Annotated in this window: 79 protein-coding genes and 1 pseudogene; 56 read left to right on the top strand and 24 right to left on the bottom strand. The window is 66.9% G+C overall.

What is annotated here, in order from left to right:
* Positions 1 to 169 precede the first annotated feature (169 nt).
* The 5 genes from V0R62_RS14830 to V0R62_RS14850 all read left to right on the top strand — a co-directional run bounded on the left by V0R62_RS14830 (position 170) and on the right by V0R62_RS14850 (position 8,450).
* Positions 170 to 1,318, top strand: coding sequence for an LLM class flavin-dependent oxidoreductase (locus tag V0R62_RS14830; protein WP_330104266.1), 1,149 nt, complete (start codon positions 170 to 172; stop codon positions 1,316 to 1,318).
* An 11-nt stretch (positions 1,319 to 1,329) separates the two neighbouring features.
* The gene (locus V0R62_RS14835; protein ID WP_330104267.1) at positions 1,330 to 2,397 is read left to right on the top strand and encodes an ABC transporter substrate-binding protein; all 1,068 of its coding nucleotides are present in this window, start codon (positions 1,330 to 1,332) and stop codon (positions 2,395 to 2,397) included.
* Positions 2,394 to 3,452, top strand: a complete 1,059-nt coding sequence (locus V0R62_RS14840) for an ABC transporter substrate-binding protein (RefSeq protein WP_186713457.1) — start codon at positions 2,394 to 2,396, stop codon at positions 3,450 to 3,452. Before V0R62_RS14835 ends, V0R62_RS14840 begins: the two co-directional genes overlap by 4 nt.
* Positions 3,453 to 3,634: 182 nt before the next feature.
* Positions 3,635 to 5,875, top strand: coding sequence for a TonB-dependent receptor (locus tag V0R62_RS14845; protein ID WP_330104268.1), 2,241 nt, complete (start codon positions 3,635 to 3,637; stop codon positions 5,873 to 5,875).
* A 133-nt stretch (positions 5,876 to 6,008) separates the two neighbouring features.
* On the top strand, positions 6,009 to 8,450 hold the full coding sequence (locus V0R62_RS14850) for a TonB-dependent receptor plug domain-containing protein (RefSeq protein WP_330104269.1): 2,442 nt from the start codon (positions 6,009 to 6,011) through the stop codon (positions 8,448 to 8,450).
* A gap of 66 nt (positions 8,451 to 8,516) precedes the next feature.
* On the opposite strand, the gene V0R62_RS14855 is transcribed toward V0R62_RS14850, so the two are convergent.
* Positions 8,517 to 19,343 (bottom strand): peroxidase family protein, encoded by a 10,827-nt coding sequence (locus V0R62_RS14855; RefSeq protein WP_330104270.1) that lies wholly within the window; start codon positions 19,341 to 19,343, stop codon positions 8,517 to 8,519.
* A 656-nt stretch (positions 19,344 to 19,999) separates the two neighbouring features.
* On the opposite strand from V0R62_RS14855, the gene V0R62_RS14860 reads away from it, so the two are divergent.
* From V0R62_RS14860 to V0R62_RS14870, 3 genes are read left to right on the top strand one after another with little or no spacing between them, the layout of a single operon-like run.
* On the top strand, positions 20,000 to 21,736 hold the full coding sequence (locus tag V0R62_RS14860; RefSeq protein ID WP_330104271.1) for a type I secretion system permease/ATPase: 1,737 nt from the start codon (positions 20,000 to 20,002) through the stop codon (positions 21,734 to 21,736).
* 6 nt (positions 21,737 to 21,742) lie between these two features.
* Positions 21,743 to 23,080, top strand: a complete 1,338-nt coding sequence (locus tag V0R62_RS14865; RefSeq protein WP_330104272.1) for an HlyD family type I secretion periplasmic adaptor subunit — start codon at positions 21,743 to 21,745, stop codon at positions 23,078 to 23,080.
* Between the two features lies 1 nt (position 23,081).
* Positions 23,082 to 24,410 (top strand): TolC family outer membrane protein, encoded by a 1,329-nt coding sequence (locus V0R62_RS14870; RefSeq protein WP_330104273.1) that lies wholly within the window; start codon positions 23,082 to 23,084, stop codon positions 24,408 to 24,410.
* Positions 24,411 to 24,437: 27 nt separating this feature from the next.
* Here V0R62_RS14870 and V0R62_RS14875 read toward each other — a convergent pair whose 3' ends face one another.
* Positions 24,438 to 25,229: a FecR domain-containing protein gene (locus V0R62_RS14875; protein WP_330104274.1), complete on the bottom strand. Its 792-nt coding sequence runs from the start codon at positions 25,227 to 25,229 to the stop codon at positions 24,438 to 24,440.
* A gap of 250 nt (positions 25,230 to 25,479) precedes the next feature.
* On the opposite strand from V0R62_RS14875, the gene V0R62_RS14880 reads away from it, so the two are divergent.
* From V0R62_RS14880 to V0R62_RS14915, 8 genes are all read left to right on the top strand, one after another.
* On the top strand, positions 25,480 to 25,860 hold the full coding sequence (locus V0R62_RS14880) for a hypothetical protein (RefSeq protein ID WP_330104275.1): 381 nt from the start codon (positions 25,480 to 25,482) through the stop codon (positions 25,858 to 25,860).
* A 143-nt stretch (positions 25,861 to 26,003) separates the two neighbouring features.
* A complete protein-coding gene (locus tag V0R62_RS14885) occupies positions 26,004 to 26,348 on the top strand; it encodes a metalloregulator ArsR/SmtB family transcription factor (RefSeq protein WP_050705179.1) in 345 nt (114 codons plus the stop codon).
* Between the two features lie 21 nt (positions 26,349 to 26,369).
* A complete protein-coding gene (locus tag V0R62_RS14890; protein ID WP_330104276.1) occupies positions 26,370 to 27,653 on the top strand; it encodes an arsenic transporter in 1,284 nt (427 codons plus the stop codon).
* A 15-nt stretch (positions 27,654 to 27,668) separates the two neighbouring features.
* The gene (locus V0R62_RS14895; RefSeq protein ID WP_330104277.1) at positions 27,669 to 28,139 is read left to right on the top strand and encodes an arsenate reductase ArsC; all 471 of its coding nucleotides are present in this window, start codon (positions 27,669 to 27,671) and stop codon (positions 28,137 to 28,139) included.
* A 176-nt stretch (positions 28,140 to 28,315) separates the two neighbouring features.
* A complete protein-coding gene (locus V0R62_RS14900; RefSeq protein WP_330104278.1) occupies positions 28,316 to 29,131 on the top strand; it encodes an isocitrate lyase/phosphoenolpyruvate mutase family protein in 816 nt (271 codons plus the stop codon).
* 141 nt (positions 29,132 to 29,272) lie between these two features.
* Positions 29,273 to 30,313: a hypothetical protein gene (locus tag V0R62_RS14905; RefSeq protein ID WP_330104279.1), complete on the top strand. Its 1,041-nt coding sequence runs from the start codon at positions 29,273 to 29,275 to the stop codon at positions 30,311 to 30,313.
* Between the two features lie 27 nt (positions 30,314 to 30,340).
* Positions 30,341 to 31,258 (top strand): arginase family protein, encoded by a 918-nt coding sequence (locus V0R62_RS14910; RefSeq protein WP_330104280.1) that lies wholly within the window; start codon positions 30,341 to 30,343, stop codon positions 31,256 to 31,258.
* 163 nt (positions 31,259 to 31,421) lie between these two features.
* Entirely contained in the window at positions 31,422 to 32,285 is an 864-nt protein-coding gene (locus V0R62_RS14915; RefSeq protein WP_330104281.1) for a sensor domain-containing diguanylate cyclase, read from the top strand.
* 87 nt (positions 32,286 to 32,372) lie between these two features.
* Here the strand turns inward: V0R62_RS14915 and bla are convergent, their stop codons facing one another.
* Positions 32,373 to 33,248, bottom strand: coding sequence for a class A beta-lactamase (bla, locus tag V0R62_RS14920; protein WP_330104282.1), 876 nt, complete (start codon positions 33,246 to 33,248; stop codon positions 32,373 to 32,375).
* 205 nt (positions 33,249 to 33,453) lie between these two features.
* Here bla and V0R62_RS14925 point away from each other — a divergent pair, with 205 nt between their 5' ends.
* The 10 genes and pseudogenes from V0R62_RS14925 (at position 33,454) to V0R62_RS14970 (ending at position 41,736) form a co-directional block, all read left to right on the top strand.
* Positions 33,454 to 33,771, top strand: a complete 318-nt coding sequence (locus V0R62_RS14925; protein WP_050705170.1) for a hypothetical protein — start codon at positions 33,454 to 33,456, stop codon at positions 33,769 to 33,771.
* A 99-nt stretch (positions 33,772 to 33,870) separates the two neighbouring features.
* Positions 33,871 to 34,254, top strand: coding sequence for a tautomerase family protein (locus V0R62_RS14930; RefSeq protein WP_330104283.1), 384 nt, complete (start codon positions 33,871 to 33,873; stop codon positions 34,252 to 34,254).
* A gap of 50 nt (positions 34,255 to 34,304) precedes the next feature.
* Positions 34,305 to 34,523, top strand: a complete 219-nt coding sequence (locus V0R62_RS14935) for a hypothetical protein (protein ID WP_330104284.1) — start codon at positions 34,305 to 34,307, stop codon at positions 34,521 to 34,523.
* Positions 34,524 to 34,540: 17 nt separating this feature from the next.
* A complete protein-coding gene (locus tag V0R62_RS14940; protein ID WP_330104285.1) occupies positions 34,541 to 35,200 on the top strand; it encodes an HD domain-containing protein in 660 nt (219 codons plus the stop codon).
* Between the two features lie 111 nt (positions 35,201 to 35,311).
* The gene (locus V0R62_RS14945; RefSeq protein ID WP_330104286.1) at positions 35,312 to 36,481 is read left to right on the top strand and encodes a MerR family transcriptional regulator; all 1,170 of its coding nucleotides are present in this window, start codon (positions 35,312 to 35,314) and stop codon (positions 36,479 to 36,481) included.
* Positions 36,482 to 36,506: 25 nt separating this feature from the next.
* Positions 36,507 to 37,064: pseudogene (locus tag V0R62_RS14950) on the top strand (HD domain-containing protein); the annotation flags it as partial.
* Positions 37,065 to 37,073: 9 nt separating this feature from the next.
* Complete coding sequence (locus V0R62_RS14955; RefSeq protein ID WP_330104329.1) at positions 37,074 to 37,574, top strand: GNAT family N-acetyltransferase; 501 nt, start codon at positions 37,074 to 37,076, stop codon at positions 37,572 to 37,574.
* A 113-nt stretch (positions 37,575 to 37,687) separates the two neighbouring features.
* Complete coding sequence (locus tag V0R62_RS14960; RefSeq protein ID WP_186732588.1) at positions 37,688 to 38,206, top strand: sigma-70 family RNA polymerase sigma factor; 519 nt, start codon at positions 37,688 to 37,690, stop codon at positions 38,204 to 38,206.
* Positions 38,203 to 39,150, top strand: coding sequence for a FecR domain-containing protein (locus V0R62_RS14965; RefSeq protein WP_330104287.1), 948 nt, complete (start codon positions 38,203 to 38,205; stop codon positions 39,148 to 39,150). Before V0R62_RS14960 ends, V0R62_RS14965 begins: the two co-directional genes overlap by 4 nt.
* 87 nt (positions 39,151 to 39,237) lie before the next feature.
* Positions 39,238 to 41,736, top strand: coding sequence for a TonB-dependent siderophore receptor (locus V0R62_RS14970; protein ID WP_330104288.1), 2,499 nt, complete (start codon positions 39,238 to 39,240; stop codon positions 41,734 to 41,736).
* A gap of 28 nt (positions 41,737 to 41,764) precedes the next feature.
* Here V0R62_RS14970 and V0R62_RS14975 read toward each other — a convergent pair whose 3' ends face one another.
* On the bottom strand, positions 41,765 to 42,994 hold the full coding sequence (locus tag V0R62_RS14975) for a DUF1835 domain-containing protein (protein ID WP_330104289.1): 1,230 nt from the start codon (positions 42,992 to 42,994) through the stop codon (positions 41,765 to 41,767).
* Positions 42,995 to 43,218: 224 nt separating this feature from the next.
* Here V0R62_RS14975 and glsB point away from each other — a divergent pair, with 224 nt between their 5' ends.
* The gene (gene glsB / locus V0R62_RS14980) at positions 43,219 to 44,136 is read left to right on the top strand and encodes a glutaminase B (protein ID WP_050705163.1); all 918 of its coding nucleotides are present in this window, start codon (positions 43,219 to 43,221) and stop codon (positions 44,134 to 44,136) included.
* Positions 44,137 to 44,145: 9 nt separating this feature from the next.
* On the opposite strand, the gene V0R62_RS14985 is transcribed toward glsB, so the two are convergent.
* The gene (locus tag V0R62_RS14985) at positions 44,146 to 45,180 is read right to left on the bottom strand and encodes an AraC family transcriptional regulator (protein ID WP_330104290.1); all 1,035 of its coding nucleotides are present in this window, start codon (positions 45,178 to 45,180) and stop codon (positions 44,146 to 44,148) included.
* Positions 45,181 to 45,463: 283 nt separating this feature from the next.
* Between V0R62_RS14985 and V0R62_RS14990 the strand changes: the two genes are divergently transcribed.
* A complete protein-coding gene (locus V0R62_RS14990) occupies positions 45,464 to 46,366 on the top strand; it encodes a SphA family protein (RefSeq protein WP_330104330.1) in 903 nt (300 codons plus the stop codon).
* A gap of 230 nt (positions 46,367 to 46,596) precedes the next feature.
* Here the strand turns inward: V0R62_RS14990 and V0R62_RS14995 are convergent, their stop codons facing one another.
* The 8 genes from V0R62_RS14995 to V0R62_RS15030 form a co-directional block, all read right to left on the bottom strand.
* Entirely contained in the window at positions 46,597 to 47,874 is a 1,278-nt protein-coding gene (locus tag V0R62_RS14995) for a DSD1 family PLP-dependent enzyme (RefSeq protein WP_408005689.1), read from the bottom strand.
* Positions 47,875 to 47,889: 15 nt separating this feature from the next.
* Positions 47,890 to 49,284: a D-arabinono-1,4-lactone oxidase gene (locus V0R62_RS15000; RefSeq protein WP_330104291.1), complete on the bottom strand. Its 1,395-nt coding sequence runs from the start codon at positions 49,282 to 49,284 to the stop codon at positions 47,890 to 47,892.
* Positions 49,285 to 49,299: 15 nt separating this feature from the next.
* Positions 49,300 to 49,656 carry a c-type cytochrome gene (locus tag V0R62_RS15005; RefSeq protein WP_330104292.1) on the bottom strand — a complete coding sequence of 119 codons (357 nt, stop codon included), beginning with the start codon at positions 49,654 to 49,656 and terminating at the stop codon, positions 49,300 to 49,302.
* A 302-nt stretch (positions 49,657 to 49,958) separates the two neighbouring features.
* Positions 49,959 to 54,194 (bottom strand): hemagglutinin repeat-containing protein, encoded by a 4,236-nt coding sequence (locus V0R62_RS15010; protein WP_330104293.1) that lies wholly within the window; start codon positions 54,192 to 54,194, stop codon positions 49,959 to 49,961.
* A gap of 38 nt (positions 54,195 to 54,232) precedes the next feature.
* Positions 54,233 to 55,942 carry a ShlB/FhaC/HecB family hemolysin secretion/activation protein gene (locus tag V0R62_RS15015; RefSeq protein ID WP_330104294.1) on the bottom strand — a complete coding sequence of 570 codons (1,710 nt, stop codon included), beginning with the start codon at positions 55,940 to 55,942 and terminating at the stop codon, positions 54,233 to 54,235.
* Positions 55,943 to 56,471: 529 nt separating this feature from the next.
* On the bottom strand, positions 56,472 to 57,797 hold the full coding sequence (locus tag V0R62_RS15020) for an MFS transporter (RefSeq protein WP_330104295.1): 1,326 nt from the start codon (positions 57,795 to 57,797) through the stop codon (positions 56,472 to 56,474).
* Positions 57,798 to 57,825: 28 nt separating this feature from the next.
* Positions 57,826 to 58,896 carry a C45 family peptidase gene (locus V0R62_RS15025; protein ID WP_330104296.1) on the bottom strand — a complete coding sequence of 357 codons (1,071 nt, stop codon included), beginning with the start codon at positions 58,894 to 58,896 and terminating at the stop codon, positions 57,826 to 57,828.
* 100 nt (positions 58,897 to 58,996) lie between these two features.
* Positions 58,997 to 59,914 (bottom strand): LysR family transcriptional regulator, encoded by a 918-nt coding sequence (locus V0R62_RS15030; protein ID WP_330104297.1) that lies wholly within the window; start codon positions 59,912 to 59,914, stop codon positions 58,997 to 58,999.
* 185 nt (positions 59,915 to 60,099) lie between these two features.
* On the opposite strand from V0R62_RS15030, the gene V0R62_RS15035 reads away from it, so the two are divergent.
* The 11 genes from V0R62_RS15035 (at position 60,100) to glpT (ending at position 72,647) form a co-directional block, all read left to right on the top strand.
* The gene (locus V0R62_RS15035; RefSeq protein ID WP_330104298.1) at positions 60,100 to 61,821 is read left to right on the top strand and encodes an amidohydrolase; all 1,722 of its coding nucleotides are present in this window, start codon (positions 60,100 to 60,102) and stop codon (positions 61,819 to 61,821) included.
* A 146-nt stretch (positions 61,822 to 61,967) separates the two neighbouring features.
* Positions 61,968 to 62,426, top strand: a complete 459-nt coding sequence (locus tag V0R62_RS15040; protein WP_330104299.1) for a GNAT family N-acetyltransferase — start codon at positions 61,968 to 61,970, stop codon at positions 62,424 to 62,426.
* A 280-nt stretch (positions 62,427 to 62,706) separates the two neighbouring features.
* Complete coding sequence (proP, locus tag V0R62_RS15045) at positions 62,707 to 64,209, top strand: glycine betaine/L-proline transporter ProP (protein WP_330104300.1); 1,503 nt, start codon at positions 62,707 to 62,709, stop codon at positions 64,207 to 64,209.
* A gap of 149 nt (positions 64,210 to 64,358) precedes the next feature.
* Positions 64,359 to 64,814, top strand: coding sequence for a (2Fe-2S)-binding protein (locus V0R62_RS15050; protein ID WP_330104301.1), 456 nt, complete (start codon positions 64,359 to 64,361; stop codon positions 64,812 to 64,814).
* The gene (locus V0R62_RS15055) at positions 64,814 to 67,060 is read left to right on the top strand and encodes a xanthine dehydrogenase family protein molybdopterin-binding subunit (protein ID WP_330104302.1); all 2,247 of its coding nucleotides are present in this window, start codon (positions 64,814 to 64,816) and stop codon (positions 67,058 to 67,060) included. The genes V0R62_RS15050 and V0R62_RS15055 overlap by 1 nt, the downstream gene beginning before the upstream one ends.
* Before the next feature lie 17 nt (positions 67,061 to 67,077).
* Positions 67,078 to 68,412, top strand: coding sequence for a c-type cytochrome (locus V0R62_RS15060; RefSeq protein ID WP_330104303.1), 1,335 nt, complete (start codon positions 67,078 to 67,080; stop codon positions 68,410 to 68,412).
* Positions 68,413 to 68,459: 47 nt separating this feature from the next.
* The gene (locus V0R62_RS15065) at positions 68,460 to 69,476 is read left to right on the top strand and encodes an XdhC family protein (RefSeq protein ID WP_330104304.1); all 1,017 of its coding nucleotides are present in this window, start codon (positions 68,460 to 68,462) and stop codon (positions 69,474 to 69,476) included.
* A gap of 147 nt (positions 69,477 to 69,623) precedes the next feature.
* Positions 69,624 to 70,199 carry a hypothetical protein gene (locus tag V0R62_RS15070; RefSeq protein WP_330104305.1) on the top strand — a complete coding sequence of 192 codons (576 nt, stop codon included), beginning with the start codon at positions 69,624 to 69,626 and terminating at the stop codon, positions 70,197 to 70,199.
* A 161-nt stretch (positions 70,200 to 70,360) separates the two neighbouring features.
* The gene (locus V0R62_RS15075; protein ID WP_330104306.1) at positions 70,361 to 70,666 is read left to right on the top strand and encodes an NIPSNAP family protein; all 306 of its coding nucleotides are present in this window, start codon (positions 70,361 to 70,363) and stop codon (positions 70,664 to 70,666) included.
* Between the two features lie 76 nt (positions 70,667 to 70,742).
* Positions 70,743 to 71,120 (top strand): cytochrome c, encoded by a 378-nt coding sequence (locus V0R62_RS15080; protein WP_330104307.1) that lies wholly within the window; start codon positions 70,743 to 70,745, stop codon positions 71,118 to 71,120.
* 174 nt (positions 71,121 to 71,294) lie between these two features.
* A complete protein-coding gene (glpT, locus tag V0R62_RS15085; RefSeq protein WP_330104308.1) occupies positions 71,295 to 72,647 on the top strand; it encodes a glycerol-3-phosphate transporter in 1,353 nt (450 codons plus the stop codon).
* A 48-nt stretch (positions 72,648 to 72,695) separates the two neighbouring features.
* Here the strand turns inward: glpT and V0R62_RS15090 are convergent, their stop codons facing one another.
* From V0R62_RS15090 to V0R62_RS15100, 3 genes are all read right to left on the bottom strand, one after another.
* Positions 72,696 to 74,300, bottom strand: coding sequence for a mechanosensitive ion channel family protein (locus V0R62_RS15090; protein WP_408005690.1), 1,605 nt, complete (start codon positions 74,298 to 74,300; stop codon positions 72,696 to 72,698).
* A 63-nt stretch (positions 74,301 to 74,363) separates the two neighbouring features.
* Positions 74,364 to 74,651 (bottom strand): HigA family addiction module antitoxin, encoded by a 288-nt coding sequence (locus V0R62_RS15095; protein ID WP_186732615.1) that lies wholly within the window; start codon positions 74,649 to 74,651, stop codon positions 74,364 to 74,366.
* A 15-nt stretch (positions 74,652 to 74,666) separates the two neighbouring features.
* Positions 74,667 to 74,945 carry a type II toxin-antitoxin system RelE/ParE family toxin gene (locus V0R62_RS15100; RefSeq protein WP_330104309.1) on the bottom strand — a complete coding sequence of 93 codons (279 nt, stop codon included), beginning with the start codon at positions 74,943 to 74,945 and terminating at the stop codon, positions 74,667 to 74,669.
* A 257-nt stretch (positions 74,946 to 75,202) separates the two neighbouring features.
* Between V0R62_RS15100 and V0R62_RS15105 the strand changes: the two genes are divergently transcribed.
* Positions 75,203 to 75,604 (top strand): hypothetical protein, encoded by a 402-nt coding sequence (locus V0R62_RS15105; protein WP_330104310.1) that lies wholly within the window; start codon positions 75,203 to 75,205, stop codon positions 75,602 to 75,604.
* Here V0R62_RS15105 and V0R62_RS15110 read toward each other — a convergent pair.
* Complete coding sequence (locus V0R62_RS15110; protein WP_330104311.1) at positions 75,543 to 76,040, bottom strand: GNAT family N-acetyltransferase; 498 nt, start codon at positions 76,038 to 76,040, stop codon at positions 75,543 to 75,545. The genes V0R62_RS15105 and V0R62_RS15110 overlap by 62 nt on opposite strands.
* 4 nt (positions 76,041 to 76,044) lie before the next feature.
* Positions 76,045 to 76,254 (bottom strand): DUF1737 domain-containing protein, encoded by a 210-nt coding sequence (locus V0R62_RS15115; RefSeq protein ID WP_088852456.1) that lies wholly within the window; start codon positions 76,252 to 76,254, stop codon positions 76,045 to 76,047.
* Positions 76,255 to 76,744: 490 nt separating this feature from the next.
* On the opposite strand from V0R62_RS15115, the gene V0R62_RS15120 reads away from it, so the two are divergent.
* The gene (locus tag V0R62_RS15120; RefSeq protein WP_330104312.1) at positions 76,745 to 77,794 is read left to right on the top strand and encodes a 3-oxoacyl-[acyl-carrier-protein] synthase III C-terminal domain-containing protein; all 1,050 of its coding nucleotides are present in this window, start codon (positions 76,745 to 76,747) and stop codon (positions 77,792 to 77,794) included.
* Between the two features lie 60 nt (positions 77,795 to 77,854).
* Here V0R62_RS15120 and zwf read toward each other — a convergent pair whose 3' ends face one another.
* Together zwf and gnd are read right to left on the bottom strand one after the other, a co-directional pair.
* On the bottom strand, positions 77,855 to 79,348 hold the full coding sequence (zwf, locus tag V0R62_RS15125) for a glucose-6-phosphate dehydrogenase (protein ID WP_186732623.1): 1,494 nt from the start codon (positions 79,346 to 79,348) through the stop codon (positions 77,855 to 77,857).
* Positions 79,349 to 80,368 (bottom strand): phosphogluconate dehydrogenase (NAD(+)-dependent, decarboxylating), encoded by a 1,020-nt coding sequence (gnd, locus tag V0R62_RS15130; RefSeq protein ID WP_330104333.1) that lies wholly within the window; start codon positions 80,366 to 80,368, stop codon positions 79,349 to 79,351.
* A 160-nt stretch (positions 80,369 to 80,528) separates the two neighbouring features.
* Between gnd and V0R62_RS15135 the strand changes: the two genes are divergently transcribed.
* The 9 genes from V0R62_RS15135 (at position 80,529) to V0R62_RS15175 (ending at position 94,296) form a co-directional block, all read left to right on the top strand.
* Positions 80,529 to 80,696 carry a DUF6026 family protein gene (locus tag V0R62_RS15135; protein WP_220037411.1) on the top strand — a complete coding sequence of 56 codons (168 nt, stop codon included), beginning with the start codon at positions 80,529 to 80,531 and terminating at the stop codon, positions 80,694 to 80,696.
* 492 nt (positions 80,697 to 81,188) lie between these two features.
* Positions 81,189 to 82,748, top strand: a complete 1,560-nt coding sequence (gene glgA, locus V0R62_RS15140) for a glycogen synthase GlgA (RefSeq protein ID WP_330104313.1) — start codon at positions 81,189 to 81,191, stop codon at positions 82,746 to 82,748.
* A gap of 14 nt (positions 82,749 to 82,762) precedes the next feature.
* Positions 82,763 to 84,505, top strand: coding sequence for a malto-oligosyltrehalose trehalohydrolase (treZ, locus tag V0R62_RS15145; RefSeq protein ID WP_330104314.1), 1,743 nt, complete (start codon positions 82,763 to 82,765; stop codon positions 84,503 to 84,505).
* Complete coding sequence (malQ, locus tag V0R62_RS15150; RefSeq protein WP_330104315.1) at positions 84,502 to 86,571, top strand: 4-alpha-glucanotransferase; 2,070 nt, start codon at positions 84,502 to 84,504, stop codon at positions 86,569 to 86,571. Before treZ ends, malQ begins: the two co-directional genes overlap by 4 nt.
* The gene (locus V0R62_RS15155) at positions 86,568 to 89,342 is read left to right on the top strand and encodes a malto-oligosyltrehalose synthase (RefSeq protein WP_330104316.1); all 2,775 of its coding nucleotides are present in this window, start codon (positions 86,568 to 86,570) and stop codon (positions 89,340 to 89,342) included. The genes malQ and V0R62_RS15155 overlap by 4 nt, the downstream gene beginning before the upstream one ends.
* 20 nt (positions 89,343 to 89,362) lie before the next feature.
* Positions 89,363 to 89,605, top strand: coding sequence for a DUF2934 domain-containing protein (locus tag V0R62_RS15160; RefSeq protein WP_330104317.1), 243 nt, complete (start codon positions 89,363 to 89,365; stop codon positions 89,603 to 89,605).
* A gap of 129 nt (positions 89,606 to 89,734) precedes the next feature.
* Positions 89,735 to 91,888: a glycogen debranching protein GlgX gene (gene glgX / locus V0R62_RS15165; protein WP_330104318.1), complete on the top strand. Its 2,154-nt coding sequence runs from the start codon at positions 89,735 to 89,737 to the stop codon at positions 91,886 to 91,888.
* A 227-nt stretch (positions 91,889 to 92,115) separates the two neighbouring features.
* Entirely contained in the window at positions 92,116 to 92,898 is a 783-nt protein-coding gene (locus V0R62_RS15170; protein ID WP_330104319.1) for an endonuclease/exonuclease/phosphatase family protein, read from the top strand.
* A 321-nt stretch (positions 92,899 to 93,219) separates the two neighbouring features.
* Complete coding sequence (locus tag V0R62_RS15175) at positions 93,220 to 94,296, top strand: autotransporter outer membrane beta-barrel domain-containing protein (protein WP_330104320.1); 1,077 nt, start codon at positions 93,220 to 93,222, stop codon at positions 94,294 to 94,296.
* Between the two features lie 72 nt (positions 94,297 to 94,368).
* Here V0R62_RS15175 and glgB read toward each other — a convergent pair whose 3' ends face one another.
* The 3 genes from glgB to V0R62_RS15190 form a co-directional block, all read right to left on the bottom strand.
* A complete protein-coding gene (gene glgB / locus V0R62_RS15180) occupies positions 94,369 to 96,579 on the bottom strand; it encodes a 1,4-alpha-glucan branching protein GlgB (RefSeq protein WP_330104321.1) in 2,211 nt (736 codons plus the stop codon).
* Positions 96,580 to 99,897, bottom strand: a complete 3,318-nt coding sequence (gene treS, locus V0R62_RS15185; RefSeq protein ID WP_330104322.1) for a maltose alpha-D-glucosyltransferase — start codon at positions 99,895 to 99,897, stop codon at positions 96,580 to 96,582.
* Between the two features lie 158 nt (positions 99,898 to 100,055).
* Positions 100,056 to 102,074: an alpha-1,4-glucan--maltose-1-phosphate maltosyltransferase gene (locus V0R62_RS15190; protein WP_330104323.1), complete on the bottom strand. Its 2,019-nt coding sequence runs from the start codon at positions 102,072 to 102,074 to the stop codon at positions 100,056 to 100,058.
* Between the two features lie 138 nt (positions 102,075 to 102,212).
* Here V0R62_RS15190 and V0R62_RS15195 point away from each other — a divergent pair, with 138 nt between their 5' ends.
* Both V0R62_RS15195 and V0R62_RS15200 read left to right on the top strand, forming a co-directional pair.
* Positions 102,213 to 102,368, top strand: a complete 156-nt coding sequence (locus tag V0R62_RS15195; protein ID WP_330104324.1) for a hypothetical protein — start codon at positions 102,213 to 102,215, stop codon at positions 102,366 to 102,368.
* 218 nt (positions 102,369 to 102,586) lie between these two features.
* Positions 102,587 to 102,847, top strand: a complete 261-nt coding sequence (locus V0R62_RS15200) for an acyl carrier protein (protein ID WP_330104325.1) — start codon at positions 102,587 to 102,589, stop codon at positions 102,845 to 102,847.
* Here V0R62_RS15200 and V0R62_RS15205 read toward each other — a convergent pair.
* Complete coding sequence (locus tag V0R62_RS15205; RefSeq protein WP_330104326.1) at positions 102,822 to 104,492, bottom strand: AMP-binding protein; 1,671 nt, start codon at positions 104,490 to 104,492, stop codon at positions 102,822 to 102,824. The genes V0R62_RS15200 and V0R62_RS15205 overlap by 26 nt on opposite strands.
* A 283-nt stretch (positions 104,493 to 104,775) precedes the next feature.
* Between V0R62_RS15205 and V0R62_RS15210 the strand changes: the two genes are divergently transcribed.
* The 4 genes from V0R62_RS15210 to V0R62_RS15225 are packed head-to-tail and all read left to right on the top strand — an operon-like array spanning position 104,776 to position 110,328.
* A complete protein-coding gene (locus V0R62_RS15210) occupies positions 104,776 to 105,939 on the top strand; it encodes an isovaleryl-CoA dehydrogenase (RefSeq protein WP_050706477.1) in 1,164 nt (387 codons plus the stop codon).
* 19 nt (positions 105,940 to 105,958) lie between these two features.
* Positions 105,959 to 107,566, top strand: a complete 1,608-nt coding sequence (locus V0R62_RS15215; protein WP_186713535.1) for a carboxyl transferase domain-containing protein — start codon at positions 105,959 to 105,961, stop codon at positions 107,564 to 107,566.
* Between the two features lie 3 nt (positions 107,567 to 107,569).
* On the top strand, positions 107,570 to 108,379 hold the full coding sequence (locus tag V0R62_RS15220) for a gamma-carboxygeranoyl-CoA hydratase (protein ID WP_330104327.1): 810 nt from the start codon (positions 107,570 to 107,572) through the stop codon (positions 108,377 to 108,379).
* A complete protein-coding gene (locus tag V0R62_RS15225; protein WP_330104328.1) occupies positions 108,376 to 110,328 on the top strand; it encodes an acetyl/propionyl/methylcrotonyl-CoA carboxylase subunit alpha in 1,953 nt (650 codons plus the stop codon). Before V0R62_RS15220 ends, V0R62_RS15225 begins: the two co-directional genes overlap by 4 nt.
* Positions 110,329 to 110,428: the final 100 nt, after the last annotated feature.

Consider the following 110,428-nt stretch of genomic DNA (forward strand, 5'->3'; position numbering starts at 1 on the left):
CCTACAGGGGGATTGCGTTCCCTTGCTGCTCACCGGGCAATGGCTGCTGCCCGACTGCTGCCACAGCAGCACCCCAGCCTCGCCAGCCCACGCGGATCCGGCCCTGCAGCGCCATGGCACAGCCGTTGCACCACCCTGCCCATCGACAACCTCCCCTTCAGGAGCCTCCATGACCACCGAATTCTTCTGGCGCCTGCCCCTGGGCACCGACGGGCCGCAGCTGTCCACCGACCGCCACACCCGTGGCAACCCGCAGCACCGCCCAGGCCACATCGCCCCCGGCCGTCTGCCCAACGGCGAGGCCGACGGCTTCACCTACATCGACTATATCGCCCAGGTGGCCAAGGCCGCCGAGCTGGCCGGTTTCGAAGGCGCCCTGCTGCCCACCGGCCCCGAGCCGTGGATCGCCGCCGCGGCGCTGGCCCGCGAGACCCGGCGCATCCGCTTCCTGATCGCCTTCCAGGCCACCTGGACCCTGCCCGCCTACGCCGCGCAACAGGCGGCGATCCTGCAGAACCTCAGCGGCGGGCGGCTGGACTGGAACATCATCACCGGCGGCAACCCGGCCAGCCAGCGCGCCAACGGCGACTTCCTCGAACACGACCTGCGCTACAAGCGCACCGGCGAATTCCTCGACGTGATCCAGGGCCTGTGGGCCAACGACAGCTTCTCCTACGAAGGCGACATCTACCGCCTGGAGCACGGTAGCCTGCCGCCGGGCCTGGCCCACGAGCGCAAGCCCGGGGTGTACTTCTCCGGCTTCTCCGACGCCGCGCTGGAGGTCGCCGCCCGCCACGCCGACGTCTACCTGAACTGGGCCGAGCCGATCGACAAGCTCAAGCCGCATCTCGAACGGGTGCGCGAACTGGCCGACAAGCAGGGCCGCACGGTGCGCTTCGGCCTGCGCGTCGACCTGTTCGCCCGCGAAACCGAAGAGCAGGCCTGGCGCGAGCTGCGCCAGCAGTTCGAACGCCTCGAAGGCAAGAGCAGCGCCATCGCCAAGGGCTTCGTCACAGGCTCCGACTCGGTCGGCGGCGCCCGCCAGGCGGCCTATCACCAGCACCTGCAGGACTTCGACGAACTGAAGCTGGCGCGCAATCTCTGGGCCGGCTTCGCCAAGGCCAAGCCCGGCCCGACCGTGGGCCTGGTGGGCAGCCACCAGAACATCGCCGAGCGCCTGGCCGAATACCGCGACGCCGGCTTCTCGACCTTCATCCTGGCGGCCAACCCGCACCTGGAAGAAGCCCTGCGCATCGGCCAGGAAGTCCTGCCGCTGGTGCAGCAAGCCGCCGCCGCTCCGCTGAAGGCCAGCGCCTGAGGAGAACGACCATGAGCCAACCCCTCGACACCCTCTGGTACACCCGCTGTCCGGTGCCCACCGGCCTGGGCATCGCCGTGCAGCAAGGCTGGCTGCAGCAGGACCTGGCGGCCCTGGGCACCCGCGTGCAGTCGCTGCGCGAAGCCGACGAGCAGGCCGTGCGCGAATCGCACTTCGACCACACGCTGCGCAACTCGGTGCGCCACGGTGGCAGCATCCCGGCGATCTGGGCCCGCGCCCAGGGCCGCGAGACCCGCGTGATCGGCCTGTCCTGGGCCGACGAGGCGCAGCTGATCCTGACCCGCCCGGACAGCGCCATCCACAGCGTGCAGGATCTCAAGGGCCGGCGCTTCGGCCTGCCCGACTGGAGCGCGGCGCAGATCGACTTCACCCGCGCCCAGGCCCTGCGCGGCCTGGAAAACGCCCTGAAGCTGCATGGCCTGCAAGTGGGCGACCTGCAACTGGTCAACTACCGCTACCAAGGCACCTTCAGCGACCGCCCGGTGCGCAACGTCGCCGGCACGCCGGTGTCCACCGGCCAGGACGAAGGCCGCAACCTGGAGCTGGCCGGCCTGCTGCGTGGCGAGGTGGATGCGATCTTCCTCAAGGGCGCCAGCGCCGTGCAACTGGCCCACGCCTTCGGCCTGCGCACCGTGATCGACACCGGCAGCCACCCCGACCCGCTGATCCGCAGCAACAACGGCACGCCGCGCACGCTGGCCGTGGACAGCCATCTGCTCGAACGGCACCCGCAGGTGACCCGCACGCTGCTGGCCAGCGTGCTGCGCGCCGAGCACTGGGCGCAGCAGCACCCGGACGAGACCCGCCGCTACCTGGCCCGCGAAACCAACAGCAGCGAATACTGGGTCGGCGTGGCCTATGGCAACGACGCTCACCTGCGCCTGCGCACCGCCCTGGACGAACAGGCCATCGACGCGCTGCAGGATTTCGTGCAGTTCCTCGCGCGCTGGCGCTTCATCCCGACCAGCTTCGCGGTGCGCGACTGGATCGACCGGCAGCCGCTGGACGCGCTGCTTGCCGCCCCTTCTGCCATGGACAGGAAACCCATCGCCTTATGAGCAAGCCTCTGGAAACCCTCTGGTACACCCACAGCCCGGTACCCACCGGCCTTGGCATCGCCGTGCAGTCCGGGCGCCTGGCCCAGGCCTTCGCGCCGTTCGGCACGCGCATCCAGTCGCTGCGCGAGTCCAGCGAGCGCGAGGTGCGCGAGGCCCACTACGACCACCACCTGCAGAACTCGGTGCGCCATGGCGGCAGCATCCCGGCGATCTGGGCCTACGCCAGCGGCGTCGAGACCCGGGTGCTGGGGCTGAGCTGGATCGACGAGGTACAGCTGATCCTCACCACCGAAGAGAGCGGCGTGCGCGGCATCCGCGACCTGAAGAACCGCCGCTTCGGCCTGCCCAAGTGGGCCAACGTGCAGATCGATTTCACCCGCGCCCAGGCCCTGCGCGGCCTGGAAAACGCGCTCAAGCTCGAAGGCCTGAACGTGGCCGACGTCGAGCTGGTCGACTACCCCTACGGCGGCACCTACAGCGATGAGCCCAAGCAGCATTTGTACGGCTCGGAGGTGGCACTGGACACACGCCGTGTGAGCCGGCGCAACAACGAGCTGATCGGCCTGCTGCGCGGCGACATCGACGCGATCTTCCTCAAGGGCGCCCACGCGGTGCAGCTGGCCCACGAGTTCGGCCTGCGGGTGGTGGTCGACACCGGCAGCCACCCCGACCCGCTGATTCGCAGCAACAACGGCACGCCGCGCACGCTGACGGTGGACACCCACCTGCTGCACGAGCATTTCGAGGCCAGCCGCACCCTGGTCGATACCGTGCTGCGCACCGAGCAATGGGCCTGGGCCAACCCCGAGGACACCCGGCGCTTTCTCGCCCGCGAGCTGAATACCAGCGAGTACTGGGTGGCGGCGGCCTATGGCGAGGATGCCCACCGGCGCCTGCGCACGGCGCTGGATGGACGCTCCATCGCGGCGTTGCAGGATTTCAGCGAGTTCCTTCATCGCTGGGGGTTCATCCCACGGCGTATCGATGTACGCGAGTGGATCGATTCGAGCGTGCTGGAGCAGGTGATCGGTTCGACATCGCGATTGGCTGTCTGAACCTGCAAGGGCATTGGGGCAGCCCTGCTGCCCCAGCAACACCCGCCAAACACCCCACTGCTGCACCATCCACACCGGCCCCTTATAAATCGAATAAATACCAATAAAAACAATATCTTATGAGCTTGGCACAGTCCCTGCTCTGTCCTCCCCAACAACGCTTTCACTCGGGGAGACTCCACATGCACCAGCGCCATCCACTAGCCCGCCAGATCAGCCTTGCGCTGCTGCTGGGCAGCACCGCCAGCCACACCTTCGCCGCCGACGACAACAAGACCGAGCCGGCCCTGGAGACCGTCACCGTCACCGCCCAGCACCGCGAACAGACCCTGCAGGAAGTGCCGGTGGCCGTCTCGGCGATCAAGGGCACGCAACTGGTCGCCGACGGCGTGCGCTCGATGGGCGACATCACCACCTTCGTGCCCAACGCCTCGGCCAAGAACCCCGACGGCGACGGCCGCCCGCGCTGGTACATCCGTGGCCTGGGCACCGGCGACACCGGCGCGGCGACGGTCTACCCGGTGGGCATCTACGCCGACGACGTCTACCTCAACGCGCCCATCGCCGGCGGCGGGCCGCTGTTCGACCTGGAACGCATCGAGATCCTGCGCGGCCCGCAAGGCACCCTGTACGGCAAGAACACCACCGCCGGCGCGGTCAACGTGATCTCAAAGAAACCGACCTTCGACACCGACGGCTATGGCACGGTCGGCTTCGGCAGCAAGAACGAGCGCATCCTCAACGGCGCCCTCGGCGGTACCCTGGTGGACGAGAAACTGGCTGGCCGAGTGTCGCTGTATTCCGAGGAACGCGACGGCTTCCAGCACAACGACTTCGATGGCAACAGCTACGGCGACGTCAACAAGAAGGCCGTGCGCCTGCAGTTCCTCGCCCAGCTCAACCCGGACCTGGACGCCCTGCTGAAGATCCACAGCCGCCAGTTCAAGGGCGACGGCAGCAACGGCTCGCTGCCGGTGGGCCGTTACTACAACGTCGGCTACCAGCGCCCCAATGGCCGCGACATCTCCCTCAACGTCAACGAGGACTACCGCCTCGACCACGACGGTGCCTCGCTGACCTTCAACTGGTACCTGGGCGACTACACCCTGACCTCGATCAGCGCCTACGACTACATCCGCAACCGCTCCACCACCGACGCCGACTACACACCCTACGAGGTCAACGGCGCCGCGATCACCGACAACAGCTACCGCCAGTGGTCCCAGGAACTGCGCCTGGCCTCGCCGGAAGACCGTCCGCTGCACTGGCTGCTCGGCGCCCACTACTTCCACGAAGACCTCGACAGCGCCTCGCAGCGCATCGTCACCCCGGGCCCGACACCCAACGGCAGCGGCTCCAACCAGGTCGGCGCCACGGCGTTTCGCGACCTGGGCTTCGACCACCGCACCGACAGCTATGCGCTGTTCGGCAACGTCACCTATGACTTCACCGACGACTTCAGCGTAACCGGCGGCCTGCGCTGGACCCAGGAGAAGAAGGACATTGACCTGGACCTGGTGCAGCTGACCCGCGCCAGCGCCAACGGCCCGCTGATCCCCATCGCCGGCGCCGGCAGCAACGGCAACCGCCAGCAAGACAAGACCTGGGAAGCCTGGACTTACGACCTGACCCCGGAATACCGCATCAACGACAACTTGCGGGTGTTCTTCCGTTATGCCCATGGCTTCCGTTCCGGCGGTTTCAACACGGGGCTTTCCACCAGCCTGGCACAGCTGACCACGGTCGATCCGGAAGAGCTGGACGCCTACGAACTGGGGCTGAAGTCCGAGTGGTTCGACCGGCGCCTGACGGTCAACGCCAACGTCTTCTACTACGACTACTCGGACATCCAGGTAAACCTGCTGACGGTCAACAACGGCGTGCTCACCACTGCCTTGACCAACGGCGCCAAGGGCAAGGTCAAGGGCGCCGAGCTTGAGATCGAGGGCCAGCCCACCGAGCGCCTGCACCTGCGCGCGGCCGTGTCGTTCCTCGACACCGAGTACACCGACTTCAAGAACACCAACCCCACCACCGGCGCGGTGACCGGCGACTACAGCGGCAACAGCTTCGTGCGTTCGCCGCGCAACGTGGTGTCGCTGGGCGCCGACTACACCCTGCCGCTGGACGTGCCCGGACGCGTGGTGGCCGGGGGCGACGTGAGCTTCCGCGACAAGGAGTACTTCCTCGCCGACCGCCAGAGCAGCGCCGACCAAACCCTCAGCCAGCCGCACTACACCCTGGCCAATGCGCGCCTGAGCTGGTTCAGCGCCGACGACAAGCTCAGCGTCAGCGGCTTCGTCAACAACCTCACCGACCGCCGCTACCAGGTGCATGGCCGGCCCAACGGTGGTGCCGGGCAGTACGTGATCACCTATGGCGACCCGCGCACCGTGGGGATGAGCGTTACCAGCCGGTTCTGATTTTTCTGCCCCCTGGGGCCCTTTCGCGGCACAAGGCCGCTCCTACAGGGTTTGCGCGGCCCCTGTAGGAGCGCGTCGGACCGGCTGGAAAGGGCCTCGCAGAGGCCCTATTGCCCTTCAAAAGGACACCCCCATGCCCCACCACACCCCCTTGGCCCTGAGCCTGGCCATCGGCAGCCTCGCCGTGCCCGCGCTGGCCGCCGAATCCACCGACCGCCTCGACACCGTGGTCGTGGTCGGCACCCACCGCAGCGACCTCACCGCCCTGCAAAGCGCCGCCCCGGTGGACGTGCTCAGCGGCGAAAAACTCCAGGAAACCGGCGCCCGCGACCTGTCCGGCGCCCTCACCGCCCTGTCGCCCTCGTTCAACTACCCGCAATCACCACAAGGCGCCTTCGCCGGCTCCATCGCCCAGGGCGCCTCGCTGCGCGGCCTGGCCTCCGACCAGGTGCTGGTGCTGGTCAACGGCAAGCGCCGCCACACCAGCGCCAACGTCACCCGCCAGGGCCTGGCCAACGGCCGTGGCGCGGCGGCGGTGGACCTGAGCCTGATCCCGCTGGCGGCGGTCGAGCGGGTGGAGATCCTGCGCGACGGCGCTGCCGCCCAATACGGCTCTGACGCCATCGCCGGGGTGATCAACATCGTGCTCAAGGAGCGCGACCAAGGCGGCAACCTCGGCTACCGCTTCGGCGGCTACGACAAGGGCGACGGCCTGCAGCGCAAGCTCAGCGGCTGGAAAGGCTTCGCCCTGCCCAATGACGGCTTCCTCACCCTGGCCTTCGATGCCGGCAGCCAGGACCCGGCCAGCGACACCCGCGACGACAACCGGATCTTCTACCCCGGCTCCACCAGCACCGCGACCCCGCGCGAGCAGAACAACCGCTACCGCAACTGGCGCTGGGGCTCGGGCAATGTCTCGGACCAGTACAACTTCACCGCCAACGCCGAAATGGGCCTGGGCGATGGCCTGAGCGCCTACGGCCTGGCCACCTACGCGCACAAGAACACCGACGCCGAGAACTTCTTCGACCCGCCCACCACCCTGCGCAGCAATTACGGCAGCGTGGCCCTGGCCCGCTACCCGGACGGGCGCCTGCCGATCACCCGCTACGGCCTGGAGGACTACGCCGTCACCGGCGGCCTGCGCTACGAGGACGAGACCCTCGGGCACTTCGACCTGGCCCTGAACCATGGCAACAACCGCGTCGACTCCACCGACCGCGACGCCATCAACCCCAGCTGGGGCACGGCCAGCGCCTCGACCATCTACACCGGTCGACGCGAGGCCGACCAGACCAACCTGACCCTGGACTGGACCCGCGACTTCGCCACCGACCTGCTGTTCAAGCCACTGACGGTGTCCGCCGGCCTGGCCTGGCGCGAGGAAAACTACCAACTCAGCGCCGGCGACGCCCAGGGCTGGCAGAACGGGCCGCTGTTCAACACCGTCGACCCGCTGACCGGGCGGCGCATCCCCGGCTACTACTCAGGCATCACCCAAGTCGACGCCGCCTCCCTCGACCGCCGGGTGATCGGCGCCTACTTCGACCTCGAAGGGCAGATCACCGAGCAATTCCAGGCCGGCTTCGCCCTGCGCAGCGAGCATTACTCCGACTTCGGCGACACCACCAACGGCAAGCTGTCGCTGCGCTACGACTTCACCCCCGAGATCGCCGCGCGGGCCAGCGCCAGCACCGGCTACCGCGCGCCGTCGCTGGTGCAGTCGGGGCTGTCGTCGTTCAGCGTGCAGGTGGTCGAGCAGCCGCCGGGCAGCGGCAACTGGGTCGAGGTGCAACAGCGCACCCTGCGCGCCGACAGCCCCGAGGCGCGGCTGCTGGGCGGCAAGGCGCTCAAGCCCGAGGAGTCGACCAACTTCTCCGTCGGCCTGGTATGGCGTCCGCTGGCCAACGCGTCGCTGACCGTCGATGCCTACCGTATCGATATCGACAACCGCATCACCCTGTCCGACCAGCTGCCGGCCTCGGTGGTCGGGCCGATCTTCGCCGGCACGCCGTACGCCAATATCCAGAGCGCGGCGTTCTACAGCAATATCGCCGACACCCGCACCGACGGCATCGAACTGGCCGGGCACTACCAGCTCGACCTCGGCGCCTGGGGCCGGCTGGACCTCAACGGCGGCTATGCGCGCACCAACACCCGCATCACCGGGCTGGACGATGTCGGCGGCATTGCCGGCAACCAGATCATCGGCCGCAACACCCAGGGGCTGATCGAGGACGGCACGCCCAAGGACAAGCTGACCCTGAGCGCCAACTGGCAGTACCAGGGCTGGAACGTGACCGTGGCCCAGCGCCGCTACGGCGAATGGCAGAACCGCAACGCCGCCAACCCGGCGCTGGACCAGACCTTCGGCGCACAGTGGGTGACCGACCTGGACGTGGCCTACCGTTTCGGGCTGGGGCTGACCTTGTCGGTGGGGGCGATCAACCTGTTCGACAGCCACCCCGACAAGCTCGAAGGCGCGCAGCTGTACGGCGTGCCGAAGTATTCGATCACCAGCCCCGAAGGAGCGCAGGGGGCGTTCTACTACACCAGCCTGAGCTACGATTTCTGATGGCCCATCGCGGGCAAGCCCGCTCCCGCAGGAGCGGGCTTGCCCGCGACATCGGCACACTTGCCCTCAAGACGCTAGGATGAAGTCCGCCACCGTCACGCTGGTCGCATCCCCCACCCCGACCAGGCGGATGGAGTCAGGCCCACCGAAACTGACCAGCGTATCGGCGCCCACATCGGCAATGCTGACACTGACGGCAAAGCTCGCCGCGGTAATGCTCAGCGCCGTGATATCCAGCCGGTCCTGGCCGCCTGCCGGGGCGGCATCGAAGCCGAACACCTGGTCGGTGCCGAAGCCTGCGGCGAACTGGAAGATATCGTTGCCGTCGCTGGCCACCAGCGAGTCATTGCCGGCACCACCGCTGACGATGTCGTCACCGGCCCCGCCATCGACGAAGTCGTTGCCGTTACCGCCCTGCACGACATCGTTGCCGCCACCGCCCAGCACCGTGTCGTTGCCGTCGCCACCGACCACCACATCGATGCCGACGCCACCGTCGAGGTTGTCGTTGCCCGCCCCGGCCTGCAGCGTGTCGTTGCCGACACCGCCATTGAGCGCGTCATCGCCCTCCCCGCCGTCGAGGCTGTCGTCGCCGCCCCCCCCGTTCAGGCTGTCGGCGCCGAGGCCACCGATCAGCTGGTCGTTGCCGGCATCGCCGTTGAGCGTGTCGTTGCCGGCGTTGCCGACCAGGGTGTCGTTGCCGCCGTCGCCACTGAGGGTGTCGTTGCCGGCACCGCCGGTGATGACGTTGTTCAGCCCGTTGCCAGTGCCGACGAAGTTGCCGACGCCGGTGTAGGTCAGGTTCTCGACGTTGGCGCTCAGGCTGTAGCTGGCCAGCGCGGTCAGCACGGTGTCGATGCCGCCGCCACCCGCCTCGACCACCACATCCGACGTGGAGTCGACGATATAGGTGTCGTTGCCGGCACCACCCACCATCCGGTCACCGCCTGCACCGCCATTGAGCTGGTCGTTGCCGGCCCCGCCGGTGAGGGTGTTGGCCAGCGCGTTGCCGGTGCCGGTGAAGTTGCCGCTGCCGGTGAAGGTGAGGTTCTCGACGTTGGCGCCGAGCTGATAGCTGAGCAAGCTGGTCTGCACCAGGTCGGTACCGCCACCGACTGCCTCGACGACACTGTCGCCGGCATTGTCGACCACAAAGGTGTCGTTGCCCAGGCCGCCGTCCATGGCATCCGCGCCAACGCCACCGTTGAGAGTGTCGTTGCCGTCCTCGCCGAACAGGAAGTCACCGTCGTCACCGCCGTTGAGGAGGTCGTTGCCCGCTCCACCAAACAGCTGGTCCACCGCGCCCAGGCCATTGAGCGTGTCGTTGCCGCCCAGGCCGCGCAGCACGTCGTTGCCAGCGCCGCCGGTGAGGGTGTTCGCCGCGTTGGTGCCCACCAGGGTGACGCCGGTCAGCAGGCGCACCGCCGTGGTCGCGGCGGAGGTGACGGTTTCCTGGGCGCCGAAACCGTCGGTGTAGCGCACGATCACCCGCAGTTGCTGGTTGCCCTGGGCGAAGCCCGGGGTGTAGCTCGCCGTGGTGGCGCCGGCGATGTCGACGAAGTTGCCGCCCACGCCCTGCTGCCACTGGAAGCTGAAGGCGCCCAGCCCGTCGAGGTCGGCGATACCGGCGGTCGAGGCGGTCAGCAGCTGCCCCTGGTCCGGCGTGGTGTCGCTGATCAGCACCGTGCCGGTCGGCGCGTCGTTGACGTTGGCCACCGGTCCGAGGATGTCGGAGGCGGCGCGCTCGGCCACGCCGAAGGTGTCCACGTAGCCCACCTGCACCCGGACATGCTGGCCGACCTGGGGCTGGCCAAGGGTGAAGGTACTGGCGGTGGCACCGGCGATATCGACCCAGCCCGCGCCGTTGTTCATCTGCCATTGGAAGGTGAACGGCGCGCTGCCGATGCCGTCGGCGTCGACGATGGTCGCCGGGTTGGCGCTCAGCACCTGGTTCTGCACCAGCAGCCCGGCCACGGCGGGCCCGCTGCTGGGCGCGCTGTTGGCCGAGGAGTCGACGATCTCCAGGGTGCCCTTGGCATCCTGGTACACCGCCCGCACGCGGATGTTCAGGCCGGCGACATCGTCCGCCACCCGGTAGGTGCTGCCGATCGCCCGCGAGACCTCGCCGGCGGCGACGAAGGTGATGTCCTCGTAGACGCCCGTGCCGGGGATGTTCTCCACCTGCCAGTAGTAGGCCACCGGCCCGCTCAGCGCGCCGCTGGGGTTGCTCGCGCTCTGGTTGTCGGCATCGTGCACCGCCAGGTCGCTGACCCGCAGCAACTGCCCGGCCACGGGCGTATCGTCGCGCAGGCCGGTGGCATCGTCGACGATCGCCAGGTGGCCGCTGGGGCCATTGTTCACCGCGCTGCCCACGCCGGAAGCCTGGGCGCCGTCGGCGAACTGCAGACGCTCGATGCCGGTCAGGCGATCGACACCGTCGCGTCCGACCACCGTGTCGGTGACGATCACCGTGTTGCCTTCGACGACGATGCGGTAGTCAGTGGCGATACCGGAGAACAGCGCGGTGTCGTATTGGTCGGTACCGCTGAGGATCTCCCGCACGATCACCAGCTGGCCGGGGTTGTAGGTGCCCTTGAGCATCAGCGGCACCATCGGCTCCATGCTGTCGAACGAGGCGATTTCCGGCCCGCTGCCGTCGCTGTTGGCACGCACGCTGATGCGCACGTTCAGCCACTTGTCACCGTCGAGGATATCGTCGCCACCACGCCCTTCGATCAGGTCGCTGCCACTGCCGCCAAGGATGATGTTGCCACCGTCGTAGAAGGTCGCACCGACGGGCAGCAGCCCGGCCAGGCCGTTGATCAGGCTGATGTTGGTGAGCACGCTGCCGGTGGCCCCGGCGGTCGGCAGCGAGGTGGCGTCCTCGTTGTCGCCGCGCAGGAAGTCACCGTGCGCCGAGCCCGACAGCCCTTCCATGATGTCGAAGCGCACCAGCGCCGAAGCCCCCGAACCCGGTACCGGCGGCACATCGAAGAAGCGGTCGCTGTAGTCGACGGTCACGCCCTGGGCCAGGCCCTTGAAGGTCGCCCAGTCATAGCCGGAACCGCCAATGTAGCGATCACCGAAGCCGAGGCTGCCGACCATGATGTCGTCGCCGCCTTCACCGTTGAACTTGTCGTTCTCGTTGCCGCCGACGAACACGTCGTTGCCGATCACCGGGTCGTTGCCGAGGGGGTCGAAGTTGTCGCCGGGAGCGCCGTCCGAGGTGCCCTTCTCGATCCAGTCGTCGCCTTCATTGCCCATGTCCTGCTCGTTGGCCTTGCTGCCGAGGATGAAATCGTTGCCCTGGCCGCCGATGGCCTCGGAAGCATCCTCGCCGGTGACGATGAAGTCGTTGCCGAAGCCGCCGATGATCAGGTTGACGCCATTGCCGCCATGCAGCACATCGTTGCCGTCACCGCCCTGGATGTTGTCGTCCCCCCCCATGTCGCTGATGATGTCGTCGCCGGCACCGCCGCGCAGCTGGTCGTTACCGTCGCCGCCTTCGATGCGGTCGTTGCCGCCGTCGCCCCAGACCGTGTCGTCGCCTTCGCTGGAAACGAGGATGTCGTCGCCCTGGGTGCCGCCCAGCACGATGTGCTGGTCACCGGCATAACGGATGTAGTTGCTGTCGGGCCCGGCGGTCAGCGGGCTGTCGCGGAACACCACCTGCTGGCCGTTGTCGCCGAGCGGGTCGGCGTTGCCCAGGCCGTCGTTGTACTGCTTGCTGCGGTCCAGCTCCAGGTAGAACCCGGGGTCGGAGAACACCAGGCCCGGCAGGTGCGTGGCCGAAGTGTTGGCCATGATCAGCTTGGCGAACGAGTTGCTTTCCAGCTCGGCGTTCATCGACAGGCCGGCGGTGCGCTCCAGGTAATAGAAGCGGTCGCCGTCCTGCAGTTTCTCCAGCTGGTTCTCGAACACGAAGTTGAAGGTGCTGCCGAGCATGCCGCCGAACGGGGTCTTGGCCTCGGCCAGGCCGCCAATCCACAGGTCGATGGCATCGACGCCGGTCACGGTCACGCCCTTGAGGTCATCGACGCTGCCCAGCACCCCGTCCTTGCCCGCCAGCGTCACGTTGGCCCAGCTGCCGCTGCCGTTGAGGAAGTCCAGGCGGTCGGACGGCGCGTCCGCGCCACCGAACACCAGGGCCAGGGCGGCGGCGCGCTTGCCGTCGAGGGTGGTGGCCGAGGTGATGGAGCCGTGGGTGCCGTAGGCGGCGATGAAGTTGATCAGCGATTCCGGGTGCTTGAGGTGCTGCACCAGGTCGACCCAGCTGGTGTAGGGCTTGAGCTGGGTATCGCCGGTCTGCCCGAAGATGTCGCGGCGCACGGCGTTGAGCGAGGGGATGCCGACATCGCGACCACGGGCGATATTGATCGCCGGCAGGTCCAGCGGCAGGCCGAGCAGGTTGTTGCGCAGCGCCTCGGTGACGAACTCGTCGATCTCGTTGCCGGCCTGGCGGGTCACCCCGCGCACGATGGCGCTGGTCGCCTCCTCGGGGGTCACGCCGCTGGCGGCGTAGGCCAGCGGGTTGAGGAACGCCGCGATCAGGCCCATCTGCTGCTCGGGGTTGGCGCTGGCCGGGTCGCCGATCACCTTGAAGTCGATGTCAAAGCGGTCGACGGTTTCGGTCAGCATCGAGTGGCCGAAACGGTACACGGTGTGCGCGAACTCGGCGACGATCGAGGCATCGAGGTCGACGTCGTAGACCTGGGTCGGGGCGAAGAACAGGTCGACGCGCGGCTGGATGGTCCGGGCGAACTCCTCGAACACCAGGTGCTGGTACTGCATCTCGGTGCCGAACTTGGCCGCCTGGAACAACCGCTCGCCGTTCCACACCAGGGCGTCGATCTCGGCCTGGCTGGCGGGCAAGGCGCTGACCGGGGTCAGCAGCCACTCGTTGAGGAAGGCCAGGTCGCCCGAGTCGAGCACGGTGTCCTGGGTCTGCGCCACCAGCCGGTTGTGCTCGGAATGGAAGATCGCATGCACCGCGGTCAGGCCGATGTTCTCGTTGACCCGGCCATCGCCGGCGATGTAGTGGGCGTCCAGCAGCTCGTTGTCGTAGGCCAGATTGGCGCCGGTGTGCGGGTTGACCGGCACTGCGTTGCCGGTGGCGCTGTCGGCATCTGGCGCCAGCACGCCGCCGATGGACACCGGCACGGCATTGTGGGCGATGTCGGCGAGGAACTGGTGGCCGGTGCGCACGGCGTTGGCCAGGTCGATCGGCGCCAGCGGGTTGCCTTCGACCAGCACATCGTCGGCGGTGCCGCCCAGGCCGTCGGCGCCCTTCATCACCACCATCGGATAGCCATGCGGCCCCTTGATGAAGTTGCCGTAGGCATCGGTGGCCAGCAGCGGCACGTTGTCGACGTCGGCGTCGGTCAAGTGGATGCCGAGGATGTCGTTGGCCTGGGCCTTGACCACCTTCCAGGTGGCCATGCCACCGATCTCGCTGTCGTCACCGGTGCCGAACTTGCCGTCGGCGCCCAGGTCGCGGTTGGTGATCAGCCGGCCGGTGGCGATGGGGCCACTGGCGGTGAGCTGGTAGCCGCGCAGGAAGACCTGGTGCGAGGGGTGCGAGCTGTAGGTCTGGTTCTGGTCGACGAACGGCGTGGTGGTGTTGGTGTGCTCGTGGATGTCGTCGGCGTTGCCGAGGATGCCGTCCGGCCCCGGCAGGTTGGTGGCCCGGGTCAGCACCATGAAGTTGGCGGCGCCGCCCGGCACGTACAGCGGGTCGTCCGGCTGCAGGGGTATGAAGATGGTTCCTGAACCGCCCTTGGTGACCAGGTCCAGGCCGTGGTCGAAGAACTGGCCGAAGAAGGTCATCCAGGCGTTGAACGGCGCCGACAGCCCGGCATCCGCCGAGGTGTTCTCGAACAGGAAGACATCATGGTCGTCGCCGGTGCCGAACTGGCCATCCATGCCTGGGCTTGCGACCACCCGCACACCGTCCTTGAGCTGGTCGTCGTTGCCCGGCGTGCCAAAGTCCAGCACACCGTTGGCCCCGGGGTCGTAGGCGCTGGCGTAGGCCGCCGGGTTGTTCGAGGTCTGGTCGACGATCAGGTTGCTGATGGTGCGCGGCTCCGAGTCGAACACGTAGCCGCTGGTCTGCTGGTACGACGAGCCGGGGATGGCCGGCGAGCCGGGGCCGAAGAACCCGGCAGGCGCGCCCTCGGCGGCGTTGAACACCGGGTCGGTCAGGCGCGGGAAGACATTGTCGGCGGCGCCATACTCGGTGTGGTCATGGCCATTGAGGTTCATCAGGTTGTTGTTCGAACCATCGACCGCGCGCAGGCCCAAGGGCGCGCGAATGTTGGGGATCAGCGAGAGGATGTCCTGCCCGGCGGCATCCGCTTCGGCAATCTTGATCTGGGCGAGGATGAAGTTGAGGTCGGAGCGGACCATGTGCAGGCCCTCGCCTCCCGCACTGGCATCGACCACCGGCGTGGGCGCGGTAGGCACCACCGGCGCACCGGCCTCGACCACGCTGGTGGGCGCGGAGAATAGCACCTCGGTGGTGCCGTGGGCGTCCTGGTAGATCGCCTTGACCCGCAGCGACAGGCCGACCAGGTCCGGCGACACCTTGAACGCGGTGCCATCGGCGCTCTGGAACGCCAGGTCGCCGGCCGGCAGCAGGATGATGTCCTCGAACACGCCGCTGCCGGGGTCGGCCTCGAACTGCCAGTAGTAGGACACCGAGGCATTGGCCAGGGTGCCCAGCGGGTTGCCCGCCGTGACGTTGTCGCCGTCGCGCACCCCGGCCATGCTCACGCTGAGGATATCGCCCACGGTGATCGCGCCACCGTTGCCGTCACTGAGGCTCGGGCTGCCAGTCGGCTGCGCGTTCAGGCCCGGCACCAGCACGCGCTGGGCATCGGCGAACTGCAGGCGCTCGATGTGCAGCAGGGTATCGGTGCCGTCACGCCCGGCCACGGTATCGGCCACGGTCCACACATCGTCCGCCAGGTCGGCGGTGCCGCGGGTGTCCTGGGTCACCACATACTCGGCCTGCACCCCGGAGAACACCGCGGTGTCGAAGGCCGCGCCGCCAGTCGAGGTGCCGGGCAGGATTTCCCGGATGGCCTTGAGCTGGCCGGGGTTGTAGGTGCGGTCGAGCATGAACGGAATCATCTCGACCATGCTGTCGAAACTGGCGATTTCTGGCCCTGTGTGGTCGACGTCATCGGCGGCGTAGACCGCGATGCGCACGTTGAGCCACTTGTCGCCGTCGATCAGGTCGTCGCCGCCACGGCCCTCGATCAGGTCGCTGCCATTGCCGCCCAGCAGAATGTTGCCGGTGGCAAAGCCCGTGGTCGGCAGCCCCGCGTCGGCGAGGAACTGCGCCAAGCCGCGGATCAGCGCGACATTGCTCAGGGCGCTGCCGGTGGTGCCACCATGGTTGAGGATGGTGACCGCATCGACGTCGTCGCCCTTGAGCACGTCGGCGAAGCGCGAACCGGACAGTCCCTCGACCTCGGCGAAGCGATCGAGGATCGAGGCCGGCGAGGCACCGACCGGGTTGAACACCCCGGCGTTCTGGTTCGGCGCGTTGCCATGGGGCTGCGCCAGCGCGGCCAGGCTCAGGTCGGCGGTGACGCCGACCTGGTCGTTCTTGTAGGTGATCCAGTCGAAGCCGGACATGCCGTCCATCTTGTCCTGGGCATCGCTGCCGACAAAGATGTCGTCGCCGCCCTCGCCGATCATTTCGTCGAAGCCGCCGCCGCCGACGAAGATGTCGTTGCCCACCACTTCATCGGTGAGCAGCGGCGCGAAGTTGTCGCCCGGCGCGCCGTCCTGGGTGCCTTTCTCGATCCAGTCGTCACCTTCGTTGCCGGTGGGCGGCAGGTTGGTCTTGGCGCCGAGGATGAAGTCGTCGCCCTGACCGCCGAAGGTGGTGCTGATGTCCTCGGTGGTGATGATGAAGTCCTGGCCGTCGCCGCCGAGGATCAGGTTGCCGGCGGCGAGCATGCTGCCGGCGACGATCACGTCGTTGCCGGCGTTGCCTTCCAGGCGGTTGTCGCCGAACGAATCGGTGATGATGTCGTCGCCTGCGCCACCGAGCACGGCATCGTTGCCGGCGCCGCCCTCGAGGTAGTCGTTGCCGCCATCGCCATAGAGCGTGTCGTCGCCTTCGCCGGAAAGGATGATGTCATCGCCCGAGGTACCGCCGAGCACCACATGGTCCTCGCCGGTGTAGTGCAGGTAGTTGCCGTCCGGCCCCACGGTGTCGGGGTTGTCGCGAATGACCAGCGGCACGATCTCCACGCCGTTGATCTCGATCCCTCCGGTGGGGTCGGCGCGACCGTCGCCGCCAAGGCCGGTGAACTGGTTGGCCTGGTTGACCTCGAGGGTGAAGGTCGGGGTGAGGAACACGGTGTTGGACAGGTGGGTGACATCGGAGTTGGCCATGATCAGCTTGGCGAACGAGTTGTTCTCCAGCTCCGCGCCGAAGTTAAGGCCGGCGGTACGCGACAGGTAATAGAAGCGGTCGCCGTTCTGCAGGGCCTCCAGCTGGGTCTCGAAGACGAAGTTGAAGGATGAGCCGAGCATGCCGCCGAAGGGCATCTTCTGCTCGGCCAGGCCGCCGACCCAGAAGTCGATGGCGTCGACCCCGGTCACCGTCACCCCGGTCAGGTCGTCCGTGGTGCCCAGCACGCCATCCTTGCCGGCCTTGGTCACGTTGGCCCAGGCGCCGCTGCCGTTGAGGAAGTCCAGGCGGTCGGACGGCGCGCCGCTGCCGCCCAGCACCAGGGCCAGGGCGGCGGCGCGCTTGTCGGCCAGGGTGGTCGCCGAGGTGATCGAGGCGTGAGTGCCGTAGGCGGCGATGAAGTTGACCAGCGACGCGGGGTGCTTGAGGTGGTCGGCAAAGTCGACCCAGCTGATGTAGGGCTTGAGCTGGCTGTCGCCGGTCATGGCGTAGAACTCGCGCCGCGCCTCGTTGAGCGAGGGAATGCCGGTGTCGCGGCCACGGGCCAGGTTCAACGCCGGCAGGTCCAGGGGCAGGCCGAGCAGGTTGTTGCGCAGCGCCTCGGTGACGAATTCGTCGATCTCGTTGCCGAGCTGGCGGGTCACGCCACGGATGATCGCCCCGGCCGCTTCATCGGCGGTGGCGCCGCTGCCGGCGAAGGCCAGCGGGTTGAGGAAGGCGGCGATCAGGCCCAGTTGCTGGTCCGGGTTGTCCGGATCGCTGAGGATCGGGTTGAACGCTGGGTCGAAGCGGTCGACGGTCTCGGTCAGCATCGAGTGGCCGAAGCGGTACACCACATGGGCGAATTCGGCGAGGATCGCCGGGTTGATCGAGGTGTCGTAGCCACTGGGGGCGAGGAACTCGTCGATCTGAGGCTGGATGGTGCGGGCGAACTCCTCGAACACCAGGTGCTGGTACTGCATCTCGGTGCCGAACTTGGCCGCCTGGAACAGGCGTTCGCCATTCCACACCAGCGCCGCTACCTCGGCGGGCGTGGCGGGCAAGGCAGCCACATCGTCGATCAGCCACTCGTTGAGGAACGCCAGGTCGCCCGAGGCGAGGATGGTGTCCTTGGTCTGCTGGACCAGGCGGTTGTGCTCGGAGTGGAACACGTGATGCACGGCGGTCAGGCCGATGTTCTCGTTGACCCGGCCGTCACCTGCGATGTAGTGGGCGTCGAGCAGTTCGTTGTCGTAGGTCAGGTTGTTGCCGCCCGGGCCCATGGGCTGGGCATTGCCCACGGCACTGTCGGCATCGGCCTGCAGCACCCCGCCGACCAGCACCGGCTCGGCGTTGTGGGCGATGTCGTCAAGAAAACCATGGCCGGTGCTCACGGCATTGGCCAGGCTGATGGGCGCGGCGCGGTTGCCTTCGACCAGCTGGGTGACGTCGTCGGCGGTGCCGGCAATGCCGTCGGCGCCATTGCCCACGCGGATCACCACCTGCGGCATGCCGTTGGGTCCGCGCAGGAAGTTGCCATAGGCGTCGGTGGCCAGCAGTGGCACCCGGTGCACGTCGGCGTCGGTCAGGTTGATGCCGAGGATGTCGCGGGCCTGGGCCTTGACCACGGCCCAGGTGGCCATGCCGCCGTTCTCGCCGTTGCCATCGTCGCTGGTGCCGAACTTGCCATCGGCGCCCAGGTCACGGTTGGTGATCAACCGCCCGGTGGCCACCGGGTGACCGGCCGCGTCGAGGGCGTACTCGCGCAGGAATACCTGGTGCGAGGGGTGCGAGCTGTAGGTCTGACTCTGGTCGACGAAGGGCGAGGTGGTGTTGGTCTGGCCATCGTCGGCGGTACCGACCACGCCATCGGCACCGGCACTGCGTACCGCGCGCGGCAGCACCATGAAGTTGGTCGGGCTGTTGGCCACGTACAGCGGGTCGTCCGGTTGCAGCGGGATGAACACCATCTGGCTGCTGCTCTTGGTGACCAGGTCCAGGCCGTGGTCGAAGAACTGGCCGAAGAAGGTCATCCAGGCGTTGAAGCCGGCGGTCAGGCCGGCGTCCGGCGACTGGTTGGGGATGAAGAACACCTCTTTGTCATCGGCGGTGCCGAACACCCCGTCGATGCCGGGGCTGAGCACCGGAGCGGCGCCGCCGTTGGCGTCGACCGCGGCCGGGTTGTTGGCGGTCTGGTCAACGATCAGGTTGCTGATGGTGCGCGGCTGGCTGTCGCTCACCGTGCCGGTGCCGGCATACGCCGCCCGGTACTGGGCATCCATCAGGCGCAGGAAGGCGTTGTCCGAGGCGCCGAACTCGCTCTGCCCGGTCACCAGGTTGTTGTAGCTGCCGTCGACGGTGCGCAGGCCGAACGGCACCTGGCTGTTGGGCAGCAGGTCGATGAGGCTGGCGCCCTGGGCGTGGGCCTCGGCGATGAAGATCTGCTGGAGGATGAATTGCAGGTCGGACTTGCTGAAATTGGCCATGATGGCTGACCTCTGTCTGTCGGGAGCGAGGCGCAGGCGCCCGTCGCGCCCGGTCGGTGGCGTGCACGGTCATGCGGTTGGTTTTTTATGGCGAATACAGGCGCGCGACAGCGTTACCCGTCATGCGGGCTACGTGCCTCGGATTCGCGAAGGTTCAGGGCTCGCCGTCGCTCAGGCGCGGCGCTCCCCGGCCCGGGGCGGGCCATGGTTTCTCGAATGGCAGGGGAACGTCCTGTAGAGCCCATTCACTCGGTACAAGAACAGGAGACGAGTCATGTTCTGCTCCCACAGGAATGTCACAAGGATTCGCGAGGGGTCGGGGCGACAGCAGGCCTGCGGCGAAAGTTCCCACGAACTGATTAAGACTAAAGTTGCGCGGTAAAATCTTGTCAATATTTCGTCAGCAAAAAATATCTCGCATCGATAATGCTTCTCAAGCCACTGTTTTTAATAGGAACTTGAAGGAACATATAGAGCAAAAAGATATTACAATATATTTCTACACAACCTACTCTGCTGCTTGTGGGCTCCCTGCAACGTATTCGGAATAACCCGCCAAAAGAGCGACATAACCTTCTGCAGGCCAGCAACCACAAGGCTTTTAGCCCGACCACCGCAACGGCGGCCGGCATTTTGCGCAGAGGGAGGCTCCCCCGATGACCAGGCAGACAGGCACCCGCTCCGAGCTGGCCGAGGCACTGTTTCAACTGCGACGCAGTTTCTATGCACTGGCGGTGTTCAGCGGGGTGATAAACGTCATGATGTTGACGCCCGCCGTGTACATGCTGCAGGTGTACGACCGCGCACTGGTCAGCCGCAACCTCACGACCCTGGGCATGCTGACGGTGCTGGTGGTAGGGCTGTTCCTGCTGATGACCACCCTGGAGATGCTGCGCAGCCGGGTGCTGGTGCGGGTCGGCAACCGTCTGGACATGACGCTCAACCGGCGCCTGTTCAACGCTGCCTTCGAGCGCAACCTCAGCCGTGCCGGCGGCAGCCCCGGCCAGGCGCTGCAGGACCTGGCGCAGGTGCGTCAGTTCCTCACCGGCAACGGCCTGTTCGCCTTCTTCGACGCGCCCTGGACACCGATCTACCTGCTCGTCGCCTACCTGATCCACCCGCTGCTCGGCCTGGTCACGCTGGGCGGCTCGCTGATCCTCGCGGCCCTGGCCTGGCTCACCGAAAAGGCCACCAAGCAGCCCCTGGGCGAGGCCAACCACGCCGCCCTCGCCTGCGCCCATTACGCCAACAACAACCTGCGCAACGCCGAGGTGATCGAGGCCATGGGCATGCTGCCGTCGATCAGCCAGCGCTGGTTCCAGAGCCACCTGCGCATCCTGCAGATGCAGACCCTGGCCTCCGACCGCGCCGCCGTCATCGGCAGCATCGGGCGCTTCGTGCGCATCACCCTGCAGTCGCTGATCCTCGGCACCGGGGCCCTGCTGGCGATCGAGGGCAAGATCACCCCGGGCATGATGATCGCCTGCTCGATTCTTACCGGCCGAGCCTTGGGCCCGGTGGAACAGGTGATCTCCGCGTGGAAGCCTCTGCTCGGCTGCCGCCTGGCCTGGGGCCGGCTCAACGGCTTGCTGCAGGACTACCCGCAGCGCCCGCCGAGCATGTCGCTGCAACGGCCGCTGGGCATGCTGGCGGTAGAGAACGTCTATGCCGGCGCGCCCGGCACCAGCAGCACCATCCTGCGCGGCGTCAGCCTGAGCCTGACGCCGGGTGAAAGCCTCGGGGTGATCGGCCCGTCCGCCTCTGGCAAGTCGACCCTGGCGCGGTTGCTGGTCGGGGTGTGGCCAGCCCAGGCCGGCAAGGTGCGCCTGGACGGCGCCGACATCTTCACCTGGAACAAACGTGAACTGGGCCCCTGGCTCGGCTACCTGCCCCAGGATGTCGAGCTGTTCGAAGGCAGCATCGCCGACAACATCGCCCGCTTCGCCGAGGTGGACAGCGAGGCGGTGATCCGCGCCGCCCGGAGCGCAGGCGTGCACGACATGATCCTGCGCTTTGCCCAGGGCTACGACACCCGCCTGGACAGCGACGGCGGCCCACTGTCCGGCGGCCAGAAGCAACGCATCGCCCTGGCCCGCGCGCTGTACGGCGAACCCAACCTGATCGTGCTGGACGAACCGAACGCCAACCTCGACGACCTCGGCGAGAAGGCCCTGGTCGACGCCCTCGCCGAGCTCAAGGGCCGCGGCGCCACGGTGGTGCTGATCTCGCACCGCCCCAACGTGCTCTGCGCCGTCGACAAGGTGCTGATGCTGCGCGACGGCGCCGTGCAGATGCTCGGCAGCCGTGAAGAAGTGTTCGCCGCCCTGCGCACGGCCAGCGTGATCCCCGCTGGTGCCGCGACCCCGCTGGCCGCCGTCAAGGTACGGGAGTGACCGATCATGATCCATTCCACGCAAACCGAACTGCTGCCCAGCGACGGTACCCCGATCGACCTCGACGTCGGCAAACCCGTGCGCTGGGGCCTGTGGCTGGTGCTCGCCGGCTTCGGCGGTTTCCTCCTGTGGTCATGGCTGGCGCCCCTGGACGCCGGCGTGGTCGCCACCGGCACGGTCAAGGTCACCAGCAACCGCAAGGCCGTGCAGCACCTGACCGGCGGCACCGTCGAAGCGATCCTGGTGCACGAGGGTGAGCGGGTGAACAAAGGCCAGGCGCTGGTACGCCTCGACGCCCTGCATGCGGTGGCCGAGCAAGGCGCGGTCAGCGCCCAGTACATTGTCAGCAAGACCGTGGAGAACCGCCTGGAGGCCGAGCGCGACGGCCACGACACGGTGACCTTCGCCCCAGCCCTGCTACGCCAGTTCGAAGACGATCCGCGCCTGTTGGCGGCCATGGACCTGCAACAGCACCTGCTGGCGACCCGCCGCGCGGGCCTGGCCGGCGAGATCGGCATCCTCGAGGAGAACCTCGCCGCCTCGGCGGTGCAGCTCAAGGGCCTGCAGCAGGTATATGGCGCCCGCGCCTCGCAGATCGGCTTCCTCGGCCAGGAGCTGCAAGGCACGCGCATGCTCGCGGCCGAAGGCTACGTGCCGCGCAACCGCCTGCTGGAGCTTGAGCGCAGCAACGCCGACCTCTCCGCCGGCCAGGCCGAGAACCTCAACAACATCGCCCGGGTGCGCAGCCAGATCAACGAGCTCAGGCTGCGCGTCCTGCAGCGCCGCCACGACTACCTCAAGGAGGTGCAGTCGCAGCTGACCGACACCGCCAAGGAAAGCACCACCCTGGCTGACCGCCTGCGCGCCCTGGACTACGAAGTGACCCATACGATCATCCGCGCGCCCATCGACGGCATGGTCCAGGCCTTGAGCATCGCCACCGTCGGCGGGGTGGTCCAGCCCGGCAGCCGGATCATGGAGGTCGTCCCGCTCGACGAGCCGCTGCAGGTCGACGCGATGATCCCGGTGCAGGCCATCGACCGTATGACCCCGGGCCTGGCCGTGGACATCGCCTTCCCCGCCTTCAACCACGCCAGCACGCCGAACATTCCCGGGCGCGTGCTGACCGTCTCCGCTGATCGCCTGCTCGACGAGGAGAGCAAGCAGCCGTTCTACCTGGCCCAGGTGGAGGTCACGGCCGACGGCATGGCCTTGCTCGGCAGCAACCATATCCGCCCCGGCATGCCCGCCACCGTCACCATCAAGACCGGCGAGCGCAACCTGCTGAGCTACCTGCTCAAACCCCTGCTCGAACGCGTCGACGCCGCGTTCAAGGAGCAATGAGATGAATCGCCACTGCCTTGGCCTGTGCCTGCTGGCACTGGCATCGCCAGCAGGCGCCATGGACCTCAAGCAAGCCTGGGACCTGCTGCAGTACCAGGGACCGATCTACCGCGCCGCGGTGCATGAACAGCAGGCCGGCCTGGAAAACCGCGCCATCGGCCAGGCCGGCCTGCTGCCGCAGGTCAACGCCTCGGCCTACGCCAACCGCATCGACGGCAGCCAGCGCCAGCACGGCATCGACAACGACCTCGACTATGACGCCACCGGCGCCAACCTGCGCCTGCGTCAGCCGCTGTTCAACAAGCAGAAGATGGCCGAATACCGCCAGGGCCAGCAACGCGCCGACTACAGCGTGGCGGTGTTCGATGCCAAGAGCCAGGACGCCGCCGTGCGCCTGGCCGACAGCTACTTCGACGTGCTCCTGGCCAGCGAGACCATCAGCCTGGCCCGGGCCAAGCTCGGCGCCTTCGAGGAGCAGCTCAGCTCGGCCAGGCGACGCATGCAGCTGGGGGCCGGCACCATCACCGACATCGACGAGTCCCTGGCCCGCCGTGACCTCGCCGAGGCCGAACTGATCGAGGCCCGGGACAACCTGGCCAACGCCAGCCGCAAGCTGGCCGAGTACATCGGCGAGACACCCGTGTCGCTGACCACCCTGCAGGCGGACTTCGCCACCCCGCCGCTGCTGCCGGACAACCTGCGCGACTGGCTGGCCAGGGCCCAGGCCGACAGCCCGGTGATTCAGGCGCGCCGGCACAGCTACGCGCTGGCCGAGGAAGAGGTCAAGCGCGCCAAGGCCGGCCACTGGCCGACCCTGGACTTCGTCGCCGGCTACACCGCCGGCAAGAGCCAGTCGATCTCCGAGCTGAACCAGCGCAACCACTACAGTTCGATCGGCCTGGAGCTGAACATTCCGCTGTACAGCGGCGGTGGCGTCAGCGCGTTGAGCCGCCAGGCCAGCGCCAACAGCGCCAAGGCGCTGGACGAGCTCGACGCCACACGCGAGGAAGTCATCACCGGCACCACCCGCGAATTTCGTGGCGTGCAAAGCGGCGCCCTGCGCGTGCACGCGCTGGAAAAGGCGGTGGCCTCCAACGAACGCTCGCTGCTGTCGGCACGCAAGGGCTTCAGTGCCGGCGGCACCAGCACCAACGCCGATGTGCTCGACGCCGAGGAGCTGCTGTTCGTGGCACGGCATGACCTGTTCGAGGCCAAGCTGCGCTACCTGATGTCGCGCCTGCGCCTGGCCTCGGCGGTGGGCAGCCTGGGGGATGACGACATCGACCAGATCAACCGGTACCTGGGGCCGGAGTTGTTGGTGAACAACTAGGTCTGTCTGCGAATGAGAGCAGCCGGCTCAGGCTGGCACCACGTTGACCCAGAACCCCAGCACCCGCTGGACCCGGACCGGCAGCACTTCGCTGAGCAGCACCAGGCTATCGTCCGGCTGGTCGAGGGACAACGATCTGCTGACCTGCAGCCCCGCAACCCGCGGGTCGCACCGGAGCACGCCAGGGCGATAGTTGTCGAGTTCCTCGAGCACCTCGGCCAGGGGCATGCGCTCGGCCACCAGGTGTCCGTGGGTCCAGGCTCCGGCCCCGGCTGGCAATGCGGCCCTCGGGGTGCTTTGCGTATCACTGAACAGTTGCTGCCAACCGGTGTCCAGTGCCACCGGGGCTGCTGAGCCATACTCGATCGACGCCACGCCCTCGAGCATCTGCACCAGGGTGAAGGAGGCCTGTTGCTGGACGATCAAGCGCGCCGTCTGCCCCGGCAGAATGCGTGCCTGTGCAGTTCGCAAGCTGACTCCGGCGCCCTGCGTCACTTCCAGCAACACCCGGCCACGTTGCAAGGTCACGGCGCGGCCGACGCTGTCCAGCGCGCTGCGGCTATCGAGTAGCACCGAAAGGCCCGGTGCCAGTCGCCAGCCGCGTCGTTGTCCGGTGCCGGTGGCGCAATCGCTGAACAGGGTTGGCAGCACGTCACATTGGCTTATGCCATAGCCACTGGCGAGGAGCGCACCGGTCGCGGCCAGACCACCGAGCAGTGTTCGCCGCGACACCTTCGCCCGGCAACCCCGGGTGGCCAGCGGCTCGGCTTCACTGTTCTGGATCAGGTCCAGTGCCGGCTCGCGGTTGGTTGAAGACATGCGGCGACTCTCTGGGGAGGGCGAAAAGGTGCTTATGATAATTCTTATCATTTACTTTCTGCCAGATGCTTCGTCTCGCTCTGAGAGGTGTTCGCCACAGCTCTTGCAGCGCCTATGAGGACAAGACTCGGGACAAACACCCCTCCAGAACTTTTTCCGTTTTCCCGGTCTATTGGGTGAGTGCGTTCCACGGTTGTTCCAACAGCCACCGAACACACGCTCAACTGCCAATCAGAGGTTGTCTTCACTCATGAAATTCCCTGCCCCATGCATGCTGCTCGTTGGCCTGTTCGCACTCGCGGCCGCAGGCTCGGCATCCGCCGCACCGATGAAGACTTCAACACCTCCCGCCCACACCCTCGACCTGGCGGACCGCCAGGCCAGCGAAAACCCTTGGCCAAGCCTGACCAGCACGTCCTCGTCAACCCTGCTGGCCCATGACGACCGCTACCGGCACGACGAGCGCTGGCACGATCACCGCGACGACTGGCGTCGAGAGCAGTGGCGCCGCGAACAATGGCGCCGGGAACAGCACCGCCGGGAAATGGAACGGCAGCGCTACTGGGAGCGCCATCACGAACGCGCCCTGCGTCATCGCTACGACGACGACCACCGCTACTATCGCCGCTGAACAGTCCATGCGCTGCCTGCTTCCCTCTGGAACAAACATGACTTGAGCTGACACAGCGTGGGAGCGGGCATGCCCCGCGATGGGGTTGCGCTTTACATATGGAAATCCGTATATTCGATTTTCCATATGTATAGGCCATCCCCATGCTCACGCCCCCCGAGGTATTCAAATGCCTCGCCGACGAGACCCGCGCCCGTGCCACCTTGCTGATCGCCCAGTCGGGCGAGTTGTGCGTCTGCGAGTTGATGTGCGCCCTCGGCGACAGCCAGCCGAAGATCAGCCGCCACCTGGCCCAGCTGCGCAACTGCGGCCTGTTGCAGGACCGCCGCCAGGGCCAGTGGGTGTACTACCGCCTCGCCCCGCAGCTCCCCGCCTGGGTGCATGACCTGCTGCAACTGACCCTGCGGGCCAACGAAACCTGGCTGCACGACAACACCACCCGCCTGCAGCTCATGGACGGCCGCCCGCAACGCGCCGCCTGCTGCTGAACCTGCCCCCGGAAAACACCCATGCTGATCGCGATCGCGGTTTTCGTCTTCACCTTGGTGCTGGTGATCTGGCAACCCCGTGGCCTGGGCGTGGGCTGGAGCGCGGCACTCGGCGCGCTGATCGCCCTGGCCGTCGGCGCAGTCTCGCTGCAGGACATCCCGGCGGTCTGGGCCATCGTCTGGAACGCCACGGCCACCTTCATCGCCATCATTATCATCAGCCTGCTGCTCGACGAAGCCGGCTTCTTCGAATGGGCCGCCCTGCATGTGGCGCGCTGGGCCAATGGCAGCGGCTACCGCCTGTTCGCCTTCTGCGTGCTGCTGGGCGCGGCGGTGTCGGCAGTGTTCGCCAACGACGGCGCCGCGCTGATCCTCACCCCCATCGTCATGTCGATGCTGCTGGCCTTGCGCTTCTCGGCCGCCACGACCCTGGCGTTCGTCATGGCTGCCGGCTTCATCGCCGACACCGCGAGCCTGCCGCTGGTGGTATCGAACCTGGTCAATATCGTTTCGGCGGACTATTTCGGCCTGGGCTTCGGCGAGTACGCCGCGGTGATGGTCCCGGTGAACCTGGTCAGCGTCGTCGCCACCCTCGGCGTGCTGTGGCTGTTCTTCCGTCGTGATCTGCCCCGTCACTATGCCCTCGATGCGCTCAAGGCCCCCGAAGCGGCGATCCATGACCGCGCCACCTTCGTGGTCGGCGGCTGGATGCTGGTGGTGCTGCTGGTCGGGTTGTTCGCCCTGGAACCGTTGGGCGTGCCGGTCAGCGCGGTGGCGGCCGTGTGCGCGGCGATGCTGTTCGCCGTTGCCGCCCGTGGCCATCGCATCTCCACCCGCCGCGTGCTGCGCGAGGCGCCCTGGCAGGTGGTGATCTTCTCGCTGGGCATGTACCTGGTGGTGTACGGACTGAAGAACGCCGGCCTCACCGATCTGCTCACGCAACTGCTCGACCGCCTGGCCGCGCACGGTCTGTGGAGCGCCACCCTCGGCACCGGCCTGCTCGCCGCCTTGCTGTCGTCGGTGATGAACAACATGCCCAGCGTGCTCATCGGCGCCCTGTCGATCCAGGCCAGCGATGCCCAGGGCCTGGTGCGCGAAGCGATGATCTACGCCAACGTCATCGGCTGCGACCTGGGCCCCAAGATCACCCCCATCGGCAGCCTCGCCACCCTGCTCTGGCTGCACGTGCTGGAGCGCAAGGGCATGCGCATCACCTGGGGCTACTACTTCAAGGTCGGCATCCTGCTGACCCTGCCGGTCCTGTTGATCACCCTCTCGGCCCTGGCCTTGCGCCTGAGCCTTTGATACCCGGAGCGCCCCATGCAAGTCCTGTTCATGTGCACGGCCAACAGCTGCCGCAGCATCCTCAGCGAAGCCCTGTTCAACCACCTGGCGCCGCCGGGCTGGCAAGCCGTGAGCGCGGGCAGCTTTCCCCGGGGCCAGGTGCTGCCGCGCAGCCTGGGCACCCTGCAGCAGGCCGGCATCGCCATCGAGGGGCTGAGCAGCAAAGGCAACGACGCCTTCGCGCACAACCCGCCGGACATCGTCATCACCGTGTGCGACAAGGCCGCCGGAGAAACCTGCCCGGTGTACTTCGGCCCGGCCCTGAAATGCCACTGGGGGCTGGCGGACCCGTCCGAGGTGGTGGGCGACGAGCAGGCCATCGACGCCGCCTTCCGCGCCACCCTGGCGCATATCGAACGGCGCTGCCGGGCGTTCCTGGCCCTGCCCCTGGACCGCCTCGGGCGCGATCAGCTTGGGGTTGAGCTGGAGAAGATCGGCAGGCTTTGAGGGCTGGTCCTTTCGAGGTGTTCGACATTAGAGTTGCAGCGCCTACAAGATCGAGCGCCGCGCGGGCGGCGCTCGATCTCACAGGCGCTGCAACACGCTCGTCGAACCCCACGGAAAATGGCAATCTAGGCCCCGCAATGAACCATCAACAGGATGTTCAAGGGAGTCATGTCGTCATGGCAGCACTGGATCGCGTTTTTCATGGGCTTCACCAGCAAGGGTTGTTACTCCTGGCCAACGTGGCGGACGCTGGCGGCGCGCGCCTGGTCGAGCGCCAGGGCAGCCAGGCGGTCGCCACCAGCAGCGCCGCCGTGGCCTGGTCGCATGGTTACCAGGACGGCGACAAGCTGCCCCTGGCATTGCTGGCCGGCACCGTCGAGTCGATGGCAAGGGTGCTCAGCGTGCCGCTGACGGTGGATATCGAAGGCGGCTATTCGGACGCCCCCGAACAGGTTGCCAAGGTCGTCGACACGGTCATCGCCGCAGGCGCGGTGGGGATCAACATCGAGGACGGCACGCAGTCTCCCGAACAGCTCCTGCGCAAGCTCGACGCCGCCAGAAACGCCGCGAGCCGGCGTGGGGTCGACCTGTTCATCAACGTGCGCAGCGATGTCTACCTGAAGAACCTGCTGCCCGCCGAGCAGCGCCTCGAGGAGCTCCTGCGGCGCGCCGCGCGCTATGCCGCTGGTGGCGCGAACGGGCTGTTCGCCGCCGGCGTGGTCGAGCCCGGCGAGATCGCCACGCTGTGCCGGGAGGTAACGCTGCCGGTCAACCTGCTCTGGCGCGCAGGCTTGCTCACCCCCACCGAACTGCAACGGCTTGGCGTTCGCCGCCTGAGTGCCGGCTCGAGCATCGCCGAGTTTCTCTGCGGCGCCATGAGCGGCCTGGCCCAGCGTTTCCTGGAAAGCGGCCAGCTCGACACCCACGGATTGAAGGCCCACAGCTATGCAGAGCTCAACGCTCTGATGGCCAGCCAGGCCGATGCCTCCTGATCGCTAGCCTGTAGGAACTGAAAAGCACCTGGCCCTCATCGGTTCGTTCCACTACCGTGGGCCGATCATCTTCGGCCCACTGGACGAATAGCCGGAATCGCCCTAGCATCGGCGCCCCCACGGCCTCACTCACGGACGATCATGCCCCCCGCCGCCCGCCTGCTTGCCCTGTTCGCCCTGTCCACCCTGGTCAGCGCCTGCAGTATCAATGGCACCTACATCGACAGCACCCGCCCTGATGCCGCCAAGCTGCGCTACATCTCGGGCAATGGCAGCGCCACCCTCGACCTGTTCGACAGCGCGCGCTGTGAAGGCCGGACCACCGGCATCCTCAACAACCTCTTCGTGCCCGACTCTCGCCGACGGGCCGACATGAGCGTACCGCCGCCGGCAAACAGCAACAGCTACTACGAGATCCGCCTCGAGCCCGGCCAGCCGGTACATGTTCGTGCCAACACCCAGGGCGCCAACACGGTCTGCTCGGCCTCGTTCACCCTGACACCGCAGGCAGGCTCCGAATATGAACTGCGCTTCGACCAGTCGCCTGGCTACTGCCAGGCGACACTGGTGCGTTTGCAACGGGTCGAGGGCAAGGACCAGCGCCAGCCCTATCCGATGATCGACACCATTCCAAGCGCCTGCTGGGGTACGTCAGCGCTGTTCCCGAAAAAACCCACGCCGCTACCCGATACCGCCCGGCGCACCGCGTTGATCGACAGCATCATCCGCGACAGCGTCACCCCGGAGATGGAGCAACTGACCACGTTGCGTAAAGCCGTCGCCCTCACTCGGCAAGCCTCCCCCGAAGTCCAGGTAGCGGAGCGCAAGCGGGAACTGGGCCTCGATCTGCCAGAGGCCTACTGGCAGCAGTACCAGCAGAACCTGCAAACGCTCGCCGAGGCGCTCGCCAACCTCAAGGCACGTACGCTGGTACGCTACGACGCCGACAGCCGCGCCTACCTGCGCAGCGTGCGCGACGAGCAGTTGCAGGTCTGGGCCGGTGGCAACAACGACGCGGGCCTGCCGAGCAAGGCCCAGCGCATGCGCGACATGGCCTACTACTACAACTACGTCCTGCAGGAGACGATTGCGCAGATCAACCTCGAACACCTGCGCAGCATGGCTGAACTGGATCAACGCGAAGGGGTTTGCAAGCGCTTCGCCGGATGCTGGAAACTCTAGGTCTTCAACCGAGCGAAGGTCTGCCCCATGCAAGTCATCGCCGCCCCCTCGAACCTCGGCCTCAGTCCCCTGAGGCCAGGCCACCAACCCGGCACCTGGCGCGCCCCGTCAGCCCTGCTGGCAGCGGGTCTGCTGCAGGCGATCAATGCCAGCAGCGTGAGGCATCTGCCACGTCCGCTCTACTCAGCCGAGGCACAACCTGGCACCCGCCTGCGCAACGGCCACGCCCTGCGCGCGTTCAATCTCGCCCTGGCGGACCTGGTGCGTGCCGCCATGCAGGAGGATGACTTTGCACTGGTCATCGGCGGAGACTGCTCCATCCTGCTTGGCGCACTGGCCGGTGCGCACCACGCAGGCCCGCTGTCGCTCCTGCACATTGACGGGCACAGCGACTTCCGCCACCCCGGCAACTACGACCCGGCACAGAGCCTGGGCGCCGTCGCCGGCATGGACCTGGCCCTGGCCACTGGCCGTGGCGAGGCGCTGGCAACCGACTGGCCCGGCATAGCGGGTCCGCTGGTGGCCGATGCCCAGGTTGTCCAATTGGGCGAGCGCGAGAACCGTGATCACGACTTCGCCTGGCCCGACGTCAACCATACGGCCATCAACCGAATCGACGTCTTCGAGGCGCTGGCCATCGGCCCGGACGCGGTCATCGCACGGATCAGGGACACGCTCGACCAGGAGCCTGGCCAGGGGTTCTGGATACACCTGGACATCGATGTGCTGGACCAGGCGATCATGCCCGCGGTCGACAGCCCTGGGTCACCGGGGATCGCCCCCGACGACCTGGTGAGGATCCTCACCCCGTTCGTGGCGGACCGACGCTGCCGGGGCATGACGGTCACGGTCTTCGATCCGGACCTGGACCCCGACGGACGCTGCGCGACGACAATCGTCGAGTTGCTGGGGCGGTTGCCGTTTCCGCCAGACAAGGGCACTTGAAGTAGCCGACGGTCTGCTTGCCCACAGGTAGTGTGCCGCGCCCCCGACCCTGTGTATGCTGCACGGGCGCGGCGAGCGGCCCCCGGCGGCTTGCAGGACCTCGCGCGGCCGCCCTGCGTGATCGGACCATGACCGGGCTACCCGTATCGGACACCCCTGCCCTATGCCCGTCGACCTGCAAGCGCTCTACCCCAGGCTGATCCACCTGATGCTGGACACCGTGTTCGTGGTCGACCGGGACGACACCATCGTGTTCGTGAGCAATGCCTGCGAGGCCTTGCTCGGCTACCGCGCCGACGAACTGACCGGCACCCCGATCACCCGCTACATGCACCCGAACGACCTGGAGGCCACCCGCGCGTCGATCGTCCGGGTCATGGACGGCACCCCGCACTTCGACTTTCGCAACCGCTATGTGCGCAAGGATGGCGAGATCGTGCATATCCTCTGGGCGGCTTTCTGGTCCGACGAGGTAGGGGCGCGGATCGGCGTCGCGCGCAACATCACCGCCCTCACCCAGGCCGAGCAGGAACTGCGCTTTCTCGCCCATCACGACCCGCTGACCAAGCTGACCAACCGCTCGCTATTCAACGATCGCCTGGCCACGGCCCTGCGCGCCGCCCGCCATCAGCAGCGCCGGCTGGCCCTGCTGTTCCTCGACGTCAACGACTTCAAGGGCATCAACGATGTGCACGGCCATGCGGCCGGCGACCGCGTGCTGTGCACCATCGCCCAACGCCTGCAGGACAGCGTACAGGAAGCGGACACCGTGGCGCGGATCGGCGGCGACGAGTTCATCGTGCTGCTGACCGACGTGCCGTCGGAGGACGCCGTGTACGAGGTGGTCGAGCAGATCGCCATGGTCATGGAGGAGCCGCTCGGGGCCGAATTCGGCGATGTCAGGATGCCGTCCTGCAGCATCGGCGTGGCCTGCTATCCCACCGATGGCGAGGATGCCGACACCTTGCTCAGCCATGCCGATGGCGAGATGTACCGCAAGAAGCGGCGGCGGGTGCGGGTGGGGTGATGGTCTGTTGTGGCCTCATCGCGGGTGAGCGCGCGCCCCACCACTTGTGGGAGCGGGCTTGCCCCGCGATGAGGCCCGTGCGATTGCTCAGCCCTTCCAGGCCTCCACCACGATCCGCGTGGCCGCCGCGATCGTTTCGCTGTTCCACGGCGCATCCTGTTGCGTGCCGCGGCTGAACACCACCAGGATCCACGGCGCCCGGCCCTTGGGCCAGATGACCGCGACATCGTTGGCCACGCCATAGTCGCCCGAGCCGGTCTTGTCGCCCACCACCCAGTCCTTCGGCAGTCCGGCGCGAATGCGCGTGTCGCCGGTGGTGTTGCCCTTGAGCCAGGCCTGCAGCTGTTGTTGCGCGGCGGCGGGCAGGCCATCGGTGAGCAGCAGGCGCTGCAGGGTCATGCCCATGGCCAAGGGCGTCGTGGTGTCACGCGGATCACCCGGCAAGGCGGTGTTCAGCGTCGGCTCGTTGCGATCGAGGCGGAAGGTCGGATCGCCCAGGCCGCGGACGAACGCCGTCAGCCCGGGTGGACCGCCGACCAGCTCGAGCAGCAGGTTGCCGGCGGTGTTGTCGCTGTACTGCACGGCGGCGGCGCACAGCTCGGCGACGGTCATGCCCGGCCCGACATGCTTTTCGGTGACCGGCGAATAGACCACCAACTGCTCGGCGCCATAGGCGATGCGCCGCGCCAGCAAACCCGGCTCGGATACGCTGCGGTTTAGGACGGCGCCGGCAAGGACAGCCTTGAAGGTGCTGCAGAAGGCGAAGCGCTCTTCGCCACGCCAGGCCAGTTGCCGACCGCTGCCGGTGTCCAAGGCCCACAGGCCGATGGTACTGCCGCTGGCCGCCTCGAGCTGTTGCATCGCCTGGCGCAGCGAATTGTCCGCCCAGGTGGGCAGGGTCAGCAGGGCCGAGCAGCCGAGCGCGCCCTGGAGCACGCGGCGGCGGCTGAGGGTGGGGATCATGCAGGCATTCCTTAAGAAAATGAGCAAAACGCGAAGGCTAGAACGTTTTAGCACCTGAGCCAAGCACCGCCTTGTCCCTCCAGCAGGACCACCCATGCCGTGGGAAAGCGGATTCTTTTCGCGCCACTGCCCTGGCCACCCTTGCGTTGACCGGCAAAAGGCAGGACAGTAACCGGGTGTTCCCGCAATGAAACGGAGATTCGCCTTGACTACCGATCGCCTGAGCCTGCTCCAGTTCGAGCAACTCAGCCTGAAGCCCGCCGCCGCCAGCCAGTTCGCCCTCTCGCTGAAGGACCTCGAACAGCTGACACTCCCCGAGCGCTACGCCTATCGTGCAGCCCACTACCTGGGCGACATGGCCGAGGCAGAGAATAGCCAGCAGCTGGCTGTCGCCAAGGACCAGGGCATCGGTTTCACCCAGGGCCTGCTCACCGCCGCGGCCATCGAAGACGCCCTGGCGAAAAGGCTGATCGAGGTCTTCAATAACGCGAGCGAGCGTGCCCTCAAGCTACTGCCGCAGTAACGGTAGTTGCCTTCCCGAGCCCGGCACCTGTCCGGGCTCATGCCTGATCCTGCCCTACCAGCTTCTGCGTCTCGCCTGGCCATCGTCCAAGGAGTCCACATGCCACTGGTACGCATCGATATCAAGCGCCACCCCGACCCGGCTCATCTGCGCACACTCGGCAAGATCGTCTACGCCTGCATGCGGCGAACGATCAATGTGCCCGAGCACGACAATTTCCAGATCCTGACCGAACACGACGGCGACCGCCTGGTGAGCGACCCGCAGTACCTGGGCATCCAACGTTCCGACGGCCAGGTGTTCATCCAGATCACCCTCAACGAAGGCCGCACCCTGGAGCAGAAGAAGGCGCTATACCAGGCCATCGCCGAAGGTTTCGAGCGCGAGGCCGGCGTGCGACCGGAGGATGTGTTCATCAACCTGGTCGAGGTGCGCAAGGAGAACTGGTCGTTCGGCAACGGTATCGCCCAGTACGCCAGTTGACGGCTGTGGGCAGCCTGGCACCATCCTTACCATGGCCACAGGAGCCTCCGGTGATCAGCGAACTATCCGTTCATGTCCTGTTCCGCAGCCTGTGCTATCCGCTCGGTTGGCCACTGGTGAAGCTGGCCACGCTGGGCAGATATCCGTCCAGGGGCGCCTGGCACACCGAGCGCGCCGAGGCCGAGTGGACAGCGGCCATCGGCCTTGTCGTACTCTTGCTGCTACTGATGCTGTTGCTGGGGCAATTCGACGTTGCGCCTTTCCCCTGATCCGCTGGAGCCCTTCATTGACCAACACGCCCTTCTTCCCCTTGCAGACCCTAGCGGCCGAGTTGCTGCCCCACCTGCCCGCCGACAGTAACGACGGCTCCCACGACCTTGCCCATCTGCAACGGGTCTGGAGCAATGTCCGGCGTATCCAGGCCAGGGAAGGCGGCGACCTCGAAGTGCTGCTCGCCGCCACCGTGCTGCACGATTGCGTGGCAGTGGAAAAGAACTCGCCCCTGCGTGCGCAGGCCTCGACGCTTTCGGCCGAACGCGCCGCCGCGATCCTCGCCGACATGGGCTGGCCACTTCCGCGCATCGAGCAGGTGACCCATGCGGTGATGACCCACAGCTACTCGGCGGGCCTTTCACCGCAGAGCCTGGAAGCGAAGATCCTCCAGGACAGTGATCGCCTGGACTCCATGGGCGCCGTCGGCATCGCCCGCTGCTTCTATGTGTCCGGGCGCACGGGGTCGGCGCTCTACGACGTCGAGAACCCCACCGCCGCAGGCCGGGACTATCGCGACAACCGCTTCACCATCGAGCATTTCCACACCAAGCTGCTCAAGCTCGCCTCGGGCTTGCAGACCGGCGAAGGCGCACGCCTGGCCGCGCTCAGGCATCAGCGGCTGGCGTCATTCCTGGCCGAGTTCATGGAGGAAATCGGGGTGGATCCGGCCTGAACCTTGTCGACCCAGGCTTGAAGGGCACCCGTGCGCCCTTCTGCGAAAATCCGCTTTACCTGTCTATAACTTCATAGTTCATCATCGCCCCACTGCATGAGGGGAAGACTGGTGTATCGCATTTCCGAACTGGCGGCGAAGGTGGGCCTGAGCCGCTCCACGCTGCTCTACTACGAAAAACTCGGGCTGGTGAGCTCACGGCGCCAGGCCAACGGTTATCGCACCTACGGCGAGCAGGACCTGCAGCAGCTGCGGTTGTTGCAGCAACTGCAGGCCGGCGGCCTGAGCCTGAAGGAATGCCAGGCCTGCCTGGAGGCGCGCCTGGACCGCGCGGCCCTGCTCGAACGCCTGCACACCCTGGACGAGGAGATCGCCGCCCGACAACGCTCGCGTGACCTGCTGGCGGCGATGCTCGGGTTGTCGTCCATGCGCCCCTGGCACCAGGCCCTCGAGCAGCAGGCACCCGGCGCCCACCTGGCGTGGTTGCGCCGGCAGGGATTCAATGAGAAACAGGCCCTGCGCCTGAAATGGCTGTCCCGCGACATGAACGAACACGACCGCTACATGGCCGACTTCGAACGCATCTTCGATGGCCTCGAGCACCTTGGCCCGGGCTCGCCAGAGGATTCGCTCAACGCACTGCGCGCCCTGCCCCACGCCCCCGCAACACTGCTGGACATCGGCTGCGGCCGTGGTGCCTCCAGCGTGCTGCTGGCCGAACACAGCCAGGCGCACATCACTGCGCTGGACAACGACGAGCACAGCCTGGGTTGCCTGCGCGCGACCCTGGTCGCCAAGGGCCTGCAGGCGCGGGTCTCGCCGATTTGCGCGAGCATGACCCATCTGCCGTTCGCGCCTCGGCACTTCGACGCGATCTGGGCCGAGGGTTGCGCCTACATCATGGGCTTCGACAACGCCCTGGCGTACTGGCGCGCCTTCCTCAAACCCCAGGGTTACCTGGTGGTCAGCGACCTGGTGCGGGTGGTCGACAGGCTAGCCCCCTCGGCCGAGGCGTTCTGGCAGGCCGCCTACCCCGACCTGCACAGCGTCGACACGCGCCTGGCCGCCATCGCCCGCCTGGGCTATCGCACCCTGTCGCACTTCCCCTTGAGCGCGCAGGCCTGGGCCAACTATCTGGAGCCGCTGAGCGCACGCGTGGCCAGCCTGGCGAGCGAGACCTTCGCCTCCCAGGCCCTGGCCGACATCCGCCGCGAACTCGAGATCCACGAAAACCACCTGGGCGAGTACGGGTATCATCTGTTCGTCATGCAGACACGCTGAACCCGCCCCAGGACATGGAGTCACCATGAACATCGAAAAACTGCAGAACCGCCTCGCCTTCCTGCGCCAGGCCGAACAACTCAAGAGCGTCATCCGCAGCGCCCACACCTCCAGCGGCCGCGCCGAAAGCACCGCCGAGCACACCTGGCGGCTGTGCCTGATGGCCATCACCTTCGCCGACGAACTGGGCGACCTCGACCTGCTCAAGGTGCTGAAGATGTGCCTGGTCCACGACCTGGGCGAGGCCATCAGCGGCGACGTCCCGGCCGTCAGCAAACAGGGCTTCCCCGACAAGAGCCGGCAGGAGCGCGAAGACCTGCTGCACCTGATGTCGAGTCTGGACGCCGCCCTGCGTGACGAGATCATGGCGTTGTGGGAGGAATACGAGGCCGCCACCTCAGTCGAGGCCCAGGCGGTCAAGGCCCTCGACAAGCTGGAGACCCTGCTGCAGCACAACCAGGGCCGCAACCCGCCGGGCTTCGACTATGCCTTCAACCTCGACTACGGTAAGCGCTACACCGCCGCCACACCGCTGTTCGAGGCCCTGCGCGGCCTGATCGACGCCGACACGCGCCGGCATCTCGACAATGGCATCACCCTGCGCGACGAACGCCCGGAGGACGCCACCACCATCGGCCACCTGACCGAAGCCGCCTTTGCCAACGCCGATCACAGCAGCCACACCGAGCAGTTCATCGTCACCGCCCTGCGCCGAGCCGGAGCGCTGACGGTATCGCTGGTGGCCGTGGAGGCTGGTGTCATCGTCGGCCATGTGGCGATCTCCCCGGTGACCCTGTCGTCGGGCGTCACTGGCTGGTACGGACTGGGACCGGTCTCGGTGTTGCCGCAACGTCAGGGCCAGGGCATCGGCTCGGCGCTGATCAACGCCGCGCTGGCCCGCCTGCACGGGCTGGGTGGCCAAGGCTGCGTAGTGCTGGGCGACCCAGGGTACTATGGCCGCTTCGGTTTCAAGGCCCAACCGGGCCTGAGCCTGCCGGGCGTGCCGGCCGAGTACTTCCAGGCCCTGGCCTTCAGCGGTGATATGCCGCAGGGCAGCGTGCAATACCACGTGGCTTTCGAGGCGACGGCGTAAACCATCCGCCGCTCCATGGCAGCCCCTGTGGAGCGGCCCTTCTCTCGTATCCCGTTGCCAGCCCACTGGGAAATACACAATAATGCGATAAATTCCCATTTAAGAATTTATCCATGTCGGCCGAGTCCTCTGCCCTACCCTCCGCGGTCAGTACCCTCTATGCCCAGCACAGTGTCTGGCTGCGTGGCTGGCTGCGCAAGCGTCTGGGCAATCATTGCGATGCCGCCGACCTGGCACAGGACACCTTCGTCAAGCTGATCAAAGCCCGTACCGCACTGGAAATCCGCGAGCCACGCCAATACCTGAGCACCGTGGCCAAAGGTCTGATGATCGACCTGCTGCGGCGACGCTCACTGGAGCAGGCCTACCTCGACACCCTGGCCAACCTGCCCGAGGCTCAGGTCCCCAGTGCTGAAACCCAAGCCATCCTGCTCGAAACCCTGGTAGAACTGGACCGCCTGCTGGCGGGATTGGGCACACGCATTCGCCAGGTCTTCATCCTGTCCCAGCTCGACGGTCTCACCTACGCCCAGATCGCCACGCAGCTGGGTATCTCCCTGCGCACGGTGAACAGCCACATGGCCAAGGCCATGGAGCACATCTGCCTGCTGCAATGGGACACCCACGCGTGACGCCGACACCCGCCCAGCGCGAGGCAATCCGCGCAGCGGCGCACTGGTATGCGCGGCTGGCTTCAGGGACGGCCGACGCCCAGGAGCAGGCGTGCTGGCAACGATGGCATGACAGCGATCCCTTGCACCAACAGGCCTGGCAACGCATGCAGGCGATCAGCGACAACCTCGGACGCATGCCGGGCCAGCTGGCGGCCTCGACCTTGCTGGCGGCCGGACAATCACGACGCCAGGTACTCTACGGCCTGGCCTGCCTGCTCGGTGGCGGAACACTGGCAACCCTGGGCTGGCGCAGCGACCTGAGCCTGGCCCTGCGGGCCAGCCACCATACCACCGTGGGTGAGCGTCGCACCTTCACCCTGGCCGACGGCAGCCAGTTGACCCTCGACACCGACAGCGCGGTCGACGTGCGCTTCGATGATCGCCAACGCCTGCTGGTGCTTCATCGCGGCCAGCTGGCCATCAGTACCGGCACGGACCCGACCGCTCGCCCCTTCCTGGTCGAGACCCGTTTCGGACAGGTGCAGGCATTGGGCACCCGCTTCCTTGTCAGCACCGGCGAGCAGGGCTGCGAAGTGGCGGTCATGGAGAAGGCCGTGCGGGTCTCGGCCGAAGGCAGTCAGCCGCTACGCCTGGAAGCCGGACAGCGGGTCGGCTTCGGCCCGTCGGGCATCGGTCGCATACGCGTCAATGACGCCTCGGTCGGCGCCTGGCAGGATGGCAGCCTGATCGCCATCGAACAGCCCCTGGCCGAACTGCTCGCGCAACTGTCGCGCTACCGTCCCGGTGTGCTGCGCTGCGACCCGGCCGTGGCCGCCCTGCGGATTTCCGGCGCCTTCCCCATCACCGATACCGACCTGGCCCTGGAGGCGCTGCAAAGCGCCTTCGCCCTGGACGTGCAGCGACGCACCCGTTACTGGGTGACAGTGACCGCGCGCGGCTGATTTTCTTTGCCCGAGATTGCACTTTCATGCGCGCTCGTTCGGCCCTTCCTTCCATCTGACACCACTCAACCACTTGGGAAGGGAAGCATGAGCACGCGGCACTCGGTACATTCGGCATTGGCGTTGGCCATCCACCTTTCACTGGGCACGACGTTCGCGTTGCCCGGCATCGCCCTGGCCGCATCGGCCAGCAGCACCCAGACCCGGGTCTACGACATTGCGCCCGGCAACCTGACCGAGACCCTGAGCCGCTTCGCCAGCCAGGCCGGGGTGGCGCTGTCGTTTGACGGCGCGGCCACCCGGGCCCTGCGCTCCTCCGGCCTGCAAGGCCGCTACAGTATCGACCAGGGGTTTGCCGTGCTGCTGGCGGGCAGCGGCCTGCAGGCGGTCCGTCAGGCCAATGGCGTCTACCTGCTGGTCGCCCTGGCGCACGACGACGCCGTTCAGTTGGGTGCCACGCAGATCGACAGCCAGAGCCTGCAGGACGATGCCGACAGCTATACCGCCGCCAGCGCAACAGTGGGCAGCAAGGTGGCGACTTCGCTGCGCGAAGTGCCTCACTCGGTTTCGCTGATCACCCGCAAGCGCATCGAGGAGCAGAACCTCAACAGCCTGACCGACGTGATGGGCAAGATGACCGGTGTCTCGGTGCAGAAGGGCGGGATCTCCCAGGCGGCCATGGGCAACGAGAGCAACTTCTTCTCCCGCGGCTTCGCGGTGTCCAACACCACCCTCGACGGTGGCGCGCCGTTGACCAGCTCCATCGCCGGCTACGGTTCGCTCAGCCAGCTGGACATGGCCCAGTACGAGCGCGTCGAGTTCCTGCGCGGCGTCGATGGACTGTACTCCAGCACCGGCGATCCCGGCGGCACCGTCAACCTTGTGCGCAAGCGCGCCCTGCGCGAGCAGCACCTGAGTTTCGCCGCCTCGGCCGGCAGCTGGGACAACTACCGCAGCGAGCTGGACGTCACCGGACCGTTGGTGGACAGCGCGGCCCTGCGTGGCCGTCTCGGTCTGGCGTACCAGGACAGCAAGTCGTTTCTGGACTACGTCGATACCCGCAACTCGCTGACCTATGGCTCGCTTGAACTCGACCTGACGCCAGACACCGTGCTCACCGTCGGCGGCAGCGTCCAGGACAACGATGGCGTACCCTACTTCGCCGGGCTGCCGCGCTACAGCGACGGTGCCGACCTGAAGCTGCCACGTCACACCGCGTTTACCTCCAACTGGAACACCGTGCGGGAAAAGACCACGCAGTTGTACACCCGGCTGGAGCACAATCTCACCAGTGAATGGTCGCTGACCACCGACCTGACCTACGTCGACATCGACCGCGACTCCACCGGTCTGTACTACTTCGGTGGCGTGGACCCACAAACCGGCACCGGGCCGAGCTGGCACCAGTACCCGAACAAGGGCGGCAGCGTGCGCAAGACGGTCAACAGCTACCTCAAGGGCGGGTTCGATGCCTTCGACCGCCATCATGACGTGCTGCTGGGCGTGGACTACACCAACACCGTCGGCTCGGTGATCCAGCGCACCGGCCTGATCTCTGGCATTCCCGTGGACCTCGGCGGACGCACCCCGCCGCAGGACCTGGGCAGCACGCCGAACAAGAAACAACAGCTACCTGAGATCCGCCGCTCCGCCTACGGCATGACGCGCCTGGCGCTCAGCGATGACCTCAAGTTCATTCTCGGCGGGCGCCTGACCGACTACAGCTTTCAGAACAAACAGGACTTCTACGACGGAACCACCCCGCCCTCACGTCCGCAAACGCAGCACAAAAACGGCGTGTTCACCCCCTACGCCGGCCTCACCTACGACCTGAATGATCGCTGGACCGCCTACACCAGCTATGCCGAAACCTTCACTCCCCAGGCCGGCAACACCGACACCAGTGGCGCCCAGATCGCGCCCGCCACCTCGAAGAACTACGAGGTCGGCCTCAAGGGCCAGTGGCTCGACGGTCGCCTCAACAGCTCGTTCGCGGTGTACCGGATCGAGCAACAGGACACCGCCGTCTACGATGAAAACGGCAGCGGTCCAGTTGGCAGCGAGGCCACCTGCTGCTACTTCAACGCCGGCCAGGTCACCAGCAAGGGCTTCGACGCCGAGATCAGCGGCGAAGTCGCCCGCGGCCTGCAACTGACGGCCGGCTACACCTACAACCGCCTCGAGGCCAAGGACGCCAGCGACGGTCGTGGTAGCTTCGAAGGCGTCACGCCCAAGCACCTGCTCAAGGTCTGGGGCACCTGGCAGTTGCCCGGCGGGCTGCAGGACTGGAAGGTCGGCCTGGGCGCGACCAGCCAGAGCGGCACCTCCAAGCAAGGCACGGTCAGCCCGTTCAACCCGTCCACTGGCCGCTTCGATGGCAACCCGGTCGACTACAAGTTCCTGCAGTCGGGCTACACGATCTGGAGCGCCAGCCTGGATTACCGGATTGACGAGCACTGGTCGGCAACCCTCAACGCCAACAACCTGTTCGACAAGAAGTACTACGCGACGGTGGGCAATTCGGCCTACAACAACTTCTACGGCGACCCACGCAACCTCATGCTGACCGTGCGCAGCAGGTTCTGATTCCAGCCTCGAGGGGCACGTCGGCCACTCAGCGCCGCCACACCTGCCCTTGTGCGTTTACCACCCATGGCGCCTGCCCGGCGCCAATGCACACGCCCCCCACCCAACGCTCGGCAGGCTCCAGGTCCAGCCAGTTCACCTGGCCAGCCAGCACCCGCTCGCCCAGCGCGCTCAGGCGCAACGGCCGCTGCTGCCAGTGCTCGCCGGGCCCCTCGTGCAGCAGCGGACGTGATGTGTCGATCAGTGGCCGCAGCAGCACCTGGAACATCAGGTCGCCCAGGTACGGCAACGGTTCTTCACGTGCCATCAACTCGCCGAACACACGCCCGGCCGGCAGCTCGCCGTGGCGGGCCAATATCCTCAGTGTCAGGCGCTCGGTCAGGCTCAGACCATCATCGGCCCCCGGCAACTCGAGCAGCTGCCGAGCCAGCGCCGCGCCCAGCAGGGGCAACGCCTCGTGCCGGCGGCCAGCAAGCCCGGCCCAGTCCTGGGGATCGGGCGCGGTATAGGCGCTCCAGGCCTGGCGTGCCAGAGCCAGAGCCTCCTCGCCCAGGGCCCGTCGTTGCGGCCACAGCCAGGCCAGCACGTCGGGGGCCAGTTGGCCGATGCCGATGAAGCGCTCGATACCCGGCACCCGCTCGACCTCGATCAGTTCCAGGCGCCTGGGCAACGTGGCCAGGCTGGCCAGCACGCGGATCAGAAACAGCTGGTCGTAGGCATCCGCCTCGCACCAGAGCACCAGTTCGCTGTTGCCGTCCAACTGCGCCAGTGCCGCGCGCTGCCGGGCCTGACGTTGCGCCAGGTCGGCGGTGTCGAGTCTGAACACCCGTTGCACATAGGCCGTGCGCGTGCGCCAGTAATCCTCCTCGGGCAGGGCCGGCACCGGCCCCATCACCATGGGATCATCGAACATGTGGAACACCCCGGAAAAACCGGCGATCCGCAGGCTGTGCTCGATGTCGCTGCCACAGCGCCAGTGCTGCACCCGCGCCTGGTCATCGGCGGCAAACCCGGGGTGGCGGGCGGCGAAAGCCACCGCGTCGGCATGGGCCTTGAGCTTCGGCCAGCTGGCGAAGCCGGCCTGGCGAGCCACCAGCCACTGGGTGTCGGCCAAGCGATAGTCGGGGCCGGGCAGGCCCAGGGCGTTCAGTTGAGTGCGGGTATCGGTGTCCAGTGCCTTGAGCAGGCGCTTGGCGCGCTTGCGTAGCGCAGACAGGTCGAGAAGGCCGTGGTGACGGGATGCATCGATGGCAGGCATGCCAACTCCTTGTGAGGCTCGGTCCGCCGACAAGCCGGGAGCTGGTATGGAATGTACTGTTCAGTGCCTGGGTAACCCCTTCGCGCGGACCGCGGGCGCAGCGAACGCCTGGAGCGTGACTTTAGCCGCTGCGCGACGATCACGCAATCGATGTGCTCCGCAGCCAGCAGCCATCGTCTACCTGAACGTTTCGAACGCGCCTTTCCTTCGTACCAGGTTTCCCGATGCAAGCACTCCTGCAAGAGATCCTCGACCACGTCCGCCCCCTGCTCGCCCAGGGCCAGGTGGCGCAATACATCCCCGCCCTCGCCCAGGTCGACCCGAACCAGCTGGGCATCGCCGTGCAGAGCCTGGACGGCCAGCTGCACTGCGCAGGCGATGCGCATACGCCGTTCTCGATCCAGAGCATCTCCAAGGTGTTCAGCCTGGTGCAGGCGATCAACCACAGTGGCGAGGACATCTGGTCGCGGCTGGGCTACGAGCCTTCGGGCCAGGCATTCAACTCGCTGGTGCAACTGGAGGTGGAGAAAGGCCGGCCACGCAACCCGTTCATCAATGCCGGGGCACTGGTGATCTGCGACATCAACCAGTCGCGCTATGCCACCCCCACCCTGTCGATGCGTGATTTCGTCCGTCGCCTGGCGGCCAACCCGCGCATCGTCAGCGACACCGTGGTAGCCGAGTCGGAATACCAGCACCGCGCGCGCAACGCAGCCATGGCCTACCTGATGCAGGCCTTCGGCAACTTCCACAACGATGTCGATGCGGTGCTGCGCAGCTACTTCCACCATTGCGCGCTGTCGATGAGCTGCGCCGACGTGGCCCGCGGCTTTGCCTTCCTGGCCAACAGCGGCTACTGCCCGCACAGCGGCGAGCAGGTGCTCAGCCCGCGTCAGGCGCAGCAGGTGAACGCGATCATGGCCACCAGCGGGCTGTATGACGAGGCCGGCAACTTCGCCTACCGGGTCGGCCTGCCAGGCAAGAGCGGCGTGGGCGGCGGCATTGTCGCGGTGGTGCCGGGGCGCTACAGCATCTGCGTGTGGTCGCCGGCGCTGAACGCCTCGGGCAACTCGCTGGCGGGGCTGCGGGCGCTGGAGCTGCTGAGCGAGCGGATGACTGGGTCGGTGTTCTCGGCGGTCTGAGCGAACATCCTAAAGGACCGGGCTGTCGCGCCAGGCCGAGGGGCTCTGTCCGGTCCAGCGCTTGAACGCCCGGCGAAAGCCGCGCACATCGCTGTAGCCCAGTGCCTCGGCAATGCGTTCGATGGGCATGTTCGGGTTGCCCAGCAGGCTCATCGCCCGCGACTGGCGCACCTGCTCCTGCAAGCCTTCGAAGGTCACGCCGTGTTCGGTCAGGTGCCGGCGCAGGGTACGGCTGCTCATGTTGAGGTCGGTGGCGACACTGTCGATCCGGCAGCCCTCGGGCAGGTCGCGGGCGATGGCGCGCTCCACGCTCTGCAGCAGGCTGGCCTTGTGCTGCAGCGGCGCGCACTCCAGCTCCAGCAATTTTAGCGCCTGGCGCAGGGCGACCGGCTGATGGCCGGGCAGCGGCTGGTCGAGCCAGCGGCTGGCAATTACCATGCGATTGTGCAGGCAACCGAACGTCACCGCCGGCCCTAGCAGTTGCACGTAGCTGTCCCGGTAGGCCGGCGCGGCATGGGTGAACTCGAAGCGCATCGGCTGGAACTCGGCACCGATCAGCGTCCGGCCATAGACCATCAGGCTGGCGAAGAACTCCTCCACCGCGAACACCTGAATCTCGGCGTAGGGCAGCCGGCATTCGACCTCGATGAGTGTTTCCCGCGCGCCTTCGTGCAGGCCGTAGACCGCGATGCCGCCGCTGGCGTGCTGGTAGCGCATGCCCACCTCGAAGGCATCGCGCAGGGTCCGGCACAGCGACAGCACGTGCCCCAGCAGGCCCAGGGTGCCCAGCACGTTGCGATGCCCGACCCACAGCCCCAGGCCCTGCCCGGGCAAGGCCTGCAGGGCGCGCTGGATCAACGCCACCGCCTGGCGACAGGCGATGCGCTGGGCCGGATCCTGCAACTCGGCCGGGGTGAAGCCCAAGCCGCGGCACAGCCGCTCGCCGTCCAGGCCACGGTCGCTGGCGAGCTGGACCAGGGTCTGCAACATGAACGGCGACGCCAGCGCCAGGTCGAGTTGCGGGTCGAGGGGGGTACTGGGCATGAAAGGCTACTCCCGGGCCGAGGCGCCTGAGGTTCTTGTTGTCGGGGGCACTGCGCTCGGCGCCGTCATCATATCGCGCAGGGACACCCCCCAACGGCGAGAGTAACAAAATATTGCAGAGTGTCCGGCAAAGCCCCCCTGCCTGTCCGGCAAGGCCCTGCGCCCCCTGACGGCCAGCGCTTATTTGTATAGGGCGGCACGACGCCGCTCGCCCACAACAATAAGAACGAGCCCGACCATGAACCCGACCCGCCTCGCCTGGCTGCCCCCGGCAGCCGCCTGCATGCTCAGCGCCAGCCTCACCCTCCCCGCCCATGCCACCGAAAACGGCGTGGACAATATCGGCCCCGGCACCGACGGTTTCTTCGTCCTGCCGCTGAACGTCGACCAGTTGCCGGCGCACATGTTCGCCTTCAACCTCTACTACAACCACTACCAGGCGCGAAAGCTGGATATCAGCTCGCTCGGCGGCAAGGTCGAGCAGGTGAAGATCACCTCCGATGCGATCATTCCGCGGCTGGACTACCTCAGCCCGCTACGCCTGTTCGGCGGGCGGGTCGGTGGCTACGTGGCGCAGCCCTACATGCGCCAGCAGGTGGCGATGTTCGGCCAGCGCAGCCGCCGCGAAAGCCAGGGCGACGTCACCATCGCACCGATCATCCTGTGGGACATGGGGGCGGACCTCACCCTCGGCGCGGCGCTGGAGATCACCCTGCCCACCGGCGACTACGAAGCCACGCGCATGGCCAACACCAGCAACAACTTCTATACCTACAAGCCGCTGCTGTCGGCGACCTGGCTGCCCAGCGAACGCAGTGAGGTATCGGTCAAGGCCACCTACAGCTTCAACGAAGAGAACCACGACACTGACTACCGCTCGGGGCAGCTGTTCCACTTCGACTATTCGGCCAGCTACCGGGTAACCGACAACCTGCGCCTGGGGGTCAATGGCTACTACGTGAAGCAGACCACTGACGACAGGCAGTTCGGCCGGACCGTGAGCTTCATGGGTGAGGATGTCGACGATGGGGTACGCGGGCAGGTGTTCGCCATCGGCCCGGCGCTGCATTACACCTTCCTCGAGTACGCCAGCATCGAGGCGCGCTGGGCCAAGGAGTTCGCGGTGCGCAACAGGCCGGAGGGGGAGATGCTGTGGGTCAAGCTGAGTTTGCCGTTTAGTTTGTGAGGTCCGATCCGTTGCTACTTTCAGCGTTTACGTCTTGATCGCCGGGGCTGCCTTGCGGCCCTTTCCGGCCGGTCCGACGCCTCGGCAAGGCCGCTCCTACAGACGACCGCACTCCCTGTAGGAGCGGCCTTGTGCCGCGAAAGGGTCGCAAAGCGACCCCGGCAATCTTGAACTTGAAAGGGACGGCCCATTCAGGGGAATGCATGAATTACGGACTGCGCAGCACCCCGCTACGCATACACCGGCCAGCGCTCGACAATCCGCCCGCCGCGTACCGCCAGCAGGTCACCGAACTGCAGCAGGATCGCCTCGGACTGGGTCGGGCGCAGGAACACCTGGTCGTCGACCTGCAGGCCCACCGCCGCCGAGCCATTGAGCATTTCCTGGTTGGAGCTGCGTCCGTACAGGCCGTTGAAGCGTAGCCCCTTGGGCGACTCGGGCTCGGCCAGCCAGTTGCCGCCATAGATGAAGAAGGTCTCGCGCTGATTCGGGTCCCACCAGGCGAACAACGCCGACTTGCCGTCCAGCGCCGGAATCTGCACCGCCCCCGTGCGCTTGATCACCGGCGTGGCGATATAGGCCGCTGGCTGGTGGTCCTCCAACGACGGCAGGTCATAGTGGGTGGGTTTGAGCAACGCAGAACCCACCGATACCTCGCTGCTGGTGCGCTCGTGCTCGTGCATGCGGTAGCTCGGGCTGCCGGCGGTGTTGAGGGTCAGGTCCGTGCGCCACAACCCGGGGTAGTGGCTGCGGGCGTGGTCGACGAAGCCGTCGTACAAGCCCATGACCTTGCCGAACAGCGCCTGGGGCGATCCGAGGATGCCCGGCACGCCCATGCCGACGAAGGGGTCGTAGCCCATGAAGCCGGCGAAGGCCAGGTGCCGGGGATTGGCGGCGATGATCGCCAGCATCCGCTCCAGCTGCGCCGAGTCCTTGACCCCGCCACGGTGCAGGCCGACATCCAGCTCGATATTGATCCGCAGCCGGGTGCCCAGTCCCTGGGCCAGCGCCAGGTACTGTTGCAGGCGCTCGGGGGTATCGAGCAACCATTGCAGTTGCCTGGCCGGGTCGAAGGCGCCGCGATGCGCTTCGTAGAACAGTTGCGCCGAACGCACCGGCAGCGGCTTTCCAAGCAGGATGTCGGCCTCCGGGAAGCGCAGCGCATCGTGGTTGAGGAACGGCTGGTGAAACGACATCAGCCGGCGGGTATCGGCGCGCCGGGCGATGTAGTCGAGCAACTGCGGCGAGGGCAGCGACTTCTCCACCAGGCGCAGCTGCTTGCCGGCACGGCGCACCGACTGGGTCACCACGTCGATGTTGTGGTCCAGGCGGTCGAGGTCGATCAGCATCACAGGGCGCATCGGCCCGTGCTCGCGCAGCTCGCGCTGCAACCTGGCGAAATAGTCGTCGTGCGGCGCCCCTTGGGCGCCAGGGCGCAGCCAGGCGCCGGCAGCAGCCAGCAGCACACCGGCTCCCGCTGCGCCGACCAGGAATTTGCGTCTGTTCATCACATCTCCTTGTGCTCAGCCCACGCCGAGGATCGAGGCCAGGTGGCCATTGAGGAACTTGCCTGTCGGGTCCAGCGCCTGGCGCACCTCGGTGAACGCCTTCCAGCGCGGATACAGCGGCTGCAGGGTGCGCGCATTGAGGGTGTGCAGCTTGCCCCAGTGCGGGCGCCCGGCGTATTTCCAGAAGATCGGTTCGATGGCGGCGAAGAAGTTGTGGTGGTCCATGCTGTAGTGCTGGTGCACCGAGATCGAGCAGCTGTCGCGCCCTTCGAACATGCTCAGCGGGATATCGTCGGCCTTGACGTAGCGGTACTCGATGGGAAACCAGGTGCGCAGGTCGCGCTCGCGGATCAGCGCGAGGATCTCCCGCAGGCAGGCCGGGCCATCCTCGGCGGGTACCGAGTACTCCATTTCGTTGAACCGCACGTTGCGCACGTTGGCGAAGATCTCGTATGAGTCGCCGACCCGCTCGTCGAAGTTGGCGACATGCCGCAGGCTATTGAGCAACGCTCGCCGGGCCGCGGGAAAGTCGCTGCCGTATTTGTCGAGCTTCTCGATCAGGCTGACGAATTCGTTGCCGCCTTCGCTGGCCGGATCCTGGGCGGCGGTGACGGCGTCATTGGTCTCGTTGAGGGCGATGGACAGCGCGTAGTCGGAATGGGTGATCACCAGCATTTCCCAATGCTGGTTTTCCCGGGTGTTCTTCTCCACGTCCTCCAGCAACTCGTCGGTGCGTGCAATCCATTGTCGCTCGCGCAGGCGGAAGGCCTCGCGGTTCTGCAGGCGGATCCGGGTGGCCACGCCCAGCGCGCCGAGGGACACCCGCGCCGCGGCGAACACCTCGGGGTGCCGATGGCTGTCGCAGTCGAGGACCTCGCCACTGGCCGTGACCAGTTGCAGTCCGGTGACCCGCGAGGAATACGAGCCAAAGCCGACACCGGTGCCATGGGTCGAGGTGGCGATCGCGCCGGCCAGGGTCTGGTAGTCGATGTCGGCCATGTTCGGCAGCGCCTGGCCAACCGCCTTGAGCGCCGCGCCCATCGCCGACATCGGCGTGCCGGCGGCGAACTCGGCCTGCAGGGTGGCAGGGTCGTGGTCGAGCAGGCCGTTGAAGTAGCCCAGCGACAGCAGGGTGCCGTCGGTGGGCACCAGGGCACTGAAGGAATGCCCCGAACCGACCGGGCGTACCCTGCCAGGGGCCTGGCGGATGGCCTGGGCCAGTTCGTCGAGGCTCTGCGGCGCCAGCCGCGCCTCGGGCAGGCAGCTCTGCGCGCCGGACCAGTTGCGCCAGGGGATCAGCCGTGGCGCGCGCAACAGTTGCGCCAGTGCCGGGTTGGCGGAAAGCGCGAGCAACGCGCAGGCCGCGCCGGTGTGTTGCAGCCAGCGACGACGGGACAGGTGAATCGCCATGGGAGTACCTTGCGCTCAATGGAGGGACTGGCCGGACATGTAGCCGATCAGGGCGAGGAACTGCGCCTCGCTGCACTGCATGCACAGGCCCATGGGCGGCATGCCCTGATAGCCGTTGATGCTGTGGTCCAGCAGGCGGTCGACGCCCTGGGCCAGGCGCGGTGCCCAGGCTGCCGCGTCGCCTGCCAGGGGCGCGCCGGACGCGGGGTTGGCGTGGCAGGTCTGGCAGGTGTTGGCGTACAGCGCGGCCAACGCAGGGTCCGCGGGGGCTGCCTGGATGGCGACGGGCTTGCTGTCGTCGCGGCAACCGCCGAGCAGCAGGGCCAGGGTGGTCAGGGCGGCTGCGCACGGCAGCGGTGGGAAAAGCGGCATGGTGCTCCCCTCTTCTACCGTGCTTGGGCACGGCGTTTTCTTGTGGTGGGTAGGAAGCAACAGTAAGACGGGGACAGGCTGGGGGTTCAGGGCAATGGCGGACAGCTAGGGGGGTGGGATCGGACAAGCCTGCGCAGGGCAAGCAGCAACAGGCAGCCCTTTTAAGGTGCTGAAAATTGGCGTCCGACTTGGGCTCGCCGAGGCTGCTTTGCAGCCCATCGCGGCACAAGGCCGCTCCTACAGGGATACGCGTTCGCCTGTAGGAGCGGCCTTGTGCCGCGATGGGCCGCAAGGCGGCCCTGTCAGCCCTTGTTGGTCAGGCCGTCAACCTGGCCTTCGACCGTCACCGGCCCGACCTTCAGCTTGCCACCCTCCAGCGACACGCTGGGCAGGCCAGCCTCCGGCAGCTTGGGCAGATCGAGGGTGGCCTTGACCTGGTAGCCAAGCGGCTTGACCTCGGCCCCGAGCGTAGTGCCGCCCTGCTCCACGCCCTTGACCTGCAGCCCTAGCCCACGCTGCGCCGCGATGCCCGAAGCCTCCGTGACCCCGGCCTTGCGCACGAACTCGCCCTGGGCATTGAACGATGGCGTGTAGTCGAAGCCTGGCTTGTCCTGGCCCTCCTTCGCCTCACCCGGCTTGCCGGCCAGGCCTGCGCCCAGGTCGACCCGCACCGAGGTACTGGTGTCCTGGCGCTCCGCGACCGTCAACCCGCCCGCCAGCTTGCCGCCGACTTGCTGGCCGTCGACCCGTGCGCCGCTGAGTTGCGCCGCGCCGGCACTGTTCAGGGTCACATCGCCAGCGGTGATATGGCTGTTCTGCTGGGTGGTGGCCTGCAGATGGTCCACCTGCACCTTGCCGCCCAGGTCGAAGTCATGTGACGAACTGACCTTTTGCCCGGCGTCCGCCGGTGTATTGCGGCTCAGGTTGCTCCCGGCCTTCACCTCGACGCCCCAGTTGGTGCGGGCCTGGGTGGACTGCGCCGACTCCAGCGCCAGGCCACCCTCGCCTGCGCTGACGTTGACGCCCGTGGCACCGACCTGGGTGCCCTGCAGATGCACCGACTGGCCGGCCAGGTCCACGTTGCCATGGCTGTTAAGCTGGCCGCCGGCCAGGGTCTGCGAGCGTTCGTTGGTCTGGCCCACATTGAAGTTACCGCCCAGCTTGCCGCTCAGGTCACGGCCCTGCTCACCGGTGGCAGCCTTGCCGCCGAGGTTGAGGCCACCGCCCAGATGGCTGCCGCTGACGGTCCGGGTGTCGCTGGCGGCCTGCAGGTCGAGGGCGCCACCGGCCTTGAGTTCGACCGGGCCGTTCACGTCGATGCGCGTGCCTTGCAAGGTCTGGTCGCCACCACTGCCCAGTCGCACCGGGCCGTTGCCGCTGATGCTCGCCACCTGGGCCTTGCTGTCGACACTGTGCTCGCCGGCATGGTCGAGCTGGAACCCAGCCCCCAGATCGACCTTGTCGCCCACCGGCAAGGTGCCCACGGTCAACGAACCGCTGCCAGCGAGGCTGCTGGTGTCTCGACGCGCATGGTTGCTGGCCTGCTCCAGGGCCAGCTTGCCGCCGGTGTTGACGGTCACCGCGCCCTGGCCGCCGTCGAGGCGGCTGCCTTCGAAGCGGGCATCGCCATCGACCTGGATGTTCAAGCCCTGGTTGCCACTGAAAGCACCGACCACGGCCGTGGATTTGTCTTCGGCCAGGTGCTTGCTCCCTCCCGAACCGTTGGCGGTCACATTCAGGTCCTCACCGGTCTTGGTGTAGACCCGGGCAGACACATCGGCGTTCACCTGCTGCTCGCTGCGGCTATGGGTGTTGCTGGCCGCGTCGGCCTGCAGCGAGCCGGCCTTGACGCTCAGCGCGCCGCCGTTGGCGTTGTACTGAGTGCCCTGGTCCTTCAGCGCGCCGGTCACGTTCAGGTCGACACCCTGACTGTTGAACTGGCTGACCACCGCGGTACCGGTCTGCTCGCCCTGTTGCTGGCTGGCATGGCCCACGGCCAGGTCGACGCCCAGGTTCGGCGTACCCAGTTTGCCCAGAGCGGCAGTCAGCGAAGTCTTGCCGTCCAGCACGTCCTTGACGTCGTTGAGCGGCAGCTTGCCGTCGAGGGCGTCCTTGACCGACACCTTGCCGTCCACCACATCCTTGACCGCCCCGGCGATCGGCCGGGCGATGTCCTTGTACTCGACGTTGACGCCGACATCCGCCGTCCAGCTGCTCTGCTGGTGGCTGCTGCTAGTGGTATCACGGGCCGCGCGGTTGTCCACCTGGCCTGCGCTGACGCTCAGGGTGCCGCCACTGTTCACCTGCGCGCCCTCGCTGGCCAGGGTATCGGCCTTGATGTTCAACCTGCCGGCGCTGTCGATGCCAGTGGTCTTCGCCGTGGTGCTGCTCGAAGTGTCTTGCTCGGTGCGATGGGCGAAGTCGACCCCGGCACCGGCACGGTCGAGGCCGGCGGTGAGGTAGATGCCCCCCCCGGTGTGGCGGCTGTCGCTGGACTCGCTGCGGCTGTCCTGCTCGGCCAACAGCGACACCTGCTTGCCGGCCAGGCTGGTATCGCCTGCGGTGGACTTCACCGCGGCGCCCTTGACGGTCAGGTCACCGCCAGCGGTCAGCTGAACCTCGCTGCCGCTGAGGCTGGAACCCTGCTGGCTGACCTGGTTGCCACCGGCGCTCTTCCGATCGCTCGCATAGCCGACGCCGGCACGATACTGTCCGGAGCCCGGCGCGGTCTCCTTGGCCGAGGCGACGAAGCCACGGCTGCTGCTGTCGCTGTTGTGTTCGCGGGTGTCCTGGGCCGAGGCGACCTTGAGATCCCCCGCCGCCTCGGCGCTCAAAGCGCCGGTGGCCTTGACCGTCGAGCCGACCACATCGATGCCTTCGGCGCTGCTCAGGCCGACGCTGCCACCGGCCACCAGCTCGCTACGCACTGCGGTGCTTTCCCGGCTGTTCTGCTTGGCCTCGTTGTGGCTGACGCCGAAGAACTTGCTCTGCTGGTTCTGGCTGTCACGCTGGTCGGTGTGCGAGGCGTTGCTGATCTGCACCTGCTTGCCGGCGATGCGGATGTCCTGGCCACTGGTCAGCTGGGCGCCCTCGGTCAACACCGACGCCTTGGCGCGCAGTTCGATGTCGCCGCCCTTGAGCTGGCTGGTGACGCTGCGCTGGGTTTCGTTGCGAGTGTCCCAGTCGGCCTTCCAGAAGCCCTTGGTGTGCTTGCCCTGGTCGGTCTGCACCTGGCGCTCGGTGGCGGCGGTCAGACGCAGGTCGGCGCCGCTGTTCAGGCTCAGCTGGCCGGGCGCCTCGAGGCTGGCGGCGCTGAGGGTGAGGTCCTGGCCGGCGCTCAGGCGGGCATCGCGCTGGGCCACGACCCGAGCGCCATGCTCACGGGTGTCGCTGTCGGTCTGGGTGCGCTGGTAGGTCTCCCAGTCAATGCCCAGCGCGCCGCTGCGCCAGTTCTCACGTTTTTCCTGGAGCTTGCGGCTTTGCACGGTGCTCAGGGTGAGGTTGCGTCCGGCGTCGAGCTTGACGTCGCGCCCGGCCACGTCGGCGGCGGCCAGGGTCAGGTCCTGGTCGCCACGCAATTGGACATCGCCCTGGCTGCTGCGCACGCCCGCACGGGTCGCTTCCAGCGAGTCGGCCACGGCGGCGCCGCTGACGTTCAGGTCACCCGCCGAGTCGATGCGCACGCCGTCGCGGCCGTCGATCTGCCCCGGCCCGACCCGCACCCCGGCACCCTGCGCGGTGCTGACGATATTGATGCGCCCGGCCTGCATCGCGCCGAACAGGCTGGCGTCGATACGCTGCTCGCCACTGGCCGCGCCGCGGTCGACGACCTTGACCTGGCCGCTGGCATAGTCCACCTGGTTGCGGCCCACGGTGAGGTTGAGCTGGTCGCGGGCATCCAGACGGCCCTGGCTGTCGATGCGCGGGGCGATCAGGTTGACCGAGCCGCCGTCGTTGCGCAGGCCGGCGCCCTGCACCTGCAACTGGCCGCTGGCGTCCTGGGTGCCCAGGGCCTTGAGCCGGCCCGCGTCCAGTTCAGGGCGGCCCACCACCAGGCTGGCATTGGGCGCGTTGATGAAGCTGGCGCCGTTGACCGAGATGCCGTTGGGGTTGGCCAGCACGTAGTCGGCGGCGCGGCCGAAGATTTCCTGGGCGCCATTGATGGCGGAGGCGTTGCGGCTGACCACTTCGTTGAGGATCACGCTCGCCGCCTGGCCCTGGAACTGCGGGTTGGCCGCCAGCTCACCGGCCAGCTGCGAGTGACCGGCCTGCAAGGCGTTGTTCAGCACCAGCCCCTGGCGATCGACGTTGTAGTCGAGGAACTGGTTGTGCGACAGGCCCGCGCCGTTGGGCGCGACGATATTGACGATGGGCACGCCGCCCTGGGTCTGCAACTGCGCCGTGCCCCCGGGGCCGGGGGCGACCACGACGCCGCCGGCCAGCGCCTGGGGCAGGCTCGCGGCCAGGAACAGGCTGGCTATCGCCCAGCGCAGCTTGCCTTGCGGGGACAGGTTGAAGGTAAAGGGGGTCTTGGGCATAGGTCACTCTCCATGTCGGTACTGCTAATTCGGTGCGCTCAAATCTGCACGGCGGCCCTGAACAGCCAGACCTCGGGCTCGCGGTGGTAACCGCTGGGGGTGGTCAGGCTGCGCTGGTAGTCAACGTCCAGCTGTAGCGCCTTCCAGCTCAGGTTCAGGCCCAGGCTCGCGCCGCTCAGGCGCTGGCTGGCAGCGCCGTGGTCGGCCTTGATCCAGCCGTGGTCCAGCCCCAGCCGCGGGGTGATGGTCAGCGGCCCCTGGGGCTGCAGCGGCAGGCGCAGGGTGTTGCGCCACACCGCGCCGCTGGCCCCGGACAAGCTGCTGAGGCGGTAGCCGCGCACGGCGGAATCGTCGGTGCCGAGCAACTGCTCGATGGCCGGCAGCGGGTCGGGGCTGTACTGCAGGTTGAGCTGGCTCTGCCACTGCCAGGCCTGGCCCAGCAGCTGGCCATTGCGCCACTGGCCGAGGCCGGCGCGGTACTTGCGAAACTGCGCCATGGGCAGGTCGGGCACCGGCCGGTCGGCATCGTCGTCGGCGCCAAACCAGTGCAGCCCCTGGGCGTAGTTGAGGTCCAGGTTCCACACCGCGCTGTCGAGCCAGAACAGGTTGAGCCCGGCTTCGGCCACCGTCAGCGTCGGGCTCTGCACGTCCAGGCGGACCTTGGCGAACTCGCTGTCGACATCCTTGTGCGCCAGTTGCAGGCTGGCGCTCAGTTGATGGCGCTGGTCGCGCCACAGCACGCGCTCGCCGCGCAGGCTGAGCTGGTCGGTGATGCCGGTGCTGTGCAGGGTCAGGGTGCTGAGCTTGATCGGCGAGCGGTACTCGGCATGGCTGGCGAACAGGCTGAAAGTCCAGTAGCCATAGGGAATCGCGTAGTACAGGCTGGCGTTGCGGCTGTAGCGGTCGCCCTGGTTGAGGGTGTCGCTGGCCGACAGGCTGAGCAGGTCGTTGAGCGCCAGCGGGTTGTCCAGGCTCAGGCTGAGCACGCTGCGGTCGCGGCCAGTGCTGGCGCTGCCGAGGTTGTCCAGGCCCAGGCCCACGGAAACCCGGGGCTGGCCGGCGCTGCGCGGACGCAGGATGATTCGTGAGGCCCCCGGCTGGCTGCCAGGGGCGATGTCGGCGGTGAGGTCCACCGAACGCAGGCGGTTGAGCTGGTCCAGGCCCTGCTCAAGGTCGCGCAGGTTCAGCGGCTCGCCGAGCATGCCGGGGAAGGCCCCGACCAAGGACACTGGCAGGCGCTGGTCGGCCAGTTCGATGGCCTCCAGATAACCTTCGTCCACCAGGATATCCAGCGACTGCCCGGCCGCCGGGGCGCTGCTCAGGTAGGGGCGGCTGGCGATATAGCCCTTTTCCAGGTACAGCGCGGTGATGCCCGCCAGCAGCTGGTTGATCTGCCCCACGCCCATGCACGCGGCCACCAGGGGGTCGATGCGGGCATCGAGGGTGGCGCGGTCGATCAGCGTGACACCGCCGATGCGCACCCCGGTCAGCGGCCAGCAGCGCGCATCCGGGGCCACGGCCTGGGGAGCCTGTGGGGTGGTGTCGGGCGAGGTGAACGCGCCGCGTTGCAGTTGCCGGCGACGTTGTTCCAGTTGCAGTTGCTGCAGGTCGTGTTGCTGCTGTTGCTGTTGGTGCAGCACTTCCTGCCCAGGCGTAAATGTCTCGGCGTGCACACTGCCGGCGCACAGGCAAGCCAGCACGACAGACAGCGATAATTGACGACAAGCAGTAGCAGACAGGTACGACATACAACACCCATTCGCAGGCAAAGGCACAGCGAGAATCGCAGTACTTGGAACTTCCCAGCACGGTTACCGAGGGTATCGGCACACATGCAATAACTTTAGAAAGTTGAGCGTTGTTCGTTGGAACGCTCGCGGAAAAGTTAACGACTGCTAATTACCACATGGCTCTTGGCATGACCGCAGGGTCACTGGATAGCCCGTAGCAAAGCGGGTAGAGGGGTTGACGAAACAAAATTGTCCAACAATCGAACTTGATGACTGTCTGGCCCCACAGTACTTGTAGACACGAGTGGGAGACACCTGACTTTAGTCGTACGTGACCTGCTGGTTCAACTTTCTGGTTTTCGGGCAGATTGAGCAAAACATGAACTGATTAAAAATCACGCAACAACCGAGCTATATAGCGGAGTGCGTTGTGTTCTGAACATTGTATTTTCCGTGGTCGTCGGAGGGCGCATTGCAACGAAAACAAGATCGAGTTCCGCACAGGCGGCACTCGATCTCGAGAACAGCGTGATTCAGCACTCGACCGTCACCGCTCCAGCGCCGAACCTCGCAATAATCCCCCCTCTTCTCTCCCCTCGCCCAGTCCATCGATCTGCGCCATGCTCAGCCCCGCCGTCTCCCTCAACCCCAACGAACACAACGCCACCAGTGCCAGCGCTGCCGCCCCGTACAACGCGACGCCCAGCGGATCATGCCCGTTGAGAATCAGGATCGCCGTGGCAATGCTCGACGCCGTCCCGCCCCCCAGCGCCGCGCCGACCTGGTAGCTGGCGGAAATGCCCGAGTAGCGCATTTCCCGGGGAAACTGTTCGCCCAGAAATGCCGGAATCGGCCCCTGTGTGGCGCCCATCAGCGCACCGACCAGGCTGTAGGCGACCAGGGCGACTCCGAAGTGGCGCATGTCCACCAGGGCAAAAAAGACGAACAGCCCCAACGCCATGACCAGCGCCCCGAACACCATCACCACACGCCGCCCCAGGCGGTCCGACAGGTGCCCGAACAGCGGCGCCGACAGCACGATGGCCACCGACAGAGTCAGGTCGAACATCAGAGCCTCGGTGCTGCCGTACCCCACCTGGGTGGCGTAGGTCAGGAAGAACGTGCTGCCGATGTAGGCAATGGTGCAGTAACCGAAGGCGATACCGGTGCACAGCAGCAGCTGCCGTGGCCGTTGCCGCAGGGCCTGGGCCAGAGGCGCCCGCACGGGTTTGACGGTGGATGCGGTCAGCGGCGTCTTCAGCCGTGCATACAGGCCGATCAGCACCAGGGTGCCTCCCAGCCAGAACGGGATCCGCCAGGCGAAGTCCACCAGGTTGTCATCGAACGCGGCGCTGACCAGGGCGAATACCGCCGCACCGAGAATGCCGCCCACGCCGATGCCCATGCTGGTGAAACTGCCCCACAGGCCGCGCCGGCCAGGCGGCGCCGACTCGATGCCGAACAGCGCGGCGCCGCCCCACTCGCCCCCGGCGGCAAAGCCCTGGACCAGGCGCAACAGCACCAGCAGGACCGGCGCAGCCACGCCAAGACTGGCGTGCCCCGGCAGGCAACCGATGAGGAAGGTGCTCAGCCCCATCAGCAGCAAGGTGGTGACCAGCACCTTCTGCCGACCGACGCGGTCGCCGAAATGGCCGAAAACCAGGCCGCCCAGGGGCCGGGCGAGGAACCCCGCGCCGAAGGCACTGAACGCCACAAGGGTGGCGGTCAGGTGGTCCAGCCCAGGGAAGAACACCTGGGGAAACACCAGCGCGGCGGCGGTGCCATAGATGATGAAATCATAGAACTCGAGGGCCGTGCCCAGGCCGGAGACGCAGAAGGTGCGCAAGGCGGAGCGGGAAGGTTGTGCATGCATTGTTGTTGTTCTCGTGATGCGGATGGGCTCAGAAGCGTTGGCAGCCAGCCTTGGCCAGTTGCAGCGGGGTGCCGGCCACGTAGTCGAGATGGCCGTGCTCGGTGTCGATGGCCACGCTGAGCAGGGTCTCCCAGCGCTCGGTGTCGGGCAGCGTCAGGTCCGGATGGAAACAGATCGGCGCGGTATCACCCGCGGCGCCGCACATGGCCTCGGCACGGGCACGCGGGTCGGCGCTGGTCATCTGGCCGACCACCTGTTGCAGATGGGCCAGCCGGCCCTCGGTCTCGGCCCGGTCGGCAACCTGCTCGCCAGCGCTGAGCTGCGGGTCGAGGAAGTGGTTGGTGTGCAACAGCCAGCCATCTTCGCGGGGCAGCACCAGCGCCGTGCGCTCGGGGCTCAGCTCGATGCTCACCGCACGTGGGCTGCGGTCCTCGCGGGAGAACACGGTGAGCACGGTGGAGGCGCTGACCCGCGCCGAACGGGCCAGCTCGATGGCCTCGTCGACACTGCATGCCTCCTCCAGCAGCCGTCGGGCGATGGCATGCACCGGCACACCGCCAGCGGTGTTGTCGCTACGGTGATGAAGGATGTTGAAGTGCAGGCCCAGCCCCGCGCTGTTGACCCCCAGCTTGGCCAGCATGCCGAACTCGCAGAACAGCTTGACCGCCAGGCCCCGGCGGCTGCGCAGAGCCAGCATCAGGCCATGGGGGCACAGGCTGTCGTGCCAGTCCCAGGTCTGCAGGGTCTGCGGCGCTCGCGGGCCACGGGGGGCGTGCACGGTGGTGGAGCATTCACTGTGGCGGGTGCGTGCCGCCAGCACCTCGGTGCGGGCGTTGAGGCTCGCCAACTGCCACAACGGCAGGCCGCTGCCACTGGCCAGGCCAGCGATTTCCGCCGCCAGGTCTGGGCTCCAGGCCTCGAGGGCGGCCAGGCTGTTCTCACCGATGCGCTGCGCTTCTGCCAACGTCACACCGACACGGGGGAAGAAGTCCAGGTACAGCTGGGTGGTCTCGCCGATCTGCCCGGCAAAGCGCTCGCCGACCTGACGGCCGCGGGCATGGGGATCGAGGGTATCGATGACGCAGGTATGAATCTTCACGACGGCTTTCCTGATAGGACGCAAGCGGCAAGCCTAGCGGCGAGACCGCGCCCCGATCATCGCCAGGCCCCGCACAACTTTTGTGCCCACCAGGAAAAACTCAGGCGCGCAGGCCCTGCCCGCGCAAGTGCTCGTGCAACAGGGCGATGAATGCCTGAACCTTGCGCGTATTGCGCCGATGCGGCAGGTACAGCACATGCACCCAGGGGCCGAACGCGCTCAGCGCCCGCCAGTAATCAGGCATCACCTCCAGCAGTTGCCCGCTGACCAGGTAGGGTGCCGCGCACCAGGTGGGGATGAACTGCAGCCCCTGGCCATCGAGCAGGCAGGCCAGCAGGAAGTCGAAGCTGTCGCTGACCAGCCTGGCCGTCGGCTGGCGCACGCGCTGGGTCTGGCCCTCGTGCTCGATCCACCAGAAGCTGCGGTTGAGCAGCGGGTGGCGCAGCAGCAGCCAGTCGTGCTGGGCGTAATTGTCCAGGGTAATGACCTCGCCGCGTCGGGCCAGGTAGTCGGGACTGGCGCACAGGATCACGCGGTTCTCGATCAGCGGCTGGGCGATCAGCTCGGGCTGGTCGGTGGGACCGTCGCGCAGCGATAGGTCGTAGCCGCCGTCGATCAGGTCCTCGTTGGCATCGTTGAGGTTCACCTCCAGGCGCACCTGCGGGTGCTCGCGCATGAAGCGGCAGCACACCTGGTTGAGAAAGGCCGGGCCGAACGACGGTGGTGCGGTGATGCGCAAGGTGCCGCGTAGTTCATGCTGCAACTGCTCCACTTCCTCGGTGACCCGCTGCAGGTGCATCAAGGCCTGGCGCGCGCCTTCCAGGTAGAGGGTGCCGGCTTCGGTCAGCGCCATGCGCCGGGTGGTGCGCTCGAACAGGCGCACCCCCAGCTCGGCTTCCAGGTGGGCGACGGCCTTGGTGATGGCCGACGGCGTCTTGCCCAACTGCTCGGCGGCACGGCTGAAGCTGCCGTGCTCGGCGGCGGCAACGAAGATGGTCAGGGCCGTCATTTTGTCCATGGTTGCTTCCTGGTTGGCACACGTGGGGCGCCGTGGAGTATCCATGGATTCTTGCGCAGGCGGCAATCGACGGGGAACAGCAAGCACTCTTTCCAGAACGCGAATAAAGTTGTGCCTGCCGTGCCGTTTAAACGCCCTCCCCGCTTGGCTAGCCTGCCGCCTCCCCATCAAGCACGAGGCATCGCATGAAGCAGTTCCTGAAGATCGCGCTTGGCGCCGGCCTGGCCTGCGCCGCCCTGCCCGGCTTCGCCGCCGTCGACCTGATCCTGCACAACGCCAAGGTCTACACCGCCGAGCCGGGCCAGCCACTGCAGCAAGCCGTGGCGGTGGAGGGCGAGAAGATCGTCGCGGTGGGCTCCGACCAGGCCTTGCTGCGCCTGAAGGTCGATGGCACGCGGACCATCGACCTGGGCGGCAAGGTGCTGATGCCCGGCCTGCTCGACTCTCATTCCCATGCCATCAAGGGTGGCCTGCAGCTGGAGCTGGCCGACCTGGCCGGTGTACAGATCCCCCTCGACGCGCTGGAACAGCGCCTGCGCCAGTGGCGTGACGACGGCAAGGCACGGCGCGGCGAGTTCCTCAGCGTCGGCGGCTTGCCACCGACCTACTGGGACGACCTGGCCGCACTCGAGCAGCGCTTCAACCAGGGCGAGTGGGCCGACCAACCGATCCTGTTCGCCGCCAACGACATGCACACCGGCTGGGCCAACCGCGCCATGCTCGCCCGTGCCGGCATCGATGCGGCAAAGATCGCCGCCCTGCCAGCCGTGGCCCGCAACACCATCGGCCAGCACCCGGACGGCACGCCGAACGGCTTTCTCGTCGATGCCGGGCTGTACCCAGTCACCGACCTGCTGCCGGCACTGACCCATGACACCCTGATGAGCGCCGGGCGCCAGGCCCTGGCGCACTATCGGCGCCTGGGCGTCACCGGCTGGATGGACCCACTGGCCAACGAGCTGCCCGGTGCCGACGTACACAACGATTCGCTCGGTGTGCTGCCGGTGTACAGGGACCTTGCCCTGCGCGGCGAACTGACCGCCCATGTGGCCGCGCTGTTGATGGCCGACTCCAAAGCCCGTCCGGCCGACCTGGATGAGCTGGACAAGGTGCGCCGGCAGTTCCTCGGCGTACCCAACCTCACCCTGCCCGGCATCAAGGTATTCGCCGATGGCGTCGCCGAGATGCCGGCGCAGAGCGCGGCGATGCTCGAGCCTTATCGCAACTCGGGGCAGCACGGCGAACTGCTGCTGGACCCGGCGCACTTCGGCGAGCTGGTGAGCGCCGCCGACGCCCGTGGCTGGCTGGTGCATGTGCACGCCATCGGCGACCGCACCGTGCGCGCGGCGCTCGACGGCGTGGCCCAGGCCCGCCGTGATCGCGCCAGCGGCATCCCGCACTCGATCACCCACCTGCAGATGGTCAACCCGAAGGAGTACGCACGCTTCAAGCAGCTGGACGTGATCGCCTCGATGCAGTTGTACTGGGCCAGCGCCGACGAGGCCAATCTGGAGCTGGTCAAACCCTATGTCGATGCCATGGCCTTCCTGCACACCTTCCCGGCGCACTCGCTGCTTGCCCATGGCGCCACCATCGCCGGCGCCAGCGACTGGCCGATCAGCACCCCCGATCCCTGGCAGGCCATCTACCAGGCCATCAGCCGCGTCGGCCCCAAGGGCGTGCTCAACGCCGCCGAGGCCCTCGACCGCGAGACGATGTTCCAGGCCTATACCCTCAACGCCGCCCGGGCCATGCGCCTGGAACGGCAGATCGGTTCGCTCAGGGCCGGCAAGCAGGCCGACATGATCGTGCTCGACCGCGATGTCTTCAGCGTCGCACCCGAGGCGCTACGCGACACTGAAGTGCTGCAGACCTGGTTTGCCGGAAAACGGATCTATGCGCGTTGAAACGGCGACTCCTCAACAGGACCAGGACCAGCAGGCATAGGCTTGCTCCACGGGCATTTGCAACGCCGGTGCCACACACCGCAGTGTATGCTCCACCGCGACAAGCCCCGCCTCACTGCACTCCCTTGACCGACAAGGACACCGTCATGCCTCGCCTGGACTGGCTGAAACACCACATGCCCCACAGCGACACCCTCGCCCAGTGGCTGCACCAACAGTTCCACTATGAGTACGCGGACGTGCCGCTGGCCGACTGGCAACGCGAGTTCGCCGAAGGCCAGCACAACGGGCAATGGCAATGCCTGGTGGCCCTGGACGGCGACCGCCTGTTGGGCAGTGCCGCCCTGGCCAGCGACGACCTGCCCGGGCGCAGCGACCTCGGTCCCTGGCTGGCCTGCGTGTTTGTCGCCCCGCAGGCGCGTGGGCAAGGGCTGGCGGAGCGGCTGATCGAAGGTATCTGCGAGCATGCCCGCAGCAACGGAGTCGCCACGCTCTACCTGCACACCCACGACCAGGATGCGTATTACGCCAAGCGCGGCTGGACGCGCATGGAGCCGTTCGAGGCCTGGGGGCATAGCCATTGGTTGATGTCTCGTACGCTCTGACAAACGCCGTCCTCAAGCCATGCGCCCTCTCCTGTGTAGGAGCGGCCTTGTGCCGCGAAAGGGCTGCGCAGCAGCCCCGGCGATCTTTGCATCAGCGCTGAAATCCTGGGGCCGCTTTGCGGCCCTTTCGCGGCGCAAGGCCGCTCCTACACGAATCGCGCATGGGTTGCTCCACGCAAATGACCCCGCAGGGAATTATTTAGCGCGCCGTTGTATCTGACCCTAGGTACAAGGCTGGCCAAACCATGGCCACGCCCCAAGCCTTCAAGGACAACGGCCCATGAAATCACGCAGGAAACCCGTCAAGCCCATCGGCTTGAAGGACATCACCATCGTCGACGACGCCAAGATGCGCAAGGCCATCACCGCCGCCGCCCTGGGCAATGCCATGGAGTGGTTCGACTTCGGTGTCTACGGCTTCGTCGCCTATGCCCTGGGCAAGGTGTTCTTCCCCAACGCCAGCCCCGGCGTGCAGATGATCGCCGCCCTGGCCACCTTCTCCGTGCCGTTCCTGATCCGCCCGCTGGGCGGGCTGTTCTTCGGCGCCCTCGGCGACCGCTACGGGCGGCAGAAGGTGCTGGCCGCGACCATCGTGATCATGTCGCTGAGCACCTTCGCCATCGGCCTGATCCCCTCCTACGCCAGCATCGGTATCTGGGCGCCGATCCTGCTGTTGCTGGCGAAGATGGCCCAGGGCTTCTCGGTGGGCGGCGAATACACCGGGGCGTCGATCTTCGTCGCCGAGTACGCCCCGGACCGCAAGCGCGGCTTTCTCGGCAGCTGGCTGGACTTCGGCTCGATCGCCGGCTTCGTCCTCGGCGCCGGGGTGGTGGTGCTGATCTCGACGGTGCTCGGCGAGGAGCAGTTCCTCGAATGGGGCTGGCGCCTGCCGTTCTTCCTGGCCCTGCCGCTGGGCCTGATCGGCCTGTACCTGCGCCACGCCCTGGAAGAAACCCCGGCGTTCCAGCAACACGTCGACAAGCTCGAGCAAGGCGACCGCGAAGGCCTGGCCAGCGGCCCGAAGGTGTCGTTCAAGGAAGTCGCCACCCAGCACTGGCGCAGCCTGTTGACCTGCATCGGTGTGGTGATCGCCACCAACGTCACCTACTACATGCTGCTCACCTACATGCCCAGCTACCTCTCGCACAACCTGCACTACAGCGAGGACCATGGCGTGCTGATCATCATCGCGATCATGGTCGGCATGCTGTTCGTGCAGCCGATCATCGGCCTGCTCAGCGACAAGTGGGGGCGCAAGCCGTTCATCATCGTCGGCAGCGTCGGCCTGTTCCTGCTGGCGATCCCGGCGTTCATGCTGATCACCAGCGGCAAGCTGGCGGTGATCTTCGCAGGCCTGTTGATCCTCGCCGTGCTGCTGAACTTCTTTATCGGCGTGATGGCCTCGACCTTGCCGGCAATGTTCCCCACCCATATCCGCTACAGCGCCCTGGCCAGCGCCTTCAACATCTCGGTGCTGATCGCCGGCCTCACCCCGACCCTGGCCGCCTGGCTGGTGGAGACCACCGACAACCTGTACATGCCGGCCTACTACCTGATGGTCATCGCCGTGATCGGCCTGCTCACCGGCCTGACCATGAAGGAGACCGCCAACCGCCCGCTGCGCGGCGCCGCCCCGGCCGCCTCGGATATCGAGGAAGCCCGCGAATTGCTGCAGGAGCACCACGACAACATCGAGCAGAAGATCGAGGACATCGACGCGCAGATCGCCGAGCTCGAGGCCCGGCGCAAGACCCTCGCAGAGCAGCATCCGCGCATCGATTGAGGGCTGCTTGCGCATTCCGCCGGATTGCTTGCCTGATCCTCTGAATCTGCGGGGTGTATCGGTTGCGCAATGGCCCCCTGTGCTAGCGTTTCTGGATTGGGGAACAGCGTATTCCCCGCGTCCACAACCGATGATCAGCAGGTGAGCCCATGGAACTACGAATCAACCAGCAGACCTACCAGGTCGAGGCTGACGCCGACACGCCCTTGCTCTGGGTGATCCGCGACGACCTGGGCCTGACCGGCACCAAGTATGGCTGCGGCCTGGCCCAGTGCGGCGCCTGCTCGGTGCTGGTGGACGGCAACGTGGTGCGCGCTTGCGTCACCCCGGTAGCCGGCGTGGTCGGCCGCGAGGTCACCACCATCGAAGCCATCGAGAACGACGCCGTGGGCAAGCGCGTGGTCGCCGCCTGGGTCGAGCACCAGGTGGCCCAGTGCGGCTACTGCCAATCCGGCCAGGTGATGGCGGCCACCGCGCTGCTCAAGCACACGCCCAAACCCAGCGCTGCGCAGATCGACGCGGCCATGGTCAACCTGTGCCGCTGCGGCACCTACAACGCCATCCATGCCGCCGTGCACGAACTGGCCCAAGGGGAGAACGCCTGATGAACACGCGTATCGACGCCCCCGACGACCTGCTGCGGCTGCGCAACGGCGAAACCGTCAACCTGTCACGCCGGCGCTTCCTCGCCGGCACCGCCATCGGCGCCCTGGTGCTGGGCTTCGGCCTGCCCTTGGGTTCGGCGCGGGTACAGGCCGCCGCCGCGACCACCGAGCGCGGCACCCAGGTGCCGGCGTTCCTGGAAATCCGCCCGGACGGCAGCGTGCACCTGCTCAGCCCGTTCGTCGAGGGCGGGCAAGGCGTCAACACCGCCATGGCCCAGATCATCGGCGAGGAACTGGACGCCGACCCGGCCACCTTCGTGGTCGACAGCGCGCCACCAGGTGAGGCCTACGTGGTGATGGAGAACGGCTGGCGCATCACCGGCGGCAGCATGTCGGTGCGCATGAGCTACCCGACCATGCGCCGCCTCGGCGCCCTGGCCCGGACCATGCTGCTGCAGGCCGGCGCCGAACAGCTGGGCGTGCCGGTTGCCGAACTGGGCACCGAGCCGGGCAAGGTGGTGCATGCCGCCTCGGGCCGCTCGCTCGGCTACGGCGAACTGGCCGCCAAGGCCATGGACCTGCCGGTGCCGGACCCGGCCAGCGTCAAGCTGCGCGACCCCAGCCAGTTCCGCTGGATCGGCAAGCCGGTGCAACGCCTCGATGCCCATGACAAGTCCACCGGCAAGGCCATCTACAGCATCGACATCAAGGTCGACGGCATGCTTCACGCCGCCGTACAGCATGCGCCGCGCCTGGGCATGACCGTCGGCGGCCTGCGCAACGAGGAACAGGTCAAGGCCATGAAGGGTGTGCACTCGGTGCACCAGTTGCCCGGTGCCGTGGCGGTGGTCGCTGAGCGTTGGTTCAACGCCAAGCGCGCGGTGGAGGCCCTGCAAGTAGACTGGAAGGAGGCGGCAGCCGACAGCCAGGTGCGGCCAATGCCAGCCGATTTTTCCACTGACGGCTGGCGCGACCACCTGGCCGCCCAGACCGGGCCGAGCCGTGACGAGGAAAACCAGGGTGACGTGGCGGGCGCCCTGGCCAGCGCCAAGACCACGGTCGAAGCCACCTACCACAACCAGTTCCTCAACCATGCTCAGCTGGAACCACCCTCCGCCACCGCCCGTTTCAACCCCGACGGCAGCCTGGAGGTGTGGTTGCCGAACCAGGCCCAGGACATGTTCCGCGACGACATCGCCAAACGCACCGGCCTGGACCCGACGCGGATCACCCTGCACTCGCCGCTGCTCGGCGGTTTCTTCGGTCGCCACTTCCTGTACGACTCGGCCAACCCCTACCCCCAAGCCATCGCCCTGGCCAAGGCCGTGGGCCGGCCAGTGAAACTGATCTGGAGCCGCGAGGAGGAATTCCTGCGCGATGCCATGCGGCCGATGGCCGTGGTCAAGTTCCGTGCCGGCCTGGACGAAAAGGGCCTGCCGGTGGCCATCGAGGCAATCAGTGCCACCGAAGGTCCGACCGAGGCGCTCGCCGGCAAGCAGGGCGACAAGGTCGACCCCACCGCCCTCGAAGGTCTGTCGGGCAAGGCCTACGCCATCGCCAACAAGCGCACCGCGCAGATCTACGTCAAAGGCCCGGCCATGCTCGGCTACTGGCGCTCGGTGGGCAATTCGCTGAACGACTTCTTCTACGAGTCGTTCCTCGACGAATTGGCCGACAAGGGCGGCCATGACCCCTTTGAGCTGCGTCTGCAGCTGCTGCAGGGCAACCCGCGCCTGACCACCCTGCTGCAGGCGGTGGGTGAGTTGTCCGGTGGCTGGAAACGCGGCCCGTTCACCGCCGAGGACGGCAGCAAGCGAGCCCGTGGCGTGGCCATGGCCTCGCCGTTCGGCTCGGAGGCGGCGGTGATCGCCGAGGTATCGCTGGAGGGCGGCCAGGTCCGGGTGCACGACATCTGGCAGGCCATCGACCCGGGCAGCATCGTCAACCCGGCGATCATCGAGGCCCAGGTCAACAGCGCGGTGTCCCTGGGCCTGTCCCAGGTGCTGCTGGAGGAATCGGTGTGGCTCAACGGCATGCCACGGGCGCGCAACTACGACCTGTACCCGGTGCTGCCGCCGTCGCGCATGGCCCGGGTGCATGTGCGCATCGTCGAGAGCGGGGCGAAGATGGGCGGCATCGGTGAGCCACCGCTGCCGGCGGTGGCGCCCGCAGTGGCCAACGCCGTGGCACGGCTCACCGGCCAACGCGTGCGCAGCATGCCCCTGAGCCGCCATACCTTCAGCTGACACGACAAGGACAGCCCATGAACAACAGCCGATTCGCAAGAACCGCAGGCTGGCTGGCCTTGCCGTGCCTGGTCGCGGCAGGCCTGCTGGCCTGGTACGTCACCCGCGAGCCCGCCTCGCCCTTCAGCGCCACGGACAGCGCCGACGCCGCCCTGGTCAGCCGTGGCGAATACGTCGCCCGGCTCAGCGACTGCGTGGCCTGCCACAGCCTGCCGGGCAAGGCGCCGTTTGCCGGCGGCCTGGAAATGGCCACGCCGCTGGGCGCGATCCATGCCACCAACATCACCCCCGACCGCGAGCACGGCATCGGCACCTACAGCCTGGCCGACTTCGACCGCGCCGTGCGCCAGGGCGTCGCGCCGGGTGGGCGACGGCTGTACCCGGCCATGCCCTACCCGTCCTACGTCAAGCTCAGCGACGACGATGTGCGGGCGCTCTATGCGTTCTTCATGAAGGGCGTGCAGCCGGTCGCCGAGGCCAATGTCCCCAGCGACATTCCCTGGCCGCTTAACCTGCGCTGGCCCATTGCCCTGTGGAACGGCCTGTTCGCGCCGACCAGCGCCTATGCGCAGAAGGCCGACCAGGACCCACTGTGGAATCGCGGCGCCTACATCGTCCAGGGCCCCGGCCACTGCGGCAGTTGCCACACGCCTCGGGGCCTGGCCTTCAACGAGAAGGCCCTGGACGAAAGCGGCGCGCCGTTCCTCGCCGGCGCCCTGCTCGATGGCTGGTACGCGCCGAGCCTGCGCCAGGACCACAACACCGGGCTCGGGCGCTGGAGCGAGCCGGAGATGGTGCAGTTCCTCAAGACCGGGCGAAACAAGCACGCGGTGGTGTACGGCTCGATGACCGAGGCGTTCAATAACTCCACGCAGTTCATGAGCGACGACGACCTGAACGCGATCGCCCGCTACCTCAAGTCGCTGCCCGGCGATCCGGGGCGTGACGGCGCACCCTGGCAGTACCAGGCGCTTGCCGCAGGGCCCGACACGCCGGGGGCGCATACCTACGCGACCCGCTGCGCCAGCTGCCATGGCCTGGACGGCAAGGGCCAGGCCGAGTGGATGCCGCCACTGGCGGGCGCCACCTCGATGCTGGCCGCGGAGAATGCCTCGGCGATCAACATCACCCTCAACGGCTCGCAGCGCATCGTCGCCGCCGGGGTGCCGGATGCCTACCGCATGCCGGCGTTCCGCGAGCAGTTGTCGGACCAGGAAATCGCCCAGGTGCTGAGTTTCGCCCGCGGTGCGTGGGGCAATCATGGCGGCGCAGTGGAGGCCAAGGCGGTGGGCACGTTGCGCGGGCATACCGACCCGGCCAGCAGCAGCCCGATCATCCTGCATATGCGCTGATACCGCTCCCACGGGTAAAGCGCGAGCTACAGACTCACGAGGACACCATGGAAAGCATCGACCTGCTGGTCCTGCGCACCACCCATGACTGGCTCCAGGCCGGCCACCGCGTGCTGCTCGCCACCGTCGCCCGCACCTGGGGCTCGTCGCCGCGCCCGGTCGGTTCGATGATGGCCCTGCGCAACGACGGCCGGGTGGTCGGCAGCGTGTCCGGCGGTTGCATCGAGGACGACCTGATCCACCGCTACACCACCGCCTACGGAGGCCCCGGCCTGCCCGAGGGGGCGCCCGAGGTGATCCGCTACGGCATCAGCGCCGACGACGCCCACCGTTTTGGCCTGCCGTGCGGCGGCACGCTGGAGCTGATCCTCGAGTTCATGCCCGCCATCACCCCGCTGCGACAACTGCTGGGGCAACTCGACAACGGCCAGCTGATGCGTCGCCAGCTGACGCTGGCCAACGGCGCGGTCGACCTCGAATCCACCGCCACCCCGGAACAGTTCTGTTTCGATGGCCGGCAAATGATCAACACCCTCGGCCCCGGCTACCGCATGCTGCTGATCGGCGCCGGCGCCCTGGCCGAGTACCTGGCGACCATGGCCCTGTTCAACGGCTTTAGGGTGGCGGTGTGCGACCCACGGCCCGAGCACATGGCCACCTGGTCGGTCGCCGGCGTCGAATACCTGAAGGGCATGCCGGACGATGTGGTACGCGACTTCAAGGCCGACCTGCGCACCTGCATCATCGCCGTCAGCCACGATCCCAAGCTCGACGACCTGGCGCTGCTCGAAGCCCTGCATGGCCCGGCGTTCTACATCGGCGCCATCGGCTCGCGGCGCAACAGCCAACTGCGCCGCGAACGGCTGATCGAGCACTTCGGTGAAACCGAACAGTCTCTCGAACGCCTGCATGGACCCATTGGTATCTACATCGGCAGCAAGACTCCGGCGGAAATCGCGGTAAGCGTGATGGCCGAAGTGCTGGCGGCGAAAAACGCCGTGAGCTTGCCGGGGGCGGTGAGTGTGTCCGGGGCCAAGCACGAGCGTGACCCTCAACCTTTGTAATGCCTGAACCGGCCTCATAGCGGGGCAAGTCGCATCGGTGCGCCGATGCGACTTGCCCCGCTATGAGGCCAGCATTGGCCACACATCTGCCAACCAGTGTCTATGCTTCTTCTCGCATACACCCTCGACCACAAGGAAGACAGGCCAATGAACCCGACCCGCGCCATCGCTCTCGCCTCGCTCATCTTTGCCGCCAGCCTCACCGCCCACGCCGCCGAACTGCCCATCGCCAGCGAAGCGCTGGAAAGCCATGTCACCACCGAAGTGACCAAGATCGACCTGCCCAACCGACAGGTCACGGTCAAGGGCCCCCACGACAAGGACGTGACCTTCCAGCTCACCGAACAGGCCAAGGCCCTGCCCAACCTCAAGGTCGGTGACCAGGTCGACATCAAAGTCACCCGTGCCATCGCCTATGTACTGAACACCAATGTCGGCGGCGCGCCCAAGGCCTCCGAGGAATCGGGCACCATCCGCGCCACCGCGGCCAACCCCAACCCAGGTGGCGAGGCATTCCGCCAGGTCAAGGTCACCTCGCAGATCAAGAAAATCGACCTCAACACTCATGAAGTCACCCTGCTGCCGCCCGAAGGCAAACTGCAGGTGGTCAAGGTCGAGAATCCCGAACTGCAGGCACGGATGAAAAACCTCAAGGTCGACCAGACCGTCGAAGCCATCTTTACCGAAGTACTGAGCGTGGAAACTTCCCGCCCAGCCCAGTAAAACCTTTGGCCGGCCCGCGCATCGAAAGCCATGTGAACCTTTCCCCCCTTCAGGAGGTTTCCCATGGCGATGCGCCTGGCCGCGCCGTTTTGTTGCTGCTTCACCCGCGGCCGCGCCCGCTGTAAGGTGAGCCACCCGGCTCACCCAAAGGATTGCGTGCAATGATCACCTGCCACCTCAAGTACATCATCGACCCCTACCAGATCCCAGCCTTCGAGGCCTATGGCAAGCTGTGGATCGGCCTGGTCAACCGCATGGGCGGCACCCACCACGGCTATTTCCTGCCTAGCGAAGGCGCCAACAACGTCGCCTACGCCCTGTTCAGCTTCCCCAGCCTGGCGGCCTACGAGCAGTACCGCACAGCCTCGGAAACCGACCCGGAATGCATCGCCGCCTTCGCCCTGGCCAGCGAGCAACGTTTCATCCTCAGCTACGAACGCAGTTTCCTGCGCCCCGTGCTCGACTGAGCCAACGCCCTCGCCGCCCCCACACCGGTATTCTGATGCAGGCCAGGGGGCGTGCATGAAACAAGGCCGCACAACAATGAAAACACTGCTCCTCGCTTTATTGGCGCTCGTGCCCCTCGCCCAGGCTTCAACGGCCTTTGCGGACAATGCCAATGGGCAAAAGCTCTACTCGCAACGATGTGCCGTGTGCCACGGCGCCGACATCAAGGGCACCGGCCCCCTGGCTGGCAAAAGCAATCCGCCCACACCTGACCTGACGACCTCCGCCTTCAAGCAACGCCTGAACGAGTACCCGGGGGTCATCGTGTCCTCGGTCATCCTGCGTCCGAACGGCAACCTCATCCCCCGCACCTTGCGGGAGAATGGCGTGAAAATCCCGCCGCACGCCTGGAGCGTTCAGGACCTGCGCGACCTGCACAGTTACATGAGTGGAGTGATCGCGAGAAGCCGATGAGCTGGAATCGGGTGACGGCCCGAGCCCTGTCAGTCCGCGTCACGAGGTCTGCCACGCAGACCATCGCCAACCACGTTCACAAAACAACAGAATCTCCCAGCAAAACCGGTATTTTTTCTGTAACGAAAATGTAAAATTCGTTTTCGCATACCTATAACAAGTTGGGAGCTTCACATGTTTGCCTTCTTCCGCCCTGCCGCGCACCAGGCGCCGCTGCCCGACGAGCGCGTCGACAGCACCTATCGCCGCCTGCGCTGGCAAATCTTCGCCGGGATCTTCTTCGGCTACGCCGGCTACTACCTGCTGCGCAAGAACTTCTCCCTGGCCATGCCCTACCTGATCGAGGAAGAGGGCTACACCCGTGGCCAGCTGGGCGTGGCGATTTCCGCCATCGCCATCGCCTACGGCCTGTCCAAGTTCCTCATGGGCCTGGTCTCGGACCGCTCCAACCCGCGCTATTTCCTGCCCTTCGGCCTGCTGATCTCGGCCGGGGTGATGTTCATTTTCGGTTTCGCGCATTGGGCCACGTCCAGCGTGACGATCATGTTCGTGCTGCTGTTCATCAACGGCTGGGCCCAGGGCATGGGCTGGCCGCCGAGCGGCCGGACCATGGTGCACTGGTGGTCGCAGAAGGAGCGCGGTGGCGTGGTTTCGGTGTGGAACGTCGCCCACAACGTCGGCGGCGGCCTGATCGGCCCGCTGTTCCTGCTGGGCCTGGGCTGGACCAACGACTGGCATGCCGCCTTCTACGTGCCCGCCGCCGTGGCGGTGCTGGTGGCCGTGTTCGCCTTCGCCACCATGCGCGACACGCCGCAGTCGGTCGGCCTGCCGCCGGTCGAGCAGTACAAGAACGACTACCCGGAAGGCTACGACGAAAGCCACGAGCAGGAGTTCAGCGCCAAGCAGATCTTCGTCGAGTACGTGCTGCGCAACAAACTGCTGTGGTACATCGCCATGGCCAACGTGTTCGTCTACCTGCTGCGCTACGGCGTGCTCGACTGGGCGCCAACCTACCTGAAGGAAGCCAAGCACTTCAGCGTCGACACCACCTCGTGGGCCTACTTCTTCTATGAGTGGGCCGGCATCCCCGGCACCCTGCTGTGCGGCTGGATGTCCGACAAGATCTTCCGCGGCAACCGCGGCCTGACCGGCATCGTGTTCATGGCCCTGGTGACCGTCGCCACCCTGGTGTACTGGCTCAACCCGCCGGGCAACCCGACCGTCGACATGATCGCGCTGTTCGCCATCGGCTTCCTGATCTACGGGCCGGTGATGCTGATCGGCCTGCAGGCGCTGGAGCTGGCGCCGAAGAAAGCCGCCGGCACCGCGGCCGGCTTCACCGGCCTGTTCGGCTACCTGGGCGGTTCGGTCGCAGCCAGCGCGGCGATGGGCTACACCGTCGACCACTTCGGCTGGGACGGCGGCTTCGTGCTGCTGGTGAGTGCGTGCGTGCTGGCAATCGCGTTCATGGTGCCGACCCTTTGGCACACCAAGGCAGCAAGTGCCAGTCGCGAGGCGGTGGCCTGATAGCCAAACCCTGAATCGGCGGCGCCTTTTGTAACGGCGCCGCTGGTCTCACTCCCCGGGCGCATCCGGCGCCCGTGCCGGCGCGCTGTACCAGCGTTCGGGCGGTACCCACTTCTCCTGTGCCGGGTCGCCCAGGTAATGCGGCGACATGATCTGCACGCCGTATTCGTTGAACACATCCTGGATATTGGCGTGCAGCAGGCTCAGCAGCTCCGCCCGCGGCCTCGGCTCGCTCGGCACTGCCTGGGCGACCAGGCGGTATTCCGGGTAGAAGTCCGACAGCCCGGTCTGGAACACCTGCGGCCTGGGGCTGGCGAGGATGCCGTCGGTGCGCCGCGCCGCCTCGGTCAGCATCGCCTCCACCTGGCGCCAGGGCGTGTCGTAGCCGATGGTGACCACGGTATCGACGATATACCCCGGCCCCTGTACCGCCCGTGAATAGTTGCGGGTCACGGAACCTGTGATCATCGAGTTGGGCAAGGTCAGCACTTCCCCCAGCCCGGTGCGGATGGTGGTGTTGAACATTCCCACCTCGGTCACCGTCCCCTCGTGCTCGCCGACCCGCACGTACTCGCCGGCCTTGAGCGTGCGCGAGTAGGTGAGGATCAGCCCCGCCGCCGCCTGGCCGACCACACTGGAGGCGCCCAGGGAAATCATCAGGCCCAGCAGCACCGACAAGCCCTTGAACGCATCAGTACCTGAGCCCGGCAGGTACGGGTAGGCCATCACCAGGGCGAACAGCCAGATCGCCAGGGAGGTCAGGCGCGTGGTCGGTTGCAGGGTCTCGCCGGTCAGCCAGGGCACGGTGCCAGGGCGCGCCAGGCGCTCCAGCAGGCGGCGGCTGAAGCTGCTGATGCCACGGGCGATGAAGAAGATGGTGATCGCCACGGCGATGCCCGGGATGGCATGGACGATCCCGTCGAGCAGGTAGCGCAGCAGGTCAAGCAGGTGCAGGTTGAGGCTCTCGCCCCAGGGGCGGGTGTAGGGGAAGCGCGACAGCACGAAGCTCAGCCACTGGTAGCTGAACAGCGCCACCAGCAGCCAGTAGAACAGGCGCAGCAAGCGGTCGACCAGGGCATAGACGTACTGCATGTCGAACAGCGGCAGTTGCCCCACCTTGAGCTGGTAGGCGCGGTTGCGCATCAGCCTGGGCAAGAGGCCAGTGAGCTTGCGCCGGGCAACATGAGAGCCCTTGAGCAGCGCGAGGTAGATCAGCGTGGCCAGCAGCGAGTAGCCCAGGGCCACGAACAGGAAATGCAGGCTGCGCGCCTCGCCGGTTTCGTCCACCACCTGGCGCAGCACCACGGCGGCCTGCTCGGCGGCGGCCCGGGTATCGCCCGAGCCGCCCGGCAGGTCCTGCGGGGCAACGATGAAGGCGCGTCGGTCTCCGATCAGGACCAGTTGGCTGTCCATCATCGGATCGACCCTCACCTGCAACCCCTCGGCACCGCGCAGGGCCTCGTCGACCACCGCCCGGGCGCGCTGCGCACGCACTGTCGGGGGTTCGCCGAGCACGCTGGCGTGGAAGGTGAAGACCGTGCGGTTGGCCACCGTCAGCTGCGCCGCGACAGGTTCCGTGCCATCGGCGTCGTCGGCCATGGCGGCGGGGATCAGCAACAGCAGCGACAACAGCAGGTAGTACAGGCGTTTCATCAGGCAGCTCCCTGGCCTTGCGTGACCTATAGCACGCAAGCGTAGCTGCTCCTTGCAGGGGCTTCAGGCTGCCTGGTGAAGCCGCTTGATTACCGGTTGCTGGCGCTGGCGGGCCTGCCAGATGTCGTAGTCCACCTGGATCGTCAGCCACAGCCGCGCCGTGCTGATGCCAGCCATTTCCAGGCGTACCGCCAGGTCCGGAGAAACCGCCGCACGGCCATGAAGGACCCGGGACAGCGCCTCCCGGGAAAAGCCCAGGTGCTCGGCGAATGCCTTTACCGTCAAACCCAGGGTGGGCAGGACATCTTCACGCAGGGTTTCGCCGGGGTGAGGCGGGTTGTGCATAGCCATGATTTGGCCCCTTGATCAGTGGTAGTCGAGATAGTCGACCAGTTCGACATCACAGCCTGTGAAACGGAACACCAGGCGCCAATTGCCGGACACGCTTATCGACCAGAAACCGAGCCGCTCTCCTTTGAGCGGGTGCAACTGCCAGCCAGGCACACTCATGTCCTCGGCGACCACGGCACTGTCGAGGAACTGCAACTGTCGCCGCAATCGCTGGACATGGGCAGCCTGAATGCCGCGAGCATTGCCCGTTTCGTGGAGGAGCCGCAGGCCTTTGTGGCGAAAGCTGATGATCATGGGGCACGCATCCGTTCCATGCGACAAAACTCGAGTGTGACCCCACGCATCACACATGGCAAAGTATCATATGTGACCCTATGCGTCACACCCTGCCGATGAAAATGTCGCACACTGCTTCGTAGAGCTACCAAAGGCTGTGAAGCATCGAAGGACATCGCCATACTCGCACTATCAGCCGTTCAGAAAGACAGGACAGCTCCAGTGATAGCCAACCCGGCCTCTGTACATGGACGCAAGACTTCAGGAGCGACAAGATGACCGCCCCAGCCTTCACCCCAGAGCACCTGGCCAGGCACGTTGGCAATGGGCCGGTCGACAAACAGGTCAGAGCCTGGCTCGCCACACTGTCCAGCCTGGAGCGCATCGCCTTTCTCAAGAACCTGTGGTCGTTCAATACCCGCTACGCCCTATTGCTGACACAAGGCGCCAGACTTTCCCGACAGGAAAACGCAGCATTGCTCCGTCACTGGCTGGAGTCAGGCAACCATAATGCGGCGCAGGCACTGATCAGCTATTTGGAACCCGTTCTCGGCAAACGGGTGTTCTGGCGTATCGCCGCACAATCGGCACTCACCGAGGCGATGGGCGACTTTCTCAACTATCACAGCCAGGGTCGGCTGGACGCCGAGCGCTCACCGCCAACGGTTTGCACATGAATACCCGGGAGAAACCATCCACCTCTGCGCGATGGGTTTCGCGGTAGCCGAGCTTCTGATAGATCCCGATGTTCTCCGTCATCCGCTCATGGGTGTAGAGCCTGATCGCCGCACACCCTGCTGCACGTGCGTGGGCCTCGGCAAAATCGAGCAAGTGTCGACCGATACCTCGCCCCTTGCATGCAGGTCGTACGGCAACGTTCACCAGCAGCAGGTCGCCCTTCTCACGGCGTACAACAACAACGCCAGCAATACGCCTGGCCTGCATGGCCACGAACACATCGTCGTCACGCACGACCTGCGCATAGTCATCCAGCATGGGGGCCGGCTTACGGCCGATTCGTGCGACGTAGGGGCTGTACGCTTCAGCGACCAACTCTGCTATTTCGCCAGCATCTTCGACACGGGCCGGACGCAGGGTGACGACAGTGCGCATCGTGTCATCCTTGAGAGGCGGCGCCATGGACTGGCCACAATACCGCCTGCGCAGCCACTACATATCCCTTGCTGCTATCGAAGGTCACGCTGGGCGAACCATAAAGCTGATAACCCAAGGCCAGGATCTCGGAAATGCGCTGGCAGAAACTGGCGTCGTCCTTGCCGGTGATCAGGCGATAGACCGGCAGGCCGTTGGGTGGGGTCGAGGGCATCTGAGTATTCCTTTCATGGCAGGCGTCTATCGCGTGCGGGGCCGGGCATCATGCCATAGCTGCCACGTCGATTCGCCTCGGTGGGGCCTGAGCGGGCATGCTCCATAAGGATGGCACCGGCTGCGCCGGTATCGCGGGACAAGCCCGCTCCCACGCCACTCTCAGCACTTGGGCTGTGCCGCTGGCGAGACGCGGGAACATTGATCCACGACATGGATTCGCAAATGCCCTGTGCTAGAAATATGCCGGTCAGTTGGCGTCACCGGGGCTGCTTCGCAGCCCATCGCCAGCAAACCGGCTCCCATGGATACAGCGCAGGCTCAGGGAATGCACGCGCCCTGTGGGAGCCGGCTTGCCGGCGAAAGGCCGCAGAGCGGCCCCCTTTCGCTTGACTGGCAGGCATCAGGCCATTGGCTGCTTACAAGGATGAGCACGCCTCCACTCATGCGCACATACCGCGCAGGATCAACCCCCTCAACAAGGACGTTATATGAAGATCGTCGGGCTTTCCGCAATACTGCCGTCACGCCAAGTCACCAACCAGGACGTCATCAACCTGGTCGAACAACACTCCAGGGACACCTTCCAGGAGGACTTGCCGAAAACCTTGAAGACCATCGGCAAGTTGCTGGAAAAAAGCGGCAGCGACACCCGCCATTGGCTGGCGGCTGACGAGACGCCGATGGCACTCATGGAAACAGCGTTCGACGCGGCGCTGGCCCAGGCCAATATCAGCAAGGCCGACCTGGACCTGTTGATCTATCCCAACGTCACCCGCGGCTTCATCGAGCCGGCCAACAGTACCTTCATCGCCAAGGCGCTGGGCCTGAACTGCCGCAACTTCGATGTGGTCGATGCCTGCAACGGCTGGGTGACGGCCATGGACGTCATCAACAGCAAGATGCAAGCCGGTGAAATCCGCTACGCCGCCATCGTCAACATGGAGTTCGGCATGTCGGAAGGCGGGCCGGTGATGCCCAAGAACTTCTCGTTGCAGTCGCCGGCCGAACTGGCCTACAAGTTCCCGAGCTTTACCATTGGCGAGGCCGCCGTCGTCACCATCCTGAGTAACGAGGCACCGGGGAACTTCAAGTTCTCCTATATCAATAGGCCCGACCTGAGTGACTTGTCGACGATCTCCTTGCCGGACTGGAAGCTGTTCTGCAACGAGGCCGATATCGCCAAGATCGAACCGACCGGTGGCCAGTACCAGTTCAACTCCTATGCCGCCGCCCTGCACGAAGACGGGCGCAACGAAGCGATCAAAGTCTTCAACCTGCAGAAACTCACCGCGGATGACGTGCACAAGGTGTTCATCCATACCGGCTCGCCAAAGATGTGGGAACACATTGGCCAGATGATCGGCGTCGATCACAAGTTGCATCACGTCGGGCACAAGACCGGCAACATCATTACCGCGTCGATCCCCTTCGGCATCTTTGATGCCATGAGCCGCGGCGAAGCCGAGCCAGGCCAGTTCTGCATGGGCTGGGCTGGCAGTGGCGGGATGGTGTTCTCGGCGCTGTCGTTTACCTTGTAGGGCTGCTCTGAAGACCTGCCGCCGTGCTGCAACGGCGGCAGGTCGCTGCCCCCGCTGGCGTCACCCCAGCGTGTGCCACTCGCGCTTGTCCCGCGCCAGCAGCTCGTCGCCGGCCTCGGGGCCATCCTCCCCCGCCGCATACCCGTGCACTTCGCCGCCCTCAGCCGCCCAGGCATCGAGGAACGGTTGCACCGCGCGCCAGCCGTTCTCGATGTTGTCGGCACGCTGGAACAGGGTCTGGTCACCGGTGAGGCAGTCGTAGATCAGCGTCTCGTAACCGGTCGCCGGGGTCATCTTGAAGAAGTCCTTGTAGGCGAAGCCCATCTCGACATTCTCCATCACCAGCTCCGGCCCCGGGCGCTTGGCCTGCAGGTCGAACCACATGCCTTCGTTGGGCTGGATCTGGATCTTCAGGTAGTTGGGCTTGGGCCGCTCCAGCTCGCTTTCGCGGAACTGCGCGTAGGGCGCCGGCTTGAAGCAGATGGCGATCTCGGTGTCGCGCACGCTCATGCGCTTGCCGGTGCGCAGGTAGAACGGCACCCCGGCCCAGCGCCAGTTGTCGATCATCACCTTGAGGGCGACGTAGGTCTCGGTCTGGCTGTGCGGGGCGACGTTGGCCTCCTCGCGGTAGCCGGGGAGCTGCTTGCGGCCCTGCTTGCCGGCGCTGTACTGGCCACGTACGGAATTGCGCAGGGCCATCTTCTGCGACCAGGGGCGGATGGCGCCGATCACCTTGGCCTTTTCACCGCGCACGGCGTCGGCGCCGAAGGCCGCCGGCGGCTCCATCGCGACCATGGCCAGCAGCTGGAACAGGTGGTTGGGCACCATGTCGCGCAGGGCGCCGGTGTTGTCGTAGAACGCCCCGCGCGTCTCGACGCCGACGGTCTCGGCGGCGGTGATCTGCACGTGGTCGATGTAATGATTGTTCCAGAACGATTCGAACAGGCCGTTGGAGAAACGGCTGACCAGGATGTTCTGGACGGTCTCCTTGCCCAGGTAATGGTCGATGCGGTAGATCTGCCGCTCGTTCATCACCTTGAGCAGGCGGGCGTTGAGCGCCTCGGCGCTGGCCAGGTCAGTGCCGAAGGGCTTTTCCACCACCACCCGGCGAAAGCCCCCGCCCGACTCGTCGAGCAGGCCGGCATCGCCCAGGCGCTGGGCCACCTCGGGGAAGAAGCGTGGCGAGGTGGCCAGGTAGAAGATGGCGTTGCCGTGGCGCGTCTTGTCGATGCGCCGGGCCAGGGCCTGGTAGGTCTGCGGATCGAGGAAATCGCCGGTCTGGTAGTCCAGGCGCTTGGCCAGGCGTGCCCAAAGTTTTTCGTCCAGGCACTTGCCGGCGTCACGCTCGGCCATGAAGGCATGCAGGCGCTCGGCGAACGCCTCGGCCGTGGCGGCGTTATGGTCGACCCCGACGATGCGCATGTTGCGATCGAGCAGGCCGTCACGGCTGAGGTTGTACAGCGCCGGCATCAGCAGGCGCTTGACCAGGTCGCCGCTGGCGCCGAACAGGAACAGGGTGCACGGCGGCGCAGCGGGGATGGTCGATTTGCTCATTCAGTCCTTCTTCTTCTCGACGTGGCCGCCAAAGCCCAGGCGCATGGCGGAAAGGATCTTGTCACCATAGGTGCCCTGCTGCTGGCGCGAGCGGAAACGGGCGAACAGCGCGCTGGACAGCACCGGCACCGGCACCGCCTGCTCGACGGCGGCGTCGATGGTCCAGCGGCCTTCGCCGCTGTCGGACACCGAGCCGCTGAATTCGGTCAGTTGCGGGTCGGCGACCAGCGCGTCGGCGGTCAGGTCCAGCAGCCAGGAGGTGACCACGCTGCCGCGGCGCCACACTTCGGCGATCTCGGCCACATTCAGGTCGAAGCGCTGGTCCTCCGGCAATTCCGGGCCGCCTTTGCTGCGCAGCAGGTCGAAGCCTTCGGCGTAGGCCTGCATCAGGCCGTACTCGATGCCGTTGTGCACCATCTTCACGTAGTGGCCGGCACCGGGCGGGCCGGCGTGGATGTAGCCGTGCTCGGCGCGCTCGTGCTCGCCGCTGCGGCCCTGGGTGCGCGGAATGTCGCCGACGCCCGGGGCGAGGGCCTTGAACAGCGGCTCCAGGCGCTCGAACACCGCCTTCTCGCCGCCGATCATCATGCAGTAGCCACGGTCCAGGCCCCACACGCCGCCGGAGGTGCCGACGTCGAGGTAGTGCAGGCCACGCTTGCCCAGCTCGGCGGCACGGCGCACGTCGTCCTTGTAGAAGGTGTTGCCGCCATCGATGATGGCATCGCCCGGCTCGAGCAGGTCGCCCAGCTGGGCGATGGTCTGCTCGGTGATTTCGCCCGCCGGCAGCATGACCCACACTGCCCGCGGTGCCTTGAGTTTCTGCACCAGCGCACCCAGGTCGTGGGCGCCCACGGCACCTTCGCCTTCCAGGGTGGTGATGGCTTCGCGGTTGCGATCGTGGACCACAGTGCTGTGACCTGCGCGCATCAGGCGCCTTGCGATATTGCCGCCCATGCGGCCAAGCCCGATGATTCCCAGTTGCATGTGACGACGCTCCCGTTGGTTTTGCTTTACAACAATTGACGATTTCAGATTAGTCCAGCGTTCTGGCGTAGGGTTCACCGACGAACGGGGCGACAACGATAAACAAAAAAGTTCCCAAGGGCCTGCGAAGAATTCAGAATGCGCGCCGCGCGAAGCGACTACGCTTCAAATTGTCACCAGCCATGCGAGGTGTGCCATGGGTACCCTGATGCCAGCCACTCCCACCCAGACCCTCTACGTCACCGTGCGCCGCGACGAGCTGCGCCAGTTGAAGGACGAACGTGACCAGCTGCGCCAGCAGGTCGCCCAGCTGAACCTGCTGCTGGAGCAGGCCCGCGTGCAAGGCAAGGCCGCCGGTCTCTGATTCATCCTTCCCGTGTGGGAGCGCCATGGCTCCCACCCTCTCGCTGACGCCCTTTCTTGTTGCCGTATCGCGCCCGCCGCGGGTCGAACCCGTTGCGTTGCGCTGCGACCCTCATATTTTGCAACAACTCGCCAACGTTTGCGCGGGCAAACGTCCCCGAGAAATATGACCAACGGGTCACTTTTGTCGCATTTCGTCTCCTACACTCCAGTTTCGGCCCGCGTTTTGCTCATAAAAAAGTGACGTAAAAAAGTCGAACTTTGCAAAACACGGGCAGGTCAGGACTTAAGTGGGCCGACGCAAAAGGACTTCCTCACGTCAGGCCCGCCCACCCCAACCAGTCCATACGTCTTTCGGCCGGAATGCCGAACGTGCCGTGCCTGCGCGCACGAATCTGGGGCAAGGACCGCACTACGAAGATGCAACAACGATCAGAGAGCACACCCACGAGCCAACGTTAAGCACACACCAGAACAAGGGACGGAGAGAAGTATGATCAGTGCCGCTGTCGAACCTCACGTAGAGTCATTCAACCCGGATAGCCGCGAGCCGCTGCCATCGGCGCTCGCCCCGACAGTCAAGGCACCCGGCGCCCAGCGCCAGCACAATCCGAACAAGCGCAAGATCCTGTTCGTCACCTCGGAGATCGCCGACCTGGTCAAGACCGGCGGCCTGGGCGACGTGTCCTCCGCCCTGCCCCGCGCCCTGGCGCACCTGCACGACGTGCGGGTATTGATCCCTGGTTACCGCCAGGTGATGGAAAGCGACAACCCCATCCATATCGTCGGCGAACTGGGCGGCCACGCGGCCCTGCCACCGTGCAGGATCGGCCGCATGGACCTGGCCGACGGCCTGGTGATCTACGTGCTGATCTGCCCCGAGCTGTACCAGCGCGACGGCACCCCCTACGGCGCCAACAACGGCCGCGACTGGCCCGACAACCATATCCGCTTCGCCCGCCTGGGCCTGGCGGCGGCGGAAATCGCCGCCGGCGAAGGCATGGCCCACTGGCGCCCCGACCTGGTGCACGCCCACGACTGGCCGGCCGGGCTGGCCCCGGCCTACATGCACTGGCGCGGCCTGAGCACGCCGATCCTGTTCACCATCCACAACCTGGCCTACCAGGGCGTGTACAGCCGCGGCTGCAGCCCGGAGCTGGCGATCCCCGACCACGCCATGCAACAGGAAGGCATGGAGTTCTACGGCAAGCTGTCGTTCCTCAAGGCCGGCCTGGCCTACTCCAGCCACATCACCACGGTCAGCGCCACATACGCCCGCGAGATCACCACCCCCGAGTTCGGCTGCGGCCTGGACGGTTTCCTCGCCAGCAAGGCCCAGCAAGGGCTGCTCGGCGGCATCCCCAACGGCATCGACGAAAGCTGGGACTCGGCCACCGACCAGCACCTGCACCACAACTTCAGCCTCAACGACTGGGCCGGCAAGGCGCGCAACGCCCAGCAGGTGCGCGAGCTGTTCGAACTGGAGGTGTCAGACGGGCCGCTGTTCGCCGTGGTGTCGCGGCTGGTCTACCAGAAAGGCCTGGACCTGACCCTGGGGGTGGCCGACTACATCGTCCAGCAGGGCGGCCAGATCGCCATCATCGGTCGCGGCGAACCCGAGGAGGAGCAGGCCATGCGCGAGCTGGCCCTGCGTCATCCGGGCCGCATCGGCGTGCGCATCGGCTTCAACGAGACCGACGCAAGGCGCATGTTCGCAGGCAGCGATTTCCTGCTGATGCCGTCGCGCTACGAGCCTTGCGGCCTGAGCCAGATGTACGCCCAGCGCTTCGGTTCGCTGCCGGTGGCGCGCAACACCGGCGGGCTGGCCGACACCATCGACAACGGCGTCACCGGATTCCTGTTCGACGACTCGACCGTCGACAGCTACCGCGAGGCCCTGGCCCGCGCCTTCTACGTGTACGGCAAGAAGAGCCTGCTGAACGCCATGCGCTGCCTGTCGATGACCCAGCCGTTCAACTGGTGCCAGGCGGTGGAACCCTACGCCCGGCTGTACGAAGACCTGGTCAGGCAGGCGCAGCACGCCCATTACTGAGCGGAGAGCCGGCGATGCACAAGCATGGCGCACAGTTGCTGGACGCCACGTCGGCGCGCTTCGCCCTCTGGGCGCCGGATGCGCGCAGCGTGAGCGTGGCGATCGGGCAGCGGCCGCCCCTGGCGCTGCGGACCGACGGCGATGGCTGGTACACCGGTGTCGGTCCCTGCCAGGCGGGCGAGCAATACCACTATTGCATCGACGATGAGCTGCAGGTGCCCGACCCGGCGTCGCGCTATCAGCCCGAGGGCGTGCACGGCCCCAGCGCGCTGGTGGATGTCGGGGCTTATCCGTGGCGGTACCCGTGGCAGGGCCGGCCCTGGCACGAGGCGGTGATCCAGGAGTTGCACGTGGGCCTGCTCGGCGGCTACGACGGCGTGGCCAAGGTGCTGCCGCGCCTGGCCGAGCTGGGCATCAGCGCCATCGAACTGATGCCCCTGGGGCAGTTCCCCGGCGCGCGCAACTGGGGCTACGACGGCGTGCAGCCGTTCGCCCCGCAGCACAGCTACGGCACGCCGCAGGCGCTGTGCGGCCTGGTCGACCAGGCCCACGGCCACGGCCTGATGGTGCTGGTGGACGTGGTCTACAACCACTTCGGCCCAGACGGCAACTACCTGCACCGCTACGCCAGCGGTTTTTTCCGCGACGACCGACAGACGCCCTGGGGCGCGGCCATCGATTTTCGCCGCGCCGAGGTGCGCGAGTACTTCATCCAGAACGCGTTGATGTGGCTGTGCGACTACCGCTGCGACGGCCTGCGCCTGGACGCGGTGCACGCCATCGACCAACCGGACTTTCTCGTCGAGCTGGCGCAGCGGGTGCGCGCCGCCGTCGAGCCCGGGCGGCAGGTGTGGCTGGTGCTGGAAAACGAGCACAACCAGGCCGCGCTGCTGCAACAGGGCTTCGACGCGCAGTGGAACGACGACGGCCACAACGCCCTGCATGTGCTGCTGACCGGCGAGACCGAAGGCTACTACGCCGACTACAAGGAGCGGCCGATCGACCAGCTGGCCCGCTGCCTGGCCGAAGGCTTCGTGTTCCAGGGCCAGCCCGACCGCCATGGCACGCCCCGGGGCGAGCCCAGCGGCCACTTGCCACCGAGCGCCTTCGTGCTGTTTCTGCAGAATCACGACCAGGTCGGCAACCGGGCCCTGGGCGAACGCCTCACCCGCCTCTGCCCGCCGCCGGCCCTGCGCGCTGCCACCGCGCTGTTGCTGCTGGCGCCGATGATCCCGCTGCTGTTCATGGGCGACGACGACGGCAGCCGCGAGCCGTTCCTGTTCTTCACCGATTTTCACGATGAGCTGGCCGACGCCGTGCGTGAGGGGCGGCGCGGTGAGTTCGCCCATTTCGACACTTTCGCAGACCCGCAAAAACGCGAGCAGATACCCGACCCGAATGCCGAGGCGACTTTTGCCTCATCCAGGCCCCGGCAACAGGACGTGCTGGCCGGCTGGCACGGCCTGTACCAGCAATTGCTCGACCTGCGCCGGCGCCATGTCGTCCCGCACCTGCCCGGCGCCCGCGCCCTCGGCACCGAGGTGCTCGGCGACCAGGCGCTGACTGCCCGCTGGCGCCTGGGCAACGGCTGCGAGCTGCGCATCGACCTCAACCTCGCCGCCCGTCCCCAGCCGGTCGCGCTGCCGGCCATGCAACGGCGCCTGTACGACAGCAGCGACAACGCCCACCCCGACTCGACCCTTGCCGCGCACAGCTGCGTGGTCAGCCTGCTGCCCCCCGACCAGGAGACGCCATGAGCGAACAGCCCCTCCACCGCCTGGCCGCGCGGGTCGGCCTAGCCCGCGACTGGATCGACGCCAACAACCGCCCGCAGCAGGTCAGCGACGAGGTATTGCGCCGGGTGCTCGCAGGCCTCGGCCACCCGGCCGACGATGCCGCCGCCATTGCCGCCAGCCTGCGTGCCGTCGAGCAGGCCGAGGACAGCGAACACCTGCCGCCGCTGCTGACCGTCGATGTCGGCCAGCCCCTGGAGCTGCAGCGCTATTTCAGCGCCGACCGCCAGGCACATTGCACACTGGAGGACGGCAGCCCGCGCAACCTGGCCCTGGACGCCCAGGCGCGCCTGCCGGGCGGGCTGCCGCTGGGCTACCACCGGGTGGACATCGATGGCCGCACCTTCACCCTGGCCGTGGCGCCGCCGCGCTGCCATGCCCTGGAGGACCGCGTCGAGCAGCAACCGCCGCGCTGCTGGGGCATCGCGGCGCAGCTGTACAGCCTGCGCCGCCCAGGCGACGGCGGCTACGGCGACTGCCTGGCCCTGGAGCAACTGGCGCGCAACGCCGCCGAGCGCGGCGCCGATGCCCTGGCGATCAGCCCGATCCATACCCTGTCGGCGTTCGACCAGCGCCACTTCAGCCCCTACTCGCCGTCCAGCCGGCTGCTGCGCAACGTGCTCTATGCCAGCCCCGGTGTCGTCTTTGGCGAGCGCGAGGTGCGCATGGCCATCGAGGCCTGCGACCTGCAGGGGAGCCTCGACACGCTGGAGCAGCAGGCGCTGGTGGACTGGCCACGGGCCGCCGATGCCCGCCTGCGCCTGCTCGAGGCGCTCTACCGGCAGTTCAGCCAGGGCGAGCATCCGCTTCGCCAGGACTTCGACAGTTTCCGCGCCAGCGCCGGCGAGCAGCTGGAGCACCATTGCCGCTTCGAAGTGCTGCAGGCCGAAGCGGTCAGTACGGGCCTGGGCGCCGACTGGCGCCGCTGGCCCAAGGCCTGGCACGACCCCTATCACCCTGAGGTCGAGGCCTTCGCCAACGCCTACCCGGCGCGGGTCGAGTTCCACGCCTTCTGCCAGTGGCTGACCGAGCGCAGCCTGCAACGGGCCCAGGACGCGGCGCGCGGCAACGGCATGGCGGTGGGCCTGATCGCCGACCTGGCGGTGGGGGCCGACGGCGCCGGCAGCCAGGCCTGGAGCCGCCAGGACGAACTGCTGGCCGAGCTCAAGGTCGGCGCGCCGCCGGACATTCTCAACCGCTCCGGCCAGGACTGGGGCATCTGCGCCTTCTCCCCCGAGGGCCTCCGGCGCAACGGCTACCGCGCCTTCATCGAGATGCTGCGGGCCAACCTGGCCCATGCCGGCGGCCTGCGCATCGACCATGTGATGGGCCTGCGCCGGCTGTGGCTGATCCCCCGTGGCGCCAAACCCAGCGAAGGCGCCTATCTGGACTATCCGCTGGACGACCTGCTGCGCTTGCTGGCACTGGAATCGGCGCGGCACCAGGCGATCATCCTCGGCGAGGACCTGGGCACCGTGCCCGAGGGCCTGCGCGAACGCCTGGCCGACAAGGCCGTGCTGGGCATGCGCGTGCTGCCGTTCGAGCAGGCCGCGCCCGGGCAGTTCAAGCCGATCCTCGACTGGCCGGACAACGCCCTGGCCACCACCGGCACCCACGACCTGGCGCCCCTGGCCGGCTGGCTGGTGGGTCGCGACATCGACTGGAACCATCGCCTGCAACTGATCGACGCCGCCACCGAGCTGCACTGGCGCCACACCCGGGCCCTGGAGCGCGACGGCCTGCGCCGCACCCTTGAGCAGAACTATGGGCCACTGCGCGGCGACGACGCGCTGATCGACGCGGCTATCCGCTACGTTGGCCATACCCGCGCGCCGCTGGTGCTGGTGCCACTGGAGGACCTGCTGGGCAGCGACGAACAAGCCAACCTGCCCGGCACCACCGAAGGCCACCCCAACTGGCGCCGGCGCTTCCAGGCGCCGGTACGCGACCTGCTCGACGACGAGGACGCCGCCCGCCGCCTGGAGCTGCTGGCCCAAGCCCGCGAACAGGCCTGGGAGCGTGATCGATGAAACCCTTGACCGCAACCCTGCGCTTGCAGCTGCACAGCGACTTCACCCTGGATGACGCCGTGCCGCTGGTGCCCTACTTCGCCCGGCTGGGCATCAGCCACCTGTACGTCTCGCCGATCCTCACCGCCCGCGCCGGCTCCCGGCATGGCTACGACGTGGTCGACCCGACCCGGGTCAACCCCGAGCTTGGCGGCGAGGCGGCGCTCGAACGTCTGGTGGCCGCCCTGCGCCAGCACGGCATGGGGCTGATCCTCGACACCGTGTCCAACCACGTGGCCGTGGGCGGCGCCGACAATCCCTGGTGGCAGAGCCTGCTGGCCTGGGGCCGGCGCAGCCCCTATGCGGAATTCTTCGATATCCAGTGGCATTCCAGCGACCCGTTGCTGGCCGGGCAGCTGTTGCTGCCGTTCCTTGGCAGCGACTACGGCGTGGCCCTGCAGAACGGCGAGATCCCGCTGACCTTCGACACGCAACAGGGGCGTTTCGAGGTGGCCCACCACGAACATCGCTTCCCGATCTGCCCGCTGGACTACGGGCGCATCCTGGGTCAGGCCGAGGACCCACGCTTGCAGGCACTGGCCGCGCACTTCAGTGCCCTTGGCGAGGCCGACGACCCGCTGACCGCGACCCTGCCCCTGCACCACGAACTGGCGCGCCTGGCCGCCGCCGGCGCGGACCTGCAATCGGCCCTCGGCGCCTTCGACAGCCGTACCGAGGCGGGCTTCAAGCGCCTGCACCTGCTGCTGGAACGCCAGACCTACCGCCTGGCCAGCTGGCGCACCGCCGCCGACGACATCAACTGGCGGCGCTTCTTCGACATCAACGAACTCGGCGGCCTGCGCGTGGAGCGCGCGGTGGTGTTCGAGGCCACCCATGCCAAGCTGTTCGAGCTGATCCAGCGCGGCCTGGTGGACGGCCTGCGCATCGACCATATCGACGGCCTGGCCGACCCGCGCCGCTACTGCCGCAACCTGCGCCGCCGGGTCGACCGCTTGCTGGCGCGACGGCCGCTGGATGCCGCGCTGGCGCACTTCCCGATCTATGTGGAGAAGATCCTCGGCACCGACGAACACCTGCACCGTGACTGGCTCACCGACGGCACCACCGGCTACGAGTTCATGAACCAGGTGTCGCTGCTGCAGCACGATCCCGCCGGCGAGGGGCCGCTGGGCGAGCTGTGGAGCGCCATCAGTGAGCGCCCCGAATTCGCCGAGGAGGTGCGCAGTGCCCGCCACCTGGTGCTCAACGCCAGCCTGGCCGGCGACTGTGAGTCGGTGGCCCAGGCCCTGCTGCAGGTGGCCCGCGACGACCTGATGACCCGCGACCTCACCCTCGGCGCCATTCGCCGGGCGCTGCAGGCGCTGGTCGAGCACTACCCGGTGTACCGCACCTATATCAACGCCTGTGGCCGCCCCGCCGAGGACGAGGCGTTTTTCCAGCAGGCGCTGGCCGGGGCGCGACAGTCGCTGGGCGAAGCCGACTGGCCGCTGCTCGAGCAGCTCGAGCGCTGGCTCGGTGGCCAGCCGTGGCGCCGCCTGCCGCCGGGTCGACCGCGCAAGCACCTGCGCCATGCCTGCGTGCGCTTCCAGCAGCTGACCGCGCCCAGCGCCGCCAAGGCCGTCGAGGACACCGCGTTCTATCGCTCGGCCCGCCTGCTGTCGCGCAACGATGTGGGCTTCGACGCCGAGCGCTTCAGCGCCGCGTCGGCCTGGTTCCACAACGAGGCCCAGCGCCGCCTGCGCGATTTTCCCGACAACCTGCTGGCCACCGCCACCCACGACCACAAACGCGGCGAGGACTGCCGGGCACGCCTGGCCGTGCTCAGCGAGTATGGCCCCTGGCTGGCCAGCCGCGTCGAGCACTGGCGCGAGCTGGCAGCGCCGCTGCGCGAAGCGCTGGACGACGGCGAGGCCCCCAGCCCCGCCGACGAACTGCTGCTGTTGCAGACCCTGCTCGGCAGCTGGCCGCTGTCCCTCGACCTGCATGACACACCGGCCCTGCGCGCCTATGCCGAACGCATCCGCCAATGGCAGCGCAAGGCCCTGCGTGAAGCCAAGCTGCGCAGCAGTTGGGCCGCGCCGAACGAACGCTACGAGCAGGCCTGCGCAGCCTATGTCGACGGCCTGCTGCTGGACGACGAGAACCAGCAGCTGCGCCAGTCCCTGCACGAAGCGGCGCGCCGCCTGGCCTGCCCCGGCGCCCTGAACGGCCTGGCGCAATGCCTGCTGCGCATGACCACGCCCGGCGTGCCGGACCTGTACCAGGCCAACGAGTACTGGGACCTGTCGCTGGTCGACCCGGACAACCGCCGCCCGGTGGACTACCCTGCAAGACGGGCCAGCCTGGACGATGCCACGCCCCTGACCGAGCTGCTCGCCCACTGGCGCGACGGCCGCCTCAAGCAAGCCCTGGTGGCCCGGGTGCTGGACGCCCGCCAGGCCCACCCCGAACTGTTCCAGCGTGGCGCCTACCTGCCGCTTGCCGTGCGCGGACGCCATGCCGACAAGGTGCTGGCCTTCGCCCGCCTGGGCGAGGACACCCGCGCCATCATCGTCGTACCACGGCTGGCCAGCACCCTGCTGGGCCCGGCCGCCACCCCGTTGATCCCGGCACAGAACTGGGACGATACCCGGCTTGTCCTGCCGTTTGCCTTGTCGCCTGCCAACTGCTCGGGACTTTTCGGCGGCGGTGCTGTCACCCCTTCAAGGGAGCTGATGTTGAGCACCGTGCTGATGGAGTTTCCGGTCAATGTGTTGATTGAACATGCCTAACTGCATTCAGGAGCGTCGAGATGAGTGTCGAAGAAAAGCGTATTCGCGAGTTCGCCTATCAGATCTGGGAGTCGGAGGGTAAGCCGGCGGGCCAGGAGGACCGTCATTGGCAGATGGCACGCAAGCTGGCCGAGGCCGAGGCGCTTGCGCCAAAGGCCGCGCCTCGCAAGAAGGCGGCGGCCAAGCCGAAGGTAGCGGCGCCGGTGGAGAAACCGGTGGCAGCCAAGAGACCGCGGGCGGTGAAAAAACCCGCTGCCGGCTGATTACTCCACTGGCCTCTTCGCGGGTAAACCCGCTCCCACAGGGGAGTTGCATGCACCTGTGGGAGCGGGTTTACCCGCGAAGAGGCCCGCATTGACACCCAGGCAACGCCCCGGACCATGAGGACCGCCATGAGCCCCCGCACCCCGAAGAAGACCCGTTCCGTCGCCCCGTCGCGCATCCGCGAGGGCCTGCCCTTTCCGCTCGGCGCCACCTGGGACGGCCTGGGGGTCAACTTCGCGCTGTTCTCGGCCAACGCCACCAAGGTCGAGCTGTGCTTGTTCGACCCCAGCGGCGAGGAGGAAATCGAGCGCATCGAGCTGCCCGAGTACACCGACGAGATCTACCACGGCTACCTGCCCGACGCCCACCCGGGCCTGGTCTACGGCTACCGCGTGCACGGCCCTTACGAACCCGAGAACGGTCACCGCTTCAACCCCAACAAACTGCTGATCGACCCCTACGCCAAACAACTGGTCGGCACGCTGAAGTGGTCCGAGGCGCTGTTCGGCTACACCATCGGCCACCCCGACGCCGACCTCTCGTTCGATGAGCGCGACAGTGCGCCGTTCGTGCCCAAGTGCAAGGTCATCGACCCGGCCTTCACCTGGGGCCGCGACCAGCGCGTGCTGATCCCCTGGGAGCGCACGATCATCTACGAGGCCCACACCCGTGGCGTCAGCATGCGCCACCCGGCAGTGCCCGAGCACCTGCGTGGCACCTTCGCGGGGCTGGCCAACGACGAGCTGCTGGCGCATATCAAGGAGCTTGGCGTATCGAGCATCGAACTGCTGCCGATCCACGCCTTCGTCAACGACCAGCACCTGCTGGACAAGGGCCTGAACAACTACTGGGGCTACAACAGCATCGCCTTCTTCGCGCCCCATCCGCGCTACCTGGCCAGCGGCAAGATCGCCGAGTTCAAGGAGATGGTCGCGCACCTGCACGATGCCGGGCTCGAGGTGATCCTCGACGTGGTCTACAACCACACCGCCGAGGGCAACGAGCGCGGCCCGACCCTGTCGATGCGTGGCATCGACAACGCCTCGTACTACCGCCTGATAACCGACGACCGGCGTTTCTACATCAACGATTCGGGCACCGGCAACACCCTCGACCTGAGCCACCCACGGGTGCTGCAACTGGTCACCGACTCGCTGCGCTACTGGGCCGGCGAGATGCACGTGGACGGCTTTCGCTTCGACCTGGCGACCATCCTCGGCCGCTATCACGACGGCTACAGCGAGCGTCACGGCTTTCTTGTCGCCTGCCGCCAGGACCCGATGCTCAGCCAGACCAAGCTGATCGCCGAGCCCTGGGACTGCGGCCCGGGCGGCTACCAGGTGGGCAACTTCGCCCCCGGCTGGGCCGAGTGGAACGATCGCTTCCGCGACACCGTGCGCAGCTTCTGGAAGGGCGACGAAGGCATGCTCGCCGACTTCGCCTCGCGCATGACCGCCTCGGGCGACCTGTTCAACAACCGCGGCCGGCGCCCCTACGCCTCGGTCAACTTCGTCACCGCCCATGACGGTTTCACCCTGCGCGACCTGGTGTCGTACAACGACAAGCACAACGAAGACAACGACGAAAACAACCAGGACGGCACCAACAACAACCTATCGTGGAACTGCGGCGTTGAAGGCCCCACCGACGACCCGGCGATCAACGCCCTGCGCATGCGCCAGATGCGCAACTACTTCGCCACCTTGCTGCTGGCCCAGGGCACGCCGATGATCGTCGCCGGCGACGAATTCAGCCGCACCCAGCACGGCAACAACAACGCCTACTGCCAGGACAGCGAGATCGGCTGGGTGAACTGGGACCTGGATGAGGACGGCAAGGCGCTGATGGCCTTCGTCAAGCGCCTGACCCGCCTGCGCCTGGCCTACCCGATCCTGCGCCGCTCACGCTTTCTGGTCGGTGACTACAACGAGGCGATCGGGGTCAAGGACGTCACCTGGCTGGCCCCGGACGCCAGCGAGATGACCGTCGAGCAGTGGGAAGACCCGCACGGGCGCTGCCTGGGCATGCTGATGGACGGCCGCGCCCAGGTCAGCGGCATTGCCCGGCCCGGCGCCGAGGCAACCCTGCTGCTGATCGTCAACGCCTACCACGACGTGGTGCCGTTCACCCTGCCGGCGGTGCCGGAGGGCGACTACTGGAGCTGCCTGGTGGACACCGACCGACCCGAGCTGCGCAAGCCGCAGCACCTGGCGTTCGACACGGTGTTCGAGGTCAAGGGACGATCGCTGCTGTTGCTGGTGCTGCAGCGGGAGGAGGACTGAACCTGCAATGGGCCTTTTCGGTCCTACACTCATGACTTTCAAGGTTTTTGCGATTTTTGGGGATGACCACTCCAGTTCAAGATTGCCGGGGCTGCCTTGCAGCCCTTTCGCGGCACAAGGCCGCTCCTACAGGGTACGCGGTCGCCTGTAGGAGCGGCCTCGTGCCGCGAAAGGGCTGGGACCCACAAAGCCCGCCCCCGCAACGGGACTTACCAACAGGAGCCGTCGTGAGCAGTCCAGGTTTCGCCAACGTCAACCAGGCCCCGGCAGTGCACCGGGTCAAGGTGCTGACGGTCAACACCCACAAGGGCTTCACCGCCTTCAACCGACGCTTCATCCTGCCGGAGCTGCGCGAGGCGGTGCGCAGCACCGAGGCCGACATCGTGTTCCTCCAGGAAGTGCTCGGCAGCCACGACCGCCACGCCGCGCGCTACCCCGGCTGGCCACGGACCTCGCAGTACGAGTTCCTCGCCGACAGCATGTGGAGCGACTTCGCCTACGGCCGCAACGCGGTCTACCCCGACGGCCACCACGGCAACGCGCTGCTGTCCAAGTACCCGATCATCGAGCACCGCAACCTCGACGTGTCGATCACCGGCCCCGAGCGCCGCGGCCTGCTGCACTGCGTGCTGGACGTGCCCGGGCAGCGCCAGGTGCATGCCATCTGCGTGCACCTGTCGTTGCTCGAGCGCCACCGCCAGCAACAACTGCACCTGCTGCGCCGGCTGCTCGACGCCCTGCCCGCCGACGCCCCGGTGATCATCGCCGGCGACTTCAACGACTGGCAGCTGCGCGGCAACCACACCCTGGGGCTGCAGCACGGCCTGCACGAGGCCTTCGAGCGCCACCACGGCCTGCTGGCCCGCACCTACCCCGCGCGCCTGCCGCTGCTGCGCCTGGACCGCATCTACCTGCGCAACGCCGACAGCCACGCACCGAGAATCCTCGGCAACAAGCCCTGGACCCACCTCTCCGACCATCTGCCGCTGGCGGTGGAAGTGCGGTTGTAGCAACGATTCGGCATAGCCGCGAGGCGGTAAATCACCATTATCGATATGCGCCTTTCAAATTTACGCAAATTCAACAAGTTAAACAGTCAAACAGGTATTTTTCGATCCTTTCACGCTTTCTTGACGCAAGCGCCGTCCTCTCCTTAGCTGAACAGTAATCACCAGACGTAAAAACTCGTGCCGGGCCTCTAGCGCGCGCCCTCGTGCGCTCTCCAGAAGGCTGGTGCGCTGGTACCTGTCGCCCCCTGTTCTTGTCGTACAGCTCGTGACATCAGGCCAGGTCGTGGGCTGTTCACTTCACACATCAACAGGAGATCCGCCATGAAAAGCACCTCGAATCCCTCGCGCTTCGACGCTTTTTTCTGTGCGGTTTCCACGTCGCTGCTCTTGGCAACCCCGGTGGAAACCTTCGCCTTCGAAACGCAGGAGGGCGAACCCTTCGCCCCTGTCCTGGCGCAGCCCGAGGTGCCGCGATTGTCGCTCGATCCAGTCAGCGTCAGCGGCCTCAACCAGGGCCTGCTCAGCGCTTTCTCCGAGCGCATGGGTGAGCGCCACGGCCAACCCGACAACGACCATATCGCCAGCCAGTGGGCGCAGTTCTTCCCCGGCGCGCCGCGCCAGGGCGTCCAGCCACCAGCGCAGGTAGAGGCGCCCAGCCAGCAGATGATGATCGGCCCGGACCTGTTCGTGCGTGAAACCAGCGGCGGCAACGTGCACCGCGCGGGGATCTTCGTCGGCCACAACAACCTGCAGAGCACCTTCAACGGCATGCGCCCGCTGCTGGGCGACAAGCAGCGTGACGCGGTCAACCTCAGCGGCGAGAGCCTGGGCGTGTACTGGAGCATGACCCACGAGCAGGGCTGGCATGTGGACGCCGTGGCCATGGGCACGCGCATCGACGTCAACGGCCGCTCCCAGGCTGGCCAGCGGCTGGATGACAGCGGCCACGCGATGACCTTCTCGGTGGAAGGCGGCTACCCCATCGGCCTGGGCGCCGGCTGGGTGATCGAGCCCCAGGCGCAGTTGATCAACCAGCAGTTCTTCCCCGGTAGCCAGGTGCAGGAAGAAACCCTGCAGGCCTTCGACAGCCAGCCCAGCTGGAGCGGCCGGGTCGGCGCCAAGCTGTCGGCGCGTTACGAAGTGCGCGGCATGCCCATCGAACCCTATGTGCGCACCAACGTCTGGTACGACTTCAGCAACGCCGACCCGGTGAAGCTGGACCAGGTCGACAAGATCTCCAGCTCGCGCAGCGCCGCCACGGTTGAACTGGGCTTGGGCCTGGTGGCCCGGGTCACGCCGAACGTGGCGCTGTTCGTCAGTGCCGACTACAGCTCCGATGTGGATGACAATGACCTGAATGGGTTGATTGGTAGTTTGGGGGTCAGGATGCGTTGGTAGACGACCACCGCACTCCTGTAGGAGCGGCCTTGTGCCGCGAAAGGGCCGCTCCTACAGGGAGAGAGGAAACCATCAGGCCGGCTTCATCACCAACACCCCCAACGGCGGCAGGTTCAGCGCCAGCGACAACGGCTGGCCATGGCTGGCGATCGCCTCGCTGGCCACCGCCCCCAGGTTCCCCACGTTCGACCCGGCATACAGCCCGGCGTCGCTGTTGAGCAACTCCTGCCACCGTTCACCGAACGGCACGCCGATCCGGTAACCCTCTCGTGGCACCGGGGTGAAGTTGGCCACCACCAGCAAGGGCTCGCCCTGGCTGCTCCAGCGCAGCCAGGCGTACACGCTGTTGTGCGCGTCATCGCCGATCAGCCACTGGAAGCCCTGGGCCCGGCAGTCCTGCTCGTGCAGCGCCGGCAGTTCACGGTACAGCCGGTTGAGGTCGGCCACCAGCTTCTGCACGCCCTGGTGCTCGGAGTACTGCAGCAGGTACCAGTCCAGTTGCTGGTCGTGGTTCCACTCGCGCCACTGGCCGAACTCGCAGCCCATGAACAGCAGCTTCTTGCCGGGGTGGGTCCACATGAACGCCAGGTACGCCCGCAGGTTGGCGAACTTCTGCCAGCGATCGCCGGGCATCTTGTCGATCAGCGAATGCTTGCCGTGGACCACCTCGTCGTGGGAAATCGGCAGGATGAAATGCTCGGAATAGGCGTAGATCAGCCCGAAGCTCATCTCGTTGTGATGATAGGTGCGGTGCACCGGGTCGTTCTGGATGTAATGCAAGGTGTCGTGCATCCAGCCCATGTTCCACTTGTAGGCGAAGCCCAGGCCGCCCTGCTGCACCGGCTGGCTGACGCCGGGCCAGGCGGTGGACTCCTCGGCGATGATCAGCGCGCCCGGCGCCTCATGGGCGGCGACGCCGTTGAGGTGGCGGATGAAGTCGATGGCCTCGAGGTTCTCGCGCCCGCCGTGGCGGTTGGGCACCCATTCGCCGGCCTTGCGCGAATAGTCGCGGTAGAGCATCGAGGCCACTGCGTCCACGCGCAGGCCGTCGATGTGGAAGTGTTTGAGCCAGTGTAGCGCCGAAGCCAGCATGAAACCGCGCACCTCGTTGCGGCCGAGGTTGTAGATCAGCGTGTTCCAGTCCTGGTGGAAGCCTTCCAGCGGGTTGTCGTATTCGTACAGGGCGGTGCCGTCGAAACGCGCCAGGCCATGTTCGTCGGTGGGGAAATGCGCTGGCACCCAGTCGAGGATCACGCCGATGCCGCCCTGGTGGCAGGCATCGACGAAGCAGGCGAAGTCCTCGGCGCTGCCATAGCGCGAGGTCGGCGCGAACAGCGACAGCGGCTGGTAGCCCCAGGAGCCGCCGAAGGGGTGCTCCATGATCGGCATCAGCTCGATATGGGTGAAGCCCAGCTCCTGCACGTAGGGCACCAGGCGCTCGGCCAGCTCGCGCCAGTTGTAGAAGCGCGCGACTTCGCCGGCATCGTCCAGCTCGCAGCGCCAGGAGCCGGCGTGCAGTTCGTAGATCGACAGCGGCGCGCTGTAGGCGTGGCGCTGGGCGCGCTGCTCCATCCACTGGCCGTCGCGCCAGTCGTGGGCCAGGGCCCCGGCCACCTTCGAGGCAGTGCTCGGCGGAAGCTCCGTGGCGCGGGCCAGGGGGTCGGCCTTGAGCGGCAGCACGCCGTCCGCGCCCAGCACTTCGAACTTGTAGGCCTCGCCCACGCCGAGCCTGGGCACGAACAGCTCCCAAACCCCGGCGCTGTGGCGCAGGCGCATGGGGTGGCGGCGACCGTCCCAGTTGTTGAAATCGCCGACCACCGAGACCCGCCGGGCGTTGGGCGCCCACACCGAGAAGCACACGCCCGCGACACCGTCGGCAACGGTCGGCTGGGCGCCGAAACGCCCGGACAGGTCGCGGTGGTTGCCCTCGGCGAACAGGTAGAGGTCCATGTCGCCCAGTTGCGGGCCGAAGCTGTAAGGGTCCTCGGTGACCTGCTCGCCGCCGGCCCAGCCGATCTGCAGCAGGTAGGCCCGTGCCTCATCGAGGTGCGCGGTGAACAGCCCCGGCACGCTGCCCTGCACCATTTCGGCTAGCACCTGCCCATCGTCGCGCGCCAGCAGTCGTGCGTTCAGGGCATTGGGCAGGAAGGCGCGGACGACCAGGCCGCCCGCGCCGTCGCCATGGGGGCCGAGCACGGCAAATGGATCGGCGTGCTCGGCGCGGGCCAGGGCGTCGAGGTCCCGTTGCCGAAGGCCGCCGTTGTCACGCGTGGTTGCATTCATCTATGACTCTCCCCAGGTACTGATCAGTCCATGCAGGCCATGCAAAGGCACGGCCAGCCAGCTTGGCCGGTTTTCGGCTTCATAGGTGATTTCGTAGGCGGCCTTCTCCAGGCAGAACAGCTCCAGCGCCGCGCGCTCACCCTCGGCCTGCTGCCAGGCGTGGGGCATGGCGGCGGTGGCCAGCCCGTAGGCTTCGACGAAGGCGTGACGCGACTGGTGCAGGTACTGCCGGGCGACCCGCTGCCGGGCCTGGCGCGCCGCGTCGGACAGGTCGACCGCCGAGGCGCTGCGCAGGATCATCGCAGCAGCATAGTCGAAGGATCGCAGTACGCCGCTGACATCCTTGTACGGGCTGTGTTTCGCCCGCCGCTCGTCGAGCGGGCGCGCCGGCTCGCCCTCGAAATCGATCAGGTAGGCGTCGCCCTGCACCACCAGCACCTGGCCCAGGTGCAGGTCGCCGTGCACGCGCATCAGCAGGCCGCCCCGGGCCTGCCGGGCGAGGTTGTCGACGTGCTGCCGCAGGCCTTCACGCTGTTGCTGCAGGTCGTCGACCAGGACCTGGCTGTCGCGGTCCAGGGTGTCGCGGTGCTGGGCCAGCAGGTCGAGGGCACGGGTCAGCTCGGCGCTGATCTGCCGGCTCCAGCGCTCGCTGTCCCGGGCATCGCTCGGGCGGGACTGGAACGCCGCGTCGTCGCTCGGCGCGGCCAGCAGCAGGTGCATCTCGCCCAGGCGTTGGCCGAGCAAGGCGGCAAAACCTGTCAGCTCGGCCAGGGCATCGGTATGCGCCTCCGACTCGACATTGCCGGGCTCCATCTGGTCGCGGATCGCCCGCTCCAGGGTGTTCTGCGTCCAGTCCCAGGCATCGCCCTGGTTGCTCAGGTAGCCCTGGGCGATCATCAGCAGATGGGGCTGGCCACTGTCATCGACACGGCTGACCCAGGCCAGCAGGGGCGAAATATTGGCAAAGCCCGCAGCGGTCAGGTACGCGCTCATCTCAAGCTCCGGATGCACCCCCGGATTGACCCGGCGAATCAGCTTGAGCACCAGGCTGCCGCCGACCACCACCGAGCTGTTGGACTGCTCGGCGCCCAGGTAGCGCACCTCGCTCTGCTCATCGAGCTGCAGCGCGGCCAATGCCTCGGTGCGATGGAAATGCAGCTCGCCCAGGCCATCGCCACAGGGCAGGCGCAGGCCCTCCTGGCAGCCCTTGAGCACGGCGCGAATGAACGGTTCGAGCACGAAGGCGTCGGTGATCAGCCCCACCTGGCGGCCACGGCGCACCCGCGACAGCGCCAGTTGCTGAGGCAGCGCCGCGTTGATCTGCTCCTCCGGCAGCAGGCCGAAGGGCAACTGGTAGTGAGTGACGACGCCCTCGCTGTGCACCTCCAGCTCGGCGAGCAGCACCGGCAGCGCCGTGGTGGCGAAGCGCACGCCATAGCTCAGGCGTACCTGGTCAATGGGCCCTTCCTTGCCGGCGAACCAGCGGCGCTTGGGCAGGTATTGCGGCAGGATGGATGCCTGCAAGGTCTCGCGCGATGGCGACTCGAGCAGCTCCTCCATGCGCTTGCGCAGCACCAGGGTGGTCAGCTCGGGCAGGCCCTCGGCGGGCTGTACATGCCAGCTGGGCATGCGGTCGTGACTGGCCAGCAGGAACCAGTAGAAGCCATAGGGCGGCAGGGTCAGCAGGAACGGCAGTTGGCCGATGGGCGGGAAGGCGCTGCCGCCGAGCATCTCCACCGGCACCTTGTCGGCGTACTGCGACAGTTCCAGCTCCGCCGCCTGGGCCGCCCGCGAGACGTTGGCCACGCACAGCACGATTTCGCCGTTGCCGTCGGCATCGGTGTATTCACGTATGTACGCCAACACCCGGCGATTGCTCGGTGTGAGCATCTTCAGGCTGCCACGGCCAAAGGCCTTCTGCTGCTTGCGCACCGCCAGCAGCCGGCGGTTCCAGTTGAGCAGCGAATGCGGGTCGTGGGCCTGGGCCTCGACGTTGATGGTCTGGTAGCCGTACAGCGGGTCCATGATCGGCGGCAGCACCAGGCGCTGCGGATCGGCCCGGGAGAAACCGCCGTTGCGGTCCGGCGACCATTGCATGGGCGTGCGCACGCCGTCGCGGTCGCCCAGGTAGATGTTGTCGCCCATGCCCAGCTCGTCGCCGTAGTACAGGGTCGGGGTGCCGGGCATCGACAGCAGCAGGCTGGTCAGCAGTTCGATGCGCCGCCGGTCGCGCTGCAGCAGTGGCGCCAGGCGCCGACGAATGCCAAGGTTGATGCGCGCGCGACGGTCCTCGGCGTAGTAGTTCCACAGGTAGTCGCGCTCGCGGTCGGTGACCATCTCCAGGGTCAGCTCATCGTGGTTGCGCAGGAAGATCGCCCATTGGCAGTTGGCCGGAATCTCCGGGGTCTGGCGCAGGATATCGGTGATCGGGAAGCGGTCCTCCATGGCCAGGGCCATGTACATGCGCGGCATCAGCGGGAAGTGGAAGGCCATGTGGCACTCGTCGCCGTCGCCCTCGCCGAAGTACGGGCGGGTGTCCTCCGGCCACTGGTTGGCCTCGGCCAGCAACATGCGGTCGGGGTAGTTGGCGTCGATCTCGGCGCGGATGGCCTTGAGCACGGTGTGGGTTTCGGGAAGGTTCTCGTTGTTGGTGCCGTCGCGCTCGATCAGGTACGGGATGGCGTCCAGGCGCAGGCCGTCGACGCCGATGTCGAGCCAGTAGCGCATCACGCCGATCACGGCCTTGAGCACTTGCGGGTTGTCGAAGTTCAGGTCCGGCTGGTGCGAGTAGAAGCGGTGCCAGAAGTACTGGCCGGCGACCGGGTCCCAGGTCCAGTTGGACTTCTCGGTGTCGAGGAAGATGATCCGCGTGCCATCGTATTTCTGGTCGTCGTCGGACCACACGTAGAAGTCCCTGGCCTTGCTGCCGCGCCTGGCGTGGCGGGCGCGCTGGAACCAGGGATGCTGGTCGGAGGTGTGGTTGATGACAAGCTCCGTGATCACCCGCAGGCCGCGCTTGTGGGCCTCGGCGATGAAGCGCTTGGCATCGGCCATGCTGCCGTAGTCCGGGTGCACGGCCTTGTACTCGGCGATGTCGTAGCCGTCGTCGCGTCGGGGCGAGGGGTAGAACGGCAGCAGCCAGAGGGTGTTGACGCCCAGTTCGGCGATGTAGTCGAGCTTGCCGATGAGCCCTGCGAAATCGCCGATGCCGTCGTTGTTCGAATCGAAGAACGATTTCACGTGCAACTGGTAGATCACCGCGTCCTTGTACCACAGCGGATCGTCGATGAAGGCTGCCGGGCGGGAACGCTTGGCCATTGGGGACTCCTTTCATTTCAGGTTCGACACGCACCCTGTAGGAGCGGCCTTGTGCCGCGAAAGGGCTGCGTAGCAGCCCCGGCAATCTCTGCAGCGTCGCTGAAATCCTGGGGCCGCTTCGCGCCCCTTTCGCGACACAAGGCCGCTCCTACAGGGAATTAGCGCAGCTTCTCGATGCGCCAGATACCAAACGGCTGGTGCCACGGCTCGATGCGCATCCACTGGGTCTTGCCATGCCAGGTCCAGCGGTGGCCATTCACCAGGTCCTCGCCCTGGGTATCGGCGTTATCGTCCAGCCCCAGTTCCCACAGCGGCAGCTCGAAACTGGCCTCCTGGGCGTTGTACGGGTCGAGGCTGATGGCCACCAGGATCACGTTGTCGCGCTCGGGTGTGCGCTTGGCGAAATACAGGATCTGATCGTTCCAGCAGTTGAGGAACACCACCCCCAGGTGAGTCTGCAGGGCGCGGTTCTGCCGGCGGATGCGGTTGAGCTGGGCGATCTCGGCGACGATGTTGCCGGGCTGGGTGAAATCGCGCGGGCGGATCTCGTACTTCTCCGAATCCAGGTACTCCTCCTTGCCCGGCAGCGGCGTGCCCTCGCACAGCTCGAAGCCCGAGTACATGCCCCATAGGCCCGAGCCCATGGTCGCCAGCGCGGCGCGTATGAGAAAGCCGGGACGGCCCGAGGTCTGCAGGAAGAACGGGTTGATGTCCGGCGTGTTGACGAAGAAGTTGGGCCGGTAGCACTGGCTCCACGGCGGCTGGTTGAGCTGCTCGAAGTACTCGCGCAGCTCCTGCTTGCTGTTGCGCCAGGTGAAGTAGGTGTAGCTCTGGGCATAACCGACCTTGCCCAGGCGCGCCATCATCGCCGGGCGGGTGAAGGCCTCGGCGAGGAAGATCACCTCGGGGTGCTGGCTGCGCACATTGGCGATCAGCCATTGCCAGAACGGCAATGGCTTGGTGTGCGGGTTGTCGACGCGGAAGGTCTTCACGCCCTCCTCCACCCAGCCGAGCACCACGTCGCGCAAGGCCAGCCACAGGCTCGGCACCGATTCGGGGGCGTAGAAGTCGACGTTGACGATGTCCTGGTACTTCTTCGGCGGATTCTCGGCGTAACGGATGCTGCCGTCGGGGCGCCAGCTGAACCAGCCGGGGTGCTCCGTGAGCCAGGGGTGGTCCTGGGAGCACTGGATGGCGAAATCCAGGGCGATCTCCAGCCCATGCTCGGCGGCAGCGGCGACCAGCCGGCGGAAGTCCTCGCGGCTGCCCAGCTGTGGGTGGATGGCATCGTGCCCGCCCTCGGGGCTGCCGATGGCGTAGGGGCTGCCGGGGTCGCCTGGCTCGGCCTGCAAGGCGTTGTTGCGCCCCTTGCGGTGCTTCATGCCGATGGGGTGGATCGGCGGGAAGTACAGCACGTCGAAGCCCATGTCGCGGATCATCGGCAGGCGCTGGTGCACATCGTCAAACCTGCCGTGGCGCTCGGCATCGTCGGTGATCGAGCGCGGAAACAGTTCGTACCAGCTGGCGAACAGCGCCGCCTCGCGGTCCACATCCAGGGGAAACTCGCGGCTGCGGGTGAGGTAGCTGCGGTGCTCGGCCTCGGCCATCAGCTGGGCCGCGTCGGGGTGCAGCAGCAACATCACCTGGTCATCCACCGGCAAATCCGGCAGGCGTTGTTGCAAGCGTTCAAGCTGCTCGCGCAAAAGCCCGTCGCTGCGCTCGATGCCCTGGCCCAGCAGCAGCCGGCCCTCCTCCAGTTCGAGCTTCACATCCACACCGGCGGCGTACTTTTTCTCCAGGTCGTGGCAGTAGGTGGCGAAAGGGTCGATCCAGGCCTCGATGCTGAACAGGTGCAAGCCCAGCTCGGTGGGGGTGAAGTCCGCCAACCACAGGTCGTTACCCGGCGAGTGCATCGTCACGCAGTGCCAGCGCCGACTGTGGGCCTGGCGCCAGTTCAGGCTCACCGCCAGGCGGTCGTGGCCATCGCTGTAGACCTTGGCCGTCACCTCGACCTGGTGCCCGCGCACCGCCTTGGCGGCGAAGGAGCCGCCGTCGAGCACCGGGCTTGCGTCCTCGATCACGATGCGCGGCGCCAGCAGCGCCTGGGACAGGCTGATGGCCTGGTCCGGGTGATCGTTGGCCATGGGCACGCTTTCGAACGGCTCTTTACCAGACATCGACCTGCTCCCCTGGGCTGGTGGCGGTAAGGGTTCAGAGCCGTGGTCGGGCGCGGGGGTTCAAAAAAAATGAGCGTCGGGCGCAGGCCTGGGTCAAAGCCTGCGACACCTCTTCATTCATCCCGCGAGGCCAGGCCCATGAACATTCCCATTCCACCGGAGACACCCGATCCGAACATCGACGACCCGACCTTGCCGCCGCCGGTGCCCGAAGAGGATCCGGATGAGCTGCCGATCAAGCCGAGCGTGGGCGACCCGCCGAGCGAGGAGCCGCCGGTGAAAGGTAGAGGATAGACAAGGTTGTGGAATGTTGACCGCCTGAATCGGCCCCAGCGCGGGGCTAGCCCGCTCCCACAAGTGCCGTGTCGCCTGCGTGGGAGCGGGCTAGCCCCGCGATGAGGCCGGTCCTGGCAGCACAAAGTCGCGCCCGATACACCTGGCATTTCTGCCAGTGGCGCCCGATCACAAAGCCACGTAAAGAGAAGCACCGCCCTCTGACGATCACCTCCGGCATGCACTCGCGCCTCTACATCGCCTTCCACCTGCAATGGATCCTCGCCTGCTTCCTCGAGCAGAGCCTGCACCGGATCCGGCCGAACATCGCCATGGACGAACTGGGCGCCGACAGTTTCGACGTGGTGGAACTGCAAGCCATCGTGGAGGAGACATTCGGCATCTTCATCCCCCATCAAGTCCAGACCTACACCACCTTTGCCGAGCTGATCGACCTGGTCTACAAGGCGATGCCTAGCCCCCCAGCTCCTCCACGCTGATCTCGCGCATCCGGAACTTCTGCACCTTCCCCGTCACCGTCATCGGAAACGCATCGACGAAGCGGAAATGCCGCGGTGTCTTGAAATGCGCCAGCCGCGCCTTGCACCACTGCTGCAGTTCCTCGGCACTGGCACTGTGCCCGGGGTGCAGGCGAATCCACGCCACCACCTCCTCGCCATACTTGCTGCACGGAATCCCCACCACCTGCGCCTCGGCCACCGCCGGGTGGGTGTGGAAGAACTCCTCCAGCTCGCGCGGATAGATGTTCTCGCCACCGCGAATAATCATGTCCTTGTTGCGCCCGACGATGCGCACGTAACCCTCGTCGTCCATCACCGCCAGGTCGCCGGTGTGCATCCAGCCCGCCGGGTCGAGGGCGTCATGGGTGGCCTGCAGGTTGTCCCAGTAGCCGAGCATCACGCTGTAGCCCCGGGTGCACAGCTCGCCGATCTCGCCACGGGCAACGATGCGTCCGTCAGCATCCACCAGCTTGGTCTCCAGTTGCGGCTGGGTGCGGCCCACGGTGGTCACGCGCAATTCCAGGCCGTCATCGGGGCCGGTCTGCAGCGACACCGGGCTGGTCTCGGTCATGCCGTAGGCGATCTGCACCTCGGCCATGTGCATCTGCTCGATGACCTTGCGCATCACTTCGATCGGGCAGGTGGCGCCGGCCATGATGCCGCTGCGCAGTGTGGACAGGTCCAGCGCAGCGCGGCTGGGGTGATCGAGCATGGCGATGAACATGGTCGGCACGCCATAGAGGATGCTCGCGCGCTCCTCAGCCACGGCGCGCAGGGTGAGTTCGGCGTCGAAGGCGTCGTTGGGATAGATCAGGGTGCTGCCGTGGGTGATGCAGCCAAGATTGCCCATGACCATGCCGAAACAGTGGTACAGCGGTACCGGGATCACCATGCGGTCCTGCTCGGTCAGGCCCAGGCTCTCACCGACCATGTAGCCGTTGTTGAGCAGGTTGTAGTGGCTCAGGGTCGCGCCCTTGGGTGCGCCGGTGGTGCCGGAGGTGTACTGGATGTTCACCGGCTGGTCGAACTGCAGGCCCTGTTGCCGGGCCTCGTAGGCGGTGAGCTGCACCTGCCCTGCCCGCCCGGCCAGCGCGGTCCAGGGCAAGAAGCCCGTGGGCGGCTCGACGGCCAGGCTGATCACCCCGCGCAGGTCGGGCAGGCGTTCGCTGGCCAGCTCGCCCACGGCATGGGCCGCCAGCTCAGGTACCAACTCCTGCACCATCGCGTGGTAGTCGGAGGTCTTGAAGGCATCGGCGCACACCAGCCAGCGGCAGCCGGACTGGCGCAGCACGTATTCAAGCTCACCCACCCGATAGGCCGGGTTGATATTGACCAGGATCCCGCCGACCTTGGCCGTGGCCAACTGCAGGATGCACCACTGGGCGCAGTTGGGCGCCCAGATGCCGACCCGCTCGCCGACCTCCACGCCCAGCGCCATCAAGGCCCGGGCATGCACATCGACCTCGGCGGCCAGCTCGCGCCAGCTGTAGCGCAATCCCTGGTGGCGCACCACCAGCGCCTCGCGCTCGCCGTGGCGGGCGACGGTGGCATCGAAGGCCTGGCCGATGGTCAGGGTGAGCAATGGTTTGTCTTGACGGCCGCGCGTGTAGCTTGGTTGAGGCATGGTTGTCCCTTCTTGTGGTTGTTCTGGGCATGACTGAAGCAGGCGGCAATTACTCTGGCGCAGATTTACGTTTACGTAAAGGTGATGTTCCGATTGACACGCTCGAGAGGCAGGTTTACGTTAACGTCAACCACGCATCACGCCGACCCTGTAGGAGCGGGCTTGCCCCGCGATGAGGCCGGACCAGGCAGTACTGCTGGCCGTTCTGACGGGCATCGCGGGGCAAGCCCGCTCCTACAGGGCCGGCGTGGTACCTCGAACGCCAAGAACAAGAAGGTGCCCCATGCATTACCCCAGCCTGAACTTCGCCCTGGGCGAGACCATCGACATGCTCCGCGACCAGGTGCGCACCTTCGTTGCCGCCGAACTGGCGCCGCGCGCCGCGCAGATCGACCACGACAACCTGTTCCCCGCCGACATGTGGCGCAAGTTCGGCGACATGGGCCTCTTGGGCATCACCGTGCCGGAAGAATACGGCGGCGCCGGCCTGGGCTACCTGGCCCACGTGGTGTCGATGGAAGAGATCAGCCGCGCCTCGGCCTCGGTGGCCCTGTCGTACGGCGCCCACTCCAACCTGTGCGTCAACCAGATCAACCGCAACGGCACCCACGAGCAGAAGCTCAAATACCTGCCCAAGCTGATCAGCGGCGAGCACATTGGCGCCCTGGCCATGAGCGAGCCCAACGCCGGCTCCGACGTGGTGTCGATGAAGCTGCGCGCCGAAAAGCGCGGCGACCGCTACGTGCTCAACGGCAGCAAGACCTGGATCACCAACGGCCCCGACGCCAACACCTACGTGATCTACGCCAAGACCGACCTGGACAAGGGCCCCCACGGCATCACCGCGTTCATCGTCGAGCGCGACTGGAAAGGCTTCACCCGCAGCAACAAGTTCGACAAGCTCGGAATGCGCGGCTCCAACACCTGCGAGCTGTTCTTCGATGACGTCGAAGTGCCGGAAGAAAACATCCTCGGCCAGCTCAACGGCGGCGTGCGCGTGCTGATGAGCGGCCTGGACTACGAGCGCGTGGTGCTCGCCGGCGGCCCCACCGGCATCATGCAGAGCTGCATGGACCTGGTGGTCCCGTACATCCACGACCGCAAGCAGTTCGGCCAGAGCATCGGCGAGTTCCAGCTGATCCAGGGCAAGATCGCCGACATGTACACCCAGCTCAACGCCAGCCGCGCCTACCTGTACGCCGTGGCCCAGGCCTGCGACCGCAGCGAAACCACCCGCAAGGACGCCGCCGGGGTAATCCTGTACACCGCCGAGCGCGCCACGCAGATGGCCCTGGAGGCGATCCAGATCCTTGGCGGCAACGGCTACATCAATGAATTCCCGGCTGGCCGCCTGCTGCGCGACGCCAAGCTGTACGAGATCGGCGCCGGCACCAGCGAGATCCGCCGGATGCTGATCGGCCGCGAACTGTTCAACGAAACCCGCTGAGCACAAGGAACCGGCGTCCATGGCTACCTTGCATACCCAGATCAACCCGCGCTCGGCGGAATTCGCCGCCAACAGCGCGGCCATGCTCGAACAGGTCCAGGCCCTGCGCGGCCTGCTCGCCCAGGTCAGTCAGGGCGGCGGGCCGAAGGCCCAGGAGCGGCACACCTCCCGTGGCAAGCTGCTGCCCCGCGAGCGTATCGACCGCCTGCTCGACCCGGGCTCGGCGTTTCTCGAGATCGGCCAGCTGGCCGCCCATGAAGTCTACGGCGAAGACGTGCCGGCCGCCGGCGTGATCGCCGGCATCGGCCGGGTCGAAGGCGTGGAGTGCATGATCGTGGCCAACGACGCCACGGTCAAAGGCGGCTCCTACTACCCGCTGACGGTGAAAAAGCACCTGCGCGCCCAGACCATCGCCCTGCAGAACCGCCTGCCCTGTATCTACCTGGTGGACTCCGGCGGCGCCAACCTGCCGCGCCAGGACGAGGTATTCCCCGACCGCGAGCACTTCGGGCGGATCTTCTTCAACCAGGCCAACATGAGCGCCCTGGGGATCCCGCAGATCGCCGTGGTGATGGGCTCGTGCACCGCCGGCGGCGCCTATGTGCCGGCCATGGCCGACGAGGCGATCATGGTGCGCCAGCAGGCGACCATCTTCCTCGCAGGCCCACCGCTGGTGAAGGCCGCGACCGGTGAAGTGGTCAGCGCCGAGGACCTCGGCGGCGCCGACGTGCACTGCCGCACCAGCGGCGTGGCCGACCATTACGCCGATAACGACGAGCACGCCCTGGCCATCGCCCGGCGCAGCGTCGCCAACCTCAACTGGCACAAGCAGGGCAAGCTGCAGTGCCAGGCGCCGATCGCGCCGTTGTACAACGCCGAGGAGCTGTACGGTGTGGTCCCGGCCGACGCCAAGCAGCCGTTCGACGTGCGCGAGGTGATCGCCCGCCTGGTCGACGGTTCGGTGTTCGATGAATTCAAGGCGCTGTTCGGCACCACCCTGGTGTGCGGCTTCGCCCACCTGCACGGCTACCCGGTGGCGATCCTGGCCAACAACGGCATCCTCTTCGCCGAAGCTGCGCAAAAAGGCGCGCACTTCATCGAACTGGCCTGCCAGCGCGGCATCCCGCTGCTGTTCCTGCAGAACATCACCGGCTTCATGGTCGGCAAGAAGTACGAGGAAGGCGGCATCGCCAAGCACGGCGCCAAGCTGGTGACCGCGGTGGCCTGCGCCCAGGTGCCGAAATTCACGGTGATCATCGGCGGCAGTTTCGGCGCCGGCAACTACGGCATGTGCGGCCGCGCCTACGACCCGCGCTTCCTGTGGATGTGGCCTAACGCCCGTATTGGCGTGATGGGCGCCGAACAGGCGGCCGGCGTGCTGGCCCAGGTCAAGCGCGAGCAGAGCGAGCGCAGTGGCGAAGTGTTCAGCAGCGAAGACGAGAAGAAGCTCAAGCAGCCGATCCTCGACCAGTACGAGCGCCAGGGCCACCCCTACTACTCCAGTGCCCGGCTGTGGGACGACGGCGTCATCGACCCGGCGCAGACCCGCGATGTGCTCGGCCTGGCGTTGTCCGCCGCGCTGAACGCCCCGATCGAACAGAGCCGCTTCGGCATTTTCCGGATGTGACCCATGAGCGAATTCGCCACCCTTGAACTGGTCAAGGACCCTCGCGGCTTCGCCACCCTGTGGCTGAGCCGGGAAGACAAGAACAACGCCTTCAACGCGCAGATGATCCGCGAGCTGATCGTCGCCCTCGATCAGCTGGCCGAAGACGCCAGCCTGCGCTTCGTGCTGCTGCGCGGCCGTGGCCGGCACTTCAGCGCCGGCGCGGACCTTGCCTGGATGCAGCAGTCGGCGCAACTGGACTTCAACACCAACCTCGACGACGCCCACGAGCTGGGCGAGCTGATGTACGCCCTGCACCGGCTCAAGGCGCCGACCCTGGCCGTGGTGCAAGGCGCCGCTTTCGGTGGCGCGCTGGGGCTGATCAGCTGCTGCGACATGGCCATCGGTGCCGAGGACGCGCAGCTGTGCCTGTCGGAAGTGCGCATCGGCCTGGCCCCGGCGGTGATCAGCCCGTTCGTGGTCAAGGCCATCGGCGAGCGCGCCGCCCGCCGCTACGCCCTCACAGCCGAGCGTTTCAGCGGCGTGCGCGCCCGTGAACTGGGCCTGCTGGCCGAGGTGTACCCGGCCAGCGAGCTGGACGCCCAGGTCGAGGCCTGGGTCGACAACCTGCTGCAGAACAGCCCGCAGGCGCTGCGCGCCACCAAGGACCTGCTGCGCGAGGTGGACGCCGGAGAACTGAGCCCGGCCCTGCGCCGCTACTGCGAGAACACCATCGCCCGCATCCGCGTCAGCGCCGAAGGCCAGGAAGGCCTGCGCGCTTTCCTGGAAAAACGCCGCCCCGCCTGGCAAGACAACAAGGAGCCGCGCCCATGAGCCGACCCACGCTGACCACCCTGCTGGTCGCCAACCGCGGCGAGATCGCCTGCCGGGTAATGCGCACCGCCAAGGCCATGGGCCTGACCACCGTGACCGTGCACAGCGCCACCGACCGCGACGCGCGCCACAGCCGCGAGGCCGATATTCGTGTCGACCTCGGTGGCACCAAGGCCGCCGAAAGCTATCTGGTGATCGACAAGCTGCTCGCCGCGGCCAAGGCCAGCGGCGCCCAGGCGATCCACCCGGGCTATGGCTTCCTGTCGGAGAACGCCGGTTTCGCCCGCGCCATCGAACAGGCCGGGCTGATCTTCCTCGGCCCACCGGCCAGCGCCATCGATGCCATGGGCAGCAAGTCGGCGGCCAAGGCGCTGATGGAGTCCGCCGGCGTGCCGCTGGTGCCGGGCTACCACGGCGAGGCCCAGGACCTGGAGACCTTCCGCGCCGCCGCCGAGCGCATCGGCTACCCGGTGCTGCTCAAGGCCAGTGCCGGGGGCGGTGGCAAGGGCATGAAGGTGGTCGAGGACGAGAGCCAGCTGGCCGACGCCCTGGCCTCGGCGCAGCGCGAGGCGCAGTCGTCGTTCGGCGATGCGCGGATGCTGGTCGAGAAGTACGTGCTCAAGCCGCGTCATGTGGAGATCCAGGTGTTCGCCGACCAGCACGGCAACTGCCTGTACCTCAACGAGCGTGACTGCTCGATCCAGCGCCGTCACCAGAAGGTGGTCGAGGAAGCCCCGGCACCGGGCCTCTCCCCCGAGCTGCGCAAGGCCATGGGCGAGGCCGCGGTGCGCGCCGCCCAGGCCATCGGCTACGTGGGCGCCGGCACCGTCGAGTTCCTGCTCGATGCCCGTGGCGAGTTCTTCTTCATGGAAATGAACACCCGCCTGCAGGTGGAGCACCCGGTCACCGAGGCCATCACCGGGCTCGACCTGGTGGCCTGGCAGATCCGCGTGGCCTGCGGCGAACCGCTGCCGATCACCCAGGAGCAGGTGCCGCTGATCGGCCATGCCATCGAGGTGCGGCTGTACGCGGAAGATCCGGCCAACGAGTTCCTGCCGGCCACCGGCACCCTGGCGCTGTACCGCGAGTCGGCGCCGGGCGAAGGGCGTCGGGTGGATAGCGGCGTCAGCGAGGGCGATGTGGTGTCGCCGTTCTATGACCCGATGCTGGGCAAGCTGATTGCCTGGGGGCAGGACCGCGAACAGGCGCGCCTGCGGTTGCTGGCGATGCTCGATGAGTTCGCCATTGGCGGGGTGAAGACCAATATCGCCTTCCTGCGCCGCATCCTTGCGCACCCGGCGTTTGCCGAGGCGGAGCTGGACACCGGATTCATTCCGCGTCACCAGGACGTGTTGCTGCCGGCGCCGCAGGCGCTGCCGGCGCAGTTCTGGGAGGCTGCTGCCGAGGCGTGGCTGCAAGGCGAGCCTGTACTGCAGCGCCAGGACGACCGCGCTTCACCGTGGGCGGCCCGCGACGGCCTGCGCCTGGGCTTGCCGGCGCGCAGCAGCCTGCACTTGCAGTGCGAAGGGCATGAACAGGCGGTGGCATTGGAGCGCAGCGCACCTTCGACCTATCGGCTGGAGGGGGAGCAGCTGTGTCATGACCAGGGCGGCCTGCGCCGTCGGCATCTGGCGGTGCGTCGGGGTGGCACGCTGTACCTGCAATGGCAGGGTGAGTTGCATGCCGTCAGCGTTCATGACCCGATCGCGGCGGCCGAGGCCAGCCATAGTCACCAAGGCGGGCTGGGTGCGCCGATGAACGGCAGTATCGTGCGAGTGCTGGTCGAGCCGGGGCAGGTGGTCGAGGCCGGTACCGCGTTGGTGGTGCTGGAGGCGATGAAGATGGAGCACAGCATTCGGGCGCCCCACTCCGGGACGGTGAAGGCGCTGTTCTGCCAGGAGGGGGATATGGTCAGCGAAGGGACAGTGCTGGTCGAGCTGGAGGCATAACGAGCTTTCAAGGTTGAGCTAGGGGCGCTTTGCGCCCCTTTCGCGGCACAAGGCCGGGGCGGCGGGGGGGGGGGGGGGGGGGGGGGTGGGGGCTTGTGGC

The sequence above is a fragment of the Pseudomonas carassii genome (genome assembly GCF_036324045.1).
Lineage (GTDB): Bacteria > Pseudomonadota > Gammaproteobacteria > Pseudomonadales > Pseudomonadaceae > Aquipseudomonas > Aquipseudomonas peradeniyensis.

Bases quoted from the DNA above. Each gene is read 5' to 3' on its own strand.
- V0R62_RS15220 (WP_330104327.1), top strand. From the start codon at position 107,570: ATGAGCGAATTCGCCACCCTTGAACTGGTCAAGGACCCTCGCGGCTTC.
- glgA (WP_330104313.1), top strand. From the start codon at position 81,189: ATGATCAGTGCCGCTGTCGAACCTCACGTAGAGTCATTCAACCCGGAT.
- V0R62_RS15040 (WP_330104299.1), top strand. From the start codon at position 61,968: ATGCCTCGCCTGGACTGGCTGAAACACCACATGCCCCACAGCGACACC.
- V0R62_RS15075 (WP_330104306.1), top strand. From the start codon at position 70,361: ATGATCACCTGCCACCTCAAGTACATCATCGACCCCTACCAGATCCCA.
- V0R62_RS14885 (WP_050705179.1), top strand. From the start codon at position 26,004: ATGCTCACGCCCCCCGAGGTATTCAAATGCCTCGCCGACGAGACCCGC.
- V0R62_RS15065 (WP_330104304.1), top strand. From the start codon at position 68,460: ATGGAAAGCATCGACCTGCTGGTCCTGCGCACCACCCATGACTGGCTC.
- V0R62_RS14890 (WP_330104276.1), top strand. From the start codon at position 26,370: ATGCTGATCGCGATCGCGGTTTTCGTCTTCACCTTGGTGCTGGTGATC.
- V0R62_RS14910 (WP_330104280.1), top strand. From the start codon at position 30,341: ATGCAAGTCATCGCCGCCCCCTCGAACCTCGGCCTCAGTCCCCTGAGG.
- V0R62_RS15115 (WP_088852456.1), bottom strand. From the start codon at position 76,254: ATGCCCTCGACCCCACCCAACGGCCTGCCGGTCTATCGCCTGATCACC.
- V0R62_RS15010 (WP_330104293.1), bottom strand. From the start codon at position 54,194: ATGCCCAAGACCCCCTTTACCTTCAACCTGTCCCCGCAAGGCAAGCTG.
- zwf (WP_186732623.1), bottom strand. From the start codon at position 79,348: ATGAGCAAATCGACCATCCCCGCTGCGCCGCCGTGCACCCTGTTCCTG.
- V0R62_RS15160 (WP_330104317.1), top strand. From the start codon at position 89,363: ATGAGTGTCGAAGAAAAGCGTATTCGCGAGTTCGCCTATCAGATCTGG.
- V0R62_RS15030 (WP_330104297.1), bottom strand. From the start codon at position 59,914: ATGGACAAAATGACGGCCCTGACCATCTTCGTTGCCGCCGCCGAGCAC.
- V0R62_RS14915 (WP_330104281.1), top strand. From the start codon at position 31,422: ATGCCCGTCGACCTGCAAGCGCTCTACCCCAGGCTGATCCACCTGATG.
- V0R62_RS15080 (WP_330104307.1), top strand. From the start codon at position 70,743: ATGAAAACACTGCTCCTCGCTTTATTGGCGCTCGTGCCCCTCGCCCAG.
- glpT (WP_330104308.1), top strand. From the start codon at position 71,295: ATGTTTGCCTTCTTCCGCCCTGCCGCGCACCAGGCGCCGCTGCCCGAC.
- V0R62_RS14855 (WP_330104270.1), bottom strand. From the start codon at position 19,343: ATGGCCAATTTCAGCAAGTCCGACCTGCAATTCATCCTCCAGCAGATC.
- V0R62_RS14900 (WP_330104278.1), top strand. From the start codon at position 28,316: ATGGCAGCACTGGATCGCGTTTTTCATGGGCTTCACCAGCAAGGGTTG.
- V0R62_RS14860 (WP_330104271.1), top strand. From the start codon at position 20,000: ATGACCAGGCAGACAGGCACCCGCTCCGAGCTGGCCGAGGCACTGTTT.
- V0R62_RS14930 (WP_330104283.1), top strand. From the start codon at position 33,871: ATGCCACTGGTACGCATCGATATCAAGCGCCACCCCGACCCGGCTCAT.
- V0R62_RS15005 (WP_330104292.1), bottom strand. From the start codon at position 49,656: ATGCCGCTTTTCCCACCGCTGCCGTGCGCAGCCGCCCTGACCACCCTG.
- V0R62_RS14875 (WP_330104274.1), bottom strand. From the start codon at position 25,229: ATGTCTTCAACCAACCGCGAGCCGGCACTGGACCTGATCCAGAACAGT.
- V0R62_RS15020 (WP_330104295.1), bottom strand. From the start codon at position 57,797: ATGCATGCACAACCTTCCCGCTCCGCCTTGCGCACCTTCTGCGTCTCC.
- V0R62_RS14895 (WP_330104277.1), top strand. From the start codon at position 27,669: ATGCAAGTCCTGTTCATGTGCACGGCCAACAGCTGCCGCAGCATCCTC.
- V0R62_RS14835 (WP_330104267.1), top strand. From the start codon at position 1,330: ATGAGCCAACCCCTCGACACCCTCTGGTACACCCGCTGTCCGGTGCCC.
- glgX (WP_330104318.1), top strand. From the start codon at position 89,735: ATGAGCCCCCGCACCCCGAAGAAGACCCGTTCCGTCGCCCCGTCGCGC.
- V0R62_RS14880 (WP_330104275.1), top strand. From the start codon at position 25,480: ATGAAATTCCCTGCCCCATGCATGCTGCTCGTTGGCCTGTTCGCACTC.
- V0R62_RS14845 (WP_330104268.1), top strand. From the start codon at position 3,635: ATGCACCAGCGCCATCCACTAGCCCGCCAGATCAGCCTTGCGCTGCTG.
- treS (WP_330104322.1), bottom strand. From the start codon at position 99,897: ATGGCCAAGCGTTCCCGCCCGGCAGCCTTCATCGACGATCCGCTGTGG.
- V0R62_RS14905 (WP_330104279.1), top strand. From the start codon at position 29,273: ATGCCCCCCGCCGCCCGCCTGCTTGCCCTGTTCGCCCTGTCCACCCTG.
- V0R62_RS14970 (WP_330104288.1), top strand. From the start codon at position 39,238: ATGAGCACGCGGCACTCGGTACATTCGGCATTGGCGTTGGCCATCCAC.
- V0R62_RS14995 (WP_408005689.1), bottom strand. From the start codon at position 47,874: ATGAACAGACGCAAATTCCTGGTCGGCGCAGCGGGAGCCGGTGTGCTG.
- V0R62_RS15200 (WP_330104325.1), top strand. From the start codon at position 102,587: ATGCACTCGCGCCTCTACATCGCCTTCCACCTGCAATGGATCCTCGCC.
- V0R62_RS14830 (WP_330104266.1), top strand. From the start codon at position 170: ATGACCACCGAATTCTTCTGGCGCCTGCCCCTGGGCACCGACGGGCCG.
- V0R62_RS15070 (WP_330104305.1), top strand. From the start codon at position 69,624: ATGAACCCGACCCGCGCCATCGCTCTCGCCTCGCTCATCTTTGCCGCC.
- V0R62_RS15120 (WP_330104312.1), top strand. From the start codon at position 76,745: ATGAAGATCGTCGGGCTTTCCGCAATACTGCCGTCACGCCAAGTCACC.
- V0R62_RS15015 (WP_330104294.1), bottom strand. From the start codon at position 55,942: ATGTCGTACCTGTCTGCTACTGCTTGTCGTCAATTATCGCTGTCTGTC.
- V0R62_RS14985 (WP_330104290.1), bottom strand. From the start codon at position 45,180: ATGCCCAGTACCCCCCTCGACCCGCAACTCGACCTGGCGCTGGCGTCG.
- V0R62_RS15095 (WP_186732615.1), bottom strand. From the start codon at position 74,651: ATGGCTATGCACAACCCGCCTCACCCCGGCGAAACCCTGCGTGAAGAT.
- V0R62_RS15000 (WP_330104291.1), bottom strand. From the start codon at position 49,284: ATGGCGATTCACCTGTCCCGTCGTCGCTGGCTGCAACACACCGGCGCG.
- V0R62_RS14990 (WP_330104330.1), top strand. From the start codon at position 45,464: ATGCTCAGCGCCAGCCTCACCCTCCCCGCCCATGCCACCGAAAACGGC.
- V0R62_RS15190 (WP_330104323.1), bottom strand. From the start codon at position 102,074: ATGTCTGGTAAAGAGCCGTTCGAAAGCGTGCCCATGGCCAACGATCAC.
- V0R62_RS14840 (WP_186713457.1), top strand. From the start codon at position 2,394: ATGAGCAAGCCTCTGGAAACCCTCTGGTACACCCACAGCCCGGTACCC.
- V0R62_RS14960 (WP_186732588.1), top strand. From the start codon at position 37,688: ATGTCGGCCGAGTCCTCTGCCCTACCCTCCGCGGTCAGTACCCTCTAT.
- proP (WP_330104300.1), top strand. From the start codon at position 62,707: ATGAAATCACGCAGGAAACCCGTCAAGCCCATCGGCTTGAAGGACATC.
- V0R62_RS15215 (WP_186713535.1), top strand. From the start codon at position 105,959: ATGGCTACCTTGCATACCCAGATCAACCCGCGCTCGGCGGAATTCGCC.
- V0R62_RS15055 (WP_330104302.1), top strand. From the start codon at position 64,814: ATGAACACGCGTATCGACGCCCCCGACGACCTGCTGCGGCTGCGCAAC.
- V0R62_RS14850 (WP_330104269.1), top strand. From the start codon at position 6,009: ATGCCCCACCACACCCCCTTGGCCCTGAGCCTGGCCATCGGCAGCCTC.
- V0R62_RS14975 (WP_330104289.1), bottom strand. From the start codon at position 42,994: ATGCCTGCCATCGATGCATCCCGTCACCACGGCCTTCTCGACCTGTCT.
- V0R62_RS15110 (WP_330104311.1), bottom strand. From the start codon at position 76,040: ATGCGCACTGTCGTCACCCTGCGTCCGGCCCGTGTCGAAGATGCTGGC.
- V0R62_RS15210 (WP_050706477.1), top strand. From the start codon at position 104,776: ATGCATTACCCCAGCCTGAACTTCGCCCTGGGCGAGACCATCGACATG.
- V0R62_RS15100 (WP_330104309.1), bottom strand. From the start codon at position 74,945: ATGATCATCAGCTTTCGCCACAAAGGCCTGCGGCTCCTCCACGAAACG.
- V0R62_RS15090 (WP_408005690.1), bottom strand. From the start codon at position 74,300: ATGAAACGCCTGTACTACCTGCTGTTGTCGCTGCTGTTGCTGATCCCC.
- glsB (WP_050705163.1), top strand. From the start codon at position 43,219: ATGCAAGCACTCCTGCAAGAGATCCTCGACCACGTCCGCCCCCTGCTC.
- V0R62_RS15205 (WP_330104326.1), bottom strand. From the start codon at position 104,492: ATGCCTCAACCAAGCTACACGCGCGGCCGTCAAGACAAACCATTGCTC.
- V0R62_RS15050 (WP_330104301.1), top strand. From the start codon at position 64,359: ATGGAACTACGAATCAACCAGCAGACCTACCAGGTCGAGGCTGACGCC.
- V0R62_RS15060 (WP_330104303.1), top strand. From the start codon at position 67,078: ATGAACAACAGCCGATTCGCAAGAACCGCAGGCTGGCTGGCCTTGCCG.
- V0R62_RS15135 (WP_220037411.1), top strand. From the start codon at position 80,529: ATGGGTACCCTGATGCCAGCCACTCCCACCCAGACCCTCTACGTCACC.
- treZ (WP_330104314.1), top strand. From the start codon at position 82,763: ATGCACAAGCATGGCGCACAGTTGCTGGACGCCACGTCGGCGCGCTTC.
- V0R62_RS15175 (WP_330104320.1), top strand. From the start codon at position 93,220: ATGAAAAGCACCTCGAATCCCTCGCGCTTCGACGCTTTTTTCTGTGCG.
- V0R62_RS14865 (WP_330104272.1), top strand. From the start codon at position 21,743: ATGATCCATTCCACGCAAACCGAACTGCTGCCCAGCGACGGTACCCCG.
- malQ (WP_330104315.1), top strand. From the start codon at position 84,502: ATGAGCGAACAGCCCCTCCACCGCCTGGCCGCGCGGGTCGGCCTAGCC.
- V0R62_RS15105 (WP_330104310.1), top strand. From the start codon at position 75,203: ATGACCGCCCCAGCCTTCACCCCAGAGCACCTGGCCAGGCACGTTGGC.
- glgB (WP_330104321.1), bottom strand. From the start codon at position 96,579: ATGAATGCAACCACGCGTGACAACGGCGGCCTTCGGCAACGGGACCTC.
- V0R62_RS15195 (WP_330104324.1), top strand. From the start codon at position 102,213: ATGAACATTCCCATTCCACCGGAGACACCCGATCCGAACATCGACGAC.
- V0R62_RS14870 (WP_330104273.1), top strand. From the start codon at position 23,082: ATGAATCGCCACTGCCTTGGCCTGTGCCTGCTGGCACTGGCATCGCCA.
- V0R62_RS15035 (WP_330104298.1), top strand. From the start codon at position 60,100: ATGAAGCAGTTCCTGAAGATCGCGCTTGGCGCCGGCCTGGCCTGCGCC.
- V0R62_RS15155 (WP_330104316.1), top strand. From the start codon at position 86,568: ATGAAACCCTTGACCGCAACCCTGCGCTTGCAGCTGCACAGCGACTTC.
- V0R62_RS15225 (WP_330104328.1), top strand. From the start codon at position 108,376: ATGAGCCGACCCACGCTGACCACCCTGCTGGTCGCCAACCGCGGCGAG.
- bla (WP_330104282.1), bottom strand. From the start codon at position 33,248: ATGATCCCCACCCTCAGCCGCCGCCGCGTGCTCCAGGGCGCGCTCGGC.